This is a genomic window from Variovorax palleresanus (assembly GCF_051144945.1).
Classification (GTDB): Bacteria; Pseudomonadota; Gammaproteobacteria; order Burkholderiales; family Burkholderiaceae_C; genus Variovorax; species Variovorax paradoxus_S.
In genome coordinates, this window is record NZ_JBJNVP010000001.1 from 334280 (window position 1) to 445294 (window position 111015).

General features: G+C 65.6%; 107 protein-coding genes, 11 tRNA genes and 2 pseudogenes (1 of these 120 running past the window's edge). 83 read left to right on the top strand and 37 right to left on the bottom strand.

Annotation, left to right across the window (positions count from 1 at the left end; translation table 11 throughout):
• Positions 1 to 9: 9 nt before the first annotated feature.
• A complete protein-coding gene (locus ACJ7Z0_RS01550; RefSeq protein WP_434788362.1) occupies positions 10 to 792 on the bottom strand; it encodes a DUF899 domain-containing protein in 783 nt (260 codons plus the stop codon).
• Between the two features lie 344 nt (positions 793 to 1136).
• Between ACJ7Z0_RS01550 and ACJ7Z0_RS01555 the strand changes: the two genes are divergently transcribed.
• Entirely contained in the window at positions 1137 to 2402 is a 1266-nt protein-coding gene (locus ACJ7Z0_RS01555; RefSeq protein WP_434788363.1) for an MFS transporter, read from the top strand.
• Positions 2403 to 2512: 110 nt separating this feature from the next.
• A complete protein-coding gene (locus ACJ7Z0_RS01560; protein ID WP_434788364.1) occupies positions 2513 to 3076 on the top strand; it encodes a hemerythrin domain-containing protein in 564 nt (187 codons plus the stop codon).
• A gap of 73 nt (positions 3077 to 3149) precedes the next feature.
• Here the strand turns inward: ACJ7Z0_RS01560 and ACJ7Z0_RS01565 are convergent, their stop codons facing one another.
• A complete protein-coding gene (locus ACJ7Z0_RS01565; protein ID WP_434788365.1) occupies positions 3150 to 3683 on the bottom strand; it encodes a hypothetical protein in 534 nt (177 codons plus the stop codon).
• A 497-nt stretch (positions 3684 to 4180) separates the two neighbouring features.
• Between ACJ7Z0_RS01565 and ACJ7Z0_RS01570 the strand changes: the two genes are divergently transcribed.
• The 22 genes and pseudogenes from ACJ7Z0_RS01570 to ACJ7Z0_RS01675 form a co-directional block, all read left to right on the top strand.
• Positions 4181 to 4257 (top strand) — tRNA-Gly (locus ACJ7Z0_RS01570).
• A 147-nt stretch (positions 4258 to 4404) separates the two neighbouring features.
• Positions 4405 to 4489, top strand: a tRNA-Leu gene (locus ACJ7Z0_RS01575).
• Between the two features lie 10 nt (positions 4490 to 4499).
• Positions 4500 to 4575 (top strand) — tRNA-Trp (locus ACJ7Z0_RS01580).
• 36 nt (positions 4576 to 4611) lie between these two features.
• A tRNA-Thr gene (locus ACJ7Z0_RS01585) sits at positions 4612 to 4689 on the top strand.
• A gap of 59 nt (positions 4690 to 4748) precedes the next feature.
• Positions 4749 to 4827 (top strand) — tRNA-Gln (locus tag ACJ7Z0_RS01590).
• Positions 4828 to 4843: 16 nt separating this feature from the next.
• Positions 4844 to 4919: transfer RNA gene (locus ACJ7Z0_RS01595), tRNA-Pro, on the top strand.
• 92 nt (positions 4920 to 5011) lie between these two features.
• Positions 5012 to 5100, top strand: a tRNA-Ser gene (locus ACJ7Z0_RS01600).
• Between the two features lie 10 nt (positions 5101 to 5110).
• Positions 5111 to 5212: transfer RNA gene (locus tag ACJ7Z0_RS01605), tRNA-Ser, on the top strand.
• Between the two features lie 20 nt (positions 5213 to 5232).
• Positions 5233 to 5310, top strand: a tRNA-Arg gene (locus ACJ7Z0_RS01610).
• A gap of 7 nt (positions 5311 to 5317) precedes the next feature.
• Positions 5318 to 5402: transfer RNA gene (locus ACJ7Z0_RS01615), tRNA-Tyr, on the top strand.
• Positions 5403 to 5408: 6 nt separating this feature from the next.
• Positions 5409 to 5482, top strand: a tRNA-Gly gene (locus tag ACJ7Z0_RS01620).
• A 276-nt stretch (positions 5483 to 5758) separates the two neighbouring features.
• On the top strand, positions 5759 to 6562 hold the full coding sequence (locus ACJ7Z0_RS01625; RefSeq protein WP_434788366.1) for an AraC family transcriptional regulator: 804 nt from the start codon (positions 5759 to 5761) through the stop codon (positions 6560 to 6562).
• Complete coding sequence (locus tag ACJ7Z0_RS01630; protein WP_434788367.1) at positions 6559 to 7521, top strand: alpha/beta hydrolase family protein; 963 nt, start codon at positions 6559 to 6561, stop codon at positions 7519 to 7521. The genes ACJ7Z0_RS01625 and ACJ7Z0_RS01630 overlap by 4 nt, the downstream gene beginning before the upstream one ends.
• Positions 7522 to 7722: 201 nt before the next feature.
• The gene (locus tag ACJ7Z0_RS01635) at positions 7723 to 8481 is read left to right on the top strand and encodes an ankyrin repeat domain-containing protein (RefSeq protein WP_434788368.1); all 759 of its coding nucleotides are present in this window, start codon (positions 7723 to 7725) and stop codon (positions 8479 to 8481) included.
• A gap of 207 nt (positions 8482 to 8688) precedes the next feature.
• Positions 8689 to 10563, top strand: a complete 1875-nt coding sequence (locus tag ACJ7Z0_RS01640; protein WP_434788369.1) for a DUF1963 domain-containing protein — start codon at positions 8689 to 8691, stop codon at positions 10561 to 10563.
• Positions 10564 to 10592: 29 nt separating this feature from the next.
• Positions 10593 to 11165 carry a hypothetical protein gene (locus tag ACJ7Z0_RS01645; protein WP_434788370.1) on the top strand — a complete coding sequence of 191 codons (573 nt, stop codon included), beginning with the start codon at positions 10593 to 10595 and terminating at the stop codon, positions 11163 to 11165.
• Positions 11166 to 11273: 108 nt separating this feature from the next.
• Positions 11274 to 12584 carry a hypothetical protein gene (locus ACJ7Z0_RS01650; RefSeq protein ID WP_434788371.1) on the top strand — a complete coding sequence of 437 codons (1311 nt, stop codon included), beginning with the start codon at positions 11274 to 11276 and terminating at the stop codon, positions 12582 to 12584.
• A gap of 259 nt (positions 12585 to 12843) precedes the next feature.
• Positions 12844 to 13752, top strand: coding sequence for a hypothetical protein (locus tag ACJ7Z0_RS01655; RefSeq protein WP_434788372.1), 909 nt, complete (start codon positions 12844 to 12846; stop codon positions 13750 to 13752).
• Positions 13753 to 13769: 17 nt separating this feature from the next.
• Entirely contained in the window at positions 13770 to 14309 is a 540-nt protein-coding gene (locus ACJ7Z0_RS01660; protein ID WP_434788373.1) for a hypothetical protein, read from the top strand.
• 47 nt (positions 14310 to 14356) lie between these two features.
• Complete coding sequence (locus ACJ7Z0_RS01665; RefSeq protein ID WP_434788374.1) at positions 14357 to 14536, top strand: GNAT family N-acetyltransferase; 180 nt, start codon at positions 14357 to 14359, stop codon at positions 14534 to 14536.
• A 245-nt stretch (positions 14537 to 14781) separates the two neighbouring features.
• A complete protein-coding gene (locus ACJ7Z0_RS01670) occupies positions 14782 to 15573 on the top strand; it encodes a transporter substrate-binding domain-containing protein (protein WP_434788375.1) in 792 nt (263 codons plus the stop codon).
• A gap of 108 nt (positions 15574 to 15681) precedes the next feature.
• Positions 15682 to 15768, top strand: a pseudogene (locus ACJ7Z0_RS01675) (XRE family transcriptional regulator); the annotation flags it as partial.
• 31 nt (positions 15769 to 15799) lie between these two features.
• On the opposite strand, the gene ACJ7Z0_RS01680 reads toward ACJ7Z0_RS01675, so the two are convergent.
• On the bottom strand, positions 15800 to 16111 hold the full coding sequence (locus tag ACJ7Z0_RS01680) for a hypothetical protein (RefSeq protein WP_434788376.1): 312 nt from the start codon (positions 16109 to 16111) through the stop codon (positions 15800 to 15802).
• Positions 16112 to 16530: 419 nt separating this feature from the next.
• Here ACJ7Z0_RS01680 and ACJ7Z0_RS01685 point away from each other — a divergent pair.
• Positions 16531 to 16767: pseudogene (locus ACJ7Z0_RS01685) on the top strand (integrase core domain-containing protein); the annotation flags it as partial.
• Between the two features lie 66 nt (positions 16768 to 16833).
• Here the strand turns inward: ACJ7Z0_RS01685 and ACJ7Z0_RS01690 are convergent.
• Complete coding sequence (locus tag ACJ7Z0_RS01690) at positions 16834 to 17091, bottom strand: hypothetical protein (RefSeq protein WP_434788377.1); 258 nt, start codon at positions 17089 to 17091, stop codon at positions 16834 to 16836.
• A 176-nt stretch (positions 17092 to 17267) separates the two neighbouring features.
• Between ACJ7Z0_RS01690 and ACJ7Z0_RS01695 the strand changes: the two genes are divergently transcribed.
• The 4 genes from ACJ7Z0_RS01695 to ACJ7Z0_RS01710 all read left to right on the top strand — a co-directional run bounded on the left by ACJ7Z0_RS01695 (position 17268) and on the right by ACJ7Z0_RS01710 (position 19138).
• Positions 17268 to 17624, top strand: a complete 357-nt coding sequence (locus ACJ7Z0_RS01695) for a TA system antitoxin ParD family protein (protein ID WP_434788378.1) — start codon at positions 17268 to 17270, stop codon at positions 17622 to 17624.
• A gap of 7 nt (positions 17625 to 17631) precedes the next feature.
• Positions 17632 to 18225 carry an ATPase gene (locus ACJ7Z0_RS01700; protein ID WP_434788379.1) on the top strand — a complete coding sequence of 198 codons (594 nt, stop codon included), beginning with the start codon at positions 17632 to 17634 and terminating at the stop codon, positions 18223 to 18225.
• Between the two features lie 115 nt (positions 18226 to 18340).
• The gene (locus tag ACJ7Z0_RS01705; RefSeq protein ID WP_434788380.1) at positions 18341 to 18625 is read left to right on the top strand and encodes a hypothetical protein; all 285 of its coding nucleotides are present in this window, start codon (positions 18341 to 18343) and stop codon (positions 18623 to 18625) included.
• Between the two features lie 117 nt (positions 18626 to 18742).
• The gene (locus tag ACJ7Z0_RS01710; RefSeq protein WP_434788381.1) at positions 18743 to 19138 is read left to right on the top strand and encodes a RidA family protein; all 396 of its coding nucleotides are present in this window, start codon (positions 18743 to 18745) and stop codon (positions 19136 to 19138) included.
• 55 nt (positions 19139 to 19193) lie between these two features.
• On the opposite strand, the gene ACJ7Z0_RS01715 is transcribed toward ACJ7Z0_RS01710, so the two are convergent.
• Positions 19194 to 19568, bottom strand: a complete 375-nt coding sequence (locus ACJ7Z0_RS01715; protein ID WP_431121453.1) for a hypothetical protein — start codon at positions 19566 to 19568, stop codon at positions 19194 to 19196.
• 174 nt (positions 19569 to 19742) lie between these two features.
• Here ACJ7Z0_RS01715 and ACJ7Z0_RS01720 point away from each other — a divergent pair, with 174 nt between their 5' ends.
• Positions 19743 to 20117, top strand: coding sequence for an iron chaperone (locus ACJ7Z0_RS01720; protein ID WP_434788382.1), 375 nt, complete (start codon positions 19743 to 19745; stop codon positions 20115 to 20117).
• 24 nt (positions 20118 to 20141) lie between these two features.
• On the opposite strand, the gene ACJ7Z0_RS01725 is transcribed toward ACJ7Z0_RS01720, so the two are convergent.
• On the bottom strand, positions 20142 to 20561 hold the full coding sequence (locus ACJ7Z0_RS01725; RefSeq protein ID WP_434788383.1) for a DUF1801 domain-containing protein: 420 nt from the start codon (positions 20559 to 20561) through the stop codon (positions 20142 to 20144).
• An 85-nt stretch (positions 20562 to 20646) separates the two neighbouring features.
• Between ACJ7Z0_RS01725 and ACJ7Z0_RS01730 the strand changes: the two genes are divergently transcribed.
• The 5 genes from ACJ7Z0_RS01730 to ku (ACJ7Z0_RS01750) all read left to right on the top strand — a co-directional run bounded on the left by ACJ7Z0_RS01730 (position 20647) and on the right by ku (ACJ7Z0_RS01750) (position 27367).
• Positions 20647 to 21798, top strand: coding sequence for a metallophosphoesterase family protein (locus tag ACJ7Z0_RS01730; RefSeq protein ID WP_434788384.1), 1152 nt, complete (start codon positions 20647 to 20649; stop codon positions 21796 to 21798).
• Positions 21799 to 21801: 3 nt separating this feature from the next.
• Positions 21802 to 24462, top strand: coding sequence for an AAA family ATPase (locus ACJ7Z0_RS01735; protein WP_434788385.1), 2661 nt, complete (start codon positions 21802 to 21804; stop codon positions 24460 to 24462).
• Between the two features lie 99 nt (positions 24463 to 24561).
• Complete coding sequence (gene ku / locus ACJ7Z0_RS01740) at positions 24562 to 25500, top strand: non-homologous end joining protein Ku (RefSeq protein ID WP_434788386.1); 939 nt, start codon at positions 24562 to 24564, stop codon at positions 25498 to 25500.
• Positions 25497 to 26339: a tetratricopeptide repeat protein gene (locus ACJ7Z0_RS01745; RefSeq protein WP_434788387.1), complete on the top strand. Its 843-nt coding sequence runs from the start codon at positions 25497 to 25499 to the stop codon at positions 26337 to 26339. Before ku (ACJ7Z0_RS01740) ends, ACJ7Z0_RS01745 begins: the two co-directional genes overlap by 4 nt.
• 89 nt (positions 26340 to 26428) lie before the next feature.
• A complete protein-coding gene (ku, locus tag ACJ7Z0_RS01750) occupies positions 26429 to 27367 on the top strand; it encodes a non-homologous end joining protein Ku (RefSeq protein ID WP_434788388.1) in 939 nt (312 codons plus the stop codon).
• A gap of 15 nt (positions 27368 to 27382) precedes the next feature.
• Here ku (ACJ7Z0_RS01750) and ACJ7Z0_RS01755 read toward each other — a convergent pair whose 3' ends face one another.
• Complete coding sequence (locus tag ACJ7Z0_RS01755) at positions 27383 to 28519, bottom strand: pyridoxal phosphate-dependent aminotransferase (RefSeq protein ID WP_434788389.1); 1137 nt, start codon at positions 28517 to 28519, stop codon at positions 27383 to 27385.
• A gap of 133 nt (positions 28520 to 28652) precedes the next feature.
• On the opposite strand from ACJ7Z0_RS01755, the gene ACJ7Z0_RS01760 reads away from it, so the two are divergent.
• Both ACJ7Z0_RS01760 and ACJ7Z0_RS01765 read left to right on the top strand, forming a co-directional pair.
• Positions 28653 to 30101, top strand: coding sequence for an aminotransferase-like domain-containing protein (locus tag ACJ7Z0_RS01760; RefSeq protein ID WP_434788390.1), 1449 nt, complete (start codon positions 28653 to 28655; stop codon positions 30099 to 30101).
• Positions 30098 to 30463 carry an NUDIX hydrolase gene (locus tag ACJ7Z0_RS01765; RefSeq protein ID WP_434788391.1) on the top strand — a complete coding sequence of 122 codons (366 nt, stop codon included), beginning with the start codon at positions 30098 to 30100 and terminating at the stop codon, positions 30461 to 30463. Before ACJ7Z0_RS01760 ends, ACJ7Z0_RS01765 begins: the two co-directional genes overlap by 4 nt.
• 274 nt (positions 30464 to 30737) lie before the next feature.
• On the opposite strand, the gene ACJ7Z0_RS01770 is transcribed toward ACJ7Z0_RS01765, so the two are convergent.
• The 4 genes from ACJ7Z0_RS01770 to ACJ7Z0_RS01785 form a co-directional block, all read right to left on the bottom strand.
• Positions 30738 to 30920 (bottom strand): DUF3606 domain-containing protein, encoded by a 183-nt coding sequence (locus tag ACJ7Z0_RS01770; RefSeq protein ID WP_431121432.1) that lies wholly within the window; start codon positions 30918 to 30920, stop codon positions 30738 to 30740.
• A 184-nt stretch (positions 30921 to 31104) separates the two neighbouring features.
• The gene (locus ACJ7Z0_RS01775; protein WP_434788392.1) at positions 31105 to 32085 is read right to left on the bottom strand and encodes an alpha/beta hydrolase; all 981 of its coding nucleotides are present in this window, start codon (positions 32083 to 32085) and stop codon (positions 31105 to 31107) included.
• 6 nt (positions 32086 to 32091) lie between these two features.
• A complete protein-coding gene (locus ACJ7Z0_RS01780) occupies positions 32092 to 32859 on the bottom strand; it encodes a coniferyl-alcohol dehydrogenase (protein WP_434788393.1) in 768 nt (255 codons plus the stop codon).
• Between the two features lie 37 nt (positions 32860 to 32896).
• Entirely contained in the window at positions 32897 to 34372 is a 1476-nt protein-coding gene (locus tag ACJ7Z0_RS01785) for a benzaldehyde dehydrogenase (RefSeq protein ID WP_434788394.1), read from the bottom strand.
• Positions 34373 to 34629: 257 nt separating this feature from the next.
• Here ACJ7Z0_RS01785 and ACJ7Z0_RS01790 point away from each other — a divergent pair, with 257 nt between their 5' ends.
• The 16 genes from ACJ7Z0_RS01790 (at position 34630) to ACJ7Z0_RS01865 (ending at position 58762) form a co-directional block, all read left to right on the top strand.
• Entirely contained in the window at positions 34630 to 36486 is a 1857-nt protein-coding gene (locus ACJ7Z0_RS01790) for a sigma 54-interacting transcriptional regulator (RefSeq protein ID WP_434788750.1), read from the top strand.
• 272 nt (positions 36487 to 36758) lie between these two features.
• Positions 36759 to 39431 carry a pyruvate dehydrogenase (acetyl-transferring), homodimeric type gene (aceE, locus tag ACJ7Z0_RS01795; RefSeq protein ID WP_434788395.1) on the top strand — a complete coding sequence of 891 codons (2673 nt, stop codon included), beginning with the start codon at positions 36759 to 36761 and terminating at the stop codon, positions 39429 to 39431.
• A 16-nt stretch (positions 39432 to 39447) separates the two neighbouring features.
• Positions 39448 to 41055 carry a dihydrolipoyllysine-residue acetyltransferase gene (locus ACJ7Z0_RS01800; RefSeq protein WP_434788396.1) on the top strand — a complete coding sequence of 536 codons (1608 nt, stop codon included), beginning with the start codon at positions 39448 to 39450 and terminating at the stop codon, positions 41053 to 41055.
• A gap of 12 nt (positions 41056 to 41067) precedes the next feature.
• Positions 41068 to 42867, top strand: coding sequence for a dihydrolipoyl dehydrogenase (lpdA, locus tag ACJ7Z0_RS01805; protein WP_434788397.1), 1800 nt, complete (start codon positions 41068 to 41070; stop codon positions 42865 to 42867).
• Between the two features lie 8 nt (positions 42868 to 42875).
• Positions 42876 to 43670 carry an alpha/beta fold hydrolase gene (locus tag ACJ7Z0_RS01810; protein WP_434788398.1) on the top strand — a complete coding sequence of 265 codons (795 nt, stop codon included), beginning with the start codon at positions 42876 to 42878 and terminating at the stop codon, positions 43668 to 43670.
• An 18-nt stretch (positions 43671 to 43688) separates the two neighbouring features.
• Complete coding sequence (locus ACJ7Z0_RS01815; protein WP_434788399.1) at positions 43689 to 45974, top strand: NADP-dependent malic enzyme; 2286 nt, start codon at positions 43689 to 43691, stop codon at positions 45972 to 45974.
• Between the two features lie 75 nt (positions 45975 to 46049).
• Positions 46050 to 47393, top strand: coding sequence for a dicarboxylate/amino acid:cation symporter (locus tag ACJ7Z0_RS01820; RefSeq protein ID WP_434788400.1), 1344 nt, complete (start codon positions 46050 to 46052; stop codon positions 47391 to 47393).
• Between the two features lie 31 nt (positions 47394 to 47424).
• Positions 47425 to 48759, top strand: coding sequence for an NAD(P)/FAD-dependent oxidoreductase (locus ACJ7Z0_RS01825; protein WP_434788401.1), 1335 nt, complete (start codon positions 47425 to 47427; stop codon positions 48757 to 48759).
• A gap of 12 nt (positions 48760 to 48771) precedes the next feature.
• Positions 48772 to 50241 (top strand): PHA/PHB synthase family protein, encoded by a 1470-nt coding sequence (locus ACJ7Z0_RS01830; RefSeq protein ID WP_434788402.1) that lies wholly within the window; start codon positions 48772 to 48774, stop codon positions 50239 to 50241.
• Between the two features lie 48 nt (positions 50242 to 50289).
• A complete protein-coding gene (locus ACJ7Z0_RS01835; RefSeq protein WP_431121409.1) occupies positions 50290 to 51474 on the top strand; it encodes an acetyl-CoA C-acetyltransferase in 1185 nt (394 codons plus the stop codon).
• A gap of 55 nt (positions 51475 to 51529) precedes the next feature.
• Positions 51530 to 52282, top strand: a complete 753-nt coding sequence (gene phbB, locus ACJ7Z0_RS01840; RefSeq protein ID WP_434788403.1) for an acetoacetyl-CoA reductase — start codon at positions 51530 to 51532, stop codon at positions 52280 to 52282.
• Positions 52283 to 52292: 10 nt separating this feature from the next.
• Positions 52293 to 52946, top strand: coding sequence for a DUF6781 family protein (locus ACJ7Z0_RS01845; RefSeq protein ID WP_434788404.1), 654 nt, complete (start codon positions 52293 to 52295; stop codon positions 52944 to 52946).
• Positions 52947 to 52992: 46 nt separating this feature from the next.
• Positions 52993 to 54402 carry a cytochrome ubiquinol oxidase subunit I gene (locus tag ACJ7Z0_RS01850; RefSeq protein ID WP_434788405.1) on the top strand — a complete coding sequence of 470 codons (1410 nt, stop codon included), beginning with the start codon at positions 52993 to 52995 and terminating at the stop codon, positions 54400 to 54402.
• Positions 54403 to 54460: 58 nt separating this feature from the next.
• Positions 54461 to 55468: a cytochrome d ubiquinol oxidase subunit II gene (locus ACJ7Z0_RS01855; protein ID WP_434788406.1), complete on the top strand. Its 1008-nt coding sequence runs from the start codon at positions 54461 to 54463 to the stop codon at positions 55466 to 55468.
• Between the two features lie 91 nt (positions 55469 to 55559).
• The gene (locus ACJ7Z0_RS01860; RefSeq protein ID WP_434788751.1) at positions 55560 to 57401 is read left to right on the top strand and encodes a sensor histidine kinase; all 1842 of its coding nucleotides are present in this window, start codon (positions 55560 to 55562) and stop codon (positions 57399 to 57401) included.
• Positions 57398 to 58762, top strand: a complete 1365-nt coding sequence (locus tag ACJ7Z0_RS01865) for a sigma-54-dependent transcriptional regulator (protein WP_434788407.1) — start codon at positions 57398 to 57400, stop codon at positions 58760 to 58762. Before ACJ7Z0_RS01860 ends, ACJ7Z0_RS01865 begins: the two co-directional genes overlap by 4 nt.
• Before the next feature lie 32 nt (positions 58763 to 58794).
• On the opposite strand, the gene ACJ7Z0_RS01870 is transcribed toward ACJ7Z0_RS01865, so the two are convergent.
• Together ACJ7Z0_RS01870 and ACJ7Z0_RS01875 are read right to left on the bottom strand one after the other, a co-directional pair.
• The gene (locus ACJ7Z0_RS01870; RefSeq protein WP_434788408.1) at positions 58795 to 59079 is read right to left on the bottom strand and encodes a type II toxin-antitoxin system RelE/ParE family toxin; all 285 of its coding nucleotides are present in this window, start codon (positions 59077 to 59079) and stop codon (positions 58795 to 58797) included.
• On the bottom strand, positions 59069 to 59299 hold the full coding sequence (locus ACJ7Z0_RS01875; protein WP_434788409.1) for a CopG family ribbon-helix-helix protein: 231 nt from the start codon (positions 59297 to 59299) through the stop codon (positions 59069 to 59071). The genes ACJ7Z0_RS01870 and ACJ7Z0_RS01875 overlap by 11 nt, the downstream gene beginning before the upstream one ends.
• A gap of 228 nt (positions 59300 to 59527) precedes the next feature.
• Between ACJ7Z0_RS01875 and fusA the strand changes: the two genes are divergently transcribed.
• Positions 59528 to 61588, top strand: coding sequence for an elongation factor G (gene fusA, locus ACJ7Z0_RS01880; protein WP_434788410.1), 2061 nt, complete (start codon positions 59528 to 59530; stop codon positions 61586 to 61588).
• Position 61589: 1 nt separating this feature from the next.
• On the opposite strand, the gene ACJ7Z0_RS01885 is transcribed toward fusA, so the two are convergent.
• Positions 61590 to 62792: an aromatic ring-hydroxylating oxygenase subunit alpha gene (locus ACJ7Z0_RS01885; protein WP_434788411.1), complete on the bottom strand. Its 1203-nt coding sequence runs from the start codon at positions 62790 to 62792 to the stop codon at positions 61590 to 61592.
• 235 nt (positions 62793 to 63027) lie between these two features.
• Here ACJ7Z0_RS01885 and ACJ7Z0_RS01890 point away from each other — a divergent pair, with 235 nt between their 5' ends.
• The 6 genes from ACJ7Z0_RS01890 to ACJ7Z0_RS01915 all read left to right on the top strand — a co-directional run bounded on the left by ACJ7Z0_RS01890 (position 63028) and on the right by ACJ7Z0_RS01915 (position 69746).
• Positions 63028 to 63696 (top strand): TetR/AcrR family transcriptional regulator, encoded by a 669-nt coding sequence (locus ACJ7Z0_RS01890; RefSeq protein ID WP_434788412.1) that lies wholly within the window; start codon positions 63028 to 63030, stop codon positions 63694 to 63696.
• A 114-nt stretch (positions 63697 to 63810) separates the two neighbouring features.
• Complete coding sequence (locus ACJ7Z0_RS01895) at positions 63811 to 65610, top strand: FAD-dependent oxidoreductase (protein WP_434788413.1); 1800 nt, start codon at positions 63811 to 63813, stop codon at positions 65608 to 65610.
• A gap of 56 nt (positions 65611 to 65666) precedes the next feature.
• Positions 65667 to 67526 carry a 2-oxoacid:acceptor oxidoreductase subunit alpha gene (locus ACJ7Z0_RS01900; RefSeq protein ID WP_434788752.1) on the top strand — a complete coding sequence of 620 codons (1860 nt, stop codon included), beginning with the start codon at positions 65667 to 65669 and terminating at the stop codon, positions 67524 to 67526.
• Entirely contained in the window at positions 67523 to 68578 is a 1056-nt protein-coding gene (locus tag ACJ7Z0_RS01905) for a 2-oxoacid:ferredoxin oxidoreductase subunit beta (RefSeq protein ID WP_434788414.1), read from the top strand. Before ACJ7Z0_RS01900 ends, ACJ7Z0_RS01905 begins: the two co-directional genes overlap by 4 nt.
• Positions 68579 to 68627: 49 nt before the next feature.
• Positions 68628 to 69065 (top strand): CBS domain-containing protein, encoded by a 438-nt coding sequence (locus tag ACJ7Z0_RS01910; RefSeq protein WP_434788415.1) that lies wholly within the window; start codon positions 68628 to 68630, stop codon positions 69063 to 69065.
• Between the two features lie 27 nt (positions 69066 to 69092).
• Positions 69093 to 69746: an alpha/beta fold hydrolase gene (locus ACJ7Z0_RS01915; RefSeq protein WP_434788416.1), complete on the top strand. Its 654-nt coding sequence runs from the start codon at positions 69093 to 69095 to the stop codon at positions 69744 to 69746.
• A gap of 20 nt (positions 69747 to 69766) precedes the next feature.
• On the opposite strand, the gene ACJ7Z0_RS01920 is transcribed toward ACJ7Z0_RS01915, so the two are convergent.
• Together ACJ7Z0_RS01920 and ACJ7Z0_RS01925 are read right to left on the bottom strand one after the other, a co-directional pair.
• Positions 69767 to 70225 (bottom strand): hypothetical protein, encoded by a 459-nt coding sequence (locus ACJ7Z0_RS01920; RefSeq protein ID WP_434788417.1) that lies wholly within the window; start codon positions 70223 to 70225, stop codon positions 69767 to 69769.
• 223 nt (positions 70226 to 70448) lie between these two features.
• The gene (locus ACJ7Z0_RS01925; protein WP_434788418.1) at positions 70449 to 71102 is read right to left on the bottom strand and encodes a hydrolase; all 654 of its coding nucleotides are present in this window, start codon (positions 71100 to 71102) and stop codon (positions 70449 to 70451) included.
• Positions 71103 to 71253: 151 nt separating this feature from the next.
• Between ACJ7Z0_RS01925 and ACJ7Z0_RS01930 the strand changes: the two genes are divergently transcribed.
• The 12 genes from ACJ7Z0_RS01930 (at position 71254) to ACJ7Z0_RS01985 (ending at position 80772) form a co-directional block, all read left to right on the top strand.
• A complete protein-coding gene (locus ACJ7Z0_RS01930) occupies positions 71254 to 72150 on the top strand; it encodes a LysR family transcriptional regulator (protein WP_434788753.1) in 897 nt (298 codons plus the stop codon).
• Between the two features lie 145 nt (positions 72151 to 72295).
• Positions 72296 to 72724 carry a GNAT family N-acetyltransferase gene (locus ACJ7Z0_RS01935; protein ID WP_434788419.1) on the top strand — a complete coding sequence of 143 codons (429 nt, stop codon included), beginning with the start codon at positions 72296 to 72298 and terminating at the stop codon, positions 72722 to 72724.
• 90 nt (positions 72725 to 72814) lie between these two features.
• Entirely contained in the window at positions 72815 to 73348 is a 534-nt protein-coding gene (locus ACJ7Z0_RS01940) for a DUF2867 domain-containing protein (RefSeq protein WP_434788420.1), read from the top strand.
• Between the two features lie 235 nt (positions 73349 to 73583).
• Positions 73584 to 74108, top strand: a complete 525-nt coding sequence (locus tag ACJ7Z0_RS01945) for a P-loop nucleotide/nucleoside kinase family protein (protein WP_434788421.1) — start codon at positions 73584 to 73586, stop codon at positions 74106 to 74108.
• Between the two features lie 149 nt (positions 74109 to 74257).
• Positions 74258 to 74680: a hypothetical protein gene (locus tag ACJ7Z0_RS01950; protein WP_434788422.1), complete on the top strand. Its 423-nt coding sequence runs from the start codon at positions 74258 to 74260 to the stop codon at positions 74678 to 74680.
• A gap of 49 nt (positions 74681 to 74729) precedes the next feature.
• Entirely contained in the window at positions 74730 to 75017 is a 288-nt protein-coding gene (locus ACJ7Z0_RS01955; protein ID WP_434788423.1) for a hypothetical protein, read from the top strand.
• A gap of 6 nt (positions 75018 to 75023) precedes the next feature.
• On the top strand, positions 75024 to 75434 hold the full coding sequence (locus ACJ7Z0_RS01960; protein WP_434788424.1) for a hypothetical protein: 411 nt from the start codon (positions 75024 to 75026) through the stop codon (positions 75432 to 75434).
• A gap of 1747 nt (positions 75435 to 77181) precedes the next feature.
• Positions 77182 to 77448 carry a hypothetical protein gene (locus ACJ7Z0_RS01965; RefSeq protein WP_434788425.1) on the top strand — a complete coding sequence of 89 codons (267 nt, stop codon included), beginning with the start codon at positions 77182 to 77184 and terminating at the stop codon, positions 77446 to 77448.
• Between the two features lie 698 nt (positions 77449 to 78146).
• Positions 78147 to 78533 carry a hypothetical protein gene (locus ACJ7Z0_RS01970; RefSeq protein ID WP_434788426.1) on the top strand — a complete coding sequence of 129 codons (387 nt, stop codon included), beginning with the start codon at positions 78147 to 78149 and terminating at the stop codon, positions 78531 to 78533.
• Positions 78534 to 78694: 161 nt separating this feature from the next.
• Positions 78695 to 79405 carry a hypothetical protein gene (locus tag ACJ7Z0_RS01975; RefSeq protein ID WP_434788427.1) on the top strand — a complete coding sequence of 237 codons (711 nt, stop codon included), beginning with the start codon at positions 78695 to 78697 and terminating at the stop codon, positions 79403 to 79405.
• A 128-nt stretch (positions 79406 to 79533) separates the two neighbouring features.
• Positions 79534 to 79911 (top strand): hypothetical protein, encoded by a 378-nt coding sequence (locus ACJ7Z0_RS01980; RefSeq protein WP_434788428.1) that lies wholly within the window; start codon positions 79534 to 79536, stop codon positions 79909 to 79911.
• Positions 79912 to 80463: 552 nt separating this feature from the next.
• The gene (locus tag ACJ7Z0_RS01985) at positions 80464 to 80772 is read left to right on the top strand and encodes a hypothetical protein (protein ID WP_434788429.1); all 309 of its coding nucleotides are present in this window, start codon (positions 80464 to 80466) and stop codon (positions 80770 to 80772) included.
• Between the two features lie 308 nt (positions 80773 to 81080).
• On the opposite strand, the gene ACJ7Z0_RS01990 is transcribed toward ACJ7Z0_RS01985, so the two are convergent.
• The 11 genes from ACJ7Z0_RS01990 to ACJ7Z0_RS02040 form a co-directional block, all read right to left on the bottom strand.
• A complete protein-coding gene (locus ACJ7Z0_RS01990; protein WP_434788430.1) occupies positions 81081 to 82121 on the bottom strand; it encodes an MBL fold metallo-hydrolase in 1041 nt (346 codons plus the stop codon).
• A 16-nt stretch (positions 82122 to 82137) separates the two neighbouring features.
• Positions 82138 to 82797 carry a peroxiredoxin gene (locus ACJ7Z0_RS01995; RefSeq protein ID WP_434788431.1) on the bottom strand — a complete coding sequence of 220 codons (660 nt, stop codon included), beginning with the start codon at positions 82795 to 82797 and terminating at the stop codon, positions 82138 to 82140.
• A 106-nt stretch (positions 82798 to 82903) separates the two neighbouring features.
• A complete protein-coding gene (acs, locus tag ACJ7Z0_RS02000; RefSeq protein ID WP_434788754.1) occupies positions 82904 to 84826 on the bottom strand; it encodes an acetate--CoA ligase in 1923 nt (640 codons plus the stop codon).
• A gap of 94 nt (positions 84827 to 84920) precedes the next feature.
• Positions 84921 to 85829 carry an ACP S-malonyltransferase gene (locus ACJ7Z0_RS02005; protein WP_434788432.1) on the bottom strand — a complete coding sequence of 303 codons (909 nt, stop codon included), beginning with the start codon at positions 85827 to 85829 and terminating at the stop codon, positions 84921 to 84923.
• Positions 85826 to 86689 (bottom strand): triphosphoribosyl-dephospho-CoA synthase MdcB, encoded by an 864-nt coding sequence (mdcB, locus tag ACJ7Z0_RS02010; RefSeq protein ID WP_434788433.1) that lies wholly within the window; start codon positions 86687 to 86689, stop codon positions 85826 to 85828. Before mdcB ends, ACJ7Z0_RS02005 begins: the two co-directional genes overlap by 4 nt.
• The gene (gene mdcG, locus ACJ7Z0_RS02015; protein ID WP_434788434.1) at positions 86686 to 87378 is read right to left on the bottom strand and encodes a malonate decarboxylase holo-[acyl-carrier-protein] synthase; all 693 of its coding nucleotides are present in this window, start codon (positions 87376 to 87378) and stop codon (positions 86686 to 86688) included. The genes mdcB and mdcG overlap by 4 nt, the downstream gene beginning before the upstream one ends.
• 6 nt (positions 87379 to 87384) lie before the next feature.
• Positions 87385 to 88086 (bottom strand): biotin-independent malonate decarboxylase subunit gamma, encoded by a 702-nt coding sequence (locus ACJ7Z0_RS02020; protein ID WP_434788435.1) that lies wholly within the window; start codon positions 88084 to 88086, stop codon positions 87385 to 87387.
• 14 nt (positions 88087 to 88100) lie between these two features.
• Positions 88101 to 89006 (bottom strand): biotin-independent malonate decarboxylase subunit beta, encoded by a 906-nt coding sequence (locus ACJ7Z0_RS02025; protein WP_434788436.1) that lies wholly within the window; start codon positions 89004 to 89006, stop codon positions 88101 to 88103.
• Positions 89003 to 89335 (bottom strand): malonate decarboxylase acyl carrier protein, encoded by a 333-nt coding sequence (mdcC, locus tag ACJ7Z0_RS02030; RefSeq protein WP_434788437.1) that lies wholly within the window; start codon positions 89333 to 89335, stop codon positions 89003 to 89005. The genes ACJ7Z0_RS02025 and mdcC overlap by 4 nt, the downstream gene beginning before the upstream one ends.
• Before the next feature lie 13 nt (positions 89336 to 89348).
• Positions 89349 to 91031 carry a malonate decarboxylase subunit alpha gene (gene mdcA, locus ACJ7Z0_RS02035; RefSeq protein WP_434788438.1) on the bottom strand — a complete coding sequence of 561 codons (1683 nt, stop codon included), beginning with the start codon at positions 91029 to 91031 and terminating at the stop codon, positions 89349 to 89351.
• Positions 91032 to 91074: 43 nt separating this feature from the next.
• On the bottom strand, positions 91075 to 92448 hold the full coding sequence (locus tag ACJ7Z0_RS02040; protein WP_434788439.1) for an SLC13 family permease: 1374 nt from the start codon (positions 92446 to 92448) through the stop codon (positions 91075 to 91077).
• Between the two features lie 315 nt (positions 92449 to 92763).
• Here ACJ7Z0_RS02040 and ACJ7Z0_RS02045 point away from each other — a divergent pair, with 315 nt between their 5' ends.
• Positions 92764 to 93555: a hydroxyacylglutathione hydrolase gene (locus ACJ7Z0_RS02045; protein ID WP_434788440.1), complete on the top strand. Its 792-nt coding sequence runs from the start codon at positions 92764 to 92766 to the stop codon at positions 93553 to 93555.
• A gap of 72 nt (positions 93556 to 93627) precedes the next feature.
• Here ACJ7Z0_RS02045 and ACJ7Z0_RS02050 read toward each other — a convergent pair whose 3' ends face one another.
• A complete protein-coding gene (locus tag ACJ7Z0_RS02050) occupies positions 93628 to 94542 on the bottom strand; it encodes a LysR family transcriptional regulator (RefSeq protein ID WP_431121249.1) in 915 nt (304 codons plus the stop codon).
• A 206-nt stretch (positions 94543 to 94748) separates the two neighbouring features.
• Here ACJ7Z0_RS02050 and relB point away from each other — a divergent pair, with 206 nt between their 5' ends.
• Both relB and ACJ7Z0_RS02060 read left to right on the top strand, forming a co-directional pair.
• Complete coding sequence (relB, locus tag ACJ7Z0_RS02055; protein ID WP_434788441.1) at positions 94749 to 95057, top strand: type II toxin-antitoxin system RelB family antitoxin; 309 nt, start codon at positions 94749 to 94751, stop codon at positions 95055 to 95057.
• Positions 95054 to 95350, top strand: coding sequence for a type II toxin-antitoxin system RelE/ParE family toxin (locus ACJ7Z0_RS02060; RefSeq protein ID WP_434788442.1), 297 nt, complete (start codon positions 95054 to 95056; stop codon positions 95348 to 95350). Before relB ends, ACJ7Z0_RS02060 begins: the two co-directional genes overlap by 4 nt.
• Positions 95351 to 95467: 117 nt before the next feature.
• Here the strand turns inward: ACJ7Z0_RS02060 and ACJ7Z0_RS02065 are convergent, their stop codons facing one another.
• The 6 genes from ACJ7Z0_RS02065 to ACJ7Z0_RS02090 all read right to left on the bottom strand — a co-directional run bounded on the left by ACJ7Z0_RS02065 (position 95468) and on the right by ACJ7Z0_RS02090 (position 100768).
• Positions 95468 to 96604, bottom strand: a complete 1137-nt coding sequence (locus tag ACJ7Z0_RS02065; RefSeq protein WP_434788443.1) for a cupin domain-containing protein — start codon at positions 96602 to 96604, stop codon at positions 95468 to 95470.
• Positions 96605 to 96700: 96 nt separating this feature from the next.
• Entirely contained in the window at positions 96701 to 97405 is a 705-nt protein-coding gene (locus ACJ7Z0_RS02070) for a fumarylacetoacetate hydrolase family protein (RefSeq protein WP_434788444.1), read from the bottom strand.
• 50 nt (positions 97406 to 97455) lie between these two features.
• Positions 97456 to 98673 carry an NAD(P)/FAD-dependent oxidoreductase gene (locus tag ACJ7Z0_RS02075; protein WP_434788445.1) on the bottom strand — a complete coding sequence of 406 codons (1218 nt, stop codon included), beginning with the start codon at positions 98671 to 98673 and terminating at the stop codon, positions 97456 to 97458.
• A 31-nt stretch (positions 98674 to 98704) separates the two neighbouring features.
• Complete coding sequence (locus tag ACJ7Z0_RS02080) at positions 98705 to 99022, bottom strand: non-heme iron oxygenase ferredoxin subunit (protein WP_434788446.1); 318 nt, start codon at positions 99020 to 99022, stop codon at positions 98705 to 98707.
• 8 nt (positions 99023 to 99030) lie between these two features.
• On the bottom strand, positions 99031 to 99501 hold the full coding sequence (locus ACJ7Z0_RS02085; RefSeq protein ID WP_055795472.1) for an aromatic-ring-hydroxylating dioxygenase subunit beta: 471 nt from the start codon (positions 99499 to 99501) through the stop codon (positions 99031 to 99033).
• 1 nt (position 99502) lies between these two features.
• Positions 99503 to 100768 carry an aromatic ring-hydroxylating dioxygenase subunit alpha gene (locus tag ACJ7Z0_RS02090; protein WP_434788447.1) on the bottom strand — a complete coding sequence of 422 codons (1266 nt, stop codon included), beginning with the start codon at positions 100766 to 100768 and terminating at the stop codon, positions 99503 to 99505.
• A 128-nt stretch (positions 100769 to 100896) separates the two neighbouring features.
• Between ACJ7Z0_RS02090 and ACJ7Z0_RS02095 the strand changes: the two genes are divergently transcribed.
• Positions 100897 to 101811 (top strand): LysR family transcriptional regulator, encoded by a 915-nt coding sequence (locus tag ACJ7Z0_RS02095; protein WP_434788755.1) that lies wholly within the window; start codon positions 100897 to 100899, stop codon positions 101809 to 101811.
• Positions 101812 to 101942: 131 nt separating this feature from the next.
• Here the strand turns inward: ACJ7Z0_RS02095 and ACJ7Z0_RS02100 are convergent, their stop codons facing one another.
• Positions 101943 to 102215, bottom strand: coding sequence for a DUF4242 domain-containing protein (locus ACJ7Z0_RS02100; protein WP_434788448.1), 273 nt, complete (start codon positions 102213 to 102215; stop codon positions 101943 to 101945).
• A gap of 133 nt (positions 102216 to 102348) precedes the next feature.
• Here ACJ7Z0_RS02100 and ACJ7Z0_RS02105 point away from each other — a divergent pair, with 133 nt between their 5' ends.
• Positions 102349 to 103332, top strand: coding sequence for an AraC family transcriptional regulator (locus tag ACJ7Z0_RS02105; protein WP_434788449.1), 984 nt, complete (start codon positions 102349 to 102351; stop codon positions 103330 to 103332).
• A 12-nt stretch (positions 103333 to 103344) separates the two neighbouring features.
• Here ACJ7Z0_RS02105 and ACJ7Z0_RS02110 read toward each other — a convergent pair whose 3' ends face one another.
• On the bottom strand, positions 103345 to 103659 hold the full coding sequence (locus ACJ7Z0_RS02110) for a hypothetical protein (RefSeq protein ID WP_431121223.1): 315 nt from the start codon (positions 103657 to 103659) through the stop codon (positions 103345 to 103347).
• 127 nt (positions 103660 to 103786) lie between these two features.
• Between ACJ7Z0_RS02110 and ACJ7Z0_RS02115 the strand changes: the two genes are divergently transcribed.
• Entirely contained in the window at positions 103787 to 104536 is a 750-nt protein-coding gene (locus ACJ7Z0_RS02115; protein ID WP_434788450.1) for a TerC family protein, read from the top strand.
• Positions 104537 to 104556: 20 nt separating this feature from the next.
• Here ACJ7Z0_RS02115 and ACJ7Z0_RS02120 read toward each other — a convergent pair whose 3' ends face one another.
• Complete coding sequence (locus ACJ7Z0_RS02120; protein WP_434788451.1) at positions 104557 to 105270, bottom strand: FadR/GntR family transcriptional regulator; 714 nt, start codon at positions 105268 to 105270, stop codon at positions 104557 to 104559.
• Between the two features lie 208 nt (positions 105271 to 105478).
• On the opposite strand from ACJ7Z0_RS02120, the gene ACJ7Z0_RS02125 reads away from it, so the two are divergent.
• The 5 genes in view from ACJ7Z0_RS02125 to ACJ7Z0_RS02145 are tightly spaced (at most 31 nt apart) and all read left to right on the top strand, a layout consistent with a single transcriptional unit that may run on beyond the window.
• The gene (locus tag ACJ7Z0_RS02125) at positions 105479 to 106354 is read left to right on the top strand and encodes an amidohydrolase family protein (RefSeq protein WP_434788452.1); all 876 of its coding nucleotides are present in this window, start codon (positions 105479 to 105481) and stop codon (positions 106352 to 106354) included.
• A gap of 7 nt (positions 106355 to 106361) precedes the next feature.
• Positions 106362 to 107885, top strand: coding sequence for a sugar ABC transporter ATP-binding protein (locus tag ACJ7Z0_RS02130; RefSeq protein WP_434788453.1), 1524 nt, complete (start codon positions 106362 to 106364; stop codon positions 107883 to 107885).
• 17 nt (positions 107886 to 107902) lie between these two features.
• The gene (locus ACJ7Z0_RS02135) at positions 107903 to 108928 is read left to right on the top strand and encodes an ABC transporter permease (RefSeq protein ID WP_434788454.1); all 1026 of its coding nucleotides are present in this window, start codon (positions 107903 to 107905) and stop codon (positions 108926 to 108928) included.
• Positions 108929 to 108959: 31 nt separating this feature from the next.
• On the top strand, positions 108960 to 109913 hold the full coding sequence (locus tag ACJ7Z0_RS02140; RefSeq protein WP_434788455.1) for an ABC transporter substrate-binding protein: 954 nt from the start codon (positions 108960 to 108962) through the stop codon (positions 109911 to 109913).
• Positions 109914 to 109935: 22 nt separating this feature from the next.
• On the top strand, positions 109936 to 111015 hold the 5' portion of the coding sequence (locus tag ACJ7Z0_RS02145) for an L-fuconate dehydratase (RefSeq protein WP_434788456.1). Its footprint extends 201 nt past the window's final position; only the first 1080 of its 1281 coding nucleotides appear in the window; it begins with the start codon at positions 109936 to 109938; the stop codon falls past the right edge of the window.

Consider the following 111015-nt stretch of genomic DNA (forward strand, 5'->3'; position numbering starts at 1 on the left):
GCAGGTTGTTCATTCGCGTTGAGCCCGGAACGCGGCTTCTCCGGCGTCCGACACCTCGACCCATTTCTTGTCGGGCACGGCTTCCGCGGTGTAGTTGTCGTGCCAGTTCCACCACTTGTAGGTCGGCGTCTGGGGGTAGCCCTCGGGCGAGTCTTCCCAGACCTCCTGCCGGCCCAGCGGCGTGATGTCGAGGTAGTTCCAGGTGTTCCCCATCTGCTCGTCGCCGCGGTTGTTGGTGAAGTACGTGCGAAACACGCGATCGCCATTGCGGAAGAACACGTTGGTGCCGTGCCACTCGTCGACGCCGAAGTCGGCGTCGAAACTGTCGGTGAGGGTGAACCACGGAATCTCCCAGCCCATGCGTGACTTGAGGCGCGCGATTTCCGTCTGCGGCGCACGCGAGACGAAGACGAGGGTGGTGTTGCGCGCGTTCAGGTGGGCGACGTGGGCAACCTGGTCGGCCACCATGGAGCAGCCCCGGCAGGCGTGGTCGGGCCAGCCGAACACGCCGGGCTCGAAGAAGGCGCGGTAGACGATCAACTGGCGCCGGCCGTCGAACAGGTCGAGCAGGCTGGCCTTGCCTGCGGGTCCGTCGAATGCATACGCTTTTTCCACCGCCACCCAAGGCATTCGCCGGCGCTCGGCGGCCAGCGCATCGCCTGCGCGGGTGTGGGCCTTTTCCTTCACGAGCAGTCGTTCGCGCGCGGCCTCCCACGCCTGGGGCGACACGACAGGTGGTGTCTTCATGATGGGCTGTTCGCCTTTGCGTCCGTTCTCGGTTGAGGTAGTCATCGCTCAAATCTCCTGGTTGGGCGAACTCCCGCGCCTCATGGCCGAAGCGCGATTCATCCGCTGCTTGTTGCTCATCGCTCGTTGTCGAGCCGGGAGAGAGACAGTTTGGCGCCGCAAGTCGAAGGCTGGGAGTAACAAGTGTGGCGGGATTGAGGAAGCGCCGCTGCACAGCATGCTCTGCTACGATCTGGTCACGGGAAAACAGCCTCCCGTTCTGCAAGGTCAGACGGTGTCCCGTCCAAGCGCTGGTGACCCATGACGGAGCTATCCGTGGACACCACCTTGCCCGACGCACTTCCTGCGCTTTCCGCACCCCTCCAACCTGTTTACACGCAGGACGCGCGATGAGCGCCACCCCCTCGTCCCGGCCCCGCAACCTTCTTGCGCCCCTGCTGCCTCCCGGGGCCGATGCCGGCGCCTTGCCCTTGCTTGCCGCGCGCGGGCTGCGCGCGTTTGGCGACGGGTACATGGCCGTGCTGCTGCCGGCCTACCTGCTGTCGATCGGGCTCGGCACGCTGGAGGTGGGCATCGTCAGCACCGCGACGATGCTGGGTTCGGCGCTCGCCACGCTCGCGGTCGGCGCGTGGGGCTATCGCTTCCCGGCCGGACGGTTGCTGCGCGGCGCTGCCTTGCTGATGGCGGCCACGGGCCTCGGCTTTGCGGGCCTGTCGTCGTTCTGGCCGTTGCTGGTCGTCGCACTGGTCGGCACGCTCAATCCCAGTTCAGGCGACGTCAGTGTGTTTCTTCCCCTCGAGCATGCACGCCTGGCTGCTGCAGCACAGGGCCATGCCCGCACGGCATTGTTCGCGCGCTACAGCCTCTCGGGCGCGCTGTGCGCCGCGTTGGGTGCGCTGGCCGCCGCGGTGCCGGACTGGCTGGTTCGGCACAGCGAGTTTGCGCGGCTCGACGCGCTGCGCGGAATGTTCGTGATCTACGCGGCCATCGGACTGGCCGTCTTCTGGCTCTACCGGAATCTGCCCGCGCATGCGGGTGCCGACAACGCGCAGAGCGTGCCGCCTGTCGCACCGGCACCGCTTGGGCCATCGCGCCGCGTCGTGGTGCGATTGGCGGCACTCTTCAGCGTCGATTCGTTTGCCGGCGGGCTGACGGTCAACTCGCTGATGTCGCTGTGGCTGCTGGATCGGTTCGGCTTCTCGCTGACGCAGGCCGGCGTGTTCTTTTTCTGGACCGGCTTGCTCGGTGCCGCGTCGCAGCTTGCCGCACCCGTGGTTGCCCGACGCATCGGCTTGCTCAACACCATGGTCTTCACCCATTTGCCGGCCAATGTCTGCCTGGTGCTGGCGGCGCTGGCACCCAGCTTGCCGATGGTGCTCGGCCTGTTGATGGTGCGCAGTGCGCTGTCGTCGATGGATGTGCCCACGCGCACCGCCTATGTGATGGCGGTCGTGACCCCGGCGGAACGCAGCGCTGCGGCAAGTTTCACCGCCGTGCCACGCAGCCTGGCCGCAGCCATCAGCCCGACGATCAGTGGCGCGCTGTTCGCGGCCGGGTGGATCTCGCTGCCGCTCATTGCCTGCGGGCTGCTCAAGATTTCCTACGACCTTGCACTCTGGCGGGCCATGCGACGGGATCGAGTCGACGGCGAGTGAGGAGAGGAGGGCTTGCAGTGCCGCGCGCAACGATGTAGAACGATGGCGTTAAAAGTCAGGTTCGCAAGCACTTCGAACAGATAGCACGCTGGTCCGAAAGGAGATGAAGCATGTTGGCAGCCGAATGCGCGTGGGCCATCCTGCGCGCCGAGCACGCTCGCACCCGTGAGTTGTTGGCTCGGCTCAATACGGCGATGAAGACGGAGGAAGACGAGGCGTGCGTCCGGCGACGGGCGACCACCGCGCTCAGAGTCATCGAACGGCTCGAAGCCTTCGAAGAAGCAACGCATCGCCCCAAGGGCGTCGTCATGCTGGACATACTGCGCGGAAGGTCGAGCGAAGCCGACGAGCTTCTCGATCAACTCGGCTCCGAAAGCGAACACTGCAGCGGCCTTCTCTCGCAAGCCAAGCTCGTCTTGAAGCTTGCCGAGGCTGGCGACATGAACGCAGCAGCCAAAGCCGAAGCCTTGTTGCAACAGCACCGGCAGATCATGTACGCGCATCTGGACAAGGAAGACACGCTTTTGCATTCGCAAACGGCGCTGCTGCTCACGGCTGAAGAATGGGCCGCCGTGGTCTCGTCCATTTCGAAGGAGGTACGCGCCGCGAAAGAACGTGAACGTCGGCGGCCGCAGCAGCAACCGCACAGGCAAGTCTCGAAGCTTGCGTCGTGAGGAAGGCAGCCAACAGGGTTCAGCTCGGCTTTGACGACTGCCTTGCGCCGGTCCTGCCGTCGTGCTCAAGACCTCAGGTTGCCGGAGGGCGTGTGTTCTCCAGCAGGAGGGTGCGCAACGCGCGTTTGCCGCGCGCGTTCTGAGTTCGGTAGGCTTGTCGCGCCAGCTCGACGAAGCGCTCCTCCCCCGCATCGGGCAGAGGTTCTGCTGCACTTTGAGCCGCATCGAGCCAAAGTGAAGGCTTGCCGCAATGGGTCTCGATCTGCCGGGCCAACTTGTCCGAGATCACGCGGCCCTTCTTGATCTGGCTCCACATGCTGGCAGAGATCTGGAGTTTCTCCGCAAACTTGGCCGCCAAGCCAAGTGGCTCCGCCCCATTGGACGCATGCTCCGCCACAAAGTCGCCGAAGAGAAGGAGGACGTTGCTTCGGCGAAGGGCTGGGAGTGACATGCTTCGGAATGCGTGCCGCAGGGCACTGTGATCAACGGCCGCGAACAACGCGATCGTGGTGAGAAAAAAACACAGCGCCGCAAAAAGATGTTGCGCGGTGGAGTAAACCCAGTTTACATTACATCCATCGACGAAATTGCTTCGTCCCCGTTTCATCCGCAACAACTTCGATTCATCGAGAACTCGCCAAACACTGGAACCATCGTGAAAGCAAACTTGACCTCACTGAACATTCGACCCGCATCGGGCCGGGCGTTCGTGCGCGTCTCGTTCTGCGGTGGTCGCAGCCTGACGACATCCAAGATGCATTCGCAGCTGAACTCCCTTCCCGCGATCCCGGCCAGCTTGTGGCTTGGACAGCAGTACGAGGATCAGCCGCACCCGGGTGGAGGTAGCGCGTAAGCGCGCACCTTCCAAGCTCTCTCACCAGAGGCCCGGATTCCGAAATGGATCCGGGCCTTTTTGTTTTTCTCACCTCACGTTGCGGATCTCGATCCGCACCAAACCGCGAATGGCGCTCACTGGTGCCGGCCGCCACGGCAGTGATCGCGCTGCCGTGAACTCACCCGCCAAATGGCGCCAGTGGGTGATCCTTAAAAATTTGCCGCGAGTCGCGCCCCTCACTGGTGGGGCGAACGATTTGCAAAAAACTTGCAGCCGTAGCTCAGTCAGGCAGAGCGCAACGTCGCCAACGTTGAGGCCGAGGGATCGAAGCCCTCCTGCTGCTCCATTTCGGGTGTGCCTTTGCAGCACCTCCAGAGGCCAACCGCGTCGGCGGCCTGGAGGGATGTGCACGGTCTGGACCCAACCATGTGCAGCGATGTCGACGTGAGCGCGCAAGCGCTCGAATCGCGTGAAGACACAACCGAAATGGAATGCCCCGATGGCGGAATTGGTAGACGCACCGGCCTCAGAAGCCGGGGACGAAAGTCATGAGAGTTCGAGGCTCTCTTGGGGTACCACCAGCTTGTTGAGTGCCTAGTTCAATTGGCAGAACACCGGTCTCCAAAACCGGCGGTTGAAGGTTCGACTCCTTCGGTGCTCGCCAGTATTCGCCTTGCCAGTAGCTTGGCACAAACAATTTGCCCTCGTAGCTCAGCCTGGCAGAGCAACTCCCCTGTAAGGAGACAGTCGTCCGTTCAAATCGAGACCTTGGGCACCAGATATCGAACAACGTCGTGTTCGATCGACAGTTCAGATCTGTCCTGCGCACCCATCCATAGGCCGTTCGCCAAGCTGGAACCAAGGCACCTGACTTTGACTCAGGCAATCGCACGTTCGAATCGTGCACGGTCTGCCAGGAGCATGCCAAATATCGGGGCGTAGCGCAGTTGGCAGCGCGGTTGCTTTGGGAGCATCAGGTCGCAGATTCGATTTCTGCCGCCCCGACCACACAAGAGCGAGACCGGGCGAATTACATCGTCCTCTCGTGGAAACCGGCCTCAAAGATTGGGAGGCGCCGGAACTCGTAACCGGACACCTTTGGAGCATTGGCCGAGAGGTCCAACGCAGCGGCTTGCTAAGCCGTGGTCGCGCAAGCGGCTCGTTCGTTCGAATCGAACATGCTCCGCCAGGATCGATGGGGATGTAGCTCAACTGGGAGAGCGAGTGGTCCAAGGGCGCTGTTTCGAAAACAGATGGTCGGCTCCGCCGGTACGAGCGTTCGACTCGCTCCGCATCCGCCAACTTCATCAACCATTTCCCTCCCGCGTTAGCTCAATTGGATCAGAGCACTGGCCTACGAAGCCGGGGGTTGCACGTTCGAATCGTGTGCGCGGGGCCATACACCTGGAGTGCGAGCAGCATGGGTGACTGCACTGGACTGTAAATCCGGCGTCCTTGACGTACGGGGTTCGAAGCCCTGGCACTCCACCATGACATGCGGGCCTGGCCGAGCGGCTAGGCGGCGCCCTTCCAAGGCGTTCAGGCGGGCTCAACTCCCGCGGCCTGCTCCACCCCCTGCGTCGTGCCGAATGGCCTGGTACGCATCGTTCCAGTTTCAGGCATGGTATGCATCGTTCTGCAATTGCGTGAACTCGCCTTCCTTCGATCTGCCGGCCAGCACTTCGGCCCAATCGGCCGAGTTGATGCAAGTACCTTCGCGGTTGGTCTGGGCCTCAGAGTCGCAAGATCGGCTAAGCAGGCCGCCCGCCGTAGCGACATACTTGGCAGTAATGAGAACTGATCGAGCCGAACAGAATTACAGGGACCGTGTCGCGCGCATCGTTGCAGTGATCGTTGCCGACCCGATGGCAGAGCATCGCCTCGAAGATCTGGCGCGCATGGCGCATTTCTCTCCGTATCACTTCCACCGCGTTTACAGCAGCATCGCTGGCGAAACCGTTGCTGCGACTGTGCGTCGCGTGCGCCTGGCGCTTGCGACACGTTTGTTGGAGAACGGTGCCGAGAGCATTACCCAGGTTGCTCTGGCCGTAGGCTATGACAGCCCGCAGGCGTTCACGCGTGCCTTCGGCCAGTTCACGGGCCAGTCCCCGAGCGAGTTCAAGGGGCAGATGCACCGGCTGGAGTTGAACGCCGGCCAGGCACGGCGCGAATCTGACACTCAGACAGCACCAACCGTGCGGATAGTCGATCGCCCTGCGCAGCGTGTGTATGCCCTGCGACATCGCGGACCACTTGCGACCATTCCTCACACGCAAAGGCGCCTGCAACTTCATTCCGCCACCAACGCCGTATCGGAATCGCTTGGGGTGTCTTACGGCGATCCCGAGGACGCTGAGGGCTTCAGATACTACGCTGCGGCCATATCGCCCAAGCCTTGGCCGGTCGTCGACGCAGGGGTCGAAATGCTCGACATCCCGGCCGGCCGTTACGCGCTGCACTGCCTCGCCGGCCCTTACGCCCGCATCAGCGCGGCGATCAATGCGCTCTACAGCCGGTGGCTGCCGAGCAGTGGTCATGAACCGGACGATCGGCCGACGTTGGAGCACTATCTGAACTCTCCGCGCACCGCCGTCCAGGCGGACTTGCGCACCGATCTACTGATCCCCATTCGTTTCGCGAGCGCCCAATGAGCCTGACCCGTCTCTTTTCTCTCGCCACCACACTGTGCCTGGCGACAACCTTGACGCATGCGGCCGGCTTCAGCTTCATCGAGGTGCCCACGGCCAATGATGGTCCTGCGTTGCGTGGCGCGGTTTGGACGCCCTGCAAGGCTCCAGCTGGCCGCATCGCGCTCGACCCCTTGGTGATTGATGGAGTGAAGGATTGCCCGATCGAAGGAACAAGGCTCCCCCTCATCATCGTGTCGCATGGTCAAGGTGGCTCACTCCTCGGGCATCACGACACCGCGAGCGCTCTCGCGGACGCTGGCTTCGTCGTCGCGTCGATCAGCCACGCAGGCGACAACTTCCAGGATCAGAGCCGCCGGGACGATCTGTTGGTTTTCACCTCACGCCCTGCGGACATGAAGCGGTTGGCCGACTACATGCTCGGGGGCTGGGCTGGAGGTCCGAAGCTGAATCCGGATCGAGTTGGAATTTTCGGTTTCTCGCGAGGAGGCTATACGGGCCTGGTTGCGGCTGGCGCTGCGCCGAACTTCAAGCTGCGCAAGGATCTTTGCCCGCCACTCTCGTTCGGACCGCTTTGCCGGAAAATCCGTGGCGATGAGCAACCCCCTCTGCCTGTGCCAGACCCGCGCATCAAGGCGGCCGTGATCGTCGATCCGCTGAGTTTCTTCAATGCCGAAGGGCTGAAAGGTGTGGCGGTGCCCATTCAACTGTGGGCTTCTCAACATGGGGGCGACGGGGTCACGCCGGAGAGCGTGGAAGCAGTTCGCCGCGATTTGCCCAAGCCTCCCGACTGGCATGTGGCCGCCAACGCCGCACACTTCGCCTTTCTTGCGCCCTGCGCGCCTGCGCTCAGCCGGGCTGCGCCCGAGATCTGCATCGACAAAGACGGATTCGACCGCGTGGCCTTCCACGGCGCGTTCAACAGCGACGTGGTGGGCTTCTTTCGCCGCACTCTTCAATAGCTCGCAGGTCGGCGAACGCCTGCTTCGGAGCCCCCAGATGTCTGCATCAGCACCTGGGTAACATCGAGCTGCACACGAAGGCCACGGGGTTCTTGGTGACATGGCGTATCTGGAGGCCAAGCAGTTGCAGAGTCAAGGCAAGTATGTCGAGATGCGGAAGATGATGGACGACGCCACAAACGCCTGCGCGCGAGGTGGCCAGTGAAACGCCTGGCGGCTGGGCTGTTGTCGCTCGTGATGGCAGCCTGCGCAGCCGCGCCATTGAAGCGCTGCCCCGAGCCCCCGGAAGGCACCGACTTCGGCGACTACTCAGATGAGGCGGTCAAACGTGCCACCCGGGATGCTCCGGCGATCGCCTTTGTTCTTGGAAAAGGGCGGCGTGCCGAGCTTGCCGGGCTGCTGGCGCGCGGAGACGACCCCAACGCCTGCCTCTCGGGCATCAGCATGCTGGCCTTCAGCGCGTCATTCGGCGACCTGGAGGAAGTGCGCATGCTGCTCGATGCCGGTGCTCGAACGGACCGGCCACTCGACAGCGGCGGTGACACGCCCTTGTTTGCCGCGCTGAGCAGGGGGCACTACGAGGCAGCGGAGCTGTTGCTGGCCCGCGGCGCAAACCCGTTGCACGTCGGCGACCTCGGCGCGACGGCGTTGCACAGGATGTCCATGGCGCCGGTGCCCACGAACGATGCAGGCCGCGCACAGCAGCACCGTTGGGCGGCTCGCCTGCTGGCGCTTGGGTTGGAGGTCGATGTCCGCCTCCATCGGGGCGCCACACCACTGATGCTTGCCACGGCCATGCGCAACCGAGAACTGGCGGGCTTCCTGCTTGCCGGCGGCGCGGACCCGAATGCTCAGGACAACCGTGGCAGCTCTCCCGTCTCGCTCGCACGAAAGCGTGGCGATGCCGATTGGATCGAACTGTTCGAGCGGGCAACGTCTGCGGGAAAAGTTTGCCCATGAGTCTGTCGGAAACCGAAAACCAGACCCGCGTGTTCTTCGACGAATTTGTTGAGGCCTTCCGTTCTTTCAACGGAAGCGGAGGCTTGGGCACACGACGCAATCCTGCCGGAGCTCGTTGGGCGGTGCCTTGCAGGCAGCATAGGTCGCAGCGTTACGCTTGCTCTTCTCTAGACTCATCACCCTTTGCGTTTTTCTCCAGGAGGCTTCGTGACCCTACCGCCCGCCAGTCCAGCACCGGACGTCTTTCAGATCGGCAGCACGTCGTTCGCTTTCGCGGCGGATGCGAATGTCGAGTTTGTCGACGGAGGCATGCGGTTCGACCTGAAGGCGGTTCCGGTGCCTTTCGACGCCGCCCGCCATGAAGGTGTCTTCGAGGTGGTTGCAGGGAAGGTCGCTCCCCGATTCTTCTCCGCCACCTTTCATTTCGATGACCGCTCGGAAGAGCCGCACCGTGTGTTTGCCTATCCGGTCGAGAAGCCGCGCGTCGATTTCGGCCTGTTCGATGAAGGCCTGAAGTACGGCCTGAGGTTTTTCGGGCAAGTCGACCTCGCGCCCGATCGCATCGCGCTGAGCGGCGTGCTGCGCCAAGACTACGAGGACGATGCGCAAGGCGTCGTGCTGCGTGTCGTGTGGAACTTCCCCCGCGGTGAAGTGCGGTTGCGGCCACGCAACTTCGAGAGCATCGAAGCCGCCCTGGCGGCGCCACCGAAGCAGGTGCGTCACCTTCACTGGCACCAGGAATGGCGCGCACCGAAAGCCGAAGCATTTCCATCGGAAGTATTCCGCTGGACAGAGCTGGAATGGCTTTCGATGCAGTACGCCTCCAAGGAGCACGCCCGCTTCATCGCGCTTCCGGACGAGATAGGCACGCTGCAGAAACTGACCCGCCTGCGCCTCAGCAACACCAGCGTGCTGCACCTGCCCGACGTCATCGGGCAGTTGCGGAGTTTGCGTGAACTGAGCTTCACGGGCGGCGCGCTCAAGAGCATCTCCGAGCAGGTCGCGCAGCTCGAGCAACTGGAAGAACTCAACCTGTCCTACAACCAGCTCACCTCGTTGCCCGAGGGCATCGGCCACATGCCGGCGCTGAAGACACTGGACCTGCGCGGCAACGCGTTCGAGTCGTTGCCCGCCTCGATCGGCCGCATCGAGAATCTCCGGATCGACCCACGCCACCGGGCGCTGTACCTCGACACGCGCTACCGTCCCGAAATCGACGTGGCGATGGACGGTGAAGTGTTTCTTGCGCGCAGCAGCCCGGCGCACCTGGCACTGCTGCAAGCCGCCTTGACGCGGCACGGCTTCCTTCAGCATGAGCCGGCGCTGCGCCGCCATGCCCGCCAGGCACTGCGCTGGCGAACCACAACGCCCGACGAGCCCCCGGTGCTCGGGGGCACCCGCTTCGGCGGCGCCCCGGATCTGCCCCCCGGCGTGGACTATCCCATGACGAACGGCCGGCACTGGCATTTCTATGCCCAGCTCGACCTCGAGGGCGTGGCCGGCTTGCAGTCCTGGTTGCCGCGCACCGGACGGCTGTACTTTTTCGCCGAGGGCCAGGACGGATCCGACCGGACCCTGGTGATGCACGACACATCGCCCCGCGCCTCTTTGCAGCCCTACGAGTGGGGCCGCGATGCACGTTTTGTGGACGGGGACAATGTGCCCGAGGCCTACGCGGCCTACCGCGCCACGGTGGATGCCACGGTGTCCGTACCTTGCCTCTATGGGGCATCACACCGCTACACGGGTGAGGACGCCAGCCTGATGGAGATCTGGGGCGACGATGAGCAGTACGAGGCCTACACGGCCCTGGAGGCCGAGCTCGCCGGCAGTGACGACTCGCAGCACGGCGTGCACCTCCAGAACGCCTTTGTGTTCACCCAGCAGGAGAGTCCGGAGGAGCAGGCGATGGGCACCCAGGGCGGGCAGCTCGACGAGTGGGTGAACCTGCTGACGCTGTACTCCGACCGGCATCCCGGCTTCAGCTTCTGGGATGCCGGTACGCTCACCTTCACCATCCACCGCAAGGACCTGGCCCTGTGCGACTTCTCCCGGGTCTGTGTTTCGCTGGAAAGCTCTTGACGTTGCACCACCTGACAGCCATACGGTCCATGTACAAGACCTCTTCCAAATCGTTGTGTCGCAGAACATTGTTTGCCATGGTGCCCATGCTTGCTTCCACACTCCTCCTTGCAGCGCCAGTCGATCGCCCCGCATCGGGCAGCGACGTGGACGAGACCCGCACGGTCACCCAGCGTCCTCAGCCACCTCTGGACTGTCTTTCGATCACGTTGAGCGGCGTCACGGTGCTTCTCGATCGGCAGGAACTGGCCAGGAAAGCCGCCGTCCCGTCCTCCCCATGGACGACGGAGGCAGAACGGCTGGCACTCATCGAAGGCAAGCGGGCATCCGCACTGCTGTCGGCGGCCGCCACCGGCAAGGGTGAGAACGGTTGTACGCAAATCAACGGGGCCTTGGATGGCGAGGCGCAGGCCGTGGTTTTGGCCGCGCTGGAGAGCGGCGCCTCCACGGTCCTTGCGGACGACTCGAAGCATCCCATCGCCGCAGTGGCCATCCGCTACCTGGGCACCCGCTGCGGCCCGCTGTGCGGGCGGGGGCACATCATGGTGTACGTGCCAGGGCAAAGCAGGCCATTCCTGGTGCAGGACTGGTGGGTTTCTTAGGCGCTTCGCTCTCCTTGCACGGAGGGGCGTCGCGGCAAACAGCATGAGCGCCTGCAGCTAGGCTGCGGCGGTACCCGGATCAATCGCGCGATACAAAGAACAAAGAACATGCCTTCTTGGAAACGACTCGAAAAGCTCAACGGTGGCGATCAGATCACCTACACCGACCCGCTGCTGGACACCCCGAAGGAAGTCTGGTTCTACAGCGCAGACTACGAACTTCGCATCTGGCATGACGGCGCTCTGGAGCGGCATGTGCCTGCATCACTCCCACTGGCCGGAGCGGTGCAGCAGCGCGTCACCTTGTACCACCAGCTGAGGGAACTGTTCGTCGATGTGGAGCAGCGAGCCGACTGTTTGCTGGTGCGGCGCGGCGTCTTGAACGGCAAGTGGATCGCCATGCAGCAACCCACCGGCGAACTCGATGCACTGCGGGCCCGGTACCGTGCGCTGGGGTTTCAGGAGGTCACGCCGTGGAATGCGTCGAAGAACCACGTGACCAGGCGCGAATACCGCAAGGACGCCGGAACCCTGGCCGTCAAGGCCTGGACCGTGGAGGTGGATGGAATGGCTGTCATCGAGAAGAGGGTGGAAACCCCTGCGAAGGACCGCCAGGCGGCCGTGTCGCTAGCCGAGGAGCGCATCGCCGCTCAAGAAGAGTCGGGGTTCACGCTGCACTTGATCGAGTTGATGAAAGCGAAGCATCCCAACCCGATGCCGAAGCGAAATGGGGCTGCACCAGCCTCGTCGAAGGCCCTGTCTACGCTGGCCAAGCCCAGCAATCCCTTCGAAGCGGTAGATGCGGCCGTGGCGCTGCTCAAGGACCTGCATGTGCGGCTGCCCCAGATCATGTTCATCGGCGAGTGCCTGCGCGATGAGGAAAAGGAGGCGCGGGTCAATGACCTGGGCGAGGACGCCTCGTTTTTTCTGGAGATGCACCAACAGCGCGTCGGGCGCTGGATCGACCTACCATCCCAGGAGCCGCGCGAGGCGGAGTCGAGCTGGGACTATTTCGCCAGGGTCTACGACTCGATCACCTGGATCGTGAGAGGTCAGGCCGATGACGGCATGGCGATGTTCTATTGCGGGAACGTCTCGGGCGGTGGCTGGAGTTGCCTGGAGATCGACAGCGACGGCGCCTACGACATGTATGAGCTGATGGATGCCACCGGGAACGACGAACTGGAGCACCTGTTCGTGTTCCATGGTGGATGGCACAGCAACCGTTCCTGGGCCTTCGATCAGCGCACGGTTTCCCCCACTGGTGAACATGCCATCGTCCCATTCGACGAAGGCATGGCCGAACTCCCTCGGCGCACACCCGCCGGCAAGATCGTTCCTTTCGGCACCTGGCTCTACAAGCGCGTGGTGACGATGGCCAAGATCATGGCGCGCAATGCGCATGACCTGAACCTTTGATCGGAGACCGCCTGACCGCCGAGACGCCCGTGGAGGGGCAGCCTATTTCGCGCACCTGGGTAGGATCGAACTGCACACGAAGGTGATGGTGTCCGCGCCGAAGTAAAACTGAGCTACCCGTAAAACTGGCTCAACTTCCGGTCGGCGCCAACACGCTTCGAGGCTCGATGCCGTCCGTCGACGCGTACTGCCGACATGCGCCCCTTCAGCACCGAGCAGCACGCGATCCAAGCGCACCGCAACCTCAGAACACACCACCATGGCAGGCTACTGGACCGACCTCTATTCTTTTGTCGCCGCGGCGATCCGCTCCCGCGATGCCGTATACATCGTGCTCTCGGACGATGCCGTGGCCGCATCGAAACTCGCGATGTCGAGCGTCACGCAGTGGAAGCCGGACACGTGGGGAAACGGGGGGCATACCGACTGGCGCACCGCGGGCGTCGCCTTGACCCAGCATCCGCGCGTGCAACTCATCGCAGTCAGCGAGTTCGGATCCGCGTTGCTCGTGGGCGGAGGCGACCGTCATGAGGAAGCCATCGCCTCCCCCGACTCTTCCCCAGATGACCGTGGCCCGCTGCGTGGCGTGCGTTGCGTCGGCGGCGAGATCGTCGTCGTCGGCATGGACCGCCAGGTGTACCTACGCAAGGGCGACAATGCCTGGGTCAGCTTCGAGCGCGGCATTCCCCGCAACACCGACCCGAAGGCCATCTCCGGCTTCGAGGCGATCGATGGGCGCTCGATGGACGAGTTGTACGCGGTGGGCTGGGACGGCGAGATCTGGTACTGCGATCACGGCACCTGGACCACCCAATCGAGCCCCGTCAACACAGTTCTCGTGGACGTTTGCTGCGCCGGCGACGGATTCGTCTACGCCTGCGGGCGCAACGGCATGTTGCTCAAGGGCCGTGCCGGACAGTGGGAGGTTCTGGCTCAGACCGGCTTCCCGGAAGACCTTTGGAACCTCGCCTGGTTCGACGGCCGCTTGTACGCCTCGTCGATGGATGCCGTCTACGTGCTCGAAGACGGCGAACTCGGCCCCGTGTACATGGGCGAGGACCAGGCCAAGACCTGCTACCGGCTGACCACCGGTGACGGCGTGATGTGGTCCATCGGCGCGAAGGACCTCATGTGCTTCGATGGCACCGCGTGGACTCGCATCGACTGAGCTGGCACGCCAAGCCCATGTCGATCTTGTCGCGCTCCGCCTTCCCCGTCATCATCGAGCAACACGTCGAGGCGGCCATGCACCTGCACGGCACCTGGCAGTTGTTGCTCGACGCGCCCCATGCCCGACTGCACCAACTGGCCCGCCTCGACGAGCGCCTGATCGCGCTCGCTGAAGCGGTGCCCGGGATCGTCGGTGCATTCGGTTGGGTGTCCTCGCGTCACTTGCGCGGCGTCACGAAGACGCTGCTCGACTCTCCCGTCCCGCTGCGCCGGGCCGTCGGCCTGCAGGCATGCGCCGCGCACCGGGTCGATCCGGGCGGGGTGATCGCCGCTGCGTGCAGCGACGCCGACACCGCATTGTTCATCGCCTTCCGGGATCTTGGCCTGCGTCACATCTCCAGCCCCGCCAACACGGGCCCGTGGCCTTACCAAAACGCCATGGCGATGGATGTCGAGGACATCCCTGCAAGCCCATGGTGGATGAGATTCGGGCGAACTGTACGGATGGGCGCGACTACGGCTCAGACTGCTGTTCCGCACGCAAATGCCTGGTAATGCCAAAGGATCCAAATCGATGCTGCAATGGACCGGATGGCAAACAGATGACTGGCCACCATTTGCTTCCATCGAAGGAGTTCGTAGCGCATGCGGATCGAGGTTCTGCAGATGCCACAACCCAATTCGCAGTGCCATTTCATGAAAGCTTCGGATTCCATGCAACAGGTCCTCGCGTAGAGACGAAGGGCATCGCATTCATACCGATGAAGCTCGCGCAAGTTTGACGTGCTGGCGCCCGATGGGTGACAGCGAACGGACATGGCTGCGCGGCAGCGGCCCCAATGTGGGGCATGCATCCCCAAATCGGGGGCAACTGGCATCTTGCGCACCACACTTGTTTTTCAGTTGAGGTGCATGAGTCTTGTATGCCATTGGGCACGATTCCTGCGATTCAATGCCAGCAGGGCTCTTGGCATGCTTGCCGTGCGCTTGAGAACAAATCACAACTATTCCTCACCATTCAAGCATCATGAATTTCAGCAAATTGCACATCGTCTTCGGACTGACCCTCATCAGTTTCATGGCAACCAGTGCAGTTCACGCGCAAAGCGCGTTGGACACCATCCTGAAGAACAAGAAGATCGTGATCGCGGTTCCTCCCGACTTCCCGCCCTATGGATCAATGGGCCGAGACTTCAAAATGCAGGGACTGGACATAGACATGGCCACCTACATCGGTACCAAGCTCGGCGTGGAGGTCGACCTGATACCCGTGACCAGCGCCAATCGCATTCCGTACTTGCAGAAGAAAAAAGCTGCATTGGTCATCGCCACCTTGGGCAAGAATCCGGACCGCGAGAAGCAGATCGACTTTACCGCCGCGTATTCGCCTTTCTATCAAGCCATCTTTGGTGCAAAAACTCTGAACATCAAGAGCTTCACCGACTTGTCGGGGAAGTCGATCGCCGTCACGCGCGGCTCAGTCGAGGATCAGGAACTCAACAAGGTTGCGCCAGCGGGTACTGACATCAGGCGCTTCGAAGACAACACCAGAACCGTCGCTGCCTTCGTTTCCGGCCAGGCGCAATTGATCGCCACAGGAGCGTCTGTCGCGAACAACATCATGACCAGCAATCCGACGCTCGGGACCGCCTACAAGTTGCTGCTTAAAGAGAGTCCGAACTACATCGGCGTGGCTAAGGGAGAAGACTCATTGCGGTTGATGGTCAACGGCATCATTGATGAAGCGAAGAAAAGCGGCGAGCTGAACAAGATGTCGATGAAGTGGCTGGAGCGCCCAGCAGGGGAGTTGCCGCAGTAGATATTGTTGATTGCCGTCGAAAATTGACCCTCTAAAGCAGTAAGTTCCGTCTAAGACTGACCCACGTAAAACCCTACCCTGCTCTTTTTAAAGCAGGGGATCCTAGGAGTGATAGACGTGGCGACATTGAGTGTCATCAGACGTTGGGCCCTGCGCGAGCAGATGTCCATCCGCGAGATAGCCAGGCGTACAGGCCACAGAGATCGGCGGAATCCAACACCACGGCCTATCGAAGGGGGTAGCCACCTGGGTTCTCTGCCTCCTCGTCGCGCCTGGTCGGATAGAACGGCTTCTTCTCGTCGAGTTCGTAGAACAGCAGGCCATGGATTCCCATCGCCTGGGCTTTGACCACTCGACGTGCCCACAGCGCTTCGAACGCACTGTTGAGAGTTGCTTCGTCGCCCCCGCGCCCGTAGACCTCGTCGATGAATGCGATGTCCTGGCCATCGGGAAAGATGAGCGCGAACTCCTCGTCGGTGGCGGCAAAGATGTCATACACGCAGTTCACTGCGCCGTCGATGACCTGAATGTTCTTCATAAAAAGCTCGGAATGGAGCCGACATCGTAGGTCGGCTGCTGGCCGCATTCTGTCCGAATGAGCGTGACTAGAGGCTTAGCAGAATCAAGACCACAAACAAGGCTAACCCACCGACAACGATGAGCGTCCGGAGCCATATAGCGCCGCGAATAGCCAGGCTCGGAACCTGCGCAGCAAATGCTCTCAACCGATCCGCCAACGGATGTCCCCTCGGAAGAGCCGCTGCGATCAGCAGCGACCCAACGATGGTCAACACGGCAAGTAAGACGAGCGCGGCAACCGCATAGCCAAACACCATCCAAAAAGCCTGCTTCAAGGAACAGCGCATGCGCCAGCCGAGACTGGGCACGCGCAAGCTGCACTACCTGTTGCGCGAGCCGTTGCAGCGCCAGGGCATCGAGTTGGGGCGCGATGCGAATCGCCGCCATGGCCTGAAGTGCGCGATGACCGACGGCTACGACTGCTACCAGAACGCGCTGGCCGAGCGCATCAACGGCATCCTCAAGACCGAATTCCTGCTGAGCCAGCCAACTGACCTGGCTCAAGTCAGGCGACTGGTGGCTGAGTCCGTGCAGATCTACAACCACGAGCGGCCCCATTTGTCGCTCAAAATGCAAACGCCCGATGTCGTGCATCGGGCGTCCGTGGTCGGCTGAGGCCGGCTATTTGGGTGTCAACGCAATTCAGGACGGGTCACTGGCCGCGAAGCGCGAAGGCGCCACCTACGGCGGCCCGATCTGGACGAAGTCGCTGACCGACTCGAAGTTGTCGGCGGCCCACGCGCGCAGCGATTCAAGCGCCTCGGCTTCCGATGGCCCGAAGGTCTGGTGGTGTTCCAGAGGCGTGGAATTGACCTCGTCCGGTGCTTTGGGCGCTCGGCGGTGGGGCATCCAGTACAGGGTCGCGGTGTAGCAGACGAGGTCCTGGGCGACCTGGACCAGGCCCGTCTGATGGCCAATCTTCAGTTCATAGTAGGGCACGGCTGGACCTGCGGTGGTGGTTGAAATGTTAACTTTCGACTGTACGCGAGTAACCCCGTCAGGGGTCGTTCAGTGGCGGAAATCAGGCATTCGGGACTTCCCGAACTGCCAGCCATGGGCTCCGAGTTGCAGAATGCCTCTGGTGGTTGCAAAATGGAACCCCAGAGGAGCCTCGTATGAGCCAGGCCGTAAAGATCTCAGACATTGAAATGAAGGCGCTGCGTGATGCGGCGCGGTTGAACAGCCGGTCGATCTCCGGCCAGGCCGAGCATTGGCTTCGCATCGGCCGTGCCATGGAACGTGATCCGGAAGTCGGTTATTCCCGGGTCGAACTGGCCCTGCGCGGCCTCGAGCCGCTGTCGCTCGATTCGCTCGCCGAAGCCGAGCAGGACGACTTCATCCAGGCCCTGGCCGACGCACCCGCTACTGCGGCGGAAGAAGACTTCTGGCGCGACCGCCGGCGCCGCGGCGTGGGTGTCGGGCTCGATGAGAAGGATCGATTGGTGTACGGCACACCCGCAGTGAAACGTTGAGCACCGCGTGAGCCGCCCGACGATGATCATGCTTGCCGGGCCGAATGGCGCCGGCAAGTCGACCTTCTATGAAATCGTCATTCGTCCGCGAATCAAGGCGCTGTTCATCAATGCCGACCTGATCCAGCGCGAGGAACTCGGCGATCCGTCGATGGCCGCGGCCTACCGGGCGGCCGCCATCGCGGAGAGCCGCCGCAGGCAGGCGCTGGAGAAGGGCATCAGCTTCGTCTCCGAATCCACGTTCTCTCACGAGTCGAAGCTGGCGCTGATCCGCGATGCCCAGGCCGCGGGGTTCCGGGTCGTGGTCTATCACATCAACGTGCGCCGCGTGGAGCTCTCGGTCAGCCGGGTTGGGCAACGGGTGGAAGAGGGCGGACACGACGTGCCCGAAGACAAGATCAGGGAGCGGTTCGAGCGCAACCAGCCGTTGATCCGCGAAGCCGTGCTGCTGGCCGATCATGCTTTCGTTTACGACAACTCCGGGCTGAACATGCCGGCAGAGCGCCTCATCGCCTTCAGCAAGGGCCAGGTGATCGCCGCCTCTGCAGACCTGCCGGATTGGGCCAGGGCGCTCTATGGCCGGGAGCTCGGGCTGGCTTGAGGCGACCTTCGCGTGCGCCCTCGGCCTACGCGGATCTTCGTTGCCGGCTGTGCAGGTTTGGCAAGAAGGTAGCCGAAGCTCGCAACACTCCAACCGCCCGACGAAAGGTCTTTCCATGAGCGCCAACGAGCCATCTCTCTCCGGACCCATTGCCGATGAACTGACGCCGCTGGAAATTTCCAAGGCGATGCTCGAGAGCGAAGAAGATCCGAACACCGCGCGGCCGCTCACGCCGCTGGGGCAGGCCGCTTCGGGCCTGGGGCCAAGACGCGCCCGCTCGTCATGGGCGCTTGCATTGCGCAGCCCTGCGACGGTGTGGTGCGCCATCGCGGGGGTCGGCCTGATCGCGGCGCTGGTCTATGTGGCGCGGGAGCCTCGTCGGTCCCGGCGGGCGGGTTGACCGGCCTGGGGTAGCTCTCGTTCTTGCTCGCTGGTCTCTTCAGGCGCATATTCCCGATTCGGTTGCGGGGCCGGCGGCCGAAAGACTCCCATTGCACCGGCCACGCGGGAGAAAGCCATGAGCAAGACGATTGTCGAAACCGCGGAGGCTCCTTCCGCCGTCGGGCCGTACTCGCAGGGCGTGCTTCTCGACGGGTGGCTCTGGACGTCGGGCCAGGTGGCGCTCGATCCGGCAACCGGCGCGCTCGCGGGGACGGATGCGGCCGCACAGGCCGACCGCGCGCTCAAGAACATCGAAGCGATACTGCGGGCCGCAGGCTCGAGCCTCGACCGGGTCGTTCGCGCAACGGTCTACCTGACCAACATGGACGACTTCGCGTCCGTGAACTCGGTGTATGCGCGCTACTTTCCCAGCGCATTTCCCGCACGGGCGTGCGTCGAGGTGTCACGCCTGCCGCTGGGGGCATTGGTGGAGATCGACGTGATTGCCAGGGCGGCCGCTTCGCCTGAATGAAAAGCCGCAGCGGGCCCCTCACCCTCTTTTGCGAGCGGTAGAGAGGCCCGGACGATCAGTACCGATCGTCGCCATAGCGGCGATAGTGCTCGCGGCGCTCCCACTCGCGGCGGCGCCATTCGCGGCGCTCCGCACGACGTTCTTCCCAGCTCGGCCCCGGCTCGTAGTAGACCGGCGCGGGCGCAACGTAGGCAGGCGCCGGCTGGTAGCGCACTGGCGGGGCTGGCTGGTAGTAGACGGGGGGCGGCGGCGAATATGCGGGCGCGGGTTCGTAATAGACCGGCGCCGGTTCGCTGCTCACCACCACGCCCGGCACGGACACGCCAACGGACCAGCTCGTGCCGGCGGTGGCCGAGGCCATCCCGAAAAGAGCGCCGGCGGCCAACGCGCCAGAGAGAGCCAGCTTGAGGCCAGTTCGAGTCAAAATCATCTCATCTCCTGAAGATCTGGGAACAATCCCGATGTACTTCCAACGCCTGGCCGCGCCGGGTCGCGCACATCGCGACTGTGAAGAAGGTTCCAAGATGTCACGGGAGGAAGAAGGGCATCCGGCCTCCGGGTGACCGATCATTCGCGATCATTCGTCTACCAGGGAGGCAAAAAAATGGCAGCCCAGCGTCCGGTCACGATCGACGAATACATCCGCGCGGCGCCGCGCGAGGGCCAGCCGCATCTGCGCCGGCTGTACGCGCTCCTCAAGCGCGTTGCGCCAGAAGCCGAAGAGGCAATCAAGTGGGGCACGCCGTTCTTCGTGGAGCCCCGCTTCCTGTTCGCCTTTTCCGCGCACAAGGCGCACCTCAACTTCACGCCGACGGCGGAAGGGCTGGAGCCGTTTCGCAAGGAACTGGAAGCGCACAAGACGACCAAGGGCATGCTGCAGATCCCCTACGGCGAGCCCCTGCCGGAAGCGCTCATTCGCCAGATTGCCGAACACCGTGTGCGCACGGTGCGTGAACGCGAAGACGACGCCTTCTGGTGACGCCACCGCGGCGGGAGGGCGAGCTCAGGACTTCGGCTTCTTCGCAGATCTGGACTTGGCCGCACTGTTGAGTGCGATGGCCTCGCGCACGAGCGCCTTGAAGGCGGACTCGTCGACTTTTTCGCCTTCATGGATGTCGATGGCGCGGCGCATGTTTCCGTCGAGGCTCGCGTTGAAGAGACGGGCCGGATCCTCCAGGAAAGCGCCCTTGGCGAAGGTAAGCTTCACCTTGTCCTTGTAGGATTCGCCGGTGCAGACGATGCCGTCGTGCGACCAGACCGGCGTGCCCATCCACTTCCATTCCTCGACGACTTCGGGGTCTGCGTCCTGGATGAGCTTGCGCATTCTGCCCAGGGTTTCGCCGCGCCAGCCGCCGAGGTCGGCAATTCTTTGGGAGATGAGTTCCGATGCCGGCTGGCTTGGGCTCGCATCCGATTTTTTCATGTTCTGATCCTGGAAGTTCTGCGGCCCGACGTCGACGTCGAAGATCCGCTGGCCGTCTGAATCTGCGGAATTTAACCGACCCCACATGACACGCTTTCTTCATTCCGCCGACTGGCAGATCGGCCGCCAGTTCGCAACCTTCGATTCCGAGCACGCGCCGATCCTGGCCGAGGCGCGCATCACGGTGGTCGAGCGGCTCGCGGCGCTGGCCATAGAGCACCGGGTGGACGCCGTGCTCGTCGCCGGCGACGTCTTCGACGTGCAGACCGTTTCGGAGCGCACGCTGCGCCGTCTGTTCAATGCGCTGTCGGGCTATGCGGGGCCCTGGCTCATGATTCCCGGCAACCACGACGCCGCCCTTGCCGAAAGCGTGTGGACGCGCGCGCAGCGGCTGGGCTTGGTGCCGCCGAACGTCCATCCGCTGCTGGTGCCCGAAGTGCGCGTGTTACAGGCGCAGGGCTTTGCCGTGCTGCCCGCGCCGCTCGCGCAGCGCCACACCTACAACGACCTCACGGCCTGGTTCGACGCGGCCGAAACGCCCGCGGGCATGCTGCGCATCGGCCTGGCGCATGGCAGCGTGCAGGGCTTGCTCGCAGAAGACATCGACTCGGCCAACCCCATCGCGCCCGACCGCGCATCGAGCGCGCGGCTCGACTACCTCGCGCTCGGCGACTGGCACGGCTGCAAGCGCATCGACGCGCGCACCTGGTACGCCGGCACGCCGGAGCCGGACCGCTTCAAGGACAACGGATCGGGTCAGGCGCTGCTGGTGGACATCGCCGCGCCGGGCGCCGAGCCGCAGGTGACTCCACTTGCAGTCGGCCAATTCCGATGGCAATCGATCACCGCGGCGTTGCAGGTTGCGAGCGATGGCTACGCGTTGATCGCACGGCTGGAGCCGCTGGATTCGCACGACGTGGCCGAGCTGCGCGTGCAGGGCCAGATCGACGTCGCGGGCCTGCAGCGCCTGCGGGCAGCCATCGGCCGCGCGGAGGCGCGGGCCCGCCATCTGCAGGTCGATCTGTCGGCGCTGCGGCTCGTGCCCACCGACGAAGACATCGCCGGTCTGCAGGCCGACGGCTACCTGGGCGAGGTGGTGCAGGAACTGCGTGATGCGCAGGCCAGCCCCGATTCGCCGGAGGCGCGCGTGGCGCAGGATGCGCTGGCGCTGCTGGCGGCCGAGCTCGCGCAGCGATCGCCAATGGCATCGGCCACGGCCTCCAGGGAGGGCGCTTAAGCCATGAAGCTGCAGATCACCCGCCTGCGCGTCGAGCAGCTGCGTCGCTTTCGCTCACCGCTCGAAATCGGCGGCTTCGAGCCCGGGCTCAACATCCTGGCGGCGCCCAACGAGGCCGGCAAGAGCACGCTGGTGCGCGCCATCCGCGCGGCCTTCTTCGAGCGCCACCGCTCCACGGCCGTGGAAGACCTGCGGCCCTGGGGCGAGGGCAGCGGCGCGGCGCCGCTGGTCGAACTCGACTTTCTGATCGACGGCCAGGGCCACCGGCTGGTGAAGAGCTTTCTCGGCAAGAAGCGCTGCACCTTGGCGGCCGGTGCGCGTTCGTTCGACGGCACCGACGCCGAGGACCACCTGGCCCAGCTGTTCGGCTTCTCGTTTGCCGGCAAAGGCGCGAGCAAGCCGGAGAACTGGGGCATCCCGGGCTTGCTGTGGGTGGAGCAGGGGCGCGGGCAAGAGCTGGACGTCAGCCATGCGCGCGACCATCTGCACGACGCCCTTCGCGACCCGGCCGGCGATTCGGCAGCGGCGCTGGCTGCGAGCGGTGGCGACGCGATCCTCGACAGCCTGCGCGCGCAACGCGACGAACTCCTGACCTCGACCGGCAAGCCGCGCGCTGCCCATGCCGAAGCCATTGCGCAAGTGGCCATGCTGGAGGCAGAACTCGGCGCCATCGACGTGCAGGTCGCCGCCTACCGCCAGCAGGTCGACCAGCTCGCACAGATGCGCCAGCAGCACCAGGCCGACGAGATGGCGCGGCCCTGGGAAGCGCTGCGCGAGCAGTTGCTGGCCGCACAGCACCGCAACGACGCACTGCAGGCGAGCCAGGAGCAGCTGCGCAACGACCGCACGCGCCTGCGCCAGCTGCACGAAACCCGGGAGCTGCTCGCAAAGGAACTGGCCGGGCTCGTTCAGCAGCAGACCGAAGCGCAAACGCGCGAGCGTGCCTGCGAAGAGACCGCCAAGCAGCTGCACGACAGCGACGCCGCCGTGGCCCATGCGCGCCAAAGCGCAGCGGAAACCCAACGCCGCGTCGACAGCGCCCGCGACGCCTGGCGTGCGGCGAGCCAGGAGGCCCAGCGCCGCAATCTGCAGCAGTTGCTGCAGCAGGCGCAGACCGATGCGGCGCGCAGTGCCGACAGCCTCGCGCGCGCGGAGGAGGCCCACGCGCGGCTCGCGGCCCTGCAGGCCACCGCCGCGGCAGCGCCGAAGATCCGCGCCGCCGACGTCGAGCAGTTGCAAACGCTCGAGCGTGCCGAGCACGATGCCGATCTGCGCCGGCAGGCCGTGGCCACGCGGTTGCAGTTCGTGCTGCCGGAAGGCCAGGCCCTCGAACTGCAGGCGCGCGACGGAAGCCACGACCTGCGCGGGCAGGGCGAACGGCTCATCGACGCACCCGCCACGCTGCAGCTGCCGGGCGGCGGCCGGCTGGTCATCACGCCGGGCGGCGACGACCTCGTGGCGCTTGCGCGTGCGCACGCCGATGCGCGCGATGCCATGCGCGCGGCGCTGCGGGCCTCTGGCGTCGACGACATCGCGCAGGCCCGGTCGCGGCTCGGCGCCTCGGCCGATCTCGATGCGCAGATCAAGCTCGCGCAGCAGGCCCTCGGCATCGTCGCGCCGCGCGGGTTGGAAGCGTTGCGCAGCGAACTTGCACAGGCGCAATCACGCATCGCCACCGCGCAGGCCGCCTTCGAACGCCTGCCCGCGGCAACGGCCGCACCCACCCTGTCGATCGAGGAAGCCGAGGCCGCCCAGCAAGCCGCCGTAGCGGCCGAGCACGCAGCGCAGAAGACGCTCGCCGAAGCGCAGCGCCGGCAATCGGCGGCGCAGGAGGCGAGTGCATCGGCCCGGCGCGAATTCGCGGCAGCGCAGGCGGCGCTCGCGGACCCCGGCCGCCAGCAGCGCCATGCCCAGGCCAGCCAGCAATGGCTGGCCGCGGGCGCCGAGGCCGAGGCGCTGACCGCCCGCATCGACCAGACGAGCGCCGACGTGCAGGCCGCGCGGCCCGACATCGTGCTGCAGGACATCGACCGCCTGCAGCGCAGCATCGAACAGGTCACGCGCAGCCATCAGCAGCGCCGCGAGCAACTGCTGCTGCTCGAAAACACGCTGCAGCAGGCCGGCGCGCAGGGCCTGGAGGAACAGCGGGAGGCCGTGGCCGGACAGCTCGTGCAGGCACGGCGCCGGCATGCCGAGCTGCAGCGCCGCGCCGATGCGCTCGCGCTGCTGTGCCACAAGCTCGAGCAAAAGCGCCAGGCCACGCTGACCCGGCTGCAGGCGCCCCTGCAAACGCGTATGCAGCACTACCTGCCTCTGCTGATGCCCGGGGCCACGGTGCACATGGACGCGGGGCTTGCGCCCGCCACGCTGACGCGCCTTACCGCCGGCGGCGCCGCCGAGAGCGGGCAGTTGCACGAGCTGAGCTTCGGCGCCCGCGAGCAGCTGCGGCTCATCAGCCGCTTCGCCTACGCCGACCTGCTGCAGGAGGCCGGCCGGCCGACGCTGCTGATCCTCGACGACGCGCTGGTCCACAGCGACGCTCCCCGGCTGGCGCAGATGAAGCGCGCGCTGTTCGATGCCGCGCAGCGGCACCAGGTGCTGCTGTTCACCTGCCATCCGGACCACTGGCGCGACATGGGGGTTGCGCTGCGGCCGCTGGGCTGAGGGGCCTTGCACGCACGCCGACACACATCCGGCGAAGCGCGCCTCTTTTCGAAAGCCTTGAAAAGTGGCATGTTGTCTCCTCGTTCCGAGGAGCATCAGATGGCCACTGCACGTTCTATCGCTTCGCTGTCGCTCGGCTTCGGCCTGGTTTCCATCCCGGTTCGGCTCTACTCGGCTACCGAGGGGTCGGCGACGGTGCATTTCAACCTGCTGTCCAAGGAGGGCGAGCGGGTCAAGCAGCAGTACGTTTCCGCCACCGACCCTGCCAAGGTGGTTGCGCGTTCCGAGATGGTGAAGGGCTACGAATTCGAGAAGGACCGGTTCGTGATCTTCCAGCCCGAAGAACTCAAGGCCCTGGAGGAGGGCGCGAGCCATCTCATCGACATCGTCGCCTTCATTCCGGCGGATGCAGTGGATCCGATCTACTACGACAAGCCCTACTACCTTGCGCCCGACAAGCGCGGCGGCAAGCCGTACAACCTGCTGAAGAAGGCGATGCTCGAAAGCGGCCGCTGCGCGCTCGCCAAATGGGCCTGGAAGGCGAAGCAGTACGTGGTCCAGGTCCGCGCCCAGGAAGAGGGGCTGATTCTTCAGCAGCTGCTGTACGCGGACGAGGTGCGTTCGCTGCAGGACCTGGAGATCGAGCAGCTGGAGCCGAGCGCGTCGGAGCTCAAGCTCGCGCTGCAGCTGATCGACCAGATCTCCGAGGAAAGCTACGACCCGACCCGCTTCGAGGACGAGGAGAAGAAGCGCATCCTCGCCGCCATCGACGCAAAGATCGCGGGCGAGGAAATCGTGGCTGCCGAGCATCCGGAGGATGCGGCCAGCGGGCAGGTGATCGACCTGGCCGAAATGCTCAAGGCCAGCCTTGCGCGCCATTCGACCTCGGGCCCGAAGGTGCGTCCGGCCGCGGCAAAGAGCAGCGCCAGTCCGCCGGCGGTCACGCCCTTGCGCAGTGTCTCGAGCAAGGCCAAGCGCGCGCCCAAGGCGCCCGAAAAGGCTGCTCCCGCCCCTTCACGCGCGCGCATGAAGAAGTGAAAGCCTCGACCGAATTCGCGTCGCCCTACACCCTGCGCGGCGTGGTCCAGCTGCTGGGCCTCTCGCGGCACGCCGTGAGCAAGCTCATCGAACTCGGCTTCGTCGCACCGGTCAAGACGCCGGCGGGAACCTGGCGGTTCTCGTTCCAGGACGTGGTTCTTCTGCGCTCCGCCCATGAGCTGCGCGCCGCGCGCATTCCGACGCGGCAGATTCTCCGGTCCCTGCGGCAGCTGAAGGCCACGCTGCCCGCGCAGATGCCGTTGGCGGGCATCCGCATCAAGGCGGAGGGCGACCGGGTGACCGTGCGCTCGGCCCATGCGCACTGGGAGCCGGACACCGGCCAGCTGCTGCTGGACCTGAGCGTCGAGCCCGGCACGGGCTCGGTGAGTTTCCTGTTCTCCCAGCAGGGCCGGGCGTCCACCACCGCCGACCTCGACGCGCTCTTTGAGCAAGCCGAGGCGCTGGAGGCCACGGCGCCCCAGGCGGCGGAAGCCACCTACCGGCAGATCCTGAAAGAGGAGCCCGGCTACGCCCATGCCTACCTCAACCTGGGCTTCATGCTCTGCGAAGCCGGCCGGTGCGGCGAAGCCGCGGACCTGTACGACGTGGGCGTCCGGCACTGCGGCGACGACCCCCTGATGCACTACAACCACGCCGTGGCGCTGGAGGGTGCCGGCCGCATCCAGGACGCGCTGGCCAGCTACGAGAAGGCCTTGCAGCTGCAGCCCGACCTCGCCGATGCCCACCAGAACGCCGCACTGCTGTATGCGGAGCTGGGGCACAAGCAACTCGCGATCCGGCATTTCAGCGCGTTCCGGCGTCTTCAGAGCAGCACGTAGGCGCCAGGGGGCTTCTTCCTACGAGCAATGCGGCCGCTTCGCGCTAGCGTCGGCCATCCGACCCACCGCAAGTCGCAAGGAGTTGAATCTTGGCCACCGCCAGCAGAACCCTCTGGAAAGGCGCGATCACTTTCGGGCTGGTGCACATTCCCGTGGGCCTGCACACCGCGAGCACCGAGCAGGGCGTCGATTTCGACTGGCTCGACAAGCGCAGCATGGACCCCGTGGGCTACAAGCGCATCAACAAGAGAACCGGCAAGGAGATCGACAAGGACGACATCGTGAAGGGCTTCGAGTACGAAGACGGCAAGTACGTCGTCATCTCGCCCGAGGAGATCGAAGCCATCTACCCGCGCACGACGCAGACCATCGAGATCCAGCGCTTCATCGATGCCAACGAGATTCCGTTCGTCTATCTGGAACGGCCCTATTACGTCGCTCCGATCAACAGGGGGCAGAAGGTCTATGCGCTGCTGCGCGAGGTGCTCCTCAAGACCGGCAAGGTGGGCCTGGCCAAGGTCGTGATTTCCACCAAGCAGCACCTGGCCGCCCTGATGCCGGCCGGCGAGGTGCTCGTGCTCAACCTGCTTCGCTGGGGCGATGAGGTGAAATCGCTCGCGGGGCTGGACCTGCCCGCGGCCGGGGTCAAGGGGGCCAAGGTGACGGCCTCGGAAATGAAGATGGCCGAGCAACTCGTGAAAGACATGAGCGGGAAGTGGGACCCCGACGAGTTCAAGGACGAGTTCAAGCACGCGGTCATGAAGATCGCCCAGAAGAAGATCAAGGCCGGCGACACCGAAACGGTGATCGAGCCGGAAGAAGAAGGGCCGGCCCAGGGCGCAGAGATCATCGACCTGACAGAGCTTCTGACGCGCAGCCTCAAGGGCGGCAAGGCCGCCAAGTCGGCCGGCTCATCGGCGAAGAAGACCGCGGGTTCCAGGACCAGCGCCAGTGCAAAGAAGACCGGTGCCGCCGCGAAGAAGGCCCCGCGCAAGAAGGCGCCCGGCCCTCGCCGCAAGGCGGCCTAAGCAGCCGGGCGAGCCCTATTTGCCGCCAGCCTGCGTGGCTTCCGTCAGCGCGGCCGACACGCACTCCAGCGCGATGGCCAGTTGCGTGAGCGTCGGCAATCCGAAGCCCAGCCGGAACACCAGCGGATCGTCGCCGAACCACGGACCGGGTGCGACCCGGGTGCTGTATTTTTGCAGCGTTGCATAAAAGCGTTCGACGGCCGCGGCGTCGAAGACGTCACGCTTGAGCCGCACGCAGCACAGCGCCCCGGCATCGGGACGCACCCACTCGATGTGGTCGGGATGGCGCGACACCCAGTTCTCGGTGAACTGCAGGTGTTGCGCGAGGAGCTTGCGCCTCTCGCCGATGATCCGGTCGCGCTGCCTGAACACGGCGAGTGCAAGCGCCTCGTCGACCGGCGAGCATGAGATCACCGTGCTGAACTTGGCCGTGATAAGAGCCTGGCGCAGCGCCGCGTCGCGCGTGATGGCCCAGCCGATGCGCAAGCCCGCCGAGCCGTGGCATTTGGACAGCGAGGACACCGAGATGACCTTGCGCCCCAGGCACGCGGCGCTGGGTGCCGCGGCATCGTCGCCATAGGCCGCCTCACGGTAGGTCTCGTCGACCACCAGCCAGGCCTCGGGGGCATGCTCGGCCAGCATCGCCACGATTTCGCGCAAGGTCTGCGCGGGAATGGCGACACCTGATGGATTCTGCGGCGAGGCCAGGCTCACGATCCTGGTCTTCGGCGACAGCAGCTTGCGCAGCGCGTCCGGGTCGACCCGATAGCCCGTGTCGAAGCCCAGCGGCAGTGCGCGGGTCACGGCGCCAACGGCCGCCAGCGCGTTGCGCGCGAGCGGAAACACCGGCTCGGCCACGATGGCTTCGTCGCCCGCCTGGCACAACGTGAAGGCAATCAGAAAAAGGGCGTGCATGCCGCCGACCGTGACCACCACGTCATCGGCATCGACGCCATGCTCGTTCGCGATCTCCTGCCGAAGGTTCTGGTTGCCCGCCGCTGTGCCGTAGTCGAGCGAAAAGTCGGCGTCGCTGCCGAAAGCCGAGTCGATCAGTTCCGCCAGCCGCACGCTCGGGCCCACGCTTTCCGCGAGATCGAAGCGGGGCGCCTTGCTGACCAGGGAGATGATCTCGTTGTCCGGAAACCGTGCCATGTGGTGCTGCTTGAACCGTTGCTGTCGATGCACTCATCTTGCAGATTCGCGGCCCACGATAACAGCCACAATTTCCTGAAATTGAGTGCAGTACAGTTGCATGCAGCGTCGTCCATGCAAAGAGGAGTCATCCGTGTCGCAGCAGCCACTCCGGTTCCGTTATGAAGAAGTTGCCGATTTCGTCGCCGGCCTGGCCGGCCGCGGCACGCTCCGGCCCGGGGCGCGGGCACCGTCGCTGCGCGAGATCAGCACGCAGCAGCGCACCAGCCTCAGTACCGCGGTGCAGGCCTACCGCCTGCTCGAAGACCGCGGCATTCTCGAGGTGCGGCCGCAGTCGGGCTACTACGTTGCCAAGGCGCCGCCCGCCTTGCCCGTGCCCACGACCACGCGGCATTCGGTCCGGCCCGCCAAGGTGGAGCTGTCGGGTCTCATGCTGAGCCTGCTGGAGCACGCCTCGGACGAAGCCCTGGTGCCGCTCGGCTGCGCCATTCCCAACCAGCGCCTGCTGTCTTCATCCAAGCTCGACCTCGTTCTTGCGCGCACGGCGCGCGTGAAGGGCGGGCAGTGCAACACCTACTCGCCGCCGCGCGGCGAGATGTCGCTGCGCCTGGAGATCGCGCGGCGCGCACTGCGTTTCGGGCAGGCGCTGTCGCCGGACGACATTGCCATCACCTGCGGCTGTACCGAGGCGCTGGCGCTCGCGCTCGACGCCGTCACGGAGCCGGGCGACGCGGTCGCGATCGAGTCGCCCACCTACTTCGGGCTGCTGCAGGTCCTGCGCGCGAAGAATCTCAAGGTGGTCGAACTGCCCACCGACTCCATCACCGGCGTGGATGTCGATGCGCTGCGCGATGTGGTGGCCTCGGGCAAGGTGCGCGCCTGCGTGCTGGCGTCGAGCTTCAGCAATCCGCTCGGCTGCACCATTCCCGAAGAGAACAAGCGCACCATACTGCGCCTGCTCGCCAAGCACCGCGTGCCGCTGATCGAGGACGACGTGTATGGCGACGTCCATTTCGGCGAAGAGCGGCCCCTGCCTTTCAGCGCGCTCGACAGGCACGACAACGTCATCTATTGCGGCTCGTTTTCCAAGACGCTCGCGCCCGGCTATCGCATCGGCTGGATCGTGACCGGCCGGCACATGGCGCGGGTGCTGGAGACCAAATTCGCCACCAGTCTTGCGACACCGGTGCTGACGCAGGTGGCGCTCGCCACCTTCCTGTCGAACGGCGACTACGACCGCCACCTGCGCCGCATCCGGCGCGAGTTTGCCGACACGCTGGGCCGCATGACGCGCGTGATCGAGCAGGCTTTTCCCCCGGGCACGAAGGTTTCGAGGCCCGCGGGAAACTTCGTGTTGTGGGTCGAGCTGCCCGAGCCGGCGGATACGCGGCTGCTGTTTGCCGAGGCGCTGGGCAAGGGCATCTGCTTTGCGCCTGGCGTCGTGTTCTCGGCAAGCGGAAAGTATGCCCACTGCCTGCGGCTGAGTGGCGGCCATGGTTGGGATGCGCGGATCGAGAAGGGCTTGCGCAAGCTCGGCGCCATGGCCTCCAAGGCGTTCGCGGCCCACAATCGCCAACCATGATTTCAGTCCATCTTCACGGCCAGCGCTTTCAGGTTCGTGCCGCCGCCATCGTCCTTCATGCGGGTCACGTGCTCGTGCACCGGGCCCCGGGCGATGGGTACTGGGCCTTGCCCGGCGGCCGGGTCGAAGTGGGCGAAGAGGCATCGGCCACGATCGTGCGTGAGATGAGGGAAGAACTCGGCGAAGAGGTCGAGTGCGGACCGCTTCTCCATATCGCAGAGAATTTTTTCGACCTGGCGGAAAGGCGGAACCACGAGATCGGGTTCTACTTTCTCGTCTCGCTGCCCGAGAACTCGAGCCACCTCGACAAGGCGCGAAGCTACCGGGGGATCGAAGACCACCTGGAGCTGGAGTTTCGCTAGTTCCCCGTCGCGGAGCTTGCGTCCATCAACCTGCGGCCCACGTTTCTGCACGCATCCCTGGCGGCAGATCCGCTGGCCTTCTCGCATGCCGTGCAGCGCGAATACCCGTGATCGCCAGCGCTCGCGACTGCATGCACAGCCCCACGAGGTCAAGCCTCGCCGGCCGTCAGGAGAGGGGCCAGCGACGAAGATGCCACCTGAGCTTCGCCCAGGTCCGCCATGCAAGGTATATGGCCATGACTACACCCTTTTCTGCCGTTGCACCGGATGAAGCTCACCTGCGCATCTCGACCAGATAGGCGCGAACGGCATCGGCTGAATTGCCGACCACTCTCACCGCGTCTCGCAGCTGCGTCTCGGAACATTTCAGCGCCTCGGTCCATGAACGCACTTCGTGCGGCTCGTCAATGGCGATCAGCTTGCGATCCAGTCCTGTCTTCCTTGGGTTGTCGGGCATGTTTTTCTCCTGTTGTCACGGCGGCACAATGCCTCCGGCACTTCAGGTTGAGCGCTGCGAAGGGGCAGCGCCATGCCGTTTTGACGCGTCTTGGTGAGGGTGACTCTCCTACGTTGCGCCCGCATCGGTGCACGGGTGCCCCGGCCAGGGCGCCACGGGCCGAGACCACGTCCCCCGGCGCTGACTAGGGCGAGCGGGGTGACAGTTGCGCACGCAACCACCGGGCCAGGTCGGCCATGACCTGCGAGCCCAGCGGCGATACGGCGGTGAAGTGAATGCAGGCGTGAATGGCGCCGGGGTAGTGGCGGTGCGCTGTCGGCACGCCGGCCTCTGCGATGCGCTGCGCCAGCGCATGGCCTTCGTCGCGCAGCGGGTCGTGCCCCATGGTGGCCAGCCAGGTGGGCGGCAGCGTGGCCAGTGCCTGCGCGTGCAGCAGGGCGAAATCGGCGTGCCGCACCAGCTCCTGGCGCCCGCCGAGGTAGCAATCGATGAACCACTGCATGACGCCATGGGTGAGGAACTTGCCCTCGCCGTTCTCGGCCATTGATGGGCTCGGTTCGCTGTAGTGCTGGGCGACCGGATAGATGAGGCCCAGCGCACGCGGCGCAATCGTGCCGGCCGAACGCAGCGCCGCCACGGCGGCGAGCTGCGCGCCCGCGCTGTCGCCGGCCAGCGCGATGCGCGACGGATCGGCGCCGAGCGCTTGCGCGTGCGTGGCCACCCATCGCAGCACACAGGCCACGTCGTCCAACGCCGCCGGAAAGGGATGCTCGGGCGCCAGCCGGTAGTCCACCGCCACCACCACGGCGGCCACGTCGTGGCACAGGGTGCGGCACACCTTGTCGTGGGTTTCGAGGTCGCCGATCACGAAGCCACCGCCGTGCACGTACAGCAGCAAGGGAAGCGGCCCCTGGGCGTCGGGCTGGTAGATGCGCAGCGTCAACGGGCTCCCGGGTCCGTCGATGACGCGGTCGGCCGCCGATGCGATGGCCGGCGCCGGCAGGCCCAGGCCGGCGGCCAGCTCGCGGTAGATCTGGCGCGCCACCGGCGGGGGCAGCGACTCCAGCGGCGGATTGCCTTGGGCAGCGGCTTGCGCCAGAAAGCCGGCCAGCGCCGGGTCCAGGGGCGCCGTGTCGAGTGCGGAGGGAATGGAGGTGTGGCTCATGGCGGCTCAGATGTAGGTCGATGCCAGTCCGCCATCGACCGGGATGTTGGCGCCGCTGATCCAGCGCGCCTGGTCGCTGCACAGCCACGCGATCACCGGCGCGATCTCGTCGGCGAAGCCGGGGCGCAGCATGCGGTGCGCATCGGCCTGTACGCGCTCCTGGCCGAGCATGCTCACGAAGTCGCCCAGGATCGGCGTGAACACCGGGCCCGGCGCCACGCAGTTCATGCGCACGCCGTGTTCCAGAAACCATTTCTGCGACTGCGTGGCGCTCCAGACGATCAGCGCTTCCTTGAAGTACTGGTAGCAGGTCTCCTGCGGCACGGGGTGGTCGCGCAGCCAATGGGCGCCGGCCTCGAAGCCTTGCGCGGCGGCCAGGGCCTTGTGCGGCGCCAATCGCTGCGGCCATTCGGCGCCGAGGATGGAGGCCACGTTGACGATGGAGCCGCCGCGCGGGATGCGCGGCAGCGCCTGCTCCGTCAGGTGGCGCAGCCCCAGGTAGTTGACGTCGGCCACCAGCTTGACGGGTGCCGTGCCGGGCACGCCGGCGATGTTGCACAGCGCGTCGAAGCGCTCGGGCAACTGCGCCACGGCCGCATCGATGGCGGCGACGGAACTCAGGTCGGCCTTGACGAAGCCGTCGAGCGTGAGACTCGGGTCGTTGCGGTCCACGCCGATGACGCGGGCGCCGGCAAAGCGCGCGATGCGCACCACCTCGGCGCCGATGCCCGACGACACGCCGGTGACGACGATGGTTTTTCCTTGAAGCTGCATGAGATGTCTCCTCGTGGGTTCAGTAGCCAACTAACGCTCAGAACGGGTAGGCGTGCGGCGCCTGCTTGATGGTCAGCCACTGCCACTGGGTGTATTCCTCCCAGTCGGCGGGGCCGCCCACGCTGCTGCCGTTGCCGGCGATGCCGGGGCCGCCGAAGGGGTTGACGCACTCGTCGTTGACGGTCTGGTCGTTGATGTGGACCATGCCGGAGTTCAATTGCGCGGCCATTGCCATGGCCCGTCCGATCGAGGGCGAGATCACCGCCGACGCCAGGCTGCCCTGGTGGTTGTTGGCCAGGGCCACGGCCTCGTCGTCGGTGCTGAAGGTGATGATGTTGGCGACGGGACCGAACACTTCTTCGTCGTACACGCGCATGCCGGCCTTCACGTTGGCCAGCACCGTGGGTTTGTAGAAGAGGCCTTCGCTGGTGCCGCCGGCCAGCAGCTGCGCGCCGGCCGCAATGCTCTCCTGCACGATGGCGTGCACGCGGTCGCGCTGCTTCGCGTCGATCAGCGGCCCCAGGGCCACCTGGCCGCTGGCACCGTCGCCCACCGGCAGGTGCTGGGCCTTTGCGACCAGCCGTTGCGTGAAGGCGGCGGCGATGCTTTCGTGCACGATGATGCGGTTGGTCGCCATGCAGATCTGTCCCTGGTGCAGGTAGGCGCCCCAGGCGGCATTGCTGGCCGCGATGTCGAGGTCGGCGTCTTCCAGGACGATCAGCGAGTTGGCGCCGCCCAGCTCCAGCGTGACCTTCTTCAGATGTCGCCCCGCCAGCTCGCCGATGCGCCGGCCCACGGCGGGCGAGCCGGTGAAGGCGATCATCGGCACGTGCGCATCGGTCACCAGCGCTTCACCGGCGGCGGCGTCGCCGGGCAGCACCTGCAGCAGGCCGGCGGGCAGGCCCGCCACTTCGAACACGCGGGCGATCATGAAGCCGCCGCTCACCGGCGTGCGCGAGTCGGGCTTGACCACCACGCCGTTGCCCGCCGCGAGGGCCGGCGCCACGGTGCGAAGCGTGAGGATGAGCGGAAAGTTGAAGGGCGAGATCACGCCCACCACGCCACGCGGCACGCGCCGCGCCAGGCTGGTGGTGCCATGCGCACTCGGCAACACCTGGCCCTGCGATTGCAAGGGCATGGCCGCTGCCAGGTGGCACAGGGTGATGGCCTCGCGCACCTCGTGCTGTCCCTTGGGCAGGATCGCGCCCGTCTCCCGGGCCACGTACAGCGCCAGCTCGTCGAAGTGCTGCTCGAACAGCGCCGCGGCCCGCAGGAACACCGCGGCCTTCTCGCGCGGCCCCACCTGCGCCCAGCTCTTCTGCGCCTGCGCCGCGGCGGCTGTGGCCAGCGCCACGTCTTGCGCGTCGGCAATGCCGACGGCCGCCATCACCTGGCCCGTGGCCGGTTCGACGACGTTGCGCACACCGCCTGCGGACGCGACCCATGCGCCGTTGAACACCTTGCCGGCCCAGGCCGCCGGGTCCAGGAACGCCAGCTTCTGCGAAACACCCATGACTCACCCCTTGCGAAAAAAGTTGATCGGCTTGCCATGGTGGAAATGCCGCGGCACCGCCTTCTTTTCGCAACGGGCATACCAAGGGTGCGGTGGCGGGGTGGCCCGGGGCCGCTACGCGGGGCTGTTTTCATTCGGGGGTTAGGGGAATTCCCGGAGTTGTAATAGTTATTGCAGATAACTGGTTTACCCTGATCCGGGCTTTCACCAAATGCTCAAGAATCGGCCGCCCGTTTCACCAAACGATGAACTTGAAATTGACCAAAGCCATTGCCTCACCGGTCCCCGGGCGGATCTCCCTGGCCGAGGTGGCGCGCGCCACCGGCGCCGCGCTGGGCCGTTTCGACGGCGCCGACGTGGCGCGTGCGATGAGCCGCTTCGACGCCTCGCACGTGGGAAGCGAAGAGCACCCGACCATTGCCGACATCAGCGAATGCCTGTTCTTTTCGCCCGGCGACGGCCGCATCTGGCTGCAGGACCAGCGCATGGTGCTGCTGCATACCGAGGCGCTGGGGTCCCTCCGGCGCGAGCTGATCGACAGCCTGGGCCACGGGAAGGCCCGCGGCCTCTTCACGCGCGCGGGCTACGTCAGCGGCGCGCGCGACGCGCAGCTGGTGCGCAAGCATTGGCCCGAGGCCGAGCCGGCCGCGGCCGCCATGGCCGGCACCCGCCTGCATGCGCTGGAAGGGCTGGTGAAGGTCGAGCTGGTGCACGCGCGCTACGACCCCGAGACCTCGGACTACGAAGGCGAATTCATCTGGCACCACTCGGTCGAAGACGACGAGCACATCGCGGCCTACGGCATCGGCGGCTCGCCGGCCTGCTGGATGCAGGTGGGCTATGCCACCGGCTACGTCAGCACGCTGTTCGGGCGGCTGGTGGTGTTTCGCGAAGTTGCCTGCCGCTCGATGGGCGAGAGCCATTGCCGCGTGATCGGAAAATCCGCCGAGCGCTGGGACGACGTGGAAGAAGACATGCGCTACCTGCGCGCACGTGACTTCGTCGGCGTTTCCGTCGGCGTGTCTCCCTACGGTGGCGCGGCGCCGCGGGCCGCCGAGTTGCCCACGCCGCCGCGCAAGAGCGACGCGATGGTGGGTGCGTCATCGGCATTCAACGCGGCCTGCCACTTGCTGCATCGCGTGGCGCCAACCACGGCCACCGTGCTCTTTACCGGCGAGTCCGGCGTCGGCAAGGAAAAGTTCGCGAGCATGCTGCACAGCATCAGCCCGCGGCGCGACAAGCCCTTCGTCGCCGTGAACTGCGCGGCCATTCCGGAGACGTTGATCGAGTCGGAGCTGTTCGGCGTGGAGCGCGGCGCCTACACCGGTGCCGGTGCGGCGCGGCCGGGCCGCTTCGAGCGCGCCCACGGCGGCACGCTGTTCCTGGACGAGATCGGCACGCTGAGCTACGCGGCCCAGGGCAAGCTGCTGCGCACATTGCAGGAGGGCGAAGTCGAGCGCGTGGGCAGCACGCGCAGCGTTCAGGTCGACACGCGCGTCATCGCGGCCACCAACGTCGATCTGCGCCAGGCCGTGCGCGAGGGCAGGTTTCGCGACGACCTGTTCTTTCGGCTCAACGTCTTTCCCATTCACCTGCCGCCGCTGCGCGAGCGGCGCGACGACGTGCCGCTTTTGATGAGCCATTTCCTGCAGCACTACGGCCGCAAGCACGGCCGGCAGGTCGCCGGCTTCACGCAAGCCGCCGTCAAGGCGCTTCTGAACTACGACTACCCCGGCAACATCCGCGAACTGCAAAACCTCATCGAGCGCGCCGTGATCGTGGCGCCCGAAGGCAGCCTGCTCGAAGTGCATCACCTGTTCACGAGCGGCGAGACGCTGGACAAGAACGTGCTGTCGGTACGGCCGGATGGCCACCTGGCAGGCGCTGGGTCTGTCGGCGCCTTGCCCCCGCAGGCCGCGCCCGCAAGCCAAGCCGTGCCGGACAGCATCGGCCCCGGTTCCTTGGGGCAGGTCGAAGAGACGCTGATCCGCCGTGCGCTGGAGCAATGCGGCGGAAATCTTTCAGCGGCTGCGCGTGTGCTGGGCATCACGCGGCCCCAGCTGGCCTACCGGGTGCGCAAGCGAGGGCTCGTCGTGAAGTCAGGGCCGGGTTGAGGGACGAAACATGAACGGACGCCGGTAAACCAACCTCGCTGGATTGACTCTCAGGGTTTGCCCTAATCGCCGGTCCGGCGATTCGGACAGGCTCGTCGCTCCGCATCCGGATCGTCGGCAACGCGCTCGCTTCATCTCCGCCTCATCTTTCATGAAATCAACGACTTAGAGAGCGTTGCGCGCGTTGCGCCGCGTGGCACATCGATTGCTGTGTACCAAGGCCGGCCGCATCGCCCGATGCGGCTTTCGGCCACGACACAGGAGACAAACCGATGAGCACCATGGGTGACCTTGACCCCACGGAAACTGGCGAGTGGATCGATGCGCTCGGCGCGGTTCAACAACACCGCGGCAGCGAGCGTACGAACTTTCTGTTGAATCGCCTGGTCGATCAGGGCCGCCGCGATGGGGTGTACGTGCCCCGCTCGCTGAACACGGCGTACAAGAACACCATCCCGCCCGAGCAGGAAGAAAAATCCCCCGGCAACCGCGAGATCGAGCACCGCCTGCGCTCGATCATCCGCTGGAACGCGATGGCGATCATCCTGCGCGCCAACAAGGACTCGTCGGAACTCGGCGGCCACATCGCGAGCTTCCAGTCGGCGGCCACTCTCTACGACATCGGCTTTGGCCACTTCTGGCATGCGGCCACCGACACGCACGGCGGCGACCTGCTGTTCATCCAGGGCCACAGCTCGCCCGGCATCTATGCGCGCGCTTTTCTCGAAGGGCGCCTGAGCGAGCAGCAGTTGCTCAACTACCGCCAGGAGTCCGAGGGCGGCGGCATCCCGTCGTATCCGCACCCCTGGCTCATGCCCGACTTCTGGCAGTTCCCCACCGTGTCGATGGGGCTCGGCCCGCTGATGGCGATCTACCAGGCGCGCTTTCTCAAGTACCTGCATGGCCGGGGTCTGGCCGACACGGCGCCGCGCAAGGTCTGGGCCTTCATGGGCGATGGCGAGATGGACGAGCCCGAATCGCTCGGCGCCATCTCGCTCGCGGGCCGCGAGAGTCTGGACAACCTCGTGTTCGTCATCAACTGCAACCTGCAGCGCCTCGATGGCCCGGTGCGCGGCAACGGCAAGATCGTGCAGGAACTCGAGAGCGTGTTCCGTGGGGCAGGCTGGAACGTCATCAAGGTGCTCTGGGGCAGCGGCTGGGACGCGCTGCTCGCCAAGGACAAGAGCGGCAAGCTGCTGCAGCGCATGGAAGAGTGCGTGGACGGCGAGTACCAGGACTTCAAGAGCAAGAGCGGCGCCTACGTGCGCGAGCACTTCTTCGGCAAGTACGACGAGACGAAGGCGCTGGTCGCCGACATGAGCGACGACGAGATCTGGGGCCTCACGCGCGGCGGCCACGACCCCGAGAAGGTGTTTGCCGCGTATGCCGCGGCCGTCAAGCACAAGGGCCAGCCCACGCTGATCCTGCCCAAGACAGTGAAGGGCTACGGCATGGGCGAATCGGGCGAAGGCCAGATGATCGCGCACCAGGCCAAGAAGATGACGCAGGACGCGCTGCGCGGTTTCCGCGACCGCTTCCAGATTCCGGTGTCCGATGAAGAGCTGCCCAACGTGCCCTTCATCCAGCTGGCCGAAGACAGCCCCGAGATGAAGTACCTGCGCGAGCGCCGCGCCGCGCTCGGCGGCTACCTGCCGCAGCGCCGCCGCAAGTCGACCGCGCTCGAGATTCCGCCGCTGGCCACCTTCGAGCGCCTGCTCAAGGACACCGGCGAGCGCGAAATTTCCACCACCATGGCCTTCGTGCAGATGCTCGGCACGCTGGTGCGGGACAAGGCCATCGGCAAGCACGTGGTGCCTATCGTGCCCGACGAGTCGCGCACCTTCGGCATGGAAGGCATGTTCCGCCAACTGGGCATCTGGTCCTCGCTCGGCCAGCTCTACAAGCCGCAGGACGCCGACCAGCTCATGTACTACCGCGAGTCGAAGGACGGGCAGGTGCTGCAGGAAGGCATCAACGAGGGCGGCGCGATGTCCAGCTGGATCGTCGCGGCCACCTCGTACAGCACGAACAACGTGCCGATGATCCCGTTCTACATCTACTACTCAATGTTCGGCCTGCAGCGCGTGGGCGACCTGGCCTGGCTGGCCGGCGACATGCGTGCGCGCGGCTTCCTCTTGGGCGGCACCGCGGGGCGCACCACGCTCAACGGCGAAGGCCTGCAGCACGAGGACGGCCACAGCCACATCCTGGCCGGCACCATTCCGAACTGCGTCTCGTACGACCCGACCTTCGCCTACGAGGTGGTGACCATCGTGCGCGACGGCATGCGCCGCATGTATGCCGAGCAGGAGGACGTGTACTACTACATCACCCTCATGAACGAGAACTACACCCACCCCGGCATGCCCGAGGGCAGCGAAGCAGGGATTCTCAAGGGGCTCTATCAATTGAGCGACGGCGGCAAGACGCCCAAGAAGGGCCACCGCGTGCAGCTCATGGGCAGCGGCACCATCCTGCGCGAGGTGATGTTCGCGGCCGAGCTGCTGAAGAGCGACTTCGGCATTGCCGCCGACGTGTGGAGCGCCACCAGCTACAACGAGCTGCGCCGCGACGGCATGGCCGCCGAGCGCTGGAGCCGGCTGCACCCGACCGAGCCGGCGCGCAAGAGCCACGTCGAGCAATGCCTCGAAGGCCACGACGGCCCGGTCATCGCGGCCACCGACTACATGCGCAACTACGCCGACCAGGTGCGCGAGTACGTGCAGGCCGCGGGCCGGCGCTACACCGTGCTGGGCACCGACGGCTTCGGCCGCAGCGACTACCGCCGCAAGCTGCGCCGCTTCTTCGAGGTCGACCGCTGGCACGTGGCCGTGGCCGCGCTCAAGGCGCTGGCCGACGACGGCGTGATCAAGCACGCGGTGGTGGCCGAGGCCATCGCGAAGTACGGGCTCGATGCCGAGCGCGCCGCCCCCTGGACCGTCTGAGGCAAGGCAGCAAAACATGAGCAACGCAATCGACATCAAGGTTCCCGACATCGGCGACTTCAGCGACGTGCCGGTCATCGAAATCTTCGTGAAGCCCGGCGACACGGTGAAGGCCGAAGACCCGCTGGTCTCGCTCGAATCCGACAAGGCGACGATGGAGGTGCCCGCGCCGCGCGGCGGGGTGGTCGAGTCCATCTCGGTGAAGCTGGGCGACAAGGTCAGCGAAGGCAGCGTCATCATGACGTTCAAGGCCGAGGGCGGCGCTGCCGCTGCGCCCGCGCCCACCGAACCCGCCAAGCCCAGCGTGAGCGCCGCGCCTGCGGCCACCAGCGCGCCGGCCGGCATCGCCGAGGTGCGCGTGCCCGATATCGGCGACTTCAAGGACGTGCCGGTCATCGAGATCTTCGTGAAGGTCGGCGACACGGTGAAAGCCGAAGACCCGATCGTCTCGCTCGAATCCGACAAGGCGACGATGGACGTGCCGGCGCCGCTGTCGGGCGTGGTGACGGCCATCGGTATCAAGATCGGGGACAAGGTGAGCGAGGGGTCGGTGATTCTTTCGCTCGCTACGGGCGATGCGCCTGTGGTGGGGGGTGCGCCCTCACCCCAACCCTCTCCCGCGAGCGGGAGAGGGAGTGATGCAGCAGCGGCGGTGTCGCCTGCCGGCAATGCGGAGGTCGAAGCGGGCTTCGCACTCGCCTACGCTGGCCCTGCCGTGCGCAAACTCGCACGCGAACTCGCCGTGGACCTCGGCAAGGTCAAGGGCACCGGCGACCACGGCCGCATCGTGCGCACCGACGTCGAGGCCTTCGCGAAGGACGGTGGTGTATCTGCCGCTCCGGCCGCGTCCAAGGCTGCATCCGCTCCCGCGGGCGGTGGCGTTGGTGGCATCGACCTGTTGCCCTGGCCCAAGGTCGACTTCGCCAAGTTCGGCCCGACCGAGCGAAAAGAACTGTCACGCATCAAGAAGATCAGCGCCGCCAACCTGCACCGCAACTGGGTCGTCATTCCGCACGTGACGACGCACGACGAGGCCGACATCACCGACCTTGAGCCGTTCCGCGTGCAGATGAACAAGGAGCTGGAAAAGTCGGGCGTCAAGATCAGCATGCTGCCCTTCATGATGAAGGCGGCCGTCGCCGCGCTGAAGAAGTTCCCGGAGTTCAACGCCAGCCTCGACGGCGACGCCCTGGTGCTCAAGAACTACTGGCACATCGGCTTTGCGGCCGACACGCCCAACGGGCTCATGGTGCCGGTGATCCGCGACGTCGACAAGAAGACCGTGCCCGACATCGCCAAGGAGATGGGCGAGCTTGCCAAGCTCGCGCGCGACGGCAAGCTCAAGCCCGACCAGATGTCGGGCGGCACCTTCACCATCAGCTCGCTGGGCGGCATCGGCGGCATCTACTTCACGCCGATCATCAATGCGCCCGAGGTCGCCATCATGGGCGTGTGCAAGAGCTACTGGAAGCAGCACTCCAGCGACGGCAAGACCTACACCTCGCGCCTCACCCTGCCGCTGTCCCTCTCATGGGACCACCGCGTGATCGACGGCGCCGCCGCTGCGCGCTTCAACGTCTATTTCGCCAACGTGCTCGCCGACCTGCGGCGCGTGCTGTTCTGAAGGAAGCTCCCAATGGCACACATGGTGGAAGTCAAGGTCCCGGACATCGGCGAATTCAAGGATGTCGCGGTCATCGAACTGCTGGTCAAGCCCGGCGAGGTCATCGCGGTCGATACCGGGTTGATCATGGTGGAGTCCGACAAGGCCTCGATGGAGATTCCGTCGAGCCATGCGGGGACGGTGAAGGAACTGAAGATCGGGCTCGGCGACAAGGTCAGCGAAGGCTCGGTGATCCTCGTCATCGAAACGGCTGCTGCTGCTGCCTCCCCTCTCCCGCTTGCGGGAGAGGGGCCGGGGGTGAGGGCGGCGGCCGCACCCTCACCCCAACCCTCTCCCGCAAGCGGGAGAGGGAGCGAGGCAGCGCCTGCGCCCGTGGCCGGCAGCTACACCGGCAAGGCCGACATCGAATGCGAAGTGCTCGTGCTCGGCGCCGGCCCCGGCGGCTACTCGGCCGCCTTCCGCAGCGCGGACCTCGGCATGAAGACCGTGCTGGTCGAACGCTACGCCACGCTCGGTGGCGTGTGCCTCAACGTGGGCTGCATCCCCTCGAAGGCGCTGCTGCACACGGCCGGCGTGATGGACGAGGTGAAGCTGCTCGCCAAGCACGGCATCAAGTACACCGCGCCTGAAGTCGACATCGACGCGCTGCGCGGCTTCAAGGACGGCGTCATCAAGAAGCTCACCGGTGGCCTGGCCGGCATGGCGAAGGCGCGCAAGGTCGAGGTGGTCACCGGTGTCGGCAGCTTCCTCGATGCCTATCACCTCGAAGTGGTGGGCGAGGGCGGCGCGAAGAAGGTGGTGAAGTTCGCCAAGGCCATCATCGCCGCTGGCTCCCAGGCCGTGAAGCTGCCCTTCATGCCGGAGGACGAACGCGTCGTCGACTCCACCGGTGCGCTGCTGCTCAAGGGAATTCCCAAGCGCATGCTGGTGATCGGCGGCGGCATCATCGGCCTGGAAATGGCCACGGTGTATTCGACGCTGGGCACGCGCATCGACGTGGTCGAAATGCTCGACGGCCTGATGCAGGGCGCCGACCGCGACCTCGTCAAGGTGTGGGAGAAGTTCAACGCGCCGCGCTTCGACAACGTGATGCTCAAGACGAAGACCGTCGGTGCCAAAGCCACCAAGGCCGGCATCGAGGTCAGCTTCGAAGGCGAGAAGGCGCCTTCGGCCCCGCAGGTCTATGACCTGGTGCTGGTGGCCGTGGGCCGCAGCCCCAACGGCAAGAAGATCGCGGCCGACAAGGCCGGCGTGGCCGTCACCGACCGCGGCTTCATCGACGTCGACAAGCAGATGCGCACCAACGTGCCCCACATCTTCGCCATCGGCGACATCGTGGGCCAGCCCATGCTCGCCCACAAGGCGGTGCACGAGGCGCACGTGGCGGCCGAGGCGGCGCACGGCGAGGCGTCGTTCTTCGATGCGCGGCAGATTCCCTCGGTGGCCTACACCGACCCCGAGGTGGCCTGGGCCGGCAAGACGGAAGAGCAGTGCAAAGCCGAGGGCCTGAAGATCGGCAAGGCCGTGTTCCCCTGGGCCGCATCAGGCCGCGCCATCGCCAACGGGCGCGACGAGGGCTTCACCAAGCTGCTGTTCGACGAGGCCACGCACCGCATCGTCGGCGGCGGCATCGTCGGCACGCATGCGGGCGACCTGATCAGCGAAGTGTGCCTGGCCATCGAGATGGGCTGCGAGCCCTCCGACATCGGCAAGACCATCCATCCGCATCCGACGCTCGGCGAATCGATCGGCATGGCGGCCGAGGTCTTCGAAGGGCATTGCACCGACCTGCCCCCGGTGAAGAAGAAGTAGGCCCCGCCATGCCGCTCGCACTGTCTTTCGAGGCCCTGGGATCGGGACCCGCGGTGGTGATCCTGCACGGCCTGTTCGGCGCGGGGCGCAACTGGAAGCAGGTTGCCGAGGCGCTGGCCGCGGACCACCGCGTCTACCTGCCCGACGCCCGCAACCATGGCGCCTCGCCGTGGGCCGAATCGATGTCGTATGTGGAGATGGCGGGCGACGTGCTGGCGCTGATCGAGCGCGAGCAATTGCAGCGGCCCTTCGTGATCGGCCACAGCATGGGCGGCAAGACCGCGATGGCGCTGGCGCTCTCGCACCCCGAAGCCATCGGCGGCATCGCCGTGATCGACATCGCCCCCGAGAGCTACGCCGACCAGTTCTCGTCGTACGTGTCGGCCATGCGCAGTCTCGAGGTGGCGAGTGCCACCAGCCGCCGCGAAATCCAGCAGGCGCTGGCCGACAGCCTCGGCGCCGACGCGCCGGTCGACTTCTTGATGCAGAACCTGCGCCGGCAGAACGACCGCTTCGACTGGCGGCTCAACCTGCTCGCCACGGGCCTGTGCATGCGTGAGCTTTGCAGCTTTCCCGACGCGCTGCGCGAAGCGCGCTACGACGGCCCCGCGCTCTTCGTCCACGGCGCGGAGTCCGGCTACGTGCGGCCTTCGTCGCTCGCCGGCATCCGTGCGCTGTTCCCGCACGCGGGGACCGAACGCATCGCCGACGCCGGGCACTGGGTCCACGCCGACCAGCCCGCGGCGCTGCTGTGCGGTCTGCGCGACTGGCTGGCCGATGCCGGCGCGGCCACCCCTTACTGACTTTCCCACGGAGACACCATGTCCGACGAAAAACTGCGCGAAGCCGCCCTCGACTACCACCGCTTTCCCACGCCGGGCAAGATCTCGGTGAACCCGACCAAGCCGATGGCCACGCAGCGCGACCTCGCGCTCGCGTACTCGCCCGGCGTGGCCGAGGCCTGCATGGAGATCGTGCGCGACCCGGCCGAGGCGATGAACCTCACCTCGCGCGCCAACCTCGTGGCCGTCATCACCAATGGCACCGCCGTGCTGGGCCTGGGCAACATCGGCGCGCTGGCCGGCAAGCCGGTGATGGAAGGCAAGGCCTGCCTGTTCAAGAAGTTCGCCGGCATCGACGTGTTCGACATCGAGCTCGACGAGAGCGACCCCGACGCGCTGATCGACACCATCGCGCGCATGGAGCCCACCTTCGGCGGCATCAACCTGGAAGACATCAAGGCGCCCGAGTGCTTCTACATCGAGAAGAAGCTGCGCGAGCGCATGAAGATCCCGGTCTTTCATGACGACCAGCACGGCACCGCCATCGTCGCGGCTGCAGCCATCCTCAATGCGCTGCGGCATGTGAAGAAGGACATCCGCGAAGTGAAGCTGGTGGCCTCGGGCGCCGGTGCGGCGGCGCTGGCCTGCCTCGACCTGATCGTGAGCCTGGGCCTGCCGATGCATAGCATCTTCGTGTCCGACAGCGCGGGCGTGGTCTACACCGGCCGCAAGGAGCAGATGGACCCGAACAAGGCCCGCTACGCGCAGGACACCTCGGCGCGCAAGCTGGCCGACGTGATCGCCGGCGCCGACATCTTCCTCGGCCTCTCGGCCGGCGGTGTGCTCAAGCCCGAGATGGTGAAGGAGATGGCGCGCGATCCGATCATCCTCGCCATGGCCAACCCGACACCGGAAATCCTGCCGGAAGACGCGCTGGCCGTGCGGCCCGACGCCATCCTCGGTACCGGCCGGTCGGACTATCCGAACCAGGTCAACAACGTCCTGTGCTTCCCGTTCATCTTCCGCGGTGCGCTCGACGTGGGCGCGACCACCATCAACGAAGAGATGAAGCTCGCCGCGGTGCGCGCGATCGCCGAGCTCGCGCATGCCGAGATCCCCGAGGTGGTGGCGCAGGCCTACGGCGCGGTCGGTCTGCGCTTCGGCCGCGACTACCTGATTCCCAAGCCCTTCGACCCGCGCCTGATCGAGTTCGTCGCACCCGCGGTGGCGCAGGCCGCGGCGGACAGCGGCGTGGCGACGCGGCCCATCGCCGACATGAAGGCCTACCGCCAGCGCCTGTCGCAGTTCGTCTACCAGTCGGGCAGCAGCATGCAGCCGCTGTTCGCCGCGGCCAAGCAGGCGCCCAAGCGCGTGGTCTACGCCGAGGGCGAGGACGAGCGCGTGCTGCGCGCCGCGCAGGTGGTGGTCGACGAAGGCCTGGCGCGCCCGCTGCTGCTGGGCCGCCCCGAGGTGATTGCCGAGCGCATCGCGCAGTACGGCCTGCGCCTCACGCTCGGCACCGACTGCGAGGCCGTCGACCTGCTCGACCCCGCCGTGTACGGCGATGCGGCCGAGGCCTACTACCAGCTCAAGCGCCGCGACGGCGTCTCGCGCCTGGTGGCGCAGACCGAGATGCGCAGCCGCGGCACGCTGCTTGCGGCGATGCTGGTGCGCCAGGGCCGCGCCGACGCCATGCTGTGCGGCACGCTCGGTAGCTACGGCGACCACCTGCGCCATGTGCGCGACGTGATCGGCCTGCGCCCCGGCACCAAGACCATGGCCGCCATGCAGATGCTGATGCTGCCCGGGCGCCAGCTCTTCATCTGCGACACGCACGTCAACCGCGACCCCGATGCCGCGCAGATCGCCGAGATCGCGCTGCTCGCGGCCGAAGAGGTGCGCCGCTTCGGCGTGACGCCGAGCGTCGCACTGCTGTCGCACTCGAACTTCGGCGGCTCGGACGCGGCCTCGGCCGTGAAGATGCGCGAGGCACTCGCGCTCATCAAGGCGAGCGACCCGCAGCTTGCGGTGGAAGGCGAGATGCGCGGCGACGCGGCTCTGTCGAAGACCATCCTCGACCACGAGTTTCCGGACTCGGCGCTGGAGACCGAGGCCAACGTGCTCATCATGCCCAACGTCGATGCGGCCAACATCTCATACAACCTGCTGCGCGTGGCGGCCGGCAGCGGCATCACGGTGGGCGGCATCCTGCTGGGCGCGGCGCGCTCGGTGCACATCCTCACGCCGTCGTCCACGGTGCGCCGCATCGTCAACATGACGGCGCTGGCGGTGGTCGATGCCAACTCGCACCGCAACGCGGCCTGACGGCGGCACGGCCATGAGCCGGCCCAAGCCCGGCAGGTGCATGCCGCCGGCGTCTGAAATTTTCTAGGAGATATCGTGGACCACCAAGTCGTACCCAAGCCCTTTTACAAGTCCCTGTACTTCCAGGTCATCACGGCCATCGTGCTCGGGGTGCTGCTGGGGCATTTCTATCCCGACACCGGCGCATCGATGAAGCCGCTCGGCGACGGTTTCATCAAGCTCATCAAGATGATCATCGCGCCGATCATCTTCTGCACCGTGGTGGTCGGCATCGCGGGCATGGAAGACATGAAGAAGGTCGGCAAGACCGGCGGCCTCGCGCTCCTGTACTTCGAGATCGTGAGCAGCGTTGCGCTGGTGGTGGGCCTCGTGATCATCAACATCGTGCGGCCCGGCGCCGGCATGAACGTCGACGTGAGCCAGCTCGACGCCAAGAGCGTCGCGGCCTACACCGGCCCGGGCAAGATGCAGAGCACCACCGACTTCCTGCTCAACGTGATCCCGAACACGGTGGTCGACGCCTTCGCCAAGGGCGAGATCCTGCAGGTGCTGCTGATCGCCGTGATGTTCGGCTTTGCGCTGCACAAGTTCGGCGGCCGCGGCACGCTGGTGTTCGACGTGATCGAGAAGGGCTCGCACGTGCTCTTCGTGATCGTGGGCTACATCATGAAGGTCGCGCCCATCGGCGCCTTCGGTGCCATGGCCTTCACCATCGGCAAATACGGCGTGAGTTCGCTGCTGCAGCTTGGCCAGCTGATGGCCACCTTCTACGCCACCTGCCTGTTCTTCATCTTCGTGGTGCTGGGGCTGATTGCGCGCGCGCACGGATTCAGCATCTGGAAGTTCATCAAGTACATCAAGGAAGAGCTGCTGATCGTGCTGGGCACCTCGTCGAGCGAATCGGTGCTGCCGCGCATGATGGCCAAGCTGGAGAACCTGGGCGCGAAGAAGTCGGTGGTCGGCCTGGTGGTGCCCACGGGCTACTCGTTCAACCTCGACGGCACTTCCATCTACCTGACCATGGCGGCCGTGTTCATCGCGCAGGCGACCAACACCGAAATGTCCCTCACCCAGCAGCTCACGCTGTTGGCGGTGCTGCTGCTCACCTCGAAGGGGGCAGCGGGCGTCACGGGCAGCGGCTTCATCGTGCTGGCGGCCACCCTCTCGGCCGTGGGGCACGTGCCGGTGGCCGGCCTCGCGCTCATCCTCGGCATCGACCGCTTCATGTCGGAAGCCCGCGCGCTCACCAACCTGATCGGCAACGGCGTGGCCACGGTCGTGGTCGCCAAGTGGACCAATGACCTGGACACCGTGCGCATGAGGCGCATCCTGGACAACGAGACGGAGGCCGAGGCCGACTCGCCCGAGGCGGTGCTGGACAAGGTCGAGACCCACATGCCTGTGGCCCAGCCCCGCTGAAGCATCTCATGCCTGTACGGAGCAGCCAACCATGAACAGCCCCGTGCAGAAGCACCGAGTCGTCATCGTGGGTGGCGGAGCCGGCGGCCTGGAGCTGGCGACGCGCCTCGGCGACACGCTGGGCAAGCGCGGCCGTGCGGACATCACGCTGATCGACAAGAACCGCACGCACGTCTGGAAGCCCAAGCTGCACGAGATCGCCGCGGGCAGCATGGACCTGAGCGCGCACGAAGTGGACTACCTCGCGCAGGCGCACTGGCATGGCTTCCGCTTCCGGCTCGGCGAGCTCACCGGCATCGACCGCGAGCGGCGCGAGGTGCAGGTGGCGCCCTACATGGACGACGAGGGCCGGCTGGTCACGCCGGCGCGTGCCTTCGGCTACGACACGCTGGTGATTTCCATCGGCAGCCTCAGCAACGACTTCGGCACGCCCGGCGTGCGCGAGCATGCGCTGCGGCTCGAATCGAAGGCGGACGCCCAGCGCTTTCACCAGCGCATGGTCAATGCCTGCATCCGCGCGCACGCGCAGACCGCGCCGCTGCGGCCGGAGCAGCTGCACGTGGCCATCATCGGCGCGGGCGCCACCGGCGTGGAGCTGGCGGCGGAGCTGCACCGCACCACGCGCGAAGTGGTCGCCTACGGGCTGGATCGCGTGGACGCCGAGAAGGACATCCAGGTCAGCGTGATCGAGGCCGCCGACCGCGTGCTGCCCGCGCTGCCCGCGCGCATGTCGGCCGCCACCGAGGCGCTGCTGCGCAAGCTGGGCGTGGACGTGCACACCTCTGCCAAGGTGGCCGAGGTGCTGCCCGAGGGCGTTCGCCTGGCCGATGGCCGCGTGCTGCCGGCCGAGCTGGTGGTGTGGGCCGCGGGTGTGAAGGCGGCCGATTTCATGAAGGACATCGCGGGGCTGGAAACCAACCGCAGCAACCAGCTCGCGGTGCTGCCGACCTTGCAGACCACGCGCGATGCCGACGTCTTCGCGATCGGCGACTGCGCCGCCTGCGACTGGCCCGAGGCCAACGGCGGCAAGGGCGGCCTGGTGCCGCCGCGCGCGCAGGCGGCGCACCAGCAGGCCTCGCATGTTGCGGCGCAGATCCGCCGGCGCATGGCGGGCAAGGCGCTCAAGCCCTATCGCTACCGCGACTTCGGCTCGCTGGTGTCACTCGGCGAGTACAGCACCGTCGGCAACATGATGGGCGGCCTGATCGGCGGGAACCTGATGATCGAAGGGCTGTTCGCGCGCCTCATGTACGTGTCGCTCTACAAGATGCACGAGCTGGCGCTGCACGGCATCGTCAAGGTTTCGCTCGACACGCTCGCACGCCTCATCACGCGGCGCACCGAACCTCACGTCAAGCTGCATTGAGCAGTCACGGCCATGACCCAACCTTCTTACGGATTCGACGCGGCCTCGTGGTTGCAAGCCTGGCAGCAGGGGCTGTCGCAGGGCCACCAGCAGTTTGGTGCGCTGATGCGCAGCGCGCTGGAGGTCGCACCGCTGGACGCGCGCGGCAAGGCGCAGATGGATTTCGCGCTGCGCCAGGTGATCGACGCCATCAACCCGGCCAACGGCCTGGCGACCAACCCCGAGGCGATGCAGGCCGCGCTCGACTCGGGCGGTGCAAGCCTGTTCGAAGGCGTGCGTCTCTTTTTCGCGGACGTGGCGAAAGGCCGCATCTCGATGTCGGACGACGAAGCCTTCGAGGTCGGCCGCAATGTCGCGACCAGCCTGGGCGGCGTGGTGTTCGAGAACGAGCTGATGCAGCTCGTGCAGTACACGCCGTCCACGGCCAAGGTGCACAGGCGGCCGCTGGTGATCGTGCCGCCCTGCATCAACAAGTTCTACATCCTCGACCTGCAGCCTGCGAATTCGCTGGTCGCGTATGCCGTTGAACAGGGCCACACGGTGTTCCTGGTGTCGTGGCGCAACGTGTCCGCCGAGCAGGGCCACCTGGGCTGGGACGACTATGTCCAGCAAGGCGTGCTCCAGGCACTCGACGTTGCGCGCGGCATCGCCCGCTCCGACAAGGTCAACACGCTGGGTTTTTGCATCGGCGGCACGCTGCTGGGCAGCGCGCTCGCAGTGGCCGCTGCACGCGGCGAGAAGCCGGCCGCCAGCGTCACGCTCCTGACCGCGATGCTCGACTTCTCGGACACCGGCGAGCTGGGCCTGATGGTGGACGAGGCCATGGTCGCGACCCGCGAGGCCACCATCGGCCGCGGCGGCCTCATGAAGGGCCGCGAGCTCGCGACCGTGTTTGCCGCGCTGCGCGCCAACGACCTGATCTGGCCCTACGTGGTCAACGGCTACCTCAAGGGCAAGGCGCCGCCGGCCTTCGACCTGCTGTTCTGGAACGGCGACGACACCAATCTGCCGGGGCCGATGTACTGCTGGTACCTGCGCAACACCTACCTGGAAAACAAGCTGCGCGAGCCTGGCGGCACGGTGCAGTGCGGCGTGCCGGTGGACCTGTCGCGCATCGACGCACCGGCCTTCGTGTATGCCTCGCGCGACGACCACATCGTGCCGTGGAAGACCGCCTATGCCGGCACGGCGCTGCTCGGCGGCAAGACGCGCTTCGTGCTCGGCGCGAGCGGCCACATCGCGGGCGTGATCAACCCGCCCGCGAAGAAGAAGCGCAACCACTGGGTCGGCGATCTTGCCTCGGACGCGAGTGCCTGGCTCGAGGGCGCACAAAGCATCGACGGCAGCTGGTGGCCCGCGTGGAGCGACTGGCTCGGCACGCACGGCGGCGCGAAGGTCGCTACGCGCCGCGAGCTGGGCAGCGCGGATTTCCCCGTCATCGAGCCCGCGCCCGGGCGCTATGTCAAAGCCAAGGCGGCCTGAATCCGGCTGCCCTCATTCCCTTCACATCAACCCCCAAAGGAGACTCTCATGTCAGACGATATCGTGATCGTGGCCGCGCAACGCACGGCGGTCGGCAAGTTCGGCGGCGCACTCGCCGGCACGGCCGCGCCCGAGCTGGGCGCGCATGTGGTGAAGGGCCTGCTCGAGAAGGCCGGGGTGCCGGGCGATGCGGTGTCCGAGGTGATCATGGGCCAGGTGCTCGCGGCCGGTGCGGGGCAGAATCCGGCGCGCCAGACGGTCATCAAGGCGGGGCTGCCGATTGGCGTGCCGGGCCTCACCATCAACAAGGTCTGCGGCTCCGGCCTCAAGGCCGTGATGCTGGCGGCGCAGGCCGTGAAGTGCGGCGACGCCGAGATCGTGGTGGCCGGCGGCCAGGAGAACATGAGCGCCGCGCCGCACGTGCTGCCCAACTCGCGCAACGGCCAGCGCATGGGCGACTGGAAGCTGGTCGACACCATGATCGTGGATGGCCTGTGGGACGTCTACAACCAGTACCACATGGGCACCACGGCCGAGAACGTGGCGAAGAAGTACGGCATCACGCGCGAGATGCAGGACGCGCTTGCGCTGGCCTCGCAGCAGAAGGCCGCGGCCGCGCAGGACGCCGGTCGCTTCGACGACGAAATTCTTCCGTTCAGCATCGCGCAGAAGAAGGGCGATCCGATCGTCTTCTCGGCCGACGAGTTCGTGAACCGCAAGACCAATGCCGACGCGCTCGCAGGATTGCGCCCGGCCTTCGACAAGACCGGCTCGGTGACGGCCGGCAATGCCTCGGGCCTGAACGACGGCGCGGCCGCGGTGCTGGTGATGTCGGCCTCGCGCGCCGCCGCGCTCGGCCTGCAGCCGCTGGCGGTGATCCGCGCCTATGCGAGCGCCGGCCTGGATCCGTCGCTCATGGGCATGGGCCCGGTACCCGCCTCGCAGCTGGCGCTCAAGAAAGCCGGCTGGAAGGCGCAGGACCTCGACCTGATGGAGATCAACGAAGCCTTCGCGGCACAAGCCTGCGCCGTGAACCGCGAGATGGAATGGGACACGAGCCGTATCAACGTGAACGGCGGCGCCATTGCCATCGGCCATCCCATCGGCGCCTCGGGCTGCCGCGTGCTGGTGACGCTGCTGCACGAGATGCGCCGCCGCGGCGCCAACAAGGGCCTTGCGTCGCTATGCATCGGCGGCGGCATGGGCGTGGCGCTGGCTGTTGAACGCGCTTGAACGCGCCTGAACGAATTTCTTTCCTGTCACACACAACGCACCTAGGAGCAATCAAATGAGCGAGAAGAAGCAACAAGTGGTCCTCGTCACCGGCGGCATGGGCGGCCTGGGCGAGACGATCTCCACCAAGATGGTCGATGCGGGCTACAAGCTCGCGGTGACCTATTCGCCGGGCAACAAGTCGCATGCCGAGTGGGTGGCGCAGATGGCCGAGCGCGGCTACCAGATCCTGGCCGTGCCCTGCGACGTGGCCGACTACGACTCCTGCGCACGGGCCGTGGGCCAGGTGCAGGAAGCCCTCGGCCCGGTCGACGTGCTGGTCAACAACGCCGGCATCACGCGCGACATGACCTTCAAGAAGATGGACCAGATCAACTGGAACGCCGTGCTGCGCACCAACCTCGACAGCCTGTTCAACATGAGCAAGCAGGTGGCCGACGGGATGGTGGACCGGGGCTGGGGCCGCATCATCAACGTGTCGTCGGTGAACGGCTCGAAGGGCGCGTTCGGCCAGACCAACTATTCGGCCGCCAAGGCCGGCGTGCACGGCTTCACCAAGGCGCTGGCGCTCGAGGTGGCGAAGAAGGGCGTGACGGTCAACACCATCTCGCCCGGCTACATCGGCACGAAGATGGTCACGGCCATTCCGAAGGAAGTGCTCGACAGCAAGATCCTGCCGCACATCCCCGTGGGTCGCCTGGGCAAGCCCGAGGAAGTGGCGGGCCTGATCATCTACCTGGCCTCGGAAGAGGCGGCGTTCGTGACTGGCGCCAACATCGCCATCAACGGCGGCCAGCACATGCAATGAACGGACGGCCATGATCCTCAAAAACGGCATCGATCAGGTCGCACTGATCAACAAGTTCACCGACGCCTCGGCCAAGCAGGGCGAAGCCATCCGCAAGGCCGTGCACGAGGCCACGCTCAAGGCGCTGCAGGGCCGCGAGCTCACGCTCGCAAACATCCGGCAGGTGCTGGGCACGGTCACCAAGGCGGCTTCGGCCGGCGCCGAGGGGAGCAAGCTGCCCGCGCCCGACGTCCAGGCGCTGCTGGCCAAGGCCTTCGCCGGCATGGACGGCGCGCTGGAGCAAGCGGTGCTGGCCAACCAGCGTGCGCTGCAGCAGCTGGTCGACCAGGGCGTGAGCCTGCGCGAGACGCAGCTCAAGAAGGCACTGGCCGACATCGAGAAGATGGAAGACACGCTGTTTGCCAGCGTGCGCAAGGCGGCGCCGGCCGACGGCCCCTGGAGCGCCGTGTTCCAGGCGGCGCAGGGCAAGGGCACGGGCACCGGCGCACGCGCCACCGCGGCGCTCGAACTTCTCATGGAAGACACGCACAAGAACCTGCGCGACGGCCGTGCGCTGAGCCTGCGCGCCTCGCAGGCGATGCTCGACAGCTACGCAACGCTGGTGAGCGGCGTGCTGATCGGCATGTCCGAAGCCCTGAAGCAGGGCGGGGCGGCGAAGCGATGACCCGGGCCGGCGGCGGCCGCGCTGCCGCCGGCCTGAAAGGAACCCGATGGACGCGCTGATCCTCGCCCGCATGCAGTTCGCGGCCAACATCACCTTTCACATCCTGTTTCCCACGATCAGCATCGCGCTGGGCTGGCTGCTGCTGTTCTTCCGCTGGCGGTGGCTCCGCACGCGCGGTGGCACCGATGCCGTGTTGGCGCAGGGCTGGCTCGATGCCTACCGCTTCTGGACCAAGGTGTTTGCGCTGACCTTCGCGCTGGGCGTGGTGAGCGGCATCACCATGAGCTTCCAGTTCGGCACCAACTGGCCGGGCTTCATGGAGCGCGTCGGCAACGTGGCGGGGCCACTGCTGGGCTACGAGGTGCTGACCGCGTTCTTCCTGGAGGCGGGCTTTCTGGGCGTGATGCTGTTCGGCCATGGCAAGGTCAGCGAGCGCGTGCATCTCATGTCGACCTTCATGGTGGCCTTCGGCACCACGCTGTCGGCCTTCTGGATCCTGGCGCTCAACTCGTGGATGCAGACGCCCGCGGGCCATGAGATCGTGGACGGCGAGTTCCACGTGGCGAGCTGGTTGGCGGTGATCTTCAATCCCTCGTTCCCGTACCGCTTCGCGCACATGCTGCTGGCATCGGCGCTGACCTGCGCGTTCCTTCTGACCGGCCTGTCGGCCTGGCAGGTGCTGCGCGGCGCGGGGCAGCGCAGCGCGGCCCGCGTGATGCGCGTGGGGCTCACGCTGGCGGCGGTTCTGATTCCGGTGCAGATCGTGGTGGGCGACATGCACGGCCTCAACACGCTCAAGCACCAACCGGCCAAGATCGCGGCGATGGAAGGCGTGTGGGAGACCGAGCGCGGAGCGCCCCTCTTGCTGTTCGCCATTCCCGATGACCGGACGCGCAGCAACCGCTTCGAGATCGCGGTGCCGAACGGCGCGAGCTTGATCCTCACGCACAAGGCCGACGGCGAGATCCGTGGGCTCAACGACTTTCCCGATGCGCACCCGCCGCCGCTGCCGATGTTCTTTGCGTTCCGAATCATGGTCGGCATGGGCATGCTGATGCTCGCGACCAGCTGGCTCGGCTGGTGGCTGTATCGCCGCACACGCTGGCAGCCGGCGAAGCTGCCGCGCGCGCTGCTGCGGCTCTTCGCGGGCATGACCTTCTCGGGCTGGGTGGCCACCGTGGCGGGCTGGTACGTCACCGAGATTGGCCGGCAGCCCTACATTGTCTACGGCCTGGTGCGCACGGCCGACGTGGTGTCGAAGGTGCCGGCCGCGATGATCGGGCTCACGCTGGCGCTCTACGTGGCGCTGTATCTCGCGCTCATCGTGGCGTACGTGGCGGTGCTCAAGTACATGGCCGAAAAGCCCGACGAGGTGCTGGCGACGGAGGCGGCCGAACAGGCCCTGACACCGGCGGGCGCGATCACCTCGCCGATTCTCGATGGAGGCCGCGCATGAGACGCCGGGCCGCTCCCAAGTCGAATGGCACCGCAGCGCGCAGCGCGGAGGTTAGCCAATGAACGCGATGATGAGTTTCGACGCCGCATTGCCGGTGATCTTCATGGCGCTGATGGGCGTGTCGATGCTGGTCTACGTGATCAGCGACGGCTACGACCTTGGCGTGGGCATGCTCATGCACCGCGCCACCGACGCCGAGAAGGACGTGATGGTCGCCTCCATCGGCCCGTTCTGGGATGCCAACGAAACCTGGCTGGTACTGGGCGTGGGCATCCTGCTGGTGGCCTTCCCCAAGGCGCACGGCCTGGTGCTGGGCGAGCTCTACCTGCCGGTGGCGCTGATGCTGATCGGCCTCACGTTGCGCGGCGTGGCCTTCGATTTTCGCGTGAAGGCGCGCGACAGCCACAAGCGCACCTGGGACCGGCTCTTCTTCGCGGGCTCCACGCTGGCCTCGGTGGCGCAGGGGTGGATGCTGGGGCGCTACATCAGCGGCTTCGGCACCGGCTGGAACTACCCGGTGTTCGCTGCCGCCATCGCCGTGGCGCTGCCGATGGCCTACGTGCTGATGGGTGCGGCCTGGCTCATCATGAAGACCGAAGGCGCGCTGCAGGAGCGCGCCGTGCAGTGGGCGCGTACCGCCTGGGCGCCCATGGTCGGCGGCATGCTGCTGATCTCGATGGCCACGCCCTGGATCAGTCCCGAGGTGCGCGGACGCTGGTTCGCACTGCCCGAAATCCTGGCGCTGGCCGCCATTCCACTCATGACCGGCGCGGCGCTGCTTGCCGTGCGCGCCCTGCTGAATACGCGCATGGTGCGCGGGCCGGTGTGCTGGCTGCCCTTTGTGCTGCTGGTCATGGTGTTCGTGCTCGGCTTCCTGGGGTTGGCCTACAGCATCTATCCCTATGTGGTGATCGGCCAGCTCACGATCTGGCAGGCGGCCAGCAGCGCACCGGCGCTCAAGGTGATCCTGGTCGGCGTGTGCATCTCGGTGCCGGCCATCGTGGGCTACACCGTGTTCTCCTATCGGGTCTTCCGCGGCAAGACCGGCGAACTGCGCTATGCCTGAGCAGACACTGGGCCTGGCCGAAACCGCGCGTGACACCCGGCACCGGGCAGCCACTGATGCGGCCTTCGCGGCCTTGTGCAATAACGGGCTCATGATTTCACGGGAGCCGACGCGGCACTTCGACTTGCCTTCTCATACCCGCAGACGGTGGCGCAGCCTGCCGCGCTGGATCGGCGCGCTGGCGCTGGTGGCACTGGCCGCCTTCGCCGGCCATCACTTCGCCTTGCAAAACGGCCTGGCGCGGCTACGCGAAGCGGCCGACCACCGGCTCGACATGCTGGCGACCGGGCTCGATGCCGACCTGGCCCGCTTTGAGTATTTGCCGGCGCTGCTGGAGATGACCCCCATCGTCCCGGCGCTGCTGCGCGCGCCGTCGGACGGGGCGCTGCGTGACGCGGTCAACCGCTATCTCGATGGCGTCAACGCCGCCGCAGGCGCGGAAATGCTCTACGTGCTCGACGCCGCAGGCACTTCGCTGGCAGCTTCCGATTGGGACCGGGCCGGCACCACCGTCGGCCAGGACCTGTCGTTCCGGCCCTATGTGATCGATGCGCTGGGCCAGGGCAAGGGCCGCTTCTACGGCGTCGGCATCACCAGCCGCAAGCCCGGCTACTACCTCTCGTACGCCCTGCGCCGCGACCAGCCCGTGCGCGGCGTGGTGGCCGTCAAGGTCAATCTCGAGGAGTCCGAGCGCGCCTGGCGCATGCTGCCGGGCAACGTGGCGCTGATCGACCAGCGCGGTGTGGTGATCCTTGCCACCCGCGAAGACTTGAAGTTCCGGCCGATGCTGCCGCTGGACCCCTCGCAGCGGGCCGAGGTGCTGCGCTCGCGCCCCTATGGCGAGGCCGGCCTGCAGCCGCTGCAATGGACACTGAAGGAGGCACTGGCGCGCGACGTGCAGGTCATTTCGCTCGACGGCGTGGACCAGCTTGCCTCGAAGCGCTCGCTGCGCGGTGCGCCGTGGCAGCTGATGGCGCTCGACGACCTGGCGCCGGTGCGCGTGGGCGCGCGCAACGCGGCCATCACCGCGAGCCTGGCGATGGCGGTGCTGCTGCTGCTTGCCGTCACGCTGTGGCAGCGCCGCCGGGCCGTGCGGCAGAAGCTGGCCAATCAGGCGGCGCTGCAGGCGGCGCACGACTCCCTCGAATCGACCGTGGCCGCGCGCACCGCGCAGCTGCGCGCCGCGCAGGGGGAACTGGTGCATGCCGGCAAGATGGCGGCGCTGGGCCAGATGTCGGCCGGCGTGGTGCACGAGCTGAACCAGCCGCTCACGGCGATGCGCACCCTCTCCGAAAGCGCCGCCATCCTGCTCGACAAGAGCCGCTTCGACGACGTGCGCGGCAACCTGCAGCGCATTCGCGGCATGGTCGACCGCCTGGCGCGCCTGACCTCGCAGCTCAAGACCTTCGCGCACAAGAGCGAACTGCCGCTCGCGCCCGTGCCGATGGCGCAGGCCGTGGCCGACGCGCAGGCCATCGTCGCCGAATCCTCGAAGAAGAACGGCGTCGCCATCGAGGTCGACGTGCAGCCCGCCACGGTGAGCGTCATGGCCGAGGAGGCCGCGCTGGGCAGCGTGCTCGTCAACCTGATGCGCAACGCCATCGACGCCATGCAGGCCTCACCCGCCTCACGGCGCACGCTGCGCCTGGAAGCCCGGCCGCAGGACGGCCGCGTGATCCTGCGCGTGAGCGACACCGGGCCCGGCATTCCGCCCGACATCCTGCCGCGCCTGTTCGAGCCCTTCGTCACCAGCAAGCCGGCGGGCACCGGACTCGGCCTGGGCCTCGTGATCTCGGCACAATTGGTGCGGGCCATGGACGGCACGCTGCGCGCCGCCAACCTGGCGGAGGGCGGCGCGTGCTTCGTCGCCGACCTGCCGGCCGCCGTTCAGGCCATTCTTATTCCCACCCCCACAGGAGTGATCAACAAGTGAGCGAAGCCCCTGCCATCCGGGTGCTGCTGGTCGAGGACGACGAAGACGTCCGCCTCAGCACGATCCAGGTGCTGACCCTGGCCGGTTTCGAGGTCGAAGCCTTCGCGAGCGCCGAACGCGCCCGCCCCCACATCAGCTTCGGCGTGCCGGCCATCGTGGTCTGCGACGTGCGCCTGCCGGGCCTGAGCGGCACCGAATGGCTGCTCGAACTCCACCACACCGACGCCGAGCTGCCCGTGATCCTGGTCACCGGCCACGGCCACATCGCCATGGCGGTGCAGGCCATGCGCGAGGGCGCCTACGACTTCATCGAGAAGCCTTTCAGCTCTGAGCGGCTGGTGGCCATCGTGCGCCACGCCATCGAGCGCCGGCAGCTCACGCTGCAGGTGCGCGCGCTGCGTGACGCGCTGGAAAACTGGCACGGCATCCAGGCGGTGCTGATCGGCCGATCGGCGCAGATGCAGCAGGTGCGCCGCACCGTGATGACCTTGGCCGAAACCTCGGCCGACGTGCTGATCTATGGCGAGACCGGGACCGGCAAGGAGCTCGTCGCCCGCTGCCTGCACGAGCACAGCGAGCGCCGCCGCCAGCACTTCGTGCCGCTCAACTGCGGCGGCCTGCCCGAGGCGCTGGCCGAGAGCGAGTTGTTCGGCCACGAGGCCGGCGCCTTCACCAGCGCCAATCGCGTGCGCGTGGGCAAGTTCGAATACGCCAACGGCGGCACGCTTTTTCTCGACGAGATCGAGAGCATGCCGATGGCGGTGCAGATCAAGCTGCTGCGCGCGCTGCAGGAGCGCTCCATCGAGCGCATCGGCTCCAACAAGGCCATACCCTTCGACTGCCGCGTGGTGGCCGCGAGCAAGGACGACCTGAAAGACATGAGCGACCGGCAGAAGTTCAGGGCTGACCTGTACTACCGGCTCGGCGTCGCCTTCATCGAGCTGCCGCCGCTGCGCGAACGGCGCGAGGACATTCCCCTGCTGTTCGAGCATTTCACGCTGCTGGCGGCTGCGCGCTACGAGCGCGCCGCGCCGATCCCGAGCAGTGCGCAGGTCGCCGACCTGATGGCCTATGCCTGGCCCGGCAACGTGCGCGAGCTGCGCAACGTGGCCGACCGCTTCGTGCTCGGCCTCCTGGGCGAGCGCCTGACGCAGGTGCGCGGCAACGGCGAAGACATGCCCGCCTTGCCCCGCGGACTGCCGCAGCAAGTCGAGTCCTTCGAGCGGGCGGTGATCGTCGAGACGCTGCGCAAGCACCAGGGCGACCAGCCGGCCACCGCCAGCGCGCTGGCCATCGCGCGGCAGACGCTGCACGACAAGCTGCGCAAGCTCGGCATTGCGGCGGACGAGTTCAAGTCCTAGGGGCGCAAGATCGTCCGATCGGTTGTGTCGGCCTACCAGCGCTGCGGCAGGCGGCGAGATGTGTGGAACACGCGCAGGATTTCGACGGTGTCGCCTCGCACGCGATAGGGGACGATGTAGCGGGTCTTTGGCACGATCAATTCGCGCGTTCCAGGCACGCGTCCAGGCCGACCGAGGCCTGGCTGAAGTGCAAGCATGGCCACCGACTGAAAAATTCGACCGACGACCAGCCTGGCCGCAGCCGCATCGTCGGTGGCGATATAGGTGGCTTCCTCGTCCAGGTTACGCAGAGCGGCGCGCAGCCACTTAATCCGCATTCACCTTCCATTTTCTTGCGAGCGCTGCAACTTCCTTGTCGCTTGCGAAGTCTTCGGCGTCCGCTTCCTTCAGCGCAGCGCGCACTTCGCCGATCTGCCACTCATTGGTTTCGACATAGGCGCGGATCGCTTCGGCGGCCAGGAACGACTTGCTGCGCTGAGTCGCATCGGCGAGGTGGTCGAGCCGATTCTTGACTTCGTCGTCGAGTCGAATGGTCATCGTGGTTGACATCAGTAAAACCAGGTTCGTATTCGGATGTACACATCCTAGCACGACGGCCTCGCGTGTCGATTCACAGGGGCATGCTGAGCCAGTCCGGACGCCGGGTCGGCAAACGCAACCTTGCATCGGCACGGCCAATCCCGTACGCTGGCCCAACGTCCACGCGCAGCACCCGAGCCCTTGCGGGCCGCCGGGCCGGCCTTGCGGACGCCAAGGAGACATGCCATGCCAAGCCGATCGAACGGCCTCACGGCCGAAATGGAAGCGGTGCGAACGCTGGCGCTCGTCGGCCCCGCAGCCGCGGGCAAGAGCTCCCTTGCCGAGGCCTTGCTGCACAAGGCGGGCGCCATCGGGGCGTGCGGCAGCATCGAGCGCGGCAGCACCGTCAGCGACTACGACCCGCTCGAGCGCCGCATGCAGCACTCGCTCAACGCGTCGGTGATGCACCTCACGCATGCCGGCACGCGCATCCACTTCATCGACACGCCCGGCGGTCCCGACTTCCTCGGCCAGAGCCTGCCGGCGCTGGAGGCGGTCGAAACAGCGGCGGTGGTCATCAATGCCGCCACCGGCATCGAGCCGATGGCGGTGCGCATGATGGAGTACGCGGCCTCGCGCCACCTCGCCCGCATGATCATCGTCAACAAGATCGACGCGCAGGGCGTCTCGCTGTCGGGCCTGCTGGCCGACATCCAGGCCACCTTCGGCCGCGAATGCCTGCCGCTGAACCTGCCCGACAGGGTCGGCAAGCGGGTGTTGGACTGCTTCTTCAACCGCTTCGGGCAGTCCGACTTCGGCCCCGTCGAAGCGGCGCACCGCGCGCTGGTGGAGCAGGTGGTCGAGGTCGACCCGGCCTTTGTCGACCGCTACCTTGAAGAGGGCGACGTGGATCCGGCGGAGCTGCACGCGCCGCTCGAGCAGGCGCTGCGCGAAGGCCACCTGATCCCGGTGTGCTTCGTCTCGTCGCGCAGCGGCGCCGGCGTGGCCGAGCTGCTGGACGTGATCGTCAAGCTCCTGCCCGACCCGACCGAAGCCAATCCGCCGGAGTTCCTGCTCGGCGAGGGCACGGATGCGAAGCCGATGCAGGCCACGCCCGACCCGTCGCTGCACGTGCTGGCGCACGTGTTCAAGGTCACGGTCGACCCCTACGTCGGCAAGCTCGGCATCTTCCGCGTGCACCAGGGCACGGTCACGCCCGACAGCCTTCTTTACGTCGGCGACGGCCGCAAGCCCTTCAAGGTGGGGCACCTGTTCATGCTCCAGGGCAAAGACCATATGGAGGTCTCGCGTGCGATACCGGGCGACATCGTGGCGGTGGCCAAGGTCGATGAAATCCATTTCGACGCCGTGCTGCACGACGCGGCAGAAGACAACCACATCCATCTTGCGCCGCTGGCGTTCCCGGTGCCGGTGCACGGCATGGCCGTGGAGCCCAAGCGGCATGGCGACGAGCAGCGCGCCTGGGAGATTCTCGGCAAGCTCGCGGCCGAGGATCCGTGCCTGCGCATCGAGCATGCGGCCGCGACCAACGAGACGGTGCTCTACGGGCTCGGCGAGCTTCACTTGCGCATCGTGCTCGAGCGCTTGCGCGAGGTGTACCGCTTCGAGGTCCTGACCCGGCCGCCGCGCATTGCCTACCGGGAGACAGTGAGCGCGCCGGCCGCGGGGCATCACCGGCACAAGAAACAGACCGGCGGCGCCGGCCAGTTCGCCGAAGTCTTCCTGCGCATCGAGCCGCTGGCGCGCGGTGCCGGCTTTCAATTTGCCGACGAAGTCAGGGGCGGGGCGATCCCGGGCCAGTTCATTCCCGCAGTCGAAAAAGGTGTGCGCGAAGTGCTGGCGTGCGGCGCGATCGCGGGCTACCCCGTGGTCGATGTGCGCGTGGTGGTGCACGATGGCAAGCACCACAGCGTCGACAGCAAGGACATCGCCTTCGCGACCGCAGGACGCAAGGCCTTCATGGCCGCGATCCGCGAGGCCCGGCCAGTCGTGCTTGAGCCGATCGTGCAGATCGAGATCGCCGTGCCCGAACATTCGGTGGGCGACGTCACGAACGATTTGTCGTCGCGGCGCGGCCTGGTCACCGGCACGTCGCCCATGGGCGCCGGCACCGTGGTCGTCGGCGGGCAGGTGCCCGAGGCCGAACTGGCCAACTACCAGTCGCGGCTCAATGCGATGACCAGCGGCCAGGGCCGCTACACCCTTGCGTTATCCCACTACGAAGCCGTGCCGCCGGCCGTCCAGCAGACGCTGATGGGGCAGTATCGGGTGCGGGAGGAGGATTAAGTCAGGCCGGGCCCAGCCTTCCGCCAAGCGCATCGTCGACGTTGCGATGAAAACGCAGCACCTCGTGCTCGAGCCGGCCGAGATGGAAATGCGTGTTGGCGCCGCTGGACAGGCCGCGCTGGATCGCCACCGCGGTGGCGATGTCCTCTTTCTGGAAGACGGTCTGCTCGATGAGCTGGAAGGTCTTCTCCCAATGGGCGGTCCAATCGTCGCCGGTGCGGTCCGGCGGAATCAGCATCGTGTGCACCCAGCGGACCTGATCCGGCGCCGGCGAAAACATGCCGATCAGGCTCACGTAGTCGGGGTGCCAGATGAGAAAGGTGTTCGGGAACACGAGCTGCGTCGGCGTGGCGAGCTTGCACAGTGCGTCGCGACCCTGCGGCGGCTCGAAGGCCTCGAAGGCCGCGCGCCGCGCCACCAGCGAGTCCTGGTGCGGCCCGGCATGCAGGTTGACCGTGTACGCGTCGGCAAAGAAGGGATAGATCGTGTCGCGGTGCAGCACGCGGATGTGATAGCCCTCCAGGAAGGCATCGACCGTCAGCTTCCAGTTGGCCTGGTACACCCGGTCGACCTTGCGGAACACGGTCATCCGGGGCAGGCCCATCCAGTCCATGTGCGCGCCCAGCCCTTGCAGGAAGGCCGCGGCCGAAAACGCGGCCCCGGGGCTCCGCTTGACGACGACCAGCCCGCTGGCTTCGTCGCAGGGCAGTTCGACCAGGTTCAGCGTGGCGGGGTCGATGCCGTCGAAGGTCTGTGCATGCAGGCGATGGCGCAGCTGTCCATCGAGTTCGTAGGTCCAGGCATGGTAGGGACAGACCAGGGCCTTGCAGGCCTTGGCCTTGGCCGGCTCGGCGCCGGGGTCGGAGCTGGCGATCAATGCCATGCCGCGGTGCCGGCAGACGTTGAGGAAAGCGCGCACGCGGCCATCGGCCGCCCGGGTCAGGACGATGGGGACGCCGAGAGCGTCGAAGGGCAGGGCTGATCCGATCGGAATTTCCGAACTGTGGGCCGCAACGATGGGCCACTGGCCGAACAGCGCCGCCTGCTCCTGCTGCCAATGCAGCGGGTCCGTGTAGTGGCTGACCGGCACGGTGCCGGACTGCTCGCCTTCCTCACGCGTTTGGGTGAGCCGAGCCTGGTCGAGACGGCGGACCATGTCGGCCAGCGTCGCCGGCATCGGTGCAGCAGTGTTCGGATTGATCATCGGGATCGCTTCGCATCGTGGTGAGCCATGGAACAGCCCTCAGCTTAGGTTGAATGCGTGCCGGACATGTTCAGCTTTCGTGGGAGGTCGCCGGCAGGTGCGCAGCCCTGGCCCTCCGGCGCATTGACGCGAGGCGTGTTCAGCTTTTCCCGGCTCGCGCGGGCCGTCTTGCACCCGCCGCGGTGAACCCCGAAGATGAGCCCCTTCCTCCATGGGAGCTCGCCATCGCCCACGCATGAATTCGATCGTCAGACCTCGCCGCAAGCCCGTGCAGTCGCGCGCCTGGATGACCAGTTGCGCGATCCAGGATGCCTTCGTCATGCTGCTGGTCGATCGGGGCTACGAGAAGATCTCGATGCGCGAGATCGCAGGTGTCGCGGGCGTCGGCCTGGGCACCCTGTATCTGTACTTTCCCGGCAAGGAGTCGATTGCCGCGGTCACCATCCGCCGCTGGATGCGCAAGCAGGCCGCGATCCTGGCGGAGGCCTCCAAGGTGTCCACTCCACGCACGGCCGAGCTGGCGGCCCGAGCCATGGTGCAAGCGCACGTGCGAGGCCTGCTCGGCCAGGAAAACGAGTGGCGCGCGTTGCTTCATCTCGAACGCCGCATCTCTTCGCCCGCCAGCTACCGCGAGATCTACCGCGAATTCGTCGGCCTGTTCCGCGATGCCTTCATCGCCTCTTCTGACTGGCCTGTGGGGGCCGACCCGCTGCGCACCGCGTTCAATGCGTTCTCGATGGTCGATGGCATCGTCGGGCATGCGCTGCTGGTGCACGAGGCCTGCCCGGATGCGGGAGAACTGGCGAGCGACGTGGAGTGCGCGGTGTCCGGTTACATCCGGTCCGTACAGGCGCAGGCGCGTCAAACCGGCGCCATGGAGACATGCTGGCCAGCCCCTGCATGACGCCGCTGCTGCGGGATTTCACCAAGGCCCTACGGCCGCAGGGGCGGCGCATACTTGCTGCAGCGCCGCTCGTCGGCCCCTCCGGGGTTCCGGGCGACTGTCAGGAGGCACGCCTTGCAGCGAACCGACATAGCCAACCCGGCCTATTTCCACAAGGTCGTCGATTGCCAGTACGCCTGCCCGGCGCACACCCCCGTCCCTGAATACATCCGCATGATCGCGCAGCGCCGCTACAGCGACGCCTACATGATCAACTGGGTTTCCAACGTCTTTCCCGGCATCCTGGGGCGCACCTGCGACCGGCCTTGCGAGCCGGCCTGCCGGCGCGGGCGGGTCGAGGAAAGCAACGCGAAGGATCCCGAGCCGGTGGCGATCTGCCGGCTCAAGCGCGTGGCGGCCGACATGAAGGACGATGTGCGTGCGCGCATGCCCAAGCTCGCACCCAAGAACGGCAAGCGCGTTGCCTGCGTCGGCGCGGGGCCCGCCTCGCTCACCGTCGCGCGCGACCTGGCGCCGCTGGGCTACGAAGTGACGGTGTTCGACGGCGATGCCAAGGCCGGCGGCTTCATCCGCACGCAGATCCCGCGCTTTCGGCTGCCCGAATCGGTGATCGACGAGGAGACGGGCTACATCCTGGACCTGGGCGTCGAATTCCGCGGCGGCGAGCGCATCGACTCGATGAAGGCGCTGATGGCCGAGGGGTGGGATGCAATCTTCGTCGGCTGCGGCGCGCCGCGCGGGCGCGACCTGGACCTTCCCGGCCGCCAGGAAGCGGCGGCCAGCATCCACATCGGCATCGACTGGCTCAACTCCGTCTCGTTCGGCCACGTCACCAGCATCGGCCAGCGCGTGATCGTGCTGGGCGGCGGCAACACCGCGATGGATTGCTGCCGATCGGCCCGCCGGCTGGGTGGCACCGACGTGAAGGTCATCGTGCGCAGCGGCTTCGAAGAAATGAAGGCCTCGCCCTGGGAGAAGGAAGACGCCCAGCACGAAGGCATTCCGATCATCAACTTCCACGTGCCCAAGGCCTTCGTCCACGAGGAGGGCAGGCTGGTGGGCATGCGTTTCGAGATCGTCCAGGCCGCGTACGACGACCAGGGCCGCCGCACGCTGGTGCCCACCGGCGCGCCGGACGCCTGCTTCGAATGCGACGAGGTGCTGGTGGCGGTGGGCCAGGAAAACGCCTTCCCGTGGATCGAGCGCGATTGCGGCCTCGGCTTCGACACGTGGGGCCTGCCGGCGCTCGACAAGAACACCTTCCAGTCGACGGTGCCCAACGTGTTCTTCGGCGGCGATGCGGCCTTCGGCCCCAAGAACATCATCACGGCCGTGGCCCACGGCCATGAGGCCGCGGTGTCGATCGACAAGCTGTTGCGCGCCGAGCCGGTGTACGTTCGCCCGCCGCCCATGACTAACCTGGTGTCGCAGAAGATGGGCATCCACGAGTGGAGCTATGACAACGACACCTCCAACGACCTGCGCTACAAGGTGCCGTGGGCCAAGGCCGAGGCGGCGCTGGCCAGCATCCGGGTGGAGGTGGAGCTGGGCTTCGACGCCGCCACCGCCTTCAAGGAGGCCGAGCGCTGCCTGAACTGCGATGTGCAGACCGTGTTCAACGAGACCACCTGCATCGAATGCGATGCCTGCGTGGACATCTGCCCCATGGACTGCATCAGCTTCACCGCCAACGGCCCAGAAGCCGAGCTGCGGACCCGGCTCAAGGCGCCGGCGCTCAACCTGGCGCAGGACCTGTACGTGTCCGGTGGCCTCAAGACGGGCCGCGTGATGGTCAAGGACGAGGACGTCTGCCTGCACTGCGGCCTGTGTGCCGAGCGCTGTCCCACGGGGGCATGGGACATGCAGAAGTTCTTGCTGAAGATGACGCCGGCGGGGCAGGGGGTGGCGCAATGAGTGCCGTACGGCCGCCCGAAAGGGTGAATGAAGGCGCGAATGATGGCGCGAAGGAAATGGAGAGCCTGGGCCTCATCCCGCAGATCGAAGCGGTCAACGATTTCGTCATCAAGTTTGCCAACGTCAACGGCTCGGGTTCGGCCTCGGCCAACGAGCTGTTCGCCAAGGCCATCCTGCGCATGGGCGTGCCGGTGAGTCCGCGCAACATCTTCCCCAGCAACATCCAGGGCCTGCCGACGTGGTACGAAGTGCGCGTGACCGAAGCGGGCCACCTGGGGCGGCGCGGCGGCACCGACATGATGGTGGCGATGAACCCGCAGACCTGGGATGCCGACCTGGCCGAACTGGAGCCCGGCGGCTATCTCTTCTACGACAGCACGCGGCCGCTGCCGCCGTCGAAATTCCGCAGCGACATCCGCGTCATCGGCATGCCGCTCACCGAGATCTGCAACGCCGTCTACCAGGACCCGCGCCAGCGCCAGCTGTTCAAGAACATCGTCTACGTGGGCGCCCTGGCCATCCTGCTCGGCATCGAGCCCCACGTCATCGAAGAGCTGTTCGGCGAACAGTACAAGGGCAAGGAAAAACTGCTGGCCTCCAACGTGCAGGCGTTGCACCTGGGCTGCGACTTCGCAAGGGAAAACCTGCGCGAACCCCTGGGGCTGCAGGTGCGGCGCGCCGACCGGGTGGGCGACCGGATCTTCGTGGACGGCAACAGCGCCGCGGCATTGGGCTGCGTGTATGGCGGCGCCACGGTCGCGGCCTGGTATCCGATCACGCCGTCGTCCTCGGTGGCCGAGGCCTTCCAGAAGTACTGCGCCAAATTCCGTGTCGACCCGGCCACCGGCCAGCAACGATTCGCCATCGTGCAGGCGGAAGACGAGCTCGCCTCGATCGGCATGGTGGTCGGCGCCGGCTGGAACGGCGCGCGGGCCTTCACCACGACCTCGGGGCCGGGCGTTTCGCTGATGGCCGAGTTCATCGGCCTGGCCTACTTTGCCGAGATCCCCGTCACGCTCATCAACGTGCAGCGCGGCGGGCCTTCCACCGGCATGCCGACGCGCACGCAGCAGGCCGACATCCTGTCCTGTGCCTACGCCTCGCATGGCGACACCAAGCACGTGCTGCTGTTTCCCGAGGACCCGCACGAGTGCTTCGAGCACGCGGCGGCCGCGCTGGACCTGGCCGACCGGCTGCAGACGCCGGTGTTCCTGATGACGGACCTGGACATCGGCATGAACCAGCGCCTGTGCGCGCCCTTTGCCTGGGACGACAGCAAGGCCTACGACCGCGGCAAGGTCATGAGCGCCGAAGAGCTCGAGGCGGGCCGCGACTTCGGCCGCTACAAGGACGTGGACGGCGACGGCATTCCCTGGCGCACGCTGCCGGGCACGCATCCGACCAAGGGCAGCTACTTCACCCGCGGCACGACACGCGACGCCTACGCCCGCTACTCGGAGCGCGGGCCGGACTACATCTACAACATGGAGCGGCTGCTGAAGAAGTTCGCGACCGCGGCCACGCTGGTGCCGCAGCCTGTGCTGCGCCCGGCCGCCCAAAAGACCGAGCTGGGCGTGATCTATTTCGGTTCGACCAGCCCGGCCATGCACGAGGCGCTGCAAGCGCTGGAAGAACGCGGCATCCACGTCGATGCGCTGCGGCTGCGCGCCTTTCCCTTCCCGGACAGCGTGGTCCGTTTCCTGGCGCAGCACGCGCAGGTGTTCGTGGTCGAGCAGAACCGCGACGCCCAGATGCGCAGCCTGCTGGTCAACGAACTGGACATCGATCCCGCACGGCTGGTCAGGGTGCTGCACTTCGACGGCACGCCCATCACGGCGCGCTTCATCGTGCGGTCCATCGACACGCACCTGCAGGCGCAGGCATCTGGCGCCGCCGATCCGAAGGAGCCTGCATGACCTACCTCGCCAAGCCCCGGCTGCACCACCCGACGCTGGCCACCAACAAGGTCGGCTACACGCGGCGCGACTACGAGGGCAAGATCTCCACGCTGTGCGCCGGCTGCGGCCATGACTCGATCTCCGCCGCCATCATCGAGGCCTGCTGGGAGCTGGACATCGAACCGCATCGCGTGGCCAAGCTCTCGGGCATTGGCTGCAGCTCGAAGACGCCGGATTATTTTCTGGGTGCGTCGCACGGCTTCAACACCGTGCACGGCCGCATGCCCAGCGTGCTGACCGGCGCCAACCTGGCCAACCGCGACCTGCTGTACCTGGGCGTTTCGGGCGACGGGGATTCGGCTTCCATCGGCCTGGGCCAGTTCGCCCATGCCATGCGGCGCGGCGTGCGCATGGCCTACATCGTGGAGAACAACGGGGTCTACGGCCTGACCAAGGGCCAGTTTTCCGCCACCGCCGACCAGGGCTCGAAGAGCAAGAAGGGCGTCGTCAACACCGACAGCCCCGTGGACCTCGTTGCCATGGCGCTGCAGCTGGGTGCCAGCTACGTGGGTCGGGGCTTTTCGGGTAACAAGGCGCAATTGGTGCCACTGATCAAGGGCGCGATCAGCCACGGCGGGGCCGCCTTCATCGACGTGATCAGCCCCTGCGTCGCCTTCAACAACCACCCCGGCAGTACCAAGAGTTACGACTATGTGCGTGAGCACAACGAGGCGGTGAGCCGCATCGACTTCATCAGTGGGCGAGAAGAAATCGCCGTCGACATCGAGCCGGGCGAAGTGATGGATGTGCGCCAGCACGACGGCACGCTGCTGCGCCTGCGCAGCCTGCATCCCGACTACGACCCCGGCGACCGCTACGCCGCCATGGCCTACATGCAACGGCACCAGGAAATGGGCGAGGTGGTGACCGGCCTGCTCTTCGTCGACCCGCTGGCGACCGACCTGCACACGGCGCTCAACACCTGCGACCGGCCACTCAATGCACTGGGGCCCGCTGAACTGTGCCCGGGCGCCCAGGCCCTGGAACGGCTCAACGCCACCTTGCGCTGAGCGGCGGTTCGCTGCACCATTGCCATCCTTCTCTTCTGGAGGGCGCATCATGGCCGAGCGCACCGTTTTCCAATCCATCTCGCGCAAGCATGTGGTCAGCCTGGGCCCGCAGGCCAGCGCGCGCGACGCCGCGTGCGTGATGACGCGCGCGAACTGCGGCAGCGTGCTCGTCATGGAGCTGCCCGACATCCTGCTGGGCATCCTGACCGAGCGCGACCTGATGACCCGCGTGCTGGCCCGGGGGCTCGACGCCGATCGCACCGCGGTGCGCGAAGTCATGACGCCCAACCCCATCTGCGTGCCGCCCGAAACGCTGGTGTCCGACGCCGTGGTGCTCATGCTCGAACGGGGCTTTCGCCATCTGCCATTGATGGCGGGAACGAAGATCCTCGGTGTGTTCTCGGTGCGCGACGCGCTGCCGCGGGAGCTCGGCACGGCGGTGAGCCTGACCGAATTCCGAGAGCAAGTGAATGACGCGCTGGGGTAGGAGCTACCGTCTCCGAAGGACGATTGGATGGCAAGATTCATTTTGGTGCCAGGTGGTTGGCACGGGGCGTGGGCATTCGAAGCTGTCAGCCATGCGCTATCAAGCGAAGGCCACGAAGTTCAGGCGCTCACTCTGTCGGGGTTGGACGGCGAGCCTGCGAATGGAGCCAATCTCGAACGTCATATCGACGAGGTGGTTCAAACGGTTCGCGGGCGCGATACGAAAGCCGTTCTTGTCGGTCATTCGTATGGGGGCATGGTCATCACTGGCGCGGCGGACAAGGAGGCATCGCGCGTCAAGGCGATCGTCTACGCCGATGCCTATGTGCCGGACAACGGTGCATCGGTTTGGTCGCTCACCACCACGAACTATCGGGAGCGTTTCATAGCGGGTGTGGCTGCGGATGGTTTGACTTGCGCGCCGCCGGCCCATCTAGACAGCCGATGCCGCCCTCATCCAATCGCCACTTTCCTGCAGGCGATCAAGCTGACTGGCAACTGGCGCAACGTCCGCAGCAAAGCCTTCATCGCCGCGTGCGGCTGGGAAGGAAGTCCGTTCATCGAGTTGTACGAACGTCTGCGACTGGACCCTGATTGGGCGACGCATCGCCTCGACTGCGCACACGACGTTCCGCGGCTGGCCCCCGAAGCTCTCACGAGGATTCTCTTGAAGTACGTGTAGGCAAGCCGAGCGCCGGCTGTTCATTCCAAGTAGTCAATGAACTGCGGGATCACCTCGCGCAGGAAGCGGATTTCCTCTGTGGGAATGCTGCGCGACTCCAAGTCGAAATGGATGAAGGTGCCATAGGGCGTGCCGCATCCTCGCGTCAGCAGCCGGCCGTAGTACGACTCGACCATGCCGGCATACGGTCGGTTCGTCAGGCGCTGATCTCCGGAGGCATGGCTGGTCACGAACTCGCCGTGCTCGAGCGCGTACTGGCAGAAGCTCTTGCCCAGAGGCACCACCTTCAGCCAGGTGCGGTATTCAGAGTCGCGGTCGAAGGCATGCGCCGCGCGCATCACGTCGCCGTTCAATTTGTAGATCGCCGTGAACCGATAGGACGTCCTGTCGTTGAGCAAGGCCAGCGCCGGAGCGATGCCGCGGCTGGCAAGAAGGCTGCGAACGGCCGCAGCAGGCGCTGGCAAGTCGACGTCGAGCATGGGTACTTTGGTTGGGGCGTGGGCGCGAATCTTACGTAATTCTTGCTGTGCTCTGGAACAGGGTTTGACCCTCATCTTGTCAACGAAAACCCTTAAGTACCCCGCGAGTCTCGCGGCTCTGCACCTTCGACTGGCCGGGCGCTTCGGAAGGGCGCGCGCCGGCCGTGGGAGAGGCAGAATGCGGCCAACCTGTGGAGTTTCACGCCTCTTCATCCCGCTCAGATCATCCTGCGTTGCCAGGCACAGGCGTGTTGAGCAGCTGCTGCTCCCACAGGAACGCGATGCCGCTGCCGCCGGCATGCTGGGTGATCACCTCCGTCAGTGCTGCGGCTTGATCGGTCCGAGCCCAATCGCGCTGCCATTCGGCGGCGAGCGCCATCCAGGTCATCATGTTCGCGCCGGCCGCGATCATGCGCTGGATGGCGACCTCATGCGCCTCGACTGAAACACCGCCCGACGCATCGGTGATCACCGTAACGTCCCAGCCTTCGCCGAGGGCCTGGATTGTCGGCATCGCGACACACACTTCGGTCCACAGGCCTGCGATGACCAACTGCTTGCGACCCGTTGCCTTCACCGCGTCCACCACCTTCTGATCCTCCCACGTGTTGATGAACGTGCGGTCGATCACCTCTTGGCCGGGGAATACGTCGGTGATCTGGGGAAAGAGGAGCCCGCCTCGCGCAGCGATCACCGTCGTCAAGATGGTAGGCACGCCAAAGGCCTTGGCGGCCTTCGCCAGCCCCGCCGTGTTGTTGATCACCATTTGCGGTTCGTGGCTGTTCACGTTCGCGAGTTGGTAAGGCTGGTGGTCGATCAGAACGAGCACTGAATCTTCTGGACGAAGAAGCGAAGTAAGGCCGTTGCGAAAAGTCATTGATGCATCCTTTGTTGCCGCTTTGAGCGGGATTGAATTGCGGCGAACGTTCGCCTGTGGCGACGTTGCCTGGATGCATTGTGTTGTTCCCAGTTGCGATGCGGTAGTACCATTTCGCGGCGAGCTGTGTCGCGAAATGGGGAACGCTCAGTTGGACATCGAAGAGCTACAGACCTTCGTAGAAGTTGCAGATGCCGGGGGGGTGTCGGCTGCTGCGCTGCGGCTCGGCGTGGCCAAGTCGATCGTCAGTCGTCGGCTGTTGCGGCTTGAGGCGGAACTTGGTGTCCAGCTGCTCTCGCGATCCACTCGCGGGGCCTCGCTCACAGAAGCCGGGGCCACATTCCGGGACCATGCGGCCAGGGTCTGCGCCGAGATCGACGCAGCCCGGGATGCGATCCTGCCCGCCGGCGACCTTCGCGGCCGTTTGCGGGTTGCGGCGCCGCTTTCTTTCGGCCCCACTCACTTCGCTCCCATCCTCGCGGAAATGGCACGACGCCATCCTCAGCTTCACATCCAGGCCTGCTACAGCGATCGGTTCGTCGACCTCATTGCGGAGGGCTACGACTGTGCGATACGGGTTGGCTATCTTCAGGACTCCGGCTTGATCGCAAGACGAATCGGTCGTATCCATGGGAAGCTGGTCGCAAGCCCGGACTACGTCAAGGCGCATGGGTCGCCTGAGACCCCAGAGGAGCTCAGCGCCCACCAAGCCCTTATGCAGGGAGCCGAAGCCTGGCAACTCATGGACGGCGACAGGATCATCACGGTTCATCCGCAGGGGCGCTTCAAGAGCGACAACGGCACGGCGTTGGTCGCCGCCGCGATCGCAGGACTCGGAATCGCGTACCTGCCCGATTGGCTCACCCATGAGCATCTGGCCTCCGGGACACTTGTGCCGGTCATGACACGTCATCCACCACCGCCGGCAGGTGCCTATGTCATCCGCCCGCCAGGTCAGCATCCCGCACGGAAGATTCGGGTCCTCACCGAGCTCCTGATCGAGTATTGCGACCGGTCTCCACACCTTGCGGGAGCTGCACCGGTCTGAGTGCGCATCGACGTTGATGCTCGGTTCCAGGGTGAAGCCAACGGAACGCCAAGGGCAGCAACGGGCCCAAAGCTCCGAGGCCGCGACCGGCTACAGTCGGCCAGAAGCCGACCTCCTAGGCGTGGCTCCGCTACCCTTCTGCCAAATGGAAAAGATCACCGTCACCGCCGCGACGCCCGAAGAACTCCGCTCCGGAGAGCTCGGCCTCAAGCTGCGCCACTACAACTACAGCTTCGTCGGCGAGTATCCCGAGCAGCAGTACATCCGACTCAACGCCAGGGACGGGAATGGCCGGTTGCTCGGTGGGCTGCGAAGCTTTGTGTTTCTCTACTGGCTCAACATCGAAGTACTGTTTGTCGAAGCCGACGTGCGCGGCTCGGGCCTGGGCAGCCGCCTGCTCGCCGAAGCCGAGCGGCAGGCCATCGAGTTGGGTGCGACGAACGCCAAGCTCGACACCTTCGAGTGGCAGGCGCCCGCGTTCTACCGGAAGCACGGCTACGAGGAGTACGCGCGCATCGACGACTATGCGCCCGGCTTCTACCTGGCCTCCATGAAGAAATCGCTGGTGCGCTGAGCAGCGATACAAGCTTGGCCCGATCAGAGAAGCGGACCTTCGTGGCTCAGGCCTGGGTGATCCTCTGTCACGACTAGACTCCTGGACACCATGAACCTCCCCCGGAACACGATCTCGACCAAAGCGCACGCTGTGCCCATGCCCAGCAACAGCGTGCTAGCGCCTCTTTACGCGAACGCGGATCTGTTGGACGCCTTTGCAATTCAACTGCCGGTGGAGGCGAGCGATGATCTGGAGGTGCTGGCACGCACGGCGTTCGAGAGCCAGGCGGGGTGGATTCGTGCGCTCACGTGTGTCCGCGATGTGGTGATGGCGACAGTTGGCGTCAAATCGTCTGGCGCCGTCGGTCTTGCCGGAGCGGCGCGTGGGCGGGTTATCGGCTACCTACCGCTGCTGTCAAAGAGCGCTACGGAGTTGATCGTGGGCGCGGATGACCGGCATCTTGACTTCCGCGTCACCATCCAACTTCGCGCCGATGCAGCAAATGGTCGCGAGCTGCTCGCAGGCACGGTGGTGCATTGCCATAACAGACTGGGACGTATCTATCTTGCGACGATTGCTCCGTTTCATCGCGTGATTGTGCGGGCGAATTTGGAACGGGCAGTAAGAGAAATGAGGACTTGAGCATGTGTAGGGAGCCACAGTTGCTGCGCCCTGTGCACAGTTGCTGCGCCCTGTGCACAGTTGGTGAGCCTGGCCGTTCGAAGATGGTTAGCCTTTCCCACGGGGGCGTCGCTGTGGCATCCTCCGGCCAGCCGCCTTCCGGCCAGCCGCCTTCCGGCCAGCCGCCTTCCGGCCAGCTGCGGACATTCGAGGCCGCGCCAAATTCCGTCTGCTTCTTGGTCCTGAATCGTCAAGCATGTCTCAAGTTCATTTGATCGAGGGCCCAGTCGGGGCCGGAAAATCCACCTTCAGCGCAGCTCTGGCCGCAAGCAGCGATGGCGTGCATATCCCGCTCGACGAGTGGTTCGCAGCGCTTTTCAGCCCAGACCGCCCGGAGGGCGATTTTGTGCCTTGGTATGTCCAGCGCAAGGAACGGTTGCTGGGCCTGATATGGAACCACAGCCGCAGAATACTGGTGTCAGGTCGAAACGTTGTCCTCGAGCTTGGTCTGATCCAGCAGCAACCACGAATCCAGTTCTGTCGAATGATCACGAACGAAGGGTTTCCGCTTCACCTCCATGTCCTCGACGCGCCCTTGGAAATTCGTCGTGGGCGTGTTCGACGCAGGAATGAAGAGCGAGGTCCTACGTTTTCGATGGTCGTGCCGGACCATGTCTTTGAGATGGCGAGCAAGATTTGGGAGCCACCGGACGCACTGGAATGCGAAGAGTTCGAGGTTAGCTTCGTCACTGAAGGGTCGAAGGCGTCGTTTGACGCTTGAGGAAGCCGGCCAGCACGCGTCTTGAAAGTCGGCTGTCGAGCAAATCAAAAGCCGGCTTTGGGCCCTTTGCGCCTTCAGCTCGTGCGGCTACAGTCGGCCAAGACCAGACATCCGACCAGCACCTCCAGTTTGCGTCCAAGAACAAGCTCATGACCAGCTACATCAGTCTCAGAGACCGAAGGTTCGACGTCACGTCAGCGGTGGTTCGCCAATTCGACGGACTGTGGAGCGTGGAGATTGAGACGGAGCCGAAGGAGTTCGATGGCGAAATGTGGTCACCCAGGCTGTATCACCAGGGTCTGCGGCTGCTGACGCATACAGAAGGCAATCCGGAAGGCGCGAGCACCTCATGGAGAAACAAATCGGATGTCGCATACCCTCATCCGGAGTTGGGGTTGATGTACGTGTTCGGCCACCACGATGTGTACGACACGACGTTGGCGTTCGGTCGCATGGACGCCGGGCACATCGAACTCGCGTGGGACGGGCTTTGCGACGTATTCTGGTCCGGCGACTTCACAGAGGCCGTACCCTTTCAGTGCCGCTGCGTCGCATCTGTGCGCCACGGCTGATGGCAGGACGCGGCCAACAGCCGTCACTCGTGTCAGAGGCTCAACCTGAATGAATAAGGGCGAGATTGCACTCAAGATCACTAATCACGAAAGCGTTGAAAGCCTGATTGGCTTCGCCTCATCGTGGTTGGTCGATCTTGGCTTCGTATCGCACGCAGGGCCGACCTGTGCACTGCTGATGCCAGATGACCCTGAAGAGATCGACCTGCATGACCAGGAGCAATTCAACTGGTTTCGAGCCTCAGTGGTCGAGTCTCTGCACGTGGCTGGGCTGACCGGAGTCTGCGTGGCGGCAGGGCCAACTGACCCTGCTGCGGAAGACGTCCGCCGACTCTGAGGGCATTTGGTTTCGAGCAACCGTACCGCAGGCGAGGCAGAATTCGGCCACAACCCGACGCTCACAATTCCGCCCCACTTCGCCCATCAGCAGTCATCCATCAACCCACATATGTCCGGTGCGAAGGTAGTAGTTCAGTTCATTGCTGCAGACGTTGGTGGTCGAACAATGCCCGCCTACTTGACGAAGAAATACCGCCCTCACTTTCGCGTCGGGAGCGGAGAGTACTTGGGCGTCGTCTTTTCCGGCGATGAATCGAGCGCACCAATTCAGCCTGGGATTTGTATGAATGCGGAGGTAAGGTTCATCTACGTACCCAATGTCGACTACGGGGATCTAGTCGTCGGAGCACAATTTCAAATCCTTGAAGGTGCGCGGATTGTCGGAATCGGCGTGATCAGTGACCTGGTCACATGAAAGTCCCGTCGCGGCCAACAACCACCGATATCACCAGATTGGAGAAGATCTAATGCTTGCTCGCATTTTCTTCATTGCGCTGACAGTCGCGCCCACCTTTTCGAGTGCAGCATGCTCTGCGACCCTGCGCTCCCCTGACCAAACGGTGGCGATCAGCGACAACGGATGCGAATTTTCTGAAGAGATGATCTTCGTGAGCGCTCGGACAAGTGATCGAAAGTTCGTCGAGCTACCGCCCATTTCGTTCACCAGTCAGTGCGTATGGCATGTCTCAAGCCGAGACTCGAAGCAGCCAGACGGATTCCATTGCAACTCGAATGGCGCAACTGTATTAGCAGGTACGACCTACAAGGAGACACCCGGAAGGAAGAAGGTCTGTGGCGATTCGAGGTGGCCCGTCTACAAATGCACGAAGGGTTGCACGCAACACAATGTACCGCTCTATTTTGAGATCGAGCCTTACGAATGCTGAATCAAAGTCTACGGGTCATCGGGATCGGCTGCCCCAAAGTCAACAACGGCCCTATGTTCATTCGACTTGGTCACATCTGCAGGTCACGGAGGGCGTAACCACGGACTGCTGAAGGACCCGAATTCCGCGCGAGCCTGAGGTTCGTCGAAGGGAGTTGAGGGGCCTTGATCCGTCCGCGACTCCGGCCCTGAGCCTGCTTGCAATCTCGGACCTGCCCTTGGGCTGATCGGCTTGGCGCGAGCGGTCTGGTTCGCCGTGGGTTCGTCGGCACCAACGAACAACAATTGGCCGACTAAACAGCAGGCAGAATCCGGCCATGACCCGTCGTTCGCCGTCTGTCTTCGTGGGTGCGGTACATAGCTGTGACGAACTCTGAAATTGAAAACCTGTGGATCGAAGCTTGGTCGAAACTGATCGAAATAGTCACCGCCAAGTCTGGCAAATAAACAGTGATGATGTATGCCCAGTTGAACTGGTACTTAGAGAGGGGAGGTATCGTGCATATCCGTAGCGTCCGTGCGCCTTGCGGCTTGAGATCTCTTTGGCGTGCCAGCGGGCCGACAGCGCTTCTTTGTCTCGCAATGACCGGATGTGCGCCTATTCCATATGCCGATCCAGATAACAAGACCGACCAAGTGCCGCTCACGATTGACTATACGGGCACTCATGTCAATCCCCAGGTATCTCTCTTCCTGGACCCGAAGACTTGTAGCGCACCTCGCTACATTGCGATGGATGACACTACAACAAGAACGATCTACGTCCCTGTAAATCAACCTTCAACATTGTTCGTTGGCGGTGCGCGGCTTACGGGAGGATTGGGTGTTGCTTTTTGTCAGCGCTTCGCCATCACTGCAAGTTTCGACCGCGGTGCTCGCTATAGATTGACCCACCATACGAGTGACAAGCAATGCACGTTGCGGCTCACTCGAGTTGAAGATGGCGTCACACGCGATATATCTTCCTCTATGAGATCGCGGCAAGAGAGAAATCCTGCTCTACCGGGGCCGAGAGATGGTCCGTATTGCGTAGATCAATACTAGGTTCGGGCGTAAGCATGTGGCCACATCCGCCCTCACAAGCAGTCGTTCGGAGCAGACTTAGTCAGGGATTTTGATGACCTCGTATAGCTTCCTTTGGGACGGAACCGAAGCAGGATGGGTGCTCCTTCATATCTCGCGTTGGATGTCGGGCCTTACCGCTACTTTCGACGATGGAGGCCCCAGTCCAAGAGAAATTCAGGCACTCCGGCGAGCAGTTCCGTCAATCGGCGCTATGTCTGCCAGCGAAGCCGTTGGACAGCTCGCAGGTAGGAAAAGCGTTGCTCTTGGCGAGTTCGACGACCGCGAGGGCCGACGAATTGCCAAGGAACTGCGCGACCATGGGGTACAGGTTCAACAGCAGACGATTGACCGTTCCGGTTACTTGCCGTTCAACGAGCTCAATCAGCACGTAATGGCCATCGAAGACGACCTTGTGGCGCGGGATGTCACTGATGAAGCTTTGAGGCGGGGCGTTCCTGTGAGACATGTGGAAGCCTGAGGCGACGGCAGGGGAAGCGTCGAACCACCGACCGGCTACAGTCGGCCAAGAGCTGACTTCCAAGGAAGCCTCGCAGAATCGAAGCTGCGACCCCAGCCTCAGAAATCACCGGAAATTGCGATGGATCGTGTAGCCGCCCTAAATTTCTTGAGATCCCTCACTCGGACGGAACTGGCTTTGCTCATCGCGGAGGCGGCCGAAAAGTGGACTGTAGGGGATTTAGCAGAGGGCCGCTCGGTCTTCCGACTTGCCGAGTGCTTTGCCTTCAGGGGTGTTGACGAACAACGCCCCGAATCAGCCTACCTGGCCCTGGTCGCCTATCCGGCGAAACCAGAAGACTACGCCGGTCACGACGGGGTTGAACAAGATGGCTCGTGCTCAAAATGCGGCGTGGAAGTTTGTTGTGCAGCAAAGGTGGCCATTTGCCCGGTTTGCGGTGGAGAAGCGCTCTGCACATAGCCAGGCCGCGATCTACCTCAGCAAAACTTGAAAGGCAGCTTTGATTGAGGGCTTCCAAGGACGACTTCAGGCCTCACGCGGCCCTCAAGGGCTTCGACTACATTCGGCCAACTGCGGCCCTTCCAACCAGCCCTCCACTTCGAAGCTCATGTTCGACCTAATCCCCCACCCTACGGGTCGCAACGAAAACATCGCTCGCTCCGGGCACCTACAAGCCACTTGGTGAAAACGAGCAGGGCGTGTGGTATATCGGCGCTGATGGCAATGTTCGAATCTTCTATACCGAAAAGAAGAGAAGCGATGGCAAGAGGCTTCTTGCGAGCTATACCGGTGGCATCCTCGTACCGTCCATGCCTCATAGCCAGCCCTCGGTTTTTATCATTCCTTCCACAGAGAGATTGATGCTTGTTTCAGATTCAATGGATGCCGAGGCCGTGAAGCTTGGGCAAATGACCGAAGGACAGATCCATGCGGAAGCCGCGGTCAACACGGGTGCGAATCTCATTGGAGCGGCCTTGGGAGGCGCCATCGCAGACGGCCTCCTCAGTTACGACGCACGGGGCTTGAGGGTGATTCCGCAGACTGCGGGGGCGCCAGGACTTGTGACTTGGTTGGATGGACGCTAAATCACTGAACAGCTCACCGCTTCGAGGCGATGCACCGTCTACTTGGGGCTCGATGCTTCAGCACAATCAACCGAGTGGTGAGGCCGGTCCCGGCCAGAACCTGTCGTTCGCCCGTCCTGCAGAATCCGGCAGAAGCAGACGTTCCACGCGACGGCATAGTGGTGCTTGAAGAATATTTTTCTCTACAGCTGAGATTTGCTGAGCGCTACGCGGCGGTTGCAGATTGGCCCTTGGGCGCGTCGATCGCGCACTGCACAAACCTGCGGCGGCGTCTGAATCTTTGGGGACCTGCAGGCGCAAACCGCTGGAACGACTTCGTCGCTCGGATCGGCGACCCGACCAATGGCAGGCGCGATGCGCTTTCCTTATGCATGGAGTGGTACGAGGATCGTCCACGCCTCGCTACAGGGCGGTCGTTCGGCTGCTTCTCGTTCGATCCGCCCGACGCCAGCGGCGTTCTCCGCATTCACTTCGTCCCTCCGGAGAACACAAGCACAAGCCCTCTGGCTTCCGCGAATACCGGTGCCAGAGTGCAGGAGCTGTGCGAACTGTTCTCCCATGTTCGTCGCACGGAGCGCGGCGTCTTGTCGGTTCGCGGCATCTCCTGGCTCTACAACCTCGATGCTTACAGGAGGCTGTTCCCGCGCTCCTATGCAATGTCGATTCAACCCATCGACGTGCCGCTGCATCTCAACGGCAGTTCAACTTGGGGCCAGGTTTTGAACTGGCGTCAGGAGGTAAAGCCGGACATGCGTGACGCGCTCCTGGCCCGCTTGGCCACGATGAGAGCAGAAGCACCTTGGGAAGCCTTTCCGCTCCAGGCGCTGACCGCCACAAGTGACGTCGCCGAGTTTTATGAGCGCTTTACCTGACTTGGACCTGCTAATGGCAACGGGCTGACCCCTCGCACGTGGGTGGCAGAATTCGGTCAATACCGGTCGCTCACGGACTGACCTGAAATCGTCCGGAAGCAGACGCTCTCGCAAATTACAGGTTCTTCATGAACGATCCAGCGCGCATTCCTCAGGCGATCTTTGATGCCGTCTCGCCACTTCTGGAGCCGGAGTGGGTCGAACTGATTGTTGACTACAGCGTAGACGAAACCCAAAGCGACATGGCGGCGAGCTATTCGCTCCAAAAGGACGGGCACCTCGAAGAGGTTGCAATTTTGCTCCCGCATGTCGTAGATGGATTATTTCGAGCCCTGAGGGACAGTCTTCCCGATCGGGCGACGCAAGCATTCTCGGCCTGCCGTTACCACGTTACGCGAAGCGGCTCCTTCGAAGCCGAGTATTCATACGACAAAGTCGACTGGGATGACTTGTTGGCGCGCTCCGGATGGAACTTCCCGGACATCGCGACCAAGCGAGCACAGTGAATGGCGCCGACCCGACGTGCGGCTACAGTCGGCCAAGAGCGGCCGGTCGGCGGCGTCGCAGAATTAACCGGTTAGCCGACAGTAGCGGCGCACGCACGACATTTGAGTTCGGGGATGAGAGCGCTCGCGCAAGAAACCTATTTTTCGTTTCTACCGATACATCGTCGGTTACCACAAGTGAAGATATATGACTTGGGAATATCGAATAATGAGCCGAGACGGCGCGGTCGCTATCTACGAGGTTTACTACTATGAAGACGGTAGGGTACGGGGGTACAGCGCGGAACCAACGTTTCCTGCGGGCGAAACCGTTGAAGAGCTACGAGCCAACTGCGATTTGTACCTTGCTGCACTCGGGAAGCCAGTTCTCGAATACAGCAGTTAGCGGGGGGCAAGTTCAGGTCTGTGCGATCATTTGCCCAGAGACCTGAAATCTCTTAGCGATGAAGTCGAAGCTGATCGTTCTGGGCTGGCGTAGGTGACATCACTGCTGGATGCAGCCGGGACCGTTCATTTACTTGCGCAACTGGCCTCTTTTGCAGGATCGTCTAGATGATGCGTGAGCCCCACCCCTACCCAGAGATTTACTGCGACTTCAACGCGAGGATGACCGACCGTGGGTATTCACTGGAACGAATGGGTTCAATCCGGGATTTGAGTAAGTTAGGCATCGAGCTGGAAGGAGCCGTCGGCAAACGCTTCACCTTCGTCACGGACGATGCGGACGAAAACGGCGTTCCTGATGACATCATGTCCAACGGTGTAGTGATCAAGGATGAGCGATACGGGTTTCTTGCCCTTCTTGATGCTCCAGACGACTTCTATTGGCGTTCGCAACTGATTCGCTGCGATGAAGCGTAGTTAGATCTAAATCTATTGAACGGCCGCTATCGCGGATCGCGGATGTCTCCTTCGGGCCCGTTGCCGACTTTCGCCTTCCTCCAAAGCCGTCATTCCCCTCGAGCCGATCTGTGGCGCCGGTGCGCCTGGGTTTAAAAAAAGCCCACGGCTGACACCTATGGCGGCACTGGCGCAGCCGAGGCGGACTGCAAAGGCTATATTCCGGCGGCGTTAGCGGCCTCGACAGTGCCAAGCGAGGCAATCCCATCGCCTGAGCGGTCATCCACCAGCTGTCCCTGGGCCGATTGGCCGAGAAACTCCGAGCGCGCTCAGGCCACGCGCCCGGCCGTCAGCGGATAGCCTGCCTCGCGCCAGGCCTTCATGCCGCCGTCCAGCGCGACCGCGTGCAGAAAACCCATGCCGCGCAGCGTCGACGCCGCCAGCGTCGAGATGTAGCCCAGCTCGCAGCAGGTGAGGATGCGCCGCGTGGGATCGGGCAGGTCCTGGTTGACGCGCAGCTCCAACTGGCCGCGCGGCAGCAGGCGCGCGCCGGGAATGTGGCCGGCCTCGTAGGCGTCGCGCTCGCGCACGTCGAGCACGATCAGGTCGTCCTCCGCGGCCTCGACGCGCGCCTTGAGTTCGGCCAGCGACATGAAGGGCACCGCGGCCGTCGCTTCGGCGAGCAGGCTCGCCACGGTCTTGCCGCCGCTCATGTTCGTGCGCAGCGCCTCGGTGATGTGCGTCGGCATCGTGAGGTTGAGGCTGCGCATCATCTCGGCGAAGGCTTCGCGGTCGCGCGCCTGCAGGCGCGGGTTGGATGCGATTTCCTCGGCGATCGTCGAGTGGGTGCGTCCCTTGTAGTCGTGCGCGGGGCAGACCTTGAGCGCCGGGTCCATTCGCAGCACGCGGTTGAACAGGCTGTCGTAGAGCGCTTCGGGGTTGCCGCTGGGCAGGTCGGTGCGCCCGGTGGCGCCGATGAGCAGCGTGTCGCCGGTGAACAGGCGGTCTTCCACCTGAAGACACATCGAGTCGGCGGTATGGCCCGGCGTGTGGGTGACCTGCAGCCGCAGGCGCCCGACGACGATCATCTCGCCGTCGCCGATGCGCATGTCCACGAAGGGCGCGGGGCTCGCGTGGTGCATGACCACGGGCACCTTCAGCTGGCGCGCGAGTTCGCGGGTCGCCGAGAAGTGGTCGGCGTGCGTGTGGGTGTCGATCAGGTAGCGGATGCGCACGCCGTCGCGCGCGGCGAGCGCGATGTAGTGATCGATCTGGCTCAGCTCCGGATCGATGAGCGCGGCGGCACAGGTCTGGTCGCAGCCGATGAGGTAGGACTGGCAGCCGCCGGTCGCGATCTGCGCGAAGACCATGATGCTGCGCTCGCGATCAACCGGGCTGCTTCACCACGCGCAGGTAGGGCTTCGGCGACTTCCAGCCCGCGGGGAACAGCTTCTTGGCGTCCTCGTCCGACACCGAGCCGGCAATGATCACGTCCTCGCCCTTTTGCCAGTTGACGGGCGTCGCGACCTTGTGCGCCGCGGTCAGCTGCATCGAGTCGAGCACGCGCAGGATCTCGTCGAAGTTGCGCCCGGTCGTCATCGGGTAGGTCAGCATCAGCTTGACGCGCTTGTCGGGCCCGATCACGAACACCGAGCGCACCGTCGCATTGGTCGCCGCGGTGCGGCCCTCGAACGTGCCTGGCTCGTCGGCCGGCAGCATGTTGTACAGCTTGGCCACCGCAAGGTCGGTGTCGCCGATCATCGGGTACTTGGGCAGGTAGCCTTGCGTTTCCTCGATGTCCTTGGCCCAGCGGTCATGGGCATCGACCGGATCGACGCTCAGGCCGATCAGCTTGGCGTTGCGCTTGGTGAACTCGGGCTCGATCTTCGCCATGTAGCCCAGCTCGGTGGTGCAGACCGGCGTGAAGTCCTTGGGGTGCGAGAACAGGATCGCCCAGCCGTCACCGATCCATTCGTGAAACTTGATCGGCCCCTGGGTCGTCTGGGCCGTGAAGTCGGGGGCAATATCGTTGATGCGCAGTGACATGATCGCTCCTTGAACAGGTTGACGACAAACGCTCTTTCTTGCCGGCCATCCGGCAGGACTCAAAGCATAGAACGGCGCGGCGACGGACGCCAGTGCCGGCGACTCGTCAGTTCCGCTCCGACAGTTGTTCCAGGATGGCCGGGTTCTCCAGCGTCGAGGTGTCCTGCGTGATGGCCTCGCCCTTGGCGACGGACCGCAGCAGCCTGCGCATGATCTTGCCGCTGCGGGTCTTCGGCAGGTTGTCGCCGAAGCGGATGTCCTTGGGCTTTGCGATCGGGCCGATTTCCTTGGCGACCCAGCTGCGCAGCTCGTTGGCGATCTTCTTCGCTTCATCCCCGGTGGGGCGCGCGCGCTTCAGGACCACGAAGGCGCAGATCGCCTCGCCCGTGGTGTCGTCGGGGCGCCCGACCACCGCGGCTTCGGCGACCAGATCGGTGCACGACACCAGCGCCGATTCGATCTCCATCGTGCCCATGCGGTGGCCCGAAACGTTGAGTACATCGTCGATGCGCCCGGTGATCGTGAAATAGCCGGTCTTCGCATCGCGGATCGCACCGTCTCCCGCGAGGTAGTAGCCCTTGAGCTCCGGCGGGTAGTAGCTGGCCTTGAAGCGTTCCGGATCGCCCCAGATCGTGCGGATCATGCTCGGCCAGGGCTTCTTGACCACCAGGATGCCGCCTTGGCCGTTGGGCACGTCGGCGCCGGTCTCGTCGACGACGGCCGCCGCGATGCCGGGAAAGGGCAGGGTGCAGGAGCCCGGCACCAGCGGCGTGGCGCCCGGCAGCGGCGTGATCATGTGGCCGCCCGTCTCCGTCTGCCAGAAAGTGTCGACGATCGGACAACGCCCGCCGCCAATGTGCTGGTGGAACCACTCCCAGGCCGCGGGGTTGATCGGCTCGCCGACCGAGCCCAGGATGCGCAGGCTCGACAGGTCGTAGCGCCTGGGGTGCACGGTTTCGTTGCCTTCGGCCGCCTTGATCAGCGAGCGGATGGCCGTCGGCGCTGTGTAGAACACGCTGACCTCGTGGTCCTGGATCATCTTCCAGAAGCGGCCCGCGTCGGGGTACGTGGGCACGCCCTCGAAAACGACCTCGGTGGCGCCCAGCGCCAGCGGACCGTAGGCGATGTAGGTGTGGCCGGTGACCCAGCCGATGTCCGCGGTGCACCAGAACACGTCGTCGGGCTTCAGATCGAAGGTCCACTTCGTCGTCAGCGCGGCATGAAGCAGGTAGCCGCCGCTGGAATGCTGCACGCCCTTCGGCTTGCCGGTCGAACCGGAGGTGTAGAGCACGAACAGGGGATGCTCGGCGCCCACCCATTCGGGTTCACAGGTCTCCGGCTGGGCTTGCGTCTCGTCGTGCAGCCAGCGGTCGCTGGAAGGGTTCCATCCGATCGGCCCGCCGGTGCGCCGGTAGACGATGACGTTCTTCACGCTCTCGCAGCCGCCCAGCGCGATGGCGTCGTCGACGATGGCCTTGAGCGGCAGCTGCTTGCCGCCGCGCACCTGTTCGTCGGCGGTGATGACCATCACGGCGCCGGCATCCTGGATGCGGTCGCGCAGGCTTTGCGCCGAGAACCCGCCGAACACCACCGAGTGCGTGGCGCCGATGCGCGCGCAAGCCTGCATGGCGACCACGCCTTCGATGCTCATCGACATGTAGATGACGACGCGATCGCCTTTCTTCACGCCGCGCGCCTTCAGCGCATTGGCCATGCGGCAGGTGCGCGCGAGCAGCTCGCGGTAGCTGACCCGCGTCACCTGCCCATCGTCGGCTTCGAAGATGATCGCGGTCTTGTCGCCCAGGCCCCGCTCGACCTGGCGGTCGAGGCAGTTGTAGGACACGTTCAGCGTGCCATCCTCGAACCACTTGAAGAAGGGCGCCTGGCTCTCGTCGAGACCTTGGGTAAACGGCGTTCTCCAGCTCAGGAACTCGCGCGCAAGGCGCGACCAGTAGCCGCTGTAGTCGGCCTCTGCCTCGGCCACCAGCCTGTCGTAGGCGGCCATGCCGGCCACGTGGGCGCCCTTCATGTCCGGTATGGGAAACAGAGGGGGCGTTATTTCGTTGCTGCTCACGATGGATCTCCTGTTGCTCGATTCAAGACGTCAAGTGGCCTGTCCGGTTTCACGGGTCGGCATGGCTGTTGAGCCATGCCGCAATCGCCGCGGCACTGCGAAAGTCGTCGCAGGCGCGAGCCGGAACGGTGGGGTAGCGCTGATTCCACATGCGCGCCAGCGCCTGGCCCGGACCCACTTCCAGCACGCAGCGCACCTGCCGCGCCTGGATGTTTTCCATGCATTCATCCCAGCGGACCGTTCGGGCAATCTGGGCGGCCAGCGCAACGCGGGCAGACTCCGCATTCCGGATGCGGTCCCCCGCATTGCTGAACAGCGCGACCCGAGGCGCGTCGAACGGCACCTGCGCAAGCGTCCGCGAGAAGCTCTCTGCCGCATCGCGCATCCAGGGCGTGTGCGATGCGACGTTGACCCGCAAGCGCGTGCACTGCGCGCCCAGCGCCGCGGCCATGCGTTCGGCGCTATTCAACGCGGCGATCGGGCCGCCGAGGATCACGCTGGCGTTGCCATTGCGGATGGCGAGTTCGAGGCCGGCTTCGACCCGCAACCGTTCGAGCTGCTGCTCGGAAACACCGCTGACGGCCAGCAGGCCGCCCGGCACACGGGCGGCGCAACGGTCCATGGCCTCGGCGCGCTGCGGCGCCAGCGCGGCCGCCGTGGCGGGATTGATCACTCCGGCCGCGCTGAAAGCGGCCAGTTCGCCGACGCTGTAGCCCGCCACCGCGGCCGGCGATGCGAGCAGGGGCGCCAGCTGCCCCCAGGCGGCCAGGGCAAGGCCGGTCAGCAGCGTCTGCGCGTTGTCGTTCCGCTCGGCCCACGCCGGATCGGCGAGTGCAAGGCGCCAATCGTCGACGCCCAGCCGTGCGCACATGTCGTGCACCCGTGCGTCGTCCGCCAGCCAGGGCAGCATGGTGGGATGCTGGGTGCCCTGGCCGGAAAAAAGCAGTGCGAAGCTCATGAGGCTGGACACACGCGCTGGATCCAGCAGACCGCGGCAAGCGTGTCGGCCGCGCCACCGGGCGACAGGCGCCGCCGCACGAAATCGTCGGCAATGGCTTGCGCTGCCCGGAGCCCATCCGGCCGCGCGACGCCTCCTCGATCCAGAAAGTCTTGCGCGGCGCGCTGAGCCCAGCGCAGGCCGGCGAGGCCACCGCGGTGCGCGAGATTGCTGTCGTCCAGCACGGCCATGATGTGGAACAAGGTGTCGAGCCGGGCCTGGCGGGGCGTGAGGCCCTGCGCCAATGCCTCTTTCAGTGCGGGAAGCGCGGTGTCGAACAGCACCGGAAACGCCAGCGCCGCTTCTTCGGATGCGCTGCGCAGGCCGTGGCGCCGTGCAGCGATGCCGCCGGGCAGAGCGGATGGCCGTTGGCTTCGCCTGTCCAGTGCGCCGCCCCAGTGCCGGCGCAGCGCATCACGCAATGCTTCCGGCCGCAATGCGCCGCCTTGTTCTCGCAGCGCAGCGCCCGCTGCTGCGCACAACAGGCCGAGCATGAAGATCGCGCCGCGATGCGTGTTGACGCCGCCGGTGGCGGCGAGCATGCGTGCCTCCGCCGCGATGCCGCATCGTTCGAGCACGGCGAAATCCGCGCCGCCGAATCCGGCCTCGGCGATCTGCGCGAAGTAGCGGCGCAACGAGAACAGGCTGCGCATGAAGGTGTGCGCGTCCATGTCCTCGTGGCTGCCGGCGTCGATCAACGTCACCAGACCAGGCTTGGGTGCCAGCGACAGTTCGTCATACAGCGCGAGCGTGGCGGCGCGTCCGATGGCCGCAGGCGTGAGCGGTGAATACTGTGCCTGCCAAAGGGCGACGTTTCTCACGCGGCGACCTCCACCAGCCCGGCGTGTTCGCACCACGCGGCATCGCGCTGCAGGGACACGCCGTCCAGCCGCTTGACCATCACCGCCCGCGCGCGTCCGGCGCGCCAGTCGCGCCATTCGCGCCACGCCACCGCCGCTCCGTCGCCGAAGATGAGCTCGCCATCCAGCCGGGGCCGTACCGCGTCGAACGACTCGAGGGCACGAACCGCGGCATCCGCATGTACCGCCCCCTCGATGGGGATCGACAGATCGAGATCGGAATCCGTTCGCACGTGATCGAGACCGCTGATCGCTTGCCAGCCGTAGCTGCCGAACACCCGTGCCGTCGCATGGCACGCGTCGAGCCTGCCAGCCAGCTCGCGCACGGCATCCCGCGCCGAAGGTGGCAGCAGCTCCTGGACTGCGGCCAGGTGCGGGAACTCCTCGATGCCATGCACCGCATCACGTGGCACCTGCAATGCAAGCCGTCGCCTGCCCCAGCGCGCGGGGGAAGGCAAACCCAGCGCCATCGATCCGCTGGACGTGGAATGAACCGATTGGCGCGTCACGACCAGGGGCAGCCGATGCATCGCCCAATGCGCGAGGCACTCGCGCGCCTCTTCATCCCATGGATGGCGCAGGACGGCGGCCCAGCCGCTCCCGGAGAGCCGGGCGAGTTGATGGCGACGCAGCGGAACCATGGCGATCATGCAAATTCAGGCGGCGTCCAGCACGCGCTGCACGACCGCGGCGGCAAGCTGGCGGCCTCCCCGTTCGGCGCCATCGCGTGCGCGCCGGTCGTCTGTCGGCGCGGGAGCCAGCGCCTCGCGCAGGCAGGCCTGCAGGTCGCCCCGCCAAAGCGCACGCACGCCCCCCATTGCCACGTAGTTCTGCACGCCGGGAGCGAACACCGGGTTGGACTGCGACAGCGCCGTGAGTTTCTCTTCCGGCAACTTGGTCACGCGCGCCATGGCGGGGATGCGCATCACGCGGATCTCGGCATCCGGCAGCGCATAGCAGGCATCGGCAATCAACCCCGAGGTGATGAAGCCGCCGGACAGCGCCTGGTCGTACACCAGGCCTATCACGCGGTGGCCGCGGCGCCGCGCCAGGTCGATGCTTGCGCCGAGGTGCGCCATCGCCCGGTTGATGCCGAGCAGTTCGTCGCGCCGGCGCAGCTGCTGGCCCTGGGTGTCGATCAGCAGCAGGATCGGCCGGCCCGGGTGCCGTGTGACGGTGTCCAGGGTCACGCGGGCCTGCGCGAGTGCGAGCCGGACCCCGATCGGCGCATGATTTGTCGTGCCGATCACCGTGAGCGGCTCGCCTTCGAAGATCACTTCGCCCTGCAGAAAATCGCCGTCTTCGCGCATGCCGTGGTAGGGGCCGAAGAGCTGGGTGACTAGAGAACTCCACTGCATGTGATGCTCCTCGGTTAAATGGTGCGCAATGCGCGGACGGCTTCGACCGAAAGCTCCGGGACCTGCTGCGCATCGGCGATGCCGAGCGCGCTCCAGAGCCGCATCGCTTCGTCGATTCCGGCGTTGTTGGCGCTGTTGGCGCCGTCGGCGTTCTCGGCGGGCAGGGCGTGCAGCCGTGCCGTGAGCAAGGCGTGCTCCTGCTCCAGCGCCGCCAGGGTCAATGGCCTCGATTCGCCGATCGCCGCGATGGCCACCGCACGAAATGCGGCAACATCGTCTTCGACCAGCGCATCGCAGTCGCCGGTCAGCCAGCGGTGCTTGCCGCCGGTCGTGCGCCAGACCAGCGCACGGTCGCGCGAGTCGAATTCATCCACGCCGTGGGAGGCTTCGATCACCTCGGGCCCCGACATGGCCAGCCGCCCGACGTCGCTCATCACGATGTAGTCGGCACAGCGCGCCACGATGCCCATGCCGCCGAAGCAGCCGTTGGCGCCGCCGATCAGCACCAGCACCGGGATGCCCGCGGCGCGCACGTCGAGCAGGGCGCGCATCACTTCCGACACCGCGATCAACCCGGCGTTGGCTTCGTGCAGTCGCACGCCGCCCGATTCGGCCAGCAGCAGCACGGCAGCCGGCCGGTCGCGCAGCGCGCGCTGCATCAGGCCGACCAGCTTGGCGCCATGCACCTCGCCAACGCCGCCGCCCATGAACGCGCCTTCCTGTGCGGCCACGAACACGCTGCGGCCGTCGAGCATCGCGCGGCCCACCGCCACGCCGTCGTCGAATGCGCAGGGCACGCCCAGTTGCGCCAGGTGCGGGCTCGTGACGCGCTCGCTCGGAGGCAGCCATTCATGAAAACTGCCGGCATCGAGCAGCAGGGCGAGCCGCTCGCGCGCCGAGCATTCGGCGTAGCTGATCATGGCCGGCCTCCGGCGATTTCGGCCACCGCCTGGTCGAGCCGCAGGCTCACCACCGCGGGCGTGGCGCCCATGTCGTTGATCGAAACGCGCACGCCGGCCAGCGGATGGCGCGCGTGGAAGTCGTTCATCACGGCCTGCCAGATGGGACCGAAGCCGCGCGCCGACGTCTCGACGCGCACCGCGCAGCCGTTGCCGCCGGCCGGCTCGAGCAGCACCTCGAGGTTGCCTGAGCCGACGACGCCGACCAGCACCGGCGCAAAGGCACCGGCCGGCTGGCCGCCGGAAAAGGAAAAGTCCAGGGTTTCGAGCCCTGCGGGAACGTCGCTCATCATGTATCTCCTGCTACCAGTTTCTGAAGCGCTTGGGCGGCTGATACAAGCCGCCGGAGGCGCGCACCAGGTCGCGCATGTTGCGTGCGGCCAGCAGATTGCGCGTGGCCTGGCGGGGGTCGATGCCCAGGTCCTGCGGCCGGCGGATCACGCCGCGGTCGCGCAGGTTCTCGACCGCGCGCTTGTCGCGCGCCAGGCCCACTGCCGTGTAGCCGGCCACGCCGCGGATGGCCTGCTCGCGCTCCGCATCGCTGCGGCACATCAGCAGGTTGGCAATGCCCTCTTCGGTGAGGATGTGCGAGACGTCGTCGCCGTAGATCATGATCGGCGGCAGGTCCATGCCGGCCTGCTCCTGCAGCGTCCAGGCGTCGAGCCGGTCGACAAAGGCCGGCTGCATGTGCTCGCGGAATGTCTCGACCATCTGCACCACCAGCTTCTGCCCGCGCGGCGTGCCGGCGGCGCCTGTGCGCCCGGCACGCGCCTCGCGTCCGGCCTTGAGCCAGGCCGGGCTCGCATGGCGGCGGCCGCGTGCATCGGCGCCCATGTTGGGGGCGCCGCCAAACCCAGCGATGCGGCCCAGCGTGGCGGTGGAGCTGTTGCCATCGAGGTCGATCTGCAAGGTCGAGCCGATGAACATGTCGCAGGCGTAGTGGCCCGCCGCCTGGCAGAACGCCCGGTTGCTGCGCAGACTGCCGTCCGGGCCGGTGAAGAACACGTCGGAGCGCGCGCGGATGTAGTCCTCCATGCCCAGCTCGGAGCCGAAGGAATGCACGGACTCCACCCAGCCCGCCTCGATGGCCGGGATCAATGCCGGATGCGGGTTCAATGCCCAGTGCTTGCCGATCTTGCCCTTGAGGCCGAGTGACTCCGCATAGGTCGGCAGCAGCAGCTCGATGGCCGCGGTGTCGAAGCCGATGCCGTGGTTCAGGCGCTGCACGCCGTACTCGGCATAGATGCCCTTGATCGCCATCATCGCCATGAGGATCTGGACCTCGCTGATCTGCGCCGGGTCGCGCGTGAACAGCGGCTCGATGAAATTCGGACGCGGGGCCTTGACCACGAAGCTCACCCAGTCGGCGGGAATGTCGATGCGCGGCAGCCTGGTGGTCTTGCCGTCGACCATCTCGTTGACCTGCGCGATCACGATGCCGCCCGAGAACGCCGTAGCCTCGACGATGGCCGGCGTGTCTTCGGTGTTGGGGCCGGTGTAGAGATTGCCCTCGGCGTCGGCGGCCTGCGCGGCGACCAGCGCGACCTTGGGCGTCAGGTCGACAAAGTAGCGCGCGAACAGTTCGAGGTAGGTGTGGATCGCGCCGATCTCGATGCGCCCGGCCGACACCAGCTTGGCCAGCCGCGCGCCCTGCGGCCCCGAAAAGCTGAAGTCCAGCCGGGCGGCCACGCCGTTCTCGAACACGTCCAGATGCTCCGGAAGGGCCAGCACCGACTGCACCATGTGCAGGCCATGCACCTTCGCCGGATCGACCTGGACCAGTGCGCGCGCGAGAAAGTCGGCCTGCTTCTGGTTGTTGCCTTCGAGGCAGACGCGGTCGCCGGGCGAGAGCACCGCTTCGAGCAGGGTGGCGATGGCTTCGGTCTCGACACGCTTGCCGGCGAGCCGGTTCCCGAGCGCTTCGGCGGCGCGCGCCAGCCGGGCATTGCGGTCGTCGGCCTTGGTGGTCCAGGAGCTGGGAGTCATAGGAAGAGGAGTTGAGGGTCGATCGAAAAAAAGAAGACGCGCCTCACAGGACCACGAAGAGCAGCCACACCACCACGGGTGCCACCAGCGTCACGATGGCACCGTACACCATCAGCTGCCGGAAGAACACGTCGCGGTCTATGCCCTTCGCATTGGCCAGTACCAGTGCGCCGTTGGTCGAGAACGGACTGACATCGACGATGGTGGAGGACACGGCCATCGCAGCGATGAAGCCGATGGCGCTGACGCCCGTGTCTCCCTGCAGGAACGGCACCGCCAGGGGAATCAGCGAGCCGAGCACCGCGGTCGACGAGGCGAAGGCCGAGACCACGGCGCCAACGAAGCACAGCAGCAACGCGGCCACCATGGGCGAGGTGAGCCCGGCCACGCTGTGTCCGACGAAATCGATCGTGCCCATCTTGTCCATCACGCCCACGTAGGTGCTGACGCCCACGATCAGCATGATCTCCGGCCACGACACCTGGCCCAGGGCGCGCCTTTGCAGATTGGGCGCCATCAGCGTCAGCACCAGGCCGATGGTGATGGAGACGAAGCCGATGTCCTGCTTGAAGAACAGCGTCAGCACCGCCAGGGCCAGCAGCCCGGCGACGGTGGCGATCTGGTAGCGGCGCGAACCCTGGTCGGCCGGGACCGCCGGCGCTGCGTCCATGAGCGACTCGCCGGCCGCAGTCGCGACGCGGCGCTCTTCCGCGAGCGATTCGGCCTCCGCATCGCCGAATACCTGCGCCCCGCCCTGCGCATGTGCCGTGCGGGGCGTTGCTGGTACTGCGCCGGTCACGTCGGCCTTCTGGCGCAGCAGCTTCATGCCGCCCATGAGGAAGAACAGCAGCAGCGACACGGACAGGTTGACGCCGAGGCTCGCAAGCATCGTCGTGATCTCGCTGAGCGGCAGCCCGGCCTTGGCGACGATCTTGTTGGTGATGCCGCCGTAGATGCTGATCGGCGAGAAGCCGCCGCCTTGCGCGCCGTGCACGACCATCAACCCCATCAGCAGCGGATTGATGCCGTACTTGGCGGCAAAGCCCAGCGCGATCGGCGCGATGATGGCCACCGCCGCCGGGCTGACCGCACCCACCGCCGTGAGCAGCGCGGCGATGAAGAACATGATCCAGGGAATGGCGGCGATGCGCCCACGCACGGCGCGCACCGCCAGCCTGACGAGCCAATCGATGGTGCCGTTGTTCTGCGCCAGCGCAAACAGGTAGGTAATGCCCACCAGCGTGAGAAACAGGTCGGCCGGAAAGCCGCCCATGATCGCTTTCGCGTTCATGCCGGCGACCAGCGTGCCGACCAGGAAGGCGCCGACGAAGGCGATCACGCCCATGTTGATGGGCAGCACCGTGGCCAGCACGAACATGCCGACCAGTGCGTAGATCGAAATCCAATGTGAACTCATCGATGCGTCTCCGGTGTTTTAAGTGCGACGCACATGCACCGTGCGTCTGGGTCCGTACGGTACGCACCCCCTCCGGGACGATCAATGAAGCGGCGTCTGCGACCTTTACGCTCAGTGAAACGATCGAGGGTTAACCCTCGATCAGGCCGACGCTGGAGGCTCGCGCTCGTGCGAGATCGGCACGCTGAAGGCCGCCAGCGTGGCAAAGTCGATCAGTCGACGTGTACTCAAAGCCGTGCCGTGCCGCCGACCGAGGCACATCAACGCCGTCGGGGTTAAGTTAGTGCCATTCCTATCTGACACCTGGAGCAACGCATGATCGTCGAACGCATCTGGACCGGCAACGCCTATCGCAACTACAACTACCTGATCGTTTGCCCCGAAAGTGGCGAGGCTCTTGCCATCGATCCCCTGGACCACCAGAAATGCCTGGCGGCCGCAAAGGACAAGGGCTGGCAGATCACGCAGATCCTCAATACTCACGAGCATCACGACCACACTGGCGGTAATGAGGCCGTCGTCGCCGCGACCGGCGCCAAGGTGATCGCGCACCACAAGTCGGGCTCTCGCATTGCCGGCATGGACCGCGGCGTCAAGGCCGGCGACGTGATCAAGGTCGGCAAGACCGTCGAGCTCGAATGCATGGACACGCCCGGCCACACGATGTGCCACATCTGCCTGCGCTCTCACACCGAGAGGCCTGCACTGTTCTCCGGCGACACGCTGTTCAACGCCGGCGCAGGCAACTGCCACAACGGCGGTAATGTGGAATCCATGTACACCACCTTCGTCGAGCAACTCGCCAAGCTGCCCGACGACACCCGCGTCTACCCCGGCCACGACTACATCGAGAACAACCTGCGTTTCACGCTCGCGCGCGAGCCCGACAACGCTGCCGCCAAGGCGCTGCTGCCCGGCGTGGAAGGGCATGATCCGGCCAAGGCCCGCGTCACGACGCTCCGCGAAGAGAAAGAGATCAATACCTTCCTGCGCCTGTCGAGCCCGAGTGTCATTGCGGCGCTTCGCGAGGCCTTTCCCGATCTGCCCGACGAGCCGGATCCGAAGACCGTGTTCGTCAAGCTTCGCGAGCTGCGCAATACATGGTGAGCCGCTGGTCAACACTACTTCGCCCGCCGCGGGGCCGGATAGCGCCGCACCGATCGATCAGGTGCCTCGCACTCAGCCGAGGTCGGCTTTTGCCACGCGGCACACCGACAGCAGCGCGAGCAGGTTGGGATCGCGCTCGCGCGTGCGCAGGAAATTGAGCGCGATGGTCTGGCGCATCAGGTATCTGGACTGCAACGGGATCAGCTGCACCTTCTGCGGCATGACGCCCCGCACCCGCCCCGGCAGCAGCGTGTAGCCCACGCCGCCGCTGACCAGGTTCATGAGCGAGAAGATGTCGTCGGTCTTCATCACCACGTTGGGCGTGAAGCCGGCGATGCGGAACGTTTCGACAAACCCCCTGTAGGTGACGAAGCCTTCGCTCAGGCTCACGAAGCGTTCGCCGGCGCAAGTGCTCAGGTCGATCTCCTTCTGCGCCGAATAGGGGGAGCCCACGGGCGCGGCAAACTGGATGTCGTCCTCGAACAGCGGCTCCGATTCGACATCGGAAACATCCTCCGGAATCGCCATGAGCGCGGCGTCGATCGCGCCATCGCGCAGCTTCTGCAGCAGGTGCGCATTGGACCCGAGCACGAGCTCGGTGTGCAGGTCCGGCTTGCGCAGCTTCATTCCCATGATCAGCTGCGGCACCGTGCGGCTCGTCAGGGAATAGAGCGAGCCGATGCGAATGCGGTCGGCCGAGTAGCCGGCGACTTCCCGCGTGGCGCGAATGCCCTGCGCCATGGTGCGAAGCACCTCGCGCGCCACCTCCGCCAGCGCATGAGCGGCTTCGGTCGGATGCAGATTGCGGCCTTCATGCCGGAACAGCGCGCAGCGCAGCCCGGTTTCCAGCGAATGCAAGGCGCGGTGCACGCTGACGGCGCTGATGTCGAGCTTTTCCGCCGCGCGGGCGAGATTGCCGGTCTCCATGAAGGCCAGAAGGACTTCGAGCTTGCGGAAGGTGATCTCTTCGTCGACGTGGAGGAGCATGGGCGGCCTGCGGATGAATGCGAATCGTAAGCCCTGCCGGTTTTGAAGCCGCAATCAGGTGAAGGCCAACGACGCGCGCGTGCTTGAGCCGATGGATGAGGCGAGCTTGGCGCGTCAGCCAACCAAACGCTGCACATCGATGCTGCGAAGTGTCATTCAATTGAATTACAATTCATCAGTTGTTCTCTAACTTGGAGGCGCCTGCCATGGCTGCAAACGCATTGGTACAGACCCGCATCGACGCTGACGTGAAGGAGCGTGCCACCGCAGTGCTCGACAACATCGGCCTCACCGTCTCGGACGTGATGAGGATCGTTCTGACACGTGTGGCCAAGGAGGGCGCATTGCCGGCGGGGTTTACCGTTGACGCTGCGGCCCATGACGCCTGGTTCCGAGCCAAGGTGCAGGAGGCCCTGGATGATCCGCGTCCCGCGGTCCCGCACGAGAAAGTCGAAGCGCATTTCGCCAAACGCCGAGCAGCGGCGCTGCGCAAGGCGGGTGAAGGCGACGCGTGAGGCTGGAGTGGTCACCGCTGGCAACGGATGACCGAGAGCGGATTTTCGATTTCATCGAGCAAGACGACCCGCGCGCGGCGATTGCAGTGGACGAGCGCATCGCCACGCAAGTGCTGGTGCTGTTGCAGTTTCCAGAGGGCGGGCGCCCAGGGCGCGTCGAAGGGACGCGCGAACTGATCGTTCGCCGCACGCCGTACATCGTGGCCTACCGGGTTGGAAAGGATTACGTTCGCATCCTGCGAGTTCTTCACAGCGCGCAGTTGTGGCCTGGCGAACTGACAGACCTGCTGTGAAGAGGGAGTCTTCACGTTCTTGTCGATGACGATCTGCGACAGTCCATCGCGTCCGTGCACGACGGCAAATCGGCTCGAACGGGCGCTGAAATCCGGAAAACAGCTGGCTGCGAAGCGCTACGCCAGTTCGCCCGACTGTGTTCGGTGCGCGTGCAGCGCTTCGAAGATCGGTCCGTCGCTGAAGCGGAAAAGATCGAGCGTCCCCTGGCTGCCTGCGTCGCAGTGGGCCGCAAAGGGCTGCCACGACGGCACGACGAACATGTCGCCGCGTTGGACGCTCCATTGCTGCTCGCCCACCTTCACCGTGCCGCTGCCCTCGAACACCTGGTAGACCGATGAGCCGACCTCGCGCTGCACCAGGGTGCTCGCACCCTTCCTGATGCGGTGCATTTCGGTGCGGATGGTGGGCAGCACGTCGCGGCCGTTGCTCGGGTTCGTGAAGCGAACCGCCGCGTGGCCCGGGCTCAATGTGGCGGGATGGCCTTCATCCTCCAGCGCCAGCTGGTCGGCCAGGGCGCGGTCGGTATCGACCCAGCGGTAGGCCAGGAGCGGCGTCGCGGCCGGTGCCTCCGGTTGCGACAGCGGACGCAGGCCCGGGTGGCCCCACAGGCGCTCCGAGCGCGAGCGCTCCGGCGTGGCCTTCTCGGTCGTGCTGACGCGCTCGCGCCCGAACTCGAAGAACTGCGACTCCGTGTAGTACGAGAACGGAATGTCCAGGCCATCGATCCACGCCATCGGCGCGCTGGCCGCGTTGTGATGGGAATGCCAGTTCCATCCGGCCTGCGGCAGGAAGTCGCCGCGCGACATCCGCACCGGATCGCCGTTCACCACGGTCCACACGCCTTCGCCTTCGACCACGAAGCGGAATGCGTGCTGCGAGTGGCGATGCTCCGGTGCGTCCTCGCCCGGCATCAGGTACTGGATGGCGGCCCACAGCGTGGGCGTGGCAAACGGCCTGCCGCCGAGGGCAGGATTGGCCAGCGCGATGGCGCGCCGCTCGCCGCCGCGGCCCACGGGCACGATGCGCCCGGCCTCGCTGGCCAGCTCGACCAGGCGATCCCAGCGCCAGAGATGAGGCACTGCCTTGCTGCGCGGGTGCCGCGGCATGAGGTCGCCGATCTCCGTCCACAGCGGAACGAGCAGTTCGCTTTCGAAGCCCCGGTAGAGCTGCTCGAGTGCGGGGCTGGGCTCGGGTTGGCCCGGACCGGCGACGGCCTTCAGGCGCACGGGGGAGGGTACGGTGTCGACTGTCATGAAGTTCCTTCGTGGGGACCGCTGCAGCGAGCGCTCGCGTGGCGCTTCTGTCCGCTGTGTCGTTTTGTCGGGAGCCGGGCTACGTCGGCTCTTGCTTCACTCGGCCGGGCCGACCGTGAGCGTGATCTCGCCCACGCCGGCCACGCTGCCCTCGACGCGATCGCCCGGCTGGAGCGCACCTACGCCTTCCGGCGTGCCGGTGAAGATCAGGTCGCCGGGCTGCAGGTGGTAGAACTTCGACAGGTCCTCGATCAGTTCGGGGATGTTCCAGATCAGCTTGGAAAGATCGGAGCGCTGGCGCTCCTGGCCGTTCACGCTCAGCGCCAGTGCGCCTTGCTCGAGCACGGTGCCGGCCATGGGAACGACCTCGGACACCACCGACGACTGCTCCACGTCCTTGCCGAGGTCCCAGGGCCGGCCCTTGTCGCGGGCCACGAGCTGCAGGTCGCGCCGCGTCATGTCCAGGCCGCAGGCGTAGCCGTAGATCAGCTTGTGCGCATCGGCGCGGTCGACACGAAAACCGGGTGCCCCGACGACGAGCACCAGCTCCATTTCGAAGTGGTAGTTGGCCGTGCCGGGGGGATAGGCCACGGTGGCGCCGGACTCCACCAGCGTCGGCAGGCTCTTGGTGAAATAGAACGGCACTTCCACCGTCTTGTCGACCGGCCGCCCCATCTCGATGGCGTGGGCGTGATAGTTGCGGCCGACGAAGAACAGCCGGTTGACGGGCAGGCGCTCCGTCTTGCCGCGAACGGGCAGCGAGGCGATCGGAGGAGGGGTCCAGAGGTAGGTGGTGGTCATGATGTTTACAGTGCGGGGATCGGGCCGGACGCGCGTTGCGCGTCCGTATGTCAAAGCTTGGCGAGCGGTACCTGGAGGTCGGCGAGCTGCGCCGCGTCGACGCTGGTGCGGCGCTCGATCAGGCGCCGCGCAAAGCGCAGGTCGCGCGCGGCGTTCGGGCCCAGCGCGGCGACGACCTTGTCGGCGTCGAGGAAGAACATCACGAAACTGCTGGCCCTCCGGTCGCCGCGCAACACCACGCGGTGCGCCGGCGCAGGCATGCCGAAGATCTGCAGGTTGACGTCGTACTGGTCCGACCAGAACCAGGGCAGCGGCTGATGGTTCACCATGGTGCCGAGCGCGGAGCGCGCGGCGGCGATGCCTTGCTCCTGCGCGTTCTGCCAGGATTCGAGCCGCATCCGCCGTCCGGCCCATTCGCAGTGCCAGGCCGCCACGTCGCCCGCGGCCAGGATGTCGGGGTCCGACGAGCGGCATTGCGAATCGACCAGCACGCCGCCATCGCACGCCAGGCCCGCCTCGCGGGCGAGTTCGTCGTTGGGAACGAGGCCGACACCGATGAGGACGGCGTCGCAATCGAGCGTGCTTCCGTCGCCGAACGACGCCATGAGGCCGCCTTGCGCGCTCTGCGCCAGGCGCTCGATGCCCGTGCCCAGGCGGACATCGACACCGTGGGAGGTGTGCAGCTGCAGCAGGTAGTCGGAAATTTCGGACGGAACGGTGCGCTCGCACAGCCGCCCCATCGCTTCCACGACGGTCACGTCCAGGCCCTTCTTCCGGGCCGTGGCAGCCACCTCGAGCCCGATCCAGCCGCCCCCGACGACGAGCAGCCGCTTGCCCGCAGACAGTGCGGCACCGAGCGCCGCCGCATCCTCGATGCTGCGCAAGCTGAAGACGCCGGGCAGATCCGCGCCCGGGATGTTCAGCCGGCGTGCCCGCCCGCCGTTGCAGAGAATCAGCTTGTCGTATGCAACGGGCTCTCCATGCGTGAGGCGCAACTGCTTCGTCGCCCTGTCGATGAAGGTCGCACCGACGTTCGGCCGCCAGTCGATGCCCAGCGCATCGAAGGCTTCCGCTTTCAAGAGATGCGTCGTGTCCGCATGGGCGTCTCCGGAGAGCACCGCCTTGGACAGCGGCGGACGTTCGTAGGGACGATGGGGCTCGTCGCCGATCAGGACCACACGGCCCGCGAAGCCCTCGCTGCGCAGCGTCTGCGCGGCCCAGCCGCCGGCCTGGCCGGCGCCCACGATGACGATGGTTTCGGTGGTCATGGATTCAAGGCCATGGAAGAAAGGAGAGGCATCAGTCCAGCGAGAGGAACACGCGGCCCGCGTCGATCTTCACGGGGTACGAGCGGATCGCCTCGGTCACGGGGGCGCAGGTCGGCTTGCCGTTGCGCACGTCGAACTTGCCCTGGTGCAGCGGGCATTCGATCTCGTGCCCTTCGAGGAAGCCCTCGCAGAGGCGCGCATGGCCGTGGGTGCACACGTTGTCGGTCGCGTAGATCTGGCCGTCCACGTTGTACAGCGCGATGTCGCGCCCGCCGACCACCATGCCGACCACGTCATCGGTGGGCACCTCGTCGACGGTTGCGGCGTCGGTCCATTGGAAATCGCTCATGGCTGGCCTCAGAGGGGATAGATGACGGAGTTGGGGATCATTTCGCTGTCGTAGATGACCTGGCGCGAGGCGAACTTCAGTCCTTGCTCGGTGCGCACGACGACGTCGATGTAGCGGCCCACGCTGAAGACGCTCGAAAGCTCGGACAGCTTGGTGCGGAACACCGCGTAGTTGGCTTCGCACTCGAAGCGGTCCGCCTCGGCCTTCAAGACGAGCGGCGTCCCGACGACGTGGCGCTGGTAGTAGGGGTCGTGGAACAAGGTCTCGCGAATGCCGTAGACGCGGTCCTTCAGCATGCCCTTGCTCTCGAACGACAGCGTGGCCAGCGGAAAGCCGCGGTCGTAGTTCTCGCGCGGCTGCAGCCGGTAGCTGCAGTCGTCCGTGAAGAACTCCGGCCAGAGTTCCCATTCGCCGGAGCTCACGGCCTGGGCGTAGCGGGCGTAGAGCTGGGTCAGGTCGAAGTAGTCCTGGAAGTTCATCTCAAGCCTCCATGACCTTGCGCCAGTACTCGTACATGCCCCGTATCAGGGTCTCGGTGACCATGTGGTCCGTGTCGCCGACCTCGCGGCCGCCGAGTTCGGCAAGCGTGCGGTGGAAGGGCTTCTGTTCGAAGCCTTTCTGCGAAAGCTCGATCACTTCGCCGTCGTCGGCGGAGACGAAACCGGCCGGGCCGAAGAGATTGGCCTGGCGCAGCCGTCGCAGCGTCATTGCGTCGTCGTCGTCCTCGAAGCCGAAGTGCGTCCAGACGAAATCGAAGGCGCCGGGGCCGCTCGGCTGGATGTGCCGGGTCGAGACACTGTTGACCTGCTGCTGGAAGATCACGCTCGGGAACAGCGTCATCATCACCGCCGTGGGGCCCTTCCACCACGGCTCGGGCACGATGTCCAGAAAGCGGTCGTCGTTGAGCTTCATGCTTTCCTTGAAGCTCGACACCTGCGTGACCCCGTCGGCCTTGCCGCTGGCGCCGCGGGTCGAGATCATGGCCGCGTGCCGGTGATGGCTGTCCATCTTCAGCTCCGACTTGTTGTCCGCGCGCCAGAGGCCGAAGGTGACGAACCACGTATGCAGGAGGCCCGGGTGGTACGGGTCCTTGATGTTTTCCTGCATCAGCTTCCAGTTGCCCGGAATGCGCTGGCGGTTGTAGCCGAGGATCGTCAGCTTGCGGCCGTTGAACAGCCGGTCGAAGTAACCCAGGATTTCCGGGCCCATGAAGTCTTCGAGTGACTCCACGTCCGCATCGAAGGAAGCGAACACCACGCCGCCGCGGGTCGCGACCTTGAGTTTGTTGAGGCCGTGGTCGGCGGGCTTGAAGTCGGCTGGCATCCCGCCGTTGACCTTGCCGTCCTGCTTGACGCCGCGCCGGAAGGGCACGCCTTGCAGGTCGCCGCCCAGCGAATAGTTCCACTGGTGGTAGGGGCAGGTGAACCCGCTGGCCTTGCGGTTGCCGTGCCGCTCGCGGCAGAACTGCATGCCGCGGTGCGCGCACACGTTCTCCACCACGCTGATGGAGTCCTCGGCATCCCGCACCATGATCACCGAGCGTTCGCCGATCACCGTGCGCTTGAAATCGCCGACCTCCGGAATCTCGGCCTCCAGGCCCACGTAGCACCAGTGGCCGCGGTAGAAGAGGCGCTCGAGCTCGCGCCGGTGCTGGTCGGCATCGGTATAGGCCATGAAGGGGATGCGGCTCGTGCCCTTGTCTTCCCAGTGGATCTTCTGCGGAAAGACTGCTGATGTGTCGTCCATGTTTGTCTCCTGTGCGGCCGTGTCGCATGGGCCGCTTGTCTCGTGGTACCCGATGATCGGCAGTTCGGCCCCATCGTTCAATAGAATGTGCCGAATACCTCATATAGATTTCGCGAATGGGAGCCGGCGTGGAGCTCAAGGACATCGACCTCAACCTGCTGGTGGTGTTCAACCAGCTGCTCATCGATCGACGGGTGTCGAAGGTGGCGACGAATCTCGGCCTTTCGCAGCCGGGCGTGAGCAACGCATTGGCGCGACTGCGCAAGCTGACCGATGACCCCCTGTTTCTTCGAACGCCGAAGGGCATGGAGCCGACACCCTTCGCCGAGCAGCTGGCCGCGCCGACGGCGAGCGCGCTGCAGACGATCCATGCGGCGATCAACCAGCGCAGCTCGTTCGATCCGGCCACTTCGACGCGCGCCTTCACCATCGGCATGACCGACATCGGAGAGATATATTTTTTGCCCAAGCTCATGAAGGAGCTGGCGCGCGTGGCACCGGGCCTCTCGCTCAGCACCGTTCGCAACACGGCGGTCAATCTCCAGGACGAGATGGAATCAGGCCATGTCACGCTGGCCATCGGCTTGCTGCCGCAGCTCAAGAGCGGCTACTTCCAGCGGCGATTGTTCAAGCAGCACTACGTCTGCATGTTTCGCCGCGGCCACGCGCTCGACAAGCGGCAGATCTCGCTGGCCGAGTTCTCGCAGGCCGACCACGTGGTCGTGGTTTCGGAGGGAACCGGCCACGGCAAGGCGGACGAGCTTCTCAGCCGCAAGAAGATCGTTCGCAAGGTCGTGCTGACCGTGCCGCACTACGTGGCGGTCGGCCATATCCTGCACGACTCCGACCTGGTGGCGACCGTTCCCGAGCGGCTCGCCCAGGCCTTGGCCGGGCCTTTCGGGCTTTCATATGTCCGCCATCCGGCCAAGCTGCCGGAGATCGCGATCAGCCTGTTCTGGCATGGACGGTATCACCGCGATCCCGCCGTGGCCTGGATGCGTGCCTTGATCGTGCGGCTTCACGGGGAAGGCGCCGCTGCCTGACCGTCTCCGGCAGCGGCAGCGGAAGCGGAAGCGGAAGCGGAAGCGCCGGCCATTGCAGCTGCGAGCCTGCCGCGACGGCGAGCCCCGGCGCCGCACATGCATCGGGCGCCCCCCCGATCGCCTCGCACCGCTCACTCGGCTGTGGCCGGGTCGATCACGCTGTACACCCGGTCTACCCGGTCGGCCGGGAAGCCGCCGAGTTCCGCGTGCCGGCGCACCAGGGCTTCGTCGGTGGATTGGTAGACGCAATAGATCCGGTCATCGGTCACGTAGCTGTGGATCCACTGGATGTCGGGGCCCATGCTGCTCAACACGCCGCAGGACTTTTGCGAGATGGCCTTCAGGTCCGACGGGGTGAATTGGCCGGCGCCGGGGATGTGCCGTTCGATAAGGAATTTGGGCATGGCGATACTCCTATCTAGAATCATCGGTCAAAGGCGACCAAGACCCATGGTGCCGACGCGAAGCGCCCTTGTATTGCTCGCCACTCCGGACTTGTTGACTGAAACCCCGCCCTCGCCAGCCTGAGAGGTGACCATGGATGTCTTGTCGGACGTGCTGCGGACCATCCGCCTGGAGGGCGCGCTGTTCCTGAACGGAGACATGCATGCGCCCTGGTGCTTCAAGGTGCCCAGGGGCACGGACATGGCGCAGCTCCTCAAGCCCGGTGCGCAGCGGCTGGCCATCTGCCACCTGGTGCTGCAAGGCGAATGCTGGGCCCAGGTCGAAGGCGGGGAGCCGATCCGCGCATATGCCGGCGAAGTGATTGCCGTGCCGCATGGCGACTCGCATGTGCTGGGCAGCGGCCTGCACCATGCGGCGGTGGACGTGGCGCATGTGGTCAGTCCGCGCGCACCCGAGCTGGAGCGCATCCGCTACGGCGGCGACGGTGACCGCACCGTGCTGGTGTGCAGCTGGTTCGCTTACGAAGGCGATGCGCCCAATCCCGTCATGGCGAACATTCCGCGCCTGTTCACCACCTCGTTGCGCAGCCGGCCGGCGGGCCCGTGGATCGAGCAATCCGTCAATTTCGTGTTGGCCGATGCCGCTTCGCACACGCCCGGTTCCGAGATGGTCGCCGCCAAGGTGGCGGAGGTGCTGTTTGCCGAAGTGCTGCGCGGCTACATCGAATCCATGCCCGCCAACAACCCTGGCTGGTTGGCCGGCCTGCGCGACCCCCACGTGAGCCGCTGCCTGGCGCTGATGCATGGCGAGCCCGCGCGCAACTGGACGGTCGACGCGCTGGCGCAGGAAACCCACATCTCGCGCAGCGTGCTGGCGGACCGCTTCGCCGAACTGGTGGGCGTGCCGCCCATGCAGTACCTGACGCGCTGGCGCATGATCCTGGCCGCCGGCTTGCTGCGCAAGGACCGGGGCAACCTGGCGCGCATTGCCGAAGGTGTCGGCTATGAATCGGAAGCCGCTTTCAATCGCGCATTCAAGCGCGAGTACGGGGTGTCGCCGGGGGTTTGGCGGCAAAACGGGGTTGAGCTCCCGGCCGGTTCCGAGCGCACCGCATGATGGTACGAACGTCTATGGCAGAGGGAGCTCGCGCATGAGGTTGCTGCGCACCCACGTGAACGCGCCGGACTGGACGTTGTTCGCTTGCCAGCGGCGGAACTCGGGATCGGCTGACAGCGGATCCGTCACCTTCGCGTATTCCGTCGCGTTCTCGAACTGCACGGTCAGAACATAGTTGCCCAGTTCGCCTGCGACCACGCTCCAAAGCTGAGGGCTGGGTGCGCCATGCTTCTTCCAGAGCGCCGCACCCGCCTTCACGGCTTCCATGACGGCCTCGAGATCGGCTCCGGGGCTGGGTCGCAGGACATATCGCGCTTCGTAGGCCATAGAAGTCTCCTTCGTCATAGCAAGAGCGACATTGAAGCACCGGCGCGCTTGGGGGGCAATCGACAATTGCGGCGCTAAAGTGCGGCTGATCGCCCGCTTCCGACGCCGCTGAATCGATAGGACTTCAATGCTCGAACTCTTGACGGACCCTCAGGTTTGGATTGCCTTTGCCACCTTGACGGCACTCGAGCTCGTCCTTGGTATCGACAACATCATCTTCATCGCGATCCTCGTCGACAAATTGCCTCCCGCCAATCGGGAGTTCGCGCGGCGCGCCGGGCTGTTCATGGCCATGTTCATGCGGATCGGCCTGTTGCTGGTTCTGGCCTGGATCGTCGGCCTGGTCGCTCCGCTTTTCACGGTGTTCGATCAGGAAATATCGGGGCGAGACCTGGTCCTGATCCTGGGTGGCCTGTTCCTCATCTGGAAGAGCACGACCGAGGTTCACCAGTCGCTGGAGGGGGAGCACGAGCACAAATCCAGTGCAGCCAAAGCGACCTTCGCTTCCGTGATGCTTCAGATCGTCCTGGTCGATATGGTGTTCTCGCTGGACTCGATCATCACCGCGGTCGGGATGGTGGACGACGTGCGCATTATGATCGCCGCGGTGATTGCGTCCGTGCTGCTGATGATGCTGTTCGCCGGCCCGATCGGGCGCTTCGTCTCGAACCACCCCACCATCAAGATGCTGGCGCTGGCCTTCCTGGTGGTCGTGGGTGTCGTCCTCGTGGCGGAGGGCTTCGGCCACCATGTGCCCAAGGGCTACGTGTACTTTGCGATGGCCTTTTCCGTGGCCGTGGAGATGCTCAATATCCGGATGCGCAAGAAGGCGGCCAAAGCCGTGAAACTGCACCCGCCCCGCATGCCGGGCGATTGAAGAAGAACTGAAGCCGCCAATCAGTCAGCCGCAGGCGGCGCAGATTCCTCCGTCCACCGCGCATGCGACGCGCTCAGGTGATGCAGCATGGCGGCCACCGCGGCCTGCGGATCCCGCGCTTCCAGCGCGCGGTAGATCGCCTCGTGCTCGGCGAACGCCGCCTTCCACGCCTGCGAATTCTCGGTGCGCTCGCTCATGCGGGACGAGATCGGGCTGTGCCGCCCGTCGAAGAGTTCTCCGACCAGCCGCACGAGAACCGAGTTGCCCGTCATCTCGGCAATGGTGATGTGGAAGCGGCGGTCGTTCTCGATCTGCGTGCGGCCATTGAGGCCGTCCTGGCGCATGCTTTCGAGCGATGCCCTGACGCGCTCCAGAAGCTGCGGCGTGACGCGGGCCGAGGCCAGCGTGACCACCGAGCCTTCGAGCATCGCGCGCGCCTGAATCATTTCCGACGGGCTTTCGCCGACCGCGGGCGTTGCGCGCTCCGGCGCGTCCTGCGACGCGCAGACATACACGCCCGACCCCATCCGTATCTCGACGCGTCCGTCGATCTCCAAGGCGATCAGCGCTTCGCGCAGCGAAGGCCGCGACACACCCAACTGCAAGGCCAACTCCCGCTCCGGTGGCAAGCGCGCGCCGACGGGCAGATTGCCGTTGCGGATGAAAGCCCGAATCTGGTCCGCGATCTGTTGGTAGAGCCGGCGGGTGTCGGCGGGTTTGGTGGGGGGGAACATGAGAAGGGGGTCGGCAATCTGGTCATGCCAGTTTGCCATCCTCTATGTAGTGATTGCTACTAATGAGCGGTACTTTACGGGAAAACCCGACAAGGGTTTGTTCCGTTAAGGCCATTTTTGACGTTATGGCAAAGTGGCCTGCCAAATTGGTAAGGCCAAAACAGATGGCGGCGTTCCGTTTTGACGAGACTGGAGGGTGCCAGACAGCATGAGCCAACGCATCGACTCGCATCAGCATTTCTGGCGGCCCGCGCACGGCGACTACGCATGGCTGCGCGCCGATGTGCCCGCCCTCGCGCCGCTGGTGCGCGACTTTCTTCCCGCGCACCTCGCGCCCCTCCTGCAAGCGCATGGGGTGGAGCGGACCGTGCTGGTGCAGGCCGCCGACTCGGAAGCCGAAACCGGCTTCATGCTCGAACTGGCCACCGCGCACGACGTGGTTGGCGGCGTGGTCGGCTGGGTCGACCTGGCCAGCCCCGATGCCGTGGTTTCGCTCGAGCGCATGGCGCGGCATCCCAAGTTCAAGGGCGTGCGGCCGATGCTGCAAGACCTGCCCGATGACGACTGGATCGCACGCATGCCACGGCCCGATGCCATTCAGGCGCTCGTTCGCCTGGGCCTGCGCTTCGATGCGCTGGTGAAGCCGCGGCACCTGCCCTCGCTGATGCGGTTCCTCAAAGACTGGCCGCAACTGCCCGTGGTGATCGACCACGCCGCCAAGCCGCCCGTGGGCGCGCACGGCAGCGAGGCCTTCGCGGCCTGGCGCAAGGACATGGCCGAGCTCGCCGCGCTGCCGCAGGTGTGCTGCAAGTTCTCCGGGCTCTGGGGCGAGGCGCCGCAGGCTGCGCACCACGACGTCGACGTGGCGGCACGCGCCGTGCGCCCGGTGTGGGAGCAGTTGCTCGAGAGCTTCGGCCCCGCGCGCCTCATGTGGGGCAGCGACTGGCCGGTGCTCACGCTGGCCGGCGACTACGCAGGATGGATCGCGGTCAGCGAAGCCTGCATCGGCGGGCTGTCGGCCAGCGAGCAGTCGCACCTCTGGCGCGGCACCGCACAACGCTTCTATGGCCTTCCGACGGACTGAATGCGCCATGCAACCCATCGTCACCATCCGCGACCTGTGCAAATCCTTTGCCGGCGTGCGCGCGCTCGACAAGGCGCAGTTCGACCTGCTGCCCGGCGAGGTGCATGCCCTGATGGGCGAGAACGGCGCGGGCAAGTCCACGCTCATGAAAGTGCTGGCCGGTGTCTACAGCAAGGACTCCGGCGAGGTGATGATCGACGGCGAGCCCGTGGACATCGCGAGCCCGCGCGCGGCGCAGGCGCTGGGCATCGGGATCATCCATCAGGAGCTGAACCTGATGAACCACCTGAGCGCCGCGCAGAACATCTTCATCGGCCGCGAGCCGCGCGGGCGCCTCGGCTTGTTCATCGACGAAGACGGGATGCGCGCCGAGGCCGAGCGCATCTTCGCGCGCATGAACCTGCGGCTCGACCCGCGCACGCCGGTCGGCGAGCTCACGGTGGCCAAGCAGCAGATGGTCGAGATCGCGAAAGCGCTCTCGTTCGATTCGCGCGTGCTCATCATGGACGAGCCCACCGCCGCGCTCAACAACGAGGAAGTGGTCGACCTGTTCCGCATCATCGGCCAGCTCAAGGCGCAGGGCGTGGCCATCGTCTACATCTCGCACAAGATGGACGAACTCAAGCGCATCGCTGACCGCGTGACCGTGATGCGCGACGGCCAGTACATCGCCACCGTGTCGATGGCGGGCACGCCGATGGACACCCTGATCGCCATGATGGTGGGCCGCCAGCTCACCGAGGTGGAGAACGACTTTCCCGACACCTCGGGCAACGAGATCGTGCTCGAGGCCCGGGGCATCCGTCGCGGCTCGATGGTGCGCGATGCGAGCTTCGTCTTGCGCAAGGGCGAGATCCTGGGCTTTGCGGGCCTCATGGGCGCGGGCCGCACCGAGCTGGCACGCGCAGTGTTCGGGGCTGACCCCATCGACGCGGGCGAGGTTCGGGTGCGCGGCCAGCGGGTGTCGATCAAGTCGCCCGAGGATGCGGTGTCGCATGGCATCGGCTACCTCTCCGAAGACCGCAAGCACTTCGGCCTAGCCACCGGCATGGATGTGGAAACCAACATCGCGCTGCCGAGCATGAAAAAATTCCTGTCGATGGGCGTCTTCATCGACCAGGCCGCCATCGAGGCCGCAGGCGAGCGCTATGTGAAGCAGCTCAGCATCAAGACGCCCTCGGTGCGCCAGCAGGTGCGGCTGCTGTCGGGCGGCAACCAGCAGAAGATCGTGATCGCCAAGTGGCTGCTGCGCGACTGCAGCGTGCTCTTTTTCGATGAGCCCACGCGCGGCATCGACGTGGGCGCGAAGGCCGAGATCTACCGCCTGCTCAACGAACTGGCCGCCGAGGGCAAGGCCATCGTGATCATCTCGTCGGAGCTGCCCGAGATATTGCGCGTGAGCCACCGCGTGCTGGTGATGTGCGAAGGCCGTATCACCGGCGAACTGGCGGGGCGCGAAGCCTCGCAGGAAAAGATCATGCAGCTCGCCACCCGGCGTGAAACCACCGTTGCTGCTGCCGCCACCGCATGACGACTGGAGACAAAGCCTTGACAACCCCCACCGCCACCACCGCCACCGCGCCCGGCTTCTCGCTGAAGGCACGGCTCTTTCGTCCCGCCACGCGGCAGAAGCTCCTGGCCTTTGCCAGCCTGATCGCGCTGATGGTGTTCTTCAGCGTCGCGTCGCCGCAGTTCCTGCAGACCGACAACCTCGTGAGCATCCTGCAGTCGACCGCGGTGAACGGCGTGCTGGCCATTGCCTGCACCTTCGTGATCATCACCGCGGGCATCGATCTTTCGGTGGGCACGCTGATGACTTTCTGCGCCGTCATGGCCGGGGTGGTGCTCACCTACATGGGCATGCCGCTCGCGCTCGGCATCGCGGCCGCGATCTTCTTCGGTGCGCTGGCGGGGTTCGTGTCGGGCGTGCTGATCGCCAAGCTCAAGATACCGCCCTTCATCGCCACGCTGGGCATGATGATGCTGCTCAAGGGCCTGTCGCTCGTGATCTCTGGCACCAAGCCGATCTACTTCAACGACACGCCGGACTTTCCGGCGATCTCGCAGGATTCGCTGATCGGCTACTTCATTCCGTCGCTGCCGATTCCGAATGCGGTGCTGATCCTGTTCCTGGTGGCGGTGGCCGCGAGCATCTTGCTCAACAAGACCATCCTCGGGCGCTACACCTTCGCGCTCGGCAGCAACGAGGAGGCGGTGCGCCTGTCGGGCGTGAACACCGACTTCTGGAAGGTCGTGGTCTACACGGTGAGCGGCGGCATCTGCGGCATTGCGGGCCTCTTGATTGCCTCGCGCCTGAACTCCGCGCAGCCTGCGCTGGGTCAAGGGTACGAGCTCGATGCGATTGCCGCGGTGGTCATCGGCGGCACCTCGCTCAGTGGCGGCACCGGCACCATCGTGGGCACGATCATCGGCGCCTTCATCATGAGCGTGCTGACCAACGGCCTGCGCATTCTTTCAGTCGCGCAGGAATGGCAGACGGTGGTGACGGGCGTGATCATCATTCTTGCCGTGTATGCGGACATCCTGCGCCGTCGCAGCAGCAGCGCGCACTGACCCTGTTTCTACAACCGAAGGAGACATTCGCATGATTCAAAGAAGAGCAGTCGCAACCACGCTGGCCGCGTCCCTCATCGGCCTGTCGGGTTTTGCCCAGGCACAGCAGGCGCAAGAGATCTACATCCCGCTCGTGTCCAAGGGCTTCCAGCACCAGTTCTGGCAGGCCGTGAAGTCCGGCGCCGAACAGGCCGCGAAGGACCTGAAGGTGAGGGTGACCTTCGAAGGCCCCGAGACCGAGGCGATGGTCGACAAGCAGATCGACATGCTCTCCGCCGCGCTCGCAAAGAAGCCGCAGGCCATCGGCTTTGCCGCCCTCGACAGCCAGGCCGCCATTCCGCTCTTGAAGAAGGCGCAGGCCGCGAAGATTCCCGTGGTGGCGTTCGACTCGGGCGTGGACAGCGACATTCCCATGACCACCACCACCACCGACAACAAGGCCGCCGCGGCGCTGGCGGCCGACAAGATGGCCGAGCTGATCGGCAAGTCGGGCGAAGTGGCGCTGGTGGTGCACGACCAGACCAGCCGCACCGGCGTGGACCGCCGCGATGGGTTCGTCAACCGCATCAAGTCGACCTACCCGAACATCAAGATCGTGAGCGTGCAGTACGGCGGCGGCGACCAGCTGAAGTCCACCGAAATCACCAAGTCGATCTTGCAGGCCTCGCCGAACCTGAAGGGCATCTTCGGCGCCAACGAGGGCTCCGCCATCGGCGTGGTCAACGGCGTGAAGGAGATGAAGCGGAGTGGCAAGGTCGTGATCATCGGCTACGACTCCGGCAAGCAGCAGAAGAACGCCATCATCGACGGCAGCATGGCCGGCGCCATCACGCAGAACCCCGTGGGCATGGGCTACAAGACCGTGGAGATGGCGGTGAAGGCGGTCAAGGGCGAGAAGCTGCCCAAGGTGGTCGACACCGGGTTCTTCTGGTACGACAAGACCAACATCACAGACCCGAAGATCGCCGCAGTGCTGTACGACTGATTCTTTCCCGGAAGACTCGTTCATGACCATCGTTCGATCCATGCACGTACTGGACGTGCGCTTTCCCACTTCGCAGCAGCTCGACGGTTCCGACGCGATGAACCCCGACCCGGACTACTCCGCGGCGTACGTCGTGCTGGAAACCGATCAGCCGGGGCTCGAAGGCCATGGCCTGACCTTCACCATCGGCCGCGGCAACGAGATCTGCTGCGCGGCCATCGAGGCGATGCGTCACCTGGTCGTCGGGCTCGATCTGCAGTGGGTGGCCGAGGACATGGGCCGCTTCTGGCGGCACATCACGTCCGACAGCCAGCTGCGCTGGATCGGCCCCGACAAGGGCGCCATTCACCTCGCCACCGGCGCGGTGGTCAATGCGATGTGGGACCTGTGGGCCAAGTCCGAAGGCAAGCCGGTGTGGCAGCTGGTGGCGGACATGAGCCCCGAGACGCTGGTGCGCTGCATCGACTTTCGCTACATCACCGACTGCATCACGCCCGAAGAAGCGCTCGCGCTGCTCCGCGATGCGGCCGTTGGCAAGGCCGAGCGCGTTGCCACGTTGCAGGCCGAGGGCTACCCCTGCTACACCACGTCGGCCGGCTGGCTCGGCTACTCCGACGAGAAGCTGCGCCGGCTCGCGCAAGAGGCCGTGGATGCGGGCTTCAATCACATCAAGCTCAAGGTGGGGCGCGACCTGCAGGACGACATCCGCCGGCTGACCGTGGCGCGCGAGGTGCTCGGGCCCGATCGCCACCTGATGATCGACGCCAACCAGGTCTGGGAGGTCGACCAGGCCATCGACTGGGTGCGGCAGCTGGCATTCGCCAAGCCTTGGTTCATCGAGGAGCCGACGAGCCCCGATGACGTCGAAGGCCATCGCAAGATCCGCGAGGGCATCGCGCCGGTGGTGAAGGTGGCCACGGGCGAGATGTGCCAGAACCGCATCATGTTCAAGCAGTTCATCATGCGCGGCGCGATCGACGTGGTGCAGATCGATGCGTGCCGGCTCGGCGGCGTGAACGAGATCCTGGCGGTGATGCTGATGGCTGCGAAGTACAAGCTGCCCGTGTGTCCGCATGCCGGTGGCGTGGGGCTGTGCGAGTAC

Excerpts from the sequence above, each read along its gene's own strand:
- ACJ7Z0_RS01550 (WP_434788362.1), bottom strand. The coding sequence starts at position 792 with ATGACTACCTCAACCGAGAACGGACGCAAAGGCGAACAGCCCATCATG.
- ACJ7Z0_RS01555 (WP_434788363.1), top strand. The coding sequence starts at position 1,137 with ATGAGCGCCACCCCCTCGTCCCGGCCCCGCAACCTTCTTGCGCCCCTG.
- ACJ7Z0_RS01560 (WP_434788364.1), top strand. The coding sequence starts at position 2,513 with ATGTTGGCAGCCGAATGCGCGTGGGCCATCCTGCGCGCCGAGCACGCT.
- ACJ7Z0_RS01565 (WP_434788365.1), bottom strand. The coding sequence starts at position 3,683 with ATGAAACGGGGACGAAGCAATTTCGTCGATGGATGTAATGTAAACTGG.
- ACJ7Z0_RS01630 (WP_434788367.1), top strand. The coding sequence starts at position 6,559 with ATGAGCCTGACCCGTCTCTTTTCTCTCGCCACCACACTGTGCCTGGCG.
- ACJ7Z0_RS01645 (WP_434788370.1), top strand. The coding sequence starts at position 10,593 with ATGTACAAGACCTCTTCCAAATCGTTGTGTCGCAGAACATTGTTTGCC.
- ACJ7Z0_RS01650 (WP_434788371.1), top strand. The coding sequence starts at position 11,274 with ATGCCTTCTTGGAAACGACTCGAAAAGCTCAACGGTGGCGATCAGATC.
- ACJ7Z0_RS01655 (WP_434788372.1), top strand. The coding sequence starts at position 12,844 with ATGGCAGGCTACTGGACCGACCTCTATTCTTTTGTCGCCGCGGCGATC.
- ACJ7Z0_RS01660 (WP_434788373.1), top strand. The coding sequence starts at position 13,770 with ATGTCGATCTTGTCGCGCTCCGCCTTCCCCGTCATCATCGAGCAACAC.
- ACJ7Z0_RS01665 (WP_434788374.1), top strand. The coding sequence starts at position 14,357 with ATGACTGGCCACCATTTGCTTCCATCGAAGGAGTTCGTAGCGCATGCG.
- ACJ7Z0_RS01670 (WP_434788375.1), top strand. The coding sequence starts at position 14,782 with ATGAATTTCAGCAAATTGCACATCGTCTTCGGACTGACCCTCATCAGT.
- ACJ7Z0_RS01680 (WP_434788376.1), bottom strand. The coding sequence starts at position 16,111 with ATGAAGAACATTCAGGTCATCGACGGCGCAGTGAACTGCGTGTATGAC.
- ACJ7Z0_RS01695 (WP_434788378.1), top strand. The coding sequence starts at position 17,268 with ATGAGCCAGGCCGTAAAGATCTCAGACATTGAAATGAAGGCGCTGCGT.
- ACJ7Z0_RS01705 (WP_434788380.1), top strand. The coding sequence starts at position 18,341 with ATGAGCGCCAACGAGCCATCTCTCTCCGGACCCATTGCCGATGAACTG.
- ACJ7Z0_RS01710 (WP_434788381.1), top strand. The coding sequence starts at position 18,743 with ATGAGCAAGACGATTGTCGAAACCGCGGAGGCTCCTTCCGCCGTCGGG.
- ACJ7Z0_RS01715 (WP_431121453.1), bottom strand. The coding sequence starts at position 19,568 with ATGATTTTGACTCGAACTGGCCTCAAGCTGGCTCTCTCTGGCGCGTTG.
- ACJ7Z0_RS01720 (WP_434788382.1), top strand. The coding sequence starts at position 19,743 with ATGGCAGCCCAGCGTCCGGTCACGATCGACGAATACATCCGCGCGGCG.
- ACJ7Z0_RS01725 (WP_434788383.1), bottom strand. The coding sequence starts at position 20,561 with ATGAAAAAATCGGATGCGAGCCCAAGCCAGCCGGCATCGGAACTCATC.
- ACJ7Z0_RS01730 (WP_434788384.1), top strand. The coding sequence starts at position 20,647 with ATGACACGCTTTCTTCATTCCGCCGACTGGCAGATCGGCCGCCAGTTC.
- ACJ7Z0_RS01735 (WP_434788385.1), top strand. The coding sequence starts at position 21,802 with ATGAAGCTGCAGATCACCCGCCTGCGCGTCGAGCAGCTGCGTCGCTTT.
- ku (WP_434788386.1), top strand. The coding sequence starts at position 24,562 with ATGGCCACTGCACGTTCTATCGCTTCGCTGTCGCTCGGCTTCGGCCTG.
- ACJ7Z0_RS01755 (WP_434788389.1), bottom strand. The coding sequence starts at position 28,519 with ATGGCACGGTTTCCGGACAACGAGATCATCTCCCTGGTCAGCAAGGCG.
- ACJ7Z0_RS01765 (WP_434788391.1), top strand. The coding sequence starts at position 30,098 with ATGATTTCAGTCCATCTTCACGGCCAGCGCTTTCAGGTTCGTGCCGCC.
- ACJ7Z0_RS01770 (WP_431121432.1), bottom strand. The coding sequence starts at position 30,920 with ATGCCCGACAACCCAAGGAAGACAGGACTGGATCGCAAGCTGATCGCC.
- ACJ7Z0_RS01775 (WP_434788392.1), bottom strand. The coding sequence starts at position 32,085 with ATGAGCCACACCTCCATTCCCTCCGCACTCGACACGGCGCCCCTGGAC.
- ACJ7Z0_RS01780 (WP_434788393.1), bottom strand. The coding sequence starts at position 32,859 with ATGCAGCTTCAAGGAAAAACCATCGTCGTCACCGGCGTGTCGTCGGGC.
- ACJ7Z0_RS01785 (WP_434788394.1), bottom strand. The coding sequence starts at position 34,372 with ATGGGTGTTTCGCAGAAGCTGGCGTTCCTGGACCCGGCGGCCTGGGCC.
- aceE (WP_434788395.1), top strand. The coding sequence starts at position 36,759 with ATGAGCACCATGGGTGACCTTGACCCCACGGAAACTGGCGAGTGGATC.
- ACJ7Z0_RS01800 (WP_434788396.1), top strand. The coding sequence starts at position 39,448 with ATGAGCAACGCAATCGACATCAAGGTTCCCGACATCGGCGACTTCAGC.
- lpdA (WP_434788397.1), top strand. The coding sequence starts at position 41,068 with ATGGCACACATGGTGGAAGTCAAGGTCCCGGACATCGGCGAATTCAAG.
- ACJ7Z0_RS01810 (WP_434788398.1), top strand. The coding sequence starts at position 42,876 with ATGCCGCTCGCACTGTCTTTCGAGGCCCTGGGATCGGGACCCGCGGTG.
- ACJ7Z0_RS01815 (WP_434788399.1), top strand. The coding sequence starts at position 43,689 with ATGTCCGACGAAAAACTGCGCGAAGCCGCCCTCGACTACCACCGCTTT.
- ACJ7Z0_RS01825 (WP_434788401.1), top strand. The coding sequence starts at position 47,425 with ATGAACAGCCCCGTGCAGAAGCACCGAGTCGTCATCGTGGGTGGCGGA.
- ACJ7Z0_RS01830 (WP_434788402.1), top strand. The coding sequence starts at position 48,772 with ATGACCCAACCTTCTTACGGATTCGACGCGGCCTCGTGGTTGCAAGCC.
- ACJ7Z0_RS01835 (WP_431121409.1), top strand. The coding sequence starts at position 50,290 with ATGTCAGACGATATCGTGATCGTGGCCGCGCAACGCACGGCGGTCGGC.
- phbB (WP_434788403.1), top strand. The coding sequence starts at position 51,530 with ATGAGCGAGAAGAAGCAACAAGTGGTCCTCGTCACCGGCGGCATGGGC.
- ACJ7Z0_RS01845 (WP_434788404.1), top strand. The coding sequence starts at position 52,293 with ATGATCCTCAAAAACGGCATCGATCAGGTCGCACTGATCAACAAGTTC.
- ACJ7Z0_RS01850 (WP_434788405.1), top strand. The coding sequence starts at position 52,993 with ATGGACGCGCTGATCCTCGCCCGCATGCAGTTCGCGGCCAACATCACC.
- ACJ7Z0_RS01855 (WP_434788406.1), top strand. The coding sequence starts at position 54,461 with ATGAACGCGATGATGAGTTTCGACGCCGCATTGCCGGTGATCTTCATG.
- ACJ7Z0_RS01860 (WP_434788751.1), top strand. The coding sequence starts at position 55,560 with ATGATTTCACGGGAGCCGACGCGGCACTTCGACTTGCCTTCTCATACC.
- ACJ7Z0_RS01870 (WP_434788408.1), bottom strand. The coding sequence starts at position 59,079 with ATGCGGATTAAGTGGCTGCGCGCCGCTCTGCGTAACCTGGACGAGGAA.
- ACJ7Z0_RS01875 (WP_434788409.1), bottom strand. The coding sequence starts at position 59,299 with ATGACCATTCGACTCGACGACGAAGTCAAGAATCGGCTCGACCACCTC.
- fusA (WP_434788410.1), top strand. The coding sequence starts at position 59,528 with ATGCCAAGCCGATCGAACGGCCTCACGGCCGAAATGGAAGCGGTGCGA.
- ACJ7Z0_RS01885 (WP_434788411.1), bottom strand. The coding sequence starts at position 62,792 with ATGATCAATCCGAACACTGCTGCACCGATGCCGGCGACGCTGGCCGAC.
- ACJ7Z0_RS01890 (WP_434788412.1), top strand. The coding sequence starts at position 63,028 with ATGAATTCGATCGTCAGACCTCGCCGCAAGCCCGTGCAGTCGCGCGCC.
- ACJ7Z0_RS01900 (WP_434788752.1), top strand. The coding sequence starts at position 65,667 with ATGGAGAGCCTGGGCCTCATCCCGCAGATCGAAGCGGTCAACGATTTC.
- ACJ7Z0_RS01905 (WP_434788414.1), top strand. The coding sequence starts at position 67,523 with ATGACCTACCTCGCCAAGCCCCGGCTGCACCACCCGACGCTGGCCACC.
- ACJ7Z0_RS01910 (WP_434788415.1), top strand. The coding sequence starts at position 68,628 with ATGGCCGAGCGCACCGTTTTCCAATCCATCTCGCGCAAGCATGTGGTC.
- ACJ7Z0_RS01915 (WP_434788416.1), top strand. The coding sequence starts at position 69,093 with ATGGCAAGATTCATTTTGGTGCCAGGTGGTTGGCACGGGGCGTGGGCA.
- ACJ7Z0_RS01920 (WP_434788417.1), bottom strand. The coding sequence starts at position 70,225 with ATGCTCGACGTCGACTTGCCAGCGCCTGCTGCGGCCGTTCGCAGCCTT.
- ACJ7Z0_RS01925 (WP_434788418.1), bottom strand. The coding sequence starts at position 71,102 with ATGACTTTTCGCAACGGCCTTACTTCGCTTCTTCGTCCAGAAGATTCA.
- ACJ7Z0_RS01935 (WP_434788419.1), top strand. The coding sequence starts at position 72,296 with ATGGAAAAGATCACCGTCACCGCCGCGACGCCCGAAGAACTCCGCTCC.
- ACJ7Z0_RS01940 (WP_434788420.1), top strand. The coding sequence starts at position 72,815 with ATGAACCTCCCCCGGAACACGATCTCGACCAAAGCGCACGCTGTGCCC.
- ACJ7Z0_RS01945 (WP_434788421.1), top strand. The coding sequence starts at position 73,584 with ATGTCTCAAGTTCATTTGATCGAGGGCCCAGTCGGGGCCGGAAAATCC.
- ACJ7Z0_RS01950 (WP_434788422.1), top strand. The coding sequence starts at position 74,258 with ATGACCAGCTACATCAGTCTCAGAGACCGAAGGTTCGACGTCACGTCA.
- ACJ7Z0_RS01955 (WP_434788423.1), top strand. The coding sequence starts at position 74,730 with ATGAATAAGGGCGAGATTGCACTCAAGATCACTAATCACGAAAGCGTT.
- ACJ7Z0_RS01965 (WP_434788425.1), top strand. The coding sequence starts at position 77,182 with ATGTCTGCCAGCGAAGCCGTTGGACAGCTCGCAGGTAGGAAAAGCGTT.
- ACJ7Z0_RS01980 (WP_434788428.1), top strand. The coding sequence starts at position 79,534 with ATGAACGATCCAGCGCGCATTCCTCAGGCGATCTTTGATGCCGTCTCG.
- ACJ7Z0_RS01985 (WP_434788429.1), top strand. The coding sequence starts at position 80,464 with ATGATGCGTGAGCCCCACCCCTACCCAGAGATTTACTGCGACTTCAAC.
- ACJ7Z0_RS01990 (WP_434788430.1), bottom strand. The coding sequence starts at position 82,121 with ATGGTCTTCGCGCAGATCGCGACCGGCGGCTGCCAGTCCTACCTCATC.
- ACJ7Z0_RS01995 (WP_434788431.1), bottom strand. The coding sequence starts at position 82,797 with ATGTCACTGCGCATCAACGATATTGCCCCCGACTTCACGGCCCAGACG.
- acs (WP_434788754.1), bottom strand. The coding sequence starts at position 84,826 with ATGAAGGGCGCCCACGTGGCCGGCATGGCCGCCTACGACAGGCTGGTG.
- ACJ7Z0_RS02005 (WP_434788432.1), bottom strand. The coding sequence starts at position 85,829 with ATGAGCTTCGCACTGCTTTTTTCCGGCCAGGGCACCCAGCATCCCACC.
- mdcG (WP_434788434.1), bottom strand. The coding sequence starts at position 87,378 with ATGATCGCCATGGTTCCGCTGCGTCGCCATCAACTCGCCCGGCTCTCC.
- ACJ7Z0_RS02020 (WP_434788435.1), bottom strand. The coding sequence starts at position 88,086 with ATGCAGTGGAGTTCTCTAGTCACCCAGCTCTTCGGCCCCTACCACGGC.
- ACJ7Z0_RS02025 (WP_434788436.1), bottom strand. The coding sequence starts at position 89,006 with ATGATCAGCTACGCCGAATGCTCGGCGCGCGAGCGGCTCGCCCTGCTG.
- mdcC (WP_434788437.1), bottom strand. The coding sequence starts at position 89,335 with ATGAGCGACGTTCCCGCAGGGCTCGAAACCCTGGACTTTTCCTTTTCC.
- mdcA (WP_434788438.1), bottom strand. The coding sequence starts at position 91,031 with ATGACTCCCAGCTCCTGGACCACCAAGGCCGACGACCGCAATGCCCGG.
- ACJ7Z0_RS02040 (WP_434788439.1), bottom strand. The coding sequence starts at position 92,448 with ATGAGTTCACATTGGATTTCGATCTACGCACTGGTCGGCATGTTCGTG.
- ACJ7Z0_RS02045 (WP_434788440.1), top strand. The coding sequence starts at position 92,764 with ATGATCGTCGAACGCATCTGGACCGGCAACGCCTATCGCAACTACAAC.
- ACJ7Z0_RS02050 (WP_431121249.1), bottom strand. The coding sequence starts at position 94,542 with ATGCTCCTCCACGTCGACGAAGAGATCACCTTCCGCAAGCTCGAAGTC.
- relB (WP_434788441.1), top strand. The coding sequence starts at position 94,749 with ATGGCTGCAAACGCATTGGTACAGACCCGCATCGACGCTGACGTGAAG.
- ACJ7Z0_RS02065 (WP_434788443.1), bottom strand. The coding sequence starts at position 96,604 with ATGACAGTCGACACCGTACCCTCCCCCGTGCGCCTGAAGGCCGTCGCC.
- ACJ7Z0_RS02070 (WP_434788444.1), bottom strand. The coding sequence starts at position 97,405 with ATGACCACCACCTACCTCTGGACCCCTCCTCCGATCGCCTCGCTGCCC.
- ACJ7Z0_RS02075 (WP_434788445.1), bottom strand. The coding sequence starts at position 98,673 with ATGACCACCGAAACCATCGTCATCGTGGGCGCCGGCCAGGCCGGCGGC.
- ACJ7Z0_RS02080 (WP_434788446.1), bottom strand. The coding sequence starts at position 99,022 with ATGAGCGATTTCCAATGGACCGACGCCGCAACCGTCGACGAGGTGCCC.
- ACJ7Z0_RS02085 (WP_055795472.1), bottom strand. The coding sequence starts at position 99,501 with ATGAACTTCCAGGACTACTTCGACCTGACCCAGCTCTACGCCCGCTAC.
- ACJ7Z0_RS02090 (WP_434788447.1), bottom strand. The coding sequence starts at position 100,768 with ATGGACGACACATCAGCAGTCTTTCCGCAGAAGATCCACTGGGAAGAC.
- ACJ7Z0_RS02100 (WP_434788448.1), bottom strand. The coding sequence starts at position 102,215 with ATGCCCAAATTCCTTATCGAACGGCACATCCCCGGCGCCGGCCAATTC.
- ACJ7Z0_RS02105 (WP_434788449.1), top strand. The coding sequence starts at position 102,349 with ATGGATGTCTTGTCGGACGTGCTGCGGACCATCCGCCTGGAGGGCGCG.
- ACJ7Z0_RS02110 (WP_431121223.1), bottom strand. The coding sequence starts at position 103,659 with ATGGCCTACGAAGCGCGATATGTCCTGCGACCCAGCCCCGGAGCCGAT.
- ACJ7Z0_RS02115 (WP_434788450.1), top strand. The coding sequence starts at position 103,787 with ATGCTCGAACTCTTGACGGACCCTCAGGTTTGGATTGCCTTTGCCACC.
- ACJ7Z0_RS02120 (WP_434788451.1), bottom strand. The coding sequence starts at position 105,270 with ATGTTCCCCCCCACCAAACCCGCCGACACCCGCCGGCTCTACCAACAG.
- ACJ7Z0_RS02125 (WP_434788452.1), top strand. The coding sequence starts at position 105,479 with ATGAGCCAACGCATCGACTCGCATCAGCATTTCTGGCGGCCCGCGCAC.
- ACJ7Z0_RS02130 (WP_434788453.1), top strand. The coding sequence starts at position 106,362 with ATGCAACCCATCGTCACCATCCGCGACCTGTGCAAATCCTTTGCCGGC.
- ACJ7Z0_RS02140 (WP_434788455.1), top strand. The coding sequence starts at position 108,960 with ATGATTCAAAGAAGAGCAGTCGCAACCACGCTGGCCGCGTCCCTCATC.